The 115,343-nt window shown below is 71.0% G+C and carries 100 protein-coding genes and 5 pseudogenes (2 of these 105 running past the window's edge); 53 read left to right on the forward strand and 52 right to left on the reverse strand.

Features of this window, described 5'->3' with window-relative positions; all coding sequences use genetic code 11:
* The 7 genes and pseudogenes from IE140_RS15100 to IE140_RS15130 form a co-directional block, all read right to left on the reverse strand.
* Window positions 1-420, reverse strand: partial view of a MarR family winged helix-turn-helix transcriptional regulator gene (locus tag IE140_RS15100; protein WP_150196867.1) — the 5' portion only. 84 nt of this gene lie to the left of the window's left edge; only the first 420 of its 504 coding nucleotides appear in the window; its start codon is at window positions 418-420; the stop codon falls past the left edge of the window.
* Window positions 421-434: 14 nt separating this feature from the next.
* Window positions 435-620 (reverse strand): hypothetical protein, encoded by a 186-nt coding sequence (locus tag IE140_RS15105; protein WP_141720341.1) that lies wholly within the window; start codon window positions 618-620, stop codon window positions 435-437.
* A gap of 269 nt (window positions 621-889) precedes the next feature.
* Complete coding sequence (locus tag IE140_RS15110; protein ID WP_229826800.1) at window positions 890-2,203, reverse strand: phytase; 1,314 nt, start codon at window positions 2,201-2,203, stop codon at window positions 890-892.
* A 420-nt stretch (window positions 2,204-2,623) separates the two neighbouring features.
* A pseudogene (locus tag IE140_RS15115) lies at window positions 2,624-2,848 on the reverse strand (helix-turn-helix domain-containing protein); the annotation flags it as partial.
* A 156-nt stretch (window positions 2,849-3,004) separates the two neighbouring features.
* The gene (locus tag IE140_RS15120) at window positions 3,005-4,534 is read right to left on the reverse strand and encodes a helix-turn-helix domain-containing protein (protein ID WP_006128374.1); all 1,530 of its coding nucleotides are present in this window, start codon (window positions 4,532-4,534) and stop codon (window positions 3,005-3,007) included.
* Window positions 4,535-4,707: 173 nt separating this feature from the next.
* A complete protein-coding gene (locus IE140_RS15125) occupies window positions 4,708-5,355 on the reverse strand; it encodes a TMEM175 family protein (protein ID WP_150196869.1) in 648 nt (215 codons plus the stop codon).
* A gap of 39 nt (window positions 5,356-5,394) precedes the next feature.
* On the reverse strand, window positions 5,395-5,847 hold the full coding sequence (locus IE140_RS15130) for a RidA family protein (protein WP_150196870.1): 453 nt from the start codon (window positions 5,845-5,847) through the stop codon (window positions 5,395-5,397).
* A gap of 206 nt (window positions 5,848-6,053) precedes the next feature.
* Here IE140_RS15130 and IE140_RS15135 point away from each other — a divergent pair, with 206 nt between their 5' ends.
* Window positions 6,054-6,488: a VOC family protein gene (locus IE140_RS15135; RefSeq protein ID WP_150196871.1), complete on the forward strand. Its 435-nt coding sequence runs from the start codon at window positions 6,054-6,056 to the stop codon at window positions 6,486-6,488.
* 33 nt (window positions 6,489-6,521) lie between these two features.
* Window positions 6,522-7,454, forward strand: coding sequence for an aminoglycoside phosphotransferase family protein (locus IE140_RS15140; protein ID WP_150196872.1), 933 nt, complete (start codon window positions 6,522-6,524; stop codon window positions 7,452-7,454).
* A 40-nt stretch (window positions 7,455-7,494) separates the two neighbouring features.
* On the opposite strand, the gene IE140_RS15145 is transcribed toward IE140_RS15140, so the two are convergent.
* The 3 genes from IE140_RS15145 to IE140_RS15155 form a co-directional block, all read right to left on the reverse strand.
* Complete coding sequence (locus tag IE140_RS15145; protein WP_150196873.1) at window positions 7,495-8,226, reverse strand: alpha/beta fold hydrolase; 732 nt, start codon at window positions 8,224-8,226, stop codon at window positions 7,495-7,497.
* Window positions 8,227-8,287: 61 nt separating this feature from the next.
* Window positions 8,288-8,623, reverse strand: coding sequence for a YnfA family protein (locus IE140_RS15150; RefSeq protein ID WP_093813266.1), 336 nt, complete (start codon window positions 8,621-8,623; stop codon window positions 8,288-8,290).
* 85 nt (window positions 8,624-8,708) lie between these two features.
* Window positions 8,709-9,674 carry a MerR family transcriptional regulator gene (locus IE140_RS15155; RefSeq protein ID WP_150197843.1) on the reverse strand — a complete coding sequence of 322 codons (966 nt, stop codon included), beginning with the start codon at window positions 9,672-9,674 and terminating at the stop codon, window positions 8,709-8,711.
* A 336-nt stretch (window positions 9,675-10,010) separates the two neighbouring features.
* Here IE140_RS15155 and acnA point away from each other — a divergent pair, with 336 nt between their 5' ends.
* The gene (gene acnA, locus IE140_RS15160) at window positions 10,011-12,725 is read left to right on the forward strand and encodes an aconitate hydratase AcnA (protein WP_150197845.1); all 2,715 of its coding nucleotides are present in this window, start codon (window positions 10,011-10,013) and stop codon (window positions 12,723-12,725) included.
* Between the two features lie 91 nt (window positions 12,726-12,816).
* Here acnA and IE140_RS15165 read toward each other — a convergent pair whose 3' ends face one another.
* Window positions 12,817-13,320: a hypothetical protein gene (locus IE140_RS15165; protein ID WP_229826802.1), complete on the reverse strand. Its 504-nt coding sequence runs from the start codon at window positions 13,318-13,320 to the stop codon at window positions 12,817-12,819.
* A 237-nt stretch (window positions 13,321-13,557) separates the two neighbouring features.
* On the opposite strand from IE140_RS15165, the gene IE140_RS15170 reads away from it, so the two are divergent.
* The gene (locus IE140_RS15170; protein WP_150197849.1) at window positions 13,558-14,178 is read left to right on the forward strand and encodes a histidine phosphatase family protein; all 621 of its coding nucleotides are present in this window, start codon (window positions 13,558-13,560) and stop codon (window positions 14,176-14,178) included.
* Window positions 14,179-14,291: 113 nt separating this feature from the next.
* Here IE140_RS15170 and IE140_RS15175 read toward each other — a convergent pair whose 3' ends face one another.
* Complete coding sequence (locus IE140_RS15175; protein ID WP_189460443.1) at window positions 14,292-18,173, reverse strand: GH92 family glycosyl hydrolase; 3,882 nt, start codon at window positions 18,171-18,173, stop codon at window positions 14,292-14,294.
* 502 nt (window positions 18,174-18,675) lie between these two features.
* On the opposite strand from IE140_RS15175, the gene ngcE reads away from it, so the two are divergent.
* The 9 genes from ngcE to IE140_RS15220 all read left to right on the forward strand — a co-directional run bounded on the left by ngcE (window position 18,676) and on the right by IE140_RS15220 (window position 30,850).
* A complete protein-coding gene (ngcE, locus tag IE140_RS15180; protein ID WP_032777564.1) occupies window positions 18,676-20,121 on the forward strand; it encodes an N-acetylglucosamine/diacetylchitobiose ABC transporter substrate-binding protein in 1,446 nt (481 codons plus the stop codon).
* 49 nt (window positions 20,122-20,170) lie between these two features.
* Complete coding sequence (locus IE140_RS15185) at window positions 20,171-21,091, forward strand: carbohydrate ABC transporter permease (protein WP_032777565.1); 921 nt, start codon at window positions 20,171-20,173, stop codon at window positions 21,089-21,091.
* Window positions 21,091-22,041, forward strand: a complete 951-nt coding sequence (locus tag IE140_RS15190) for a carbohydrate ABC transporter permease (protein WP_150198161.1) — start codon at window positions 21,091-21,093, stop codon at window positions 22,039-22,041. The genes IE140_RS15185 and IE140_RS15190 overlap by 1 nt, the downstream gene beginning before the upstream one ends.
* A gap of 228 nt (window positions 22,042-22,269) precedes the next feature.
* On the forward strand, window positions 22,270-23,469 hold the full coding sequence (locus IE140_RS15195) for an ROK family transcriptional regulator (protein ID WP_010072512.1): 1,200 nt from the start codon (window positions 22,270-22,272) through the stop codon (window positions 23,467-23,469).
* 120 nt (window positions 23,470-23,589) lie between these two features.
* Window positions 23,590-24,702, forward strand: coding sequence for a sugar ABC transporter substrate-binding protein (locus IE140_RS15200; RefSeq protein ID WP_150198159.1), 1,113 nt, complete (start codon window positions 23,590-23,592; stop codon window positions 24,700-24,702).
* Window positions 24,703-25,003: 301 nt separating this feature from the next.
* Window positions 25,004-25,792 (forward strand): ATP-binding cassette domain-containing protein, encoded by a 789-nt coding sequence (locus tag IE140_RS15205; protein WP_024264112.1) that lies wholly within the window; start codon window positions 25,004-25,006, stop codon window positions 25,790-25,792.
* Window positions 25,789-27,123, forward strand: a complete 1,335-nt coding sequence (locus IE140_RS15210; RefSeq protein WP_373296164.1) for a sugar ABC transporter permease — start codon at window positions 25,789-25,791, stop codon at window positions 27,121-27,123. The genes IE140_RS15205 and IE140_RS15210 overlap by 4 nt, the downstream gene beginning before the upstream one ends.
* Window positions 27,124-27,287: 164 nt before the next feature.
* Window positions 27,288-29,201 (forward strand): 1-deoxy-D-xylulose-5-phosphate synthase, encoded by a 1,914-nt coding sequence (dxs, locus tag IE140_RS15215; protein WP_150198108.1) that lies wholly within the window; start codon window positions 27,288-27,290, stop codon window positions 29,199-29,201.
* A gap of 182 nt (window positions 29,202-29,383) precedes the next feature.
* Window positions 29,384-30,850 carry an amino acid permease gene (locus IE140_RS15220; RefSeq protein ID WP_150198106.1) on the forward strand — a complete coding sequence of 489 codons (1,467 nt, stop codon included), beginning with the start codon at window positions 29,384-29,386 and terminating at the stop codon, window positions 30,848-30,850.
* Here IE140_RS15220 and IE140_RS15225 read toward each other — a convergent pair.
* Complete coding sequence (locus IE140_RS15225; RefSeq protein WP_150198104.1) at window positions 30,847-31,248, reverse strand: NTP pyrophosphohydrolase; 402 nt, start codon at window positions 31,246-31,248, stop codon at window positions 30,847-30,849. The two genes, IE140_RS15220 and IE140_RS15225, sit on opposite strands and share 4 nt — an antisense overlap.
* Before the next feature lie 39 nt (window positions 31,249-31,287).
* Window positions 31,288-32,367: an LCP family protein gene (locus IE140_RS15230; RefSeq protein ID WP_189460445.1), complete on the reverse strand. Its 1,080-nt coding sequence runs from the start codon at window positions 32,365-32,367 to the stop codon at window positions 31,288-31,290.
* Between the two features lie 180 nt (window positions 32,368-32,547).
* Between IE140_RS15230 and galE the strand changes: the two genes are divergently transcribed.
* The 6 genes from galE (at window position 32,548) to IE140_RS15260 (ending at window position 42,087) form a co-directional block, all read left to right on the forward strand.
* A complete protein-coding gene (gene galE, locus IE140_RS15235; RefSeq protein WP_093442308.1) occupies window positions 32,548-33,534 on the forward strand; it encodes a UDP-glucose 4-epimerase GalE in 987 nt (328 codons plus the stop codon).
* 151 nt (window positions 33,535-33,685) lie between these two features.
* A complete protein-coding gene (locus IE140_RS15240; protein WP_150197155.1) occupies window positions 33,686-34,786 on the forward strand; it encodes a PLL family lectin in 1,101 nt (366 codons plus the stop codon).
* 237 nt (window positions 34,787-35,023) lie between these two features.
* Window positions 35,024-36,823: a stealth family protein gene (locus IE140_RS15245; RefSeq protein ID WP_189460447.1), complete on the forward strand. Its 1,800-nt coding sequence runs from the start codon at window positions 35,024-35,026 to the stop codon at window positions 36,821-36,823.
* Window positions 36,820-37,776 carry a hypothetical protein gene (locus tag IE140_RS15250; RefSeq protein WP_032768458.1) on the forward strand — a complete coding sequence of 319 codons (957 nt, stop codon included), beginning with the start codon at window positions 36,820-36,822 and terminating at the stop codon, window positions 37,774-37,776. The genes IE140_RS15245 and IE140_RS15250 overlap by 4 nt, the downstream gene beginning before the upstream one ends.
* The gene (locus IE140_RS15255; RefSeq protein WP_150197153.1) at window positions 37,773-40,646 is read left to right on the forward strand and encodes a stealth family protein; all 2,874 of its coding nucleotides are present in this window, start codon (window positions 37,773-37,775) and stop codon (window positions 40,644-40,646) included. The genes IE140_RS15250 and IE140_RS15255 overlap by 4 nt, the downstream gene beginning before the upstream one ends.
* Window positions 40,647-40,695: 49 nt before the next feature.
* Window positions 40,696-42,087 (forward strand): hypothetical protein, encoded by a 1,392-nt coding sequence (locus tag IE140_RS15260; protein WP_150197150.1) that lies wholly within the window; start codon window positions 40,696-40,698, stop codon window positions 42,085-42,087.
* A gap of 115 nt (window positions 42,088-42,202) precedes the next feature.
* Here the strand turns inward: IE140_RS15260 and IE140_RS15265 are convergent, their stop codons facing one another.
* From IE140_RS15265 to IE140_RS15290, 6 genes are all read right to left on the reverse strand, one after another.
* On the reverse strand, window positions 42,203-44,332 hold the full coding sequence (locus IE140_RS15265) for a 3-hydroxyacyl-CoA dehydrogenase NAD-binding domain-containing protein (protein ID WP_150197148.1): 2,130 nt from the start codon (window positions 44,330-44,332) through the stop codon (window positions 42,203-42,205).
* Window positions 44,329-45,555 (reverse strand): thiolase family protein, encoded by a 1,227-nt coding sequence (locus IE140_RS15270; protein ID WP_010059420.1) that lies wholly within the window; start codon window positions 45,553-45,555, stop codon window positions 44,329-44,331. The genes IE140_RS15265 and IE140_RS15270 overlap by 4 nt, the downstream gene beginning before the upstream one ends.
* Window positions 45,556-45,688: 133 nt before the next feature.
* Window positions 45,689-46,387 (reverse strand): ferritin-like domain-containing protein, encoded by a 699-nt coding sequence (locus IE140_RS15275; protein ID WP_150197146.1) that lies wholly within the window; start codon window positions 46,385-46,387, stop codon window positions 45,689-45,691.
* A gap of 34 nt (window positions 46,388-46,421) precedes the next feature.
* Window positions 46,422-47,696 carry an HRDC domain-containing protein gene (locus tag IE140_RS15280; RefSeq protein WP_150197144.1) on the reverse strand — a complete coding sequence of 425 codons (1,275 nt, stop codon included), beginning with the start codon at window positions 47,694-47,696 and terminating at the stop codon, window positions 46,422-46,424.
* A 114-nt stretch (window positions 47,697-47,810) separates the two neighbouring features.
* Entirely contained in the window at window positions 47,811-48,473 is a 663-nt protein-coding gene (locus IE140_RS15285; protein ID WP_003965521.1) for a response regulator transcription factor, read from the reverse strand.
* 212 nt (window positions 48,474-48,685) lie between these two features.
* The gene (locus IE140_RS15290; protein WP_109180525.1) at window positions 48,686-49,348 is read right to left on the reverse strand and encodes a DUF3000 domain-containing protein; all 663 of its coding nucleotides are present in this window, start codon (window positions 49,346-49,348) and stop codon (window positions 48,686-48,688) included.
* A gap of 92 nt (window positions 49,349-49,440) precedes the next feature.
* On the opposite strand from IE140_RS15290, the gene hemE reads away from it, so the two are divergent.
* The gene (hemE, locus tag IE140_RS15295) at window positions 49,441-50,538 is read left to right on the forward strand and encodes a uroporphyrinogen decarboxylase (protein WP_093442287.1); all 1,098 of its coding nucleotides are present in this window, start codon (window positions 49,441-49,443) and stop codon (window positions 50,536-50,538) included.
* A 32-nt stretch (window positions 50,539-50,570) separates the two neighbouring features.
* On the opposite strand, the gene IE140_RS15300 is transcribed toward hemE, so the two are convergent.
* Both IE140_RS15300 and IE140_RS15305 read right to left on the reverse strand, forming a co-directional pair.
* Window positions 50,571-51,962, reverse strand: a complete 1,392-nt coding sequence (locus tag IE140_RS15300) for an FAD-dependent oxidoreductase (protein ID WP_150197888.1) — start codon at window positions 51,960-51,962, stop codon at window positions 50,571-50,573.
* Window positions 51,963-52,028: 66 nt separating this feature from the next.
* The gene (locus IE140_RS15305) at window positions 52,029-53,003 is read right to left on the reverse strand and encodes a DUF4349 domain-containing protein (RefSeq protein WP_150197890.1); all 975 of its coding nucleotides are present in this window, start codon (window positions 53,001-53,003) and stop codon (window positions 52,029-52,031) included.
* A 126-nt stretch (window positions 53,004-53,129) separates the two neighbouring features.
* On the opposite strand from IE140_RS15305, the gene hemG reads away from it, so the two are divergent.
* Window positions 53,130-54,593 carry a protoporphyrinogen oxidase gene (gene hemG, locus IE140_RS15310; RefSeq protein WP_150197891.1) on the forward strand — a complete coding sequence of 488 codons (1,464 nt, stop codon included), beginning with the start codon at window positions 53,130-53,132 and terminating at the stop codon, window positions 54,591-54,593.
* Window positions 54,594-54,597: 4 nt separating this feature from the next.
* Window positions 54,598-55,326: a hydrogen peroxide-dependent heme synthase gene (gene hemQ, locus IE140_RS15315; RefSeq protein WP_006128414.1), complete on the forward strand. Its 729-nt coding sequence runs from the start codon at window positions 54,598-54,600 to the stop codon at window positions 55,324-55,326.
* Window positions 55,327-55,482: 156 nt separating this feature from the next.
* On the opposite strand, the gene IE140_RS15320 is transcribed toward hemQ, so the two are convergent.
* The 5 genes from IE140_RS15320 to IE140_RS15340 all read right to left on the reverse strand — a co-directional run bounded on the left by IE140_RS15320 (window position 55,483) and on the right by IE140_RS15340 (window position 61,364).
* The gene (locus IE140_RS15320; protein WP_150197893.1) at window positions 55,483-57,045 is read right to left on the reverse strand and encodes an alpha/beta hydrolase; all 1,563 of its coding nucleotides are present in this window, start codon (window positions 57,043-57,045) and stop codon (window positions 55,483-55,485) included.
* Between the two features lie 149 nt (window positions 57,046-57,194).
* A complete protein-coding gene (locus IE140_RS15325) occupies window positions 57,195-58,232 on the reverse strand; it encodes a TIGR04222 domain-containing membrane protein (RefSeq protein WP_189460449.1) in 1,038 nt (345 codons plus the stop codon).
* A 5-nt stretch (window positions 58,233-58,237) separates the two neighbouring features.
* Complete coding sequence (locus IE140_RS15330; RefSeq protein WP_150196946.1) at window positions 58,238-59,566, reverse strand: MbnB/TglH/ChrH family RiPP precursor modification enzyme; 1,329 nt, start codon at window positions 59,564-59,566, stop codon at window positions 58,238-58,240.
* Between the two features lie 121 nt (window positions 59,567-59,687).
* Window positions 59,688-60,434 (reverse strand): DUF4142 domain-containing protein, encoded by a 747-nt coding sequence (locus IE140_RS15335; RefSeq protein ID WP_176725693.1) that lies wholly within the window; start codon window positions 60,432-60,434, stop codon window positions 59,688-59,690.
* 201 nt (window positions 60,435-60,635) lie between these two features.
* Complete coding sequence (locus IE140_RS15340) at window positions 60,636-61,364, reverse strand: peptidyl-tRNA hydrolase (RefSeq protein ID WP_150196945.1); 729 nt, start codon at window positions 61,362-61,364, stop codon at window positions 60,636-60,638.
* A gap of 71 nt (window positions 61,365-61,435) precedes the next feature.
* On the opposite strand from IE140_RS15340, the gene IE140_RS15345 reads away from it, so the two are divergent.
* Genes IE140_RS15345 through IE140_RS15360 form a run of 4 tightly spaced genes read left to right on the forward strand, consistent with a single transcriptional unit; the run spans window position 61,436 to window position 63,901 of the window.
* Entirely contained in the window at window positions 61,436-62,110 is a 675-nt protein-coding gene (locus IE140_RS15345) for an AIM24 family protein (protein ID WP_032777597.1), read from the forward strand.
* 50 nt (window positions 62,111-62,160) lie between these two features.
* Window positions 62,161-63,030 (forward strand): ABC transporter ATP-binding protein, encoded by an 870-nt coding sequence (locus IE140_RS15350; RefSeq protein ID WP_150196948.1) that lies wholly within the window; start codon window positions 62,161-62,163, stop codon window positions 63,028-63,030.
* Window positions 63,027-63,695, forward strand: a complete 669-nt coding sequence (locus tag IE140_RS15355; protein WP_150196944.1) for an ABC transporter — start codon at window positions 63,027-63,029, stop codon at window positions 63,693-63,695. The genes IE140_RS15350 and IE140_RS15355 overlap by 4 nt, the downstream gene beginning before the upstream one ends.
* Window positions 63,696-63,703: 8 nt before the next feature.
* Entirely contained in the window at window positions 63,704-63,901 is a 198-nt protein-coding gene (locus IE140_RS15360) for a hypothetical protein (RefSeq protein WP_373296165.1), read from the forward strand.
* 108 nt (window positions 63,902-64,009) lie between these two features.
* Here the strand turns inward: IE140_RS15360 and IE140_RS15365 are convergent.
* From IE140_RS15365 to IE140_RS15385, 6 genes and pseudogenes are all read right to left on the reverse strand, one after another.
* Window positions 64,010-64,258: pseudogene (locus IE140_RS15365) on the reverse strand (transposase); the annotation flags it as partial.
* Between the two features lie 283 nt (window positions 64,259-64,541).
* Window positions 64,542-66,219, reverse strand: a pseudogene (locus tag IE140_RS15370) (AfsR/SARP family transcriptional regulator); the annotation flags it as partial.
* A gap of 357 nt (window positions 66,220-66,576) precedes the next feature.
* Window positions 66,577-66,786: pseudogene (locus tag IE140_RS36600) on the reverse strand (helix-turn-helix domain-containing protein); the annotation flags it as partial.
* Between the two features lie 12 nt (window positions 66,787-66,798).
* Window positions 66,799-67,056, reverse strand: a complete 258-nt coding sequence (locus IE140_RS15375; RefSeq protein ID WP_093442257.1) for a hypothetical protein — start codon at window positions 67,054-67,056, stop codon at window positions 66,799-66,801.
* Between the two features lie 763 nt (window positions 67,057-67,819).
* Window positions 67,820-68,449: a class I SAM-dependent methyltransferase gene (locus tag IE140_RS15380; protein WP_093442255.1), complete on the reverse strand. Its 630-nt coding sequence runs from the start codon at window positions 68,447-68,449 to the stop codon at window positions 67,820-67,822.
* Window positions 68,450-68,966: 517 nt separating this feature from the next.
* The gene (locus tag IE140_RS15385; protein WP_229826803.1) at window positions 68,967-70,328 is read right to left on the reverse strand and encodes an MFS transporter; all 1,362 of its coding nucleotides are present in this window, start codon (window positions 70,326-70,328) and stop codon (window positions 68,967-68,969) included.
* A gap of 89 nt (window positions 70,329-70,417) precedes the next feature.
* On the opposite strand from IE140_RS15385, the gene IE140_RS15390 reads away from it, so the two are divergent.
* A complete protein-coding gene (locus tag IE140_RS15390; RefSeq protein ID WP_150196942.1) occupies window positions 70,418-71,398 on the forward strand; it encodes an ArsR/SmtB family transcription factor in 981 nt (326 codons plus the stop codon).
* A 26-nt stretch (window positions 71,399-71,424) separates the two neighbouring features.
* Here the strand turns inward: IE140_RS15390 and IE140_RS15395 are convergent, their stop codons facing one another.
* From IE140_RS15395 to zapE, 4 genes are all read right to left on the reverse strand, one after another.
* Complete coding sequence (locus tag IE140_RS15395; RefSeq protein ID WP_150196941.1) at window positions 71,425-72,153, reverse strand: polysaccharide deacetylase family protein; 729 nt, start codon at window positions 72,151-72,153, stop codon at window positions 71,425-71,427.
* A 263-nt stretch (window positions 72,154-72,416) separates the two neighbouring features.
* On the reverse strand, window positions 72,417-73,790 hold the full coding sequence (locus IE140_RS15400; RefSeq protein ID WP_150196020.1) for an alkaline phosphatase PhoX: 1,374 nt from the start codon (window positions 73,788-73,790) through the stop codon (window positions 72,417-72,419).
* Window positions 73,791-74,032: 242 nt separating this feature from the next.
* Window positions 74,033-74,458, reverse strand: coding sequence for an OsmC family protein (locus IE140_RS15405; protein ID WP_150196017.1), 426 nt, complete (start codon window positions 74,456-74,458; stop codon window positions 74,033-74,035).
* 84 nt (window positions 74,459-74,542) lie between these two features.
* Window positions 74,543-75,637, reverse strand: coding sequence for a cell division protein ZapE (gene zapE / locus IE140_RS15410; RefSeq protein WP_150196015.1), 1,095 nt, complete (start codon window positions 75,635-75,637; stop codon window positions 74,543-74,545).
* A 37-nt stretch (window positions 75,638-75,674) separates the two neighbouring features.
* Between zapE and IE140_RS15415 the strand changes: the two genes are divergently transcribed.
* The 4 genes from IE140_RS15415 (at window position 75,675) to msrB (ending at window position 78,994) form a co-directional block, all read left to right on the forward strand.
* Window positions 75,675-76,463, forward strand: coding sequence for a pyrimidine reductase family protein (locus tag IE140_RS15415; protein WP_093442242.1), 789 nt, complete (start codon window positions 75,675-75,677; stop codon window positions 76,461-76,463).
* 162 nt (window positions 76,464-76,625) lie between these two features.
* On the forward strand, window positions 76,626-77,078 hold the full coding sequence (locus tag IE140_RS15420; protein ID WP_175467699.1) for an indole-3-glycerol phosphate synthase: 453 nt from the start codon (window positions 76,626-76,628) through the stop codon (window positions 77,076-77,078).
* A gap of 72 nt (window positions 77,079-77,150) precedes the next feature.
* A complete protein-coding gene (gene murC, locus IE140_RS15425; RefSeq protein WP_150196013.1) occupies window positions 77,151-78,551 on the forward strand; it encodes a UDP-N-acetylmuramate--L-alanine ligase in 1,401 nt (466 codons plus the stop codon).
* A 35-nt stretch (window positions 78,552-78,586) separates the two neighbouring features.
* The gene (gene msrB, locus IE140_RS15430) at window positions 78,587-78,994 is read left to right on the forward strand and encodes a peptide-methionine (R)-S-oxide reductase MsrB (RefSeq protein WP_006128431.1); all 408 of its coding nucleotides are present in this window, start codon (window positions 78,587-78,589) and stop codon (window positions 78,992-78,994) included.
* A gap of 140 nt (window positions 78,995-79,134) precedes the next feature.
* On the opposite strand, the gene IE140_RS15435 is transcribed toward msrB, so the two are convergent.
* The 3 genes from IE140_RS15435 to IE140_RS15445 form a co-directional block, all read right to left on the reverse strand.
* Window positions 79,135-79,281 (reverse strand): hypothetical protein, encoded by a 147-nt coding sequence (locus IE140_RS15435; protein ID WP_167533514.1) that lies wholly within the window; start codon window positions 79,279-79,281, stop codon window positions 79,135-79,137.
* Window positions 79,282-79,355: 74 nt separating this feature from the next.
* Window positions 79,356-79,997, reverse strand: a complete 642-nt coding sequence (locus tag IE140_RS15440; RefSeq protein WP_189460451.1) for a VOC family protein — start codon at window positions 79,995-79,997, stop codon at window positions 79,356-79,358.
* A gap of 70 nt (window positions 79,998-80,067) precedes the next feature.
* Window positions 80,068-80,538: a hypothetical protein gene (locus IE140_RS15445; protein ID WP_100562520.1), complete on the reverse strand. Its 471-nt coding sequence runs from the start codon at window positions 80,536-80,538 to the stop codon at window positions 80,068-80,070.
* Window positions 80,539-80,760: 222 nt separating this feature from the next.
* On the opposite strand from IE140_RS15445, the gene IE140_RS15450 reads away from it, so the two are divergent.
* A complete protein-coding gene (locus tag IE140_RS15450; RefSeq protein ID WP_150196008.1) occupies window positions 80,761-81,588 on the forward strand; it encodes a hypothetical protein in 828 nt (275 codons plus the stop codon).
* A gap of 7 nt (window positions 81,589-81,595) precedes the next feature.
* Here the strand turns inward: IE140_RS15450 and IE140_RS15455 are convergent, their stop codons facing one another.
* Window positions 81,596-81,841, reverse strand: a complete 246-nt coding sequence (locus tag IE140_RS15455) for a DUF397 domain-containing protein (protein ID WP_150196006.1) — start codon at window positions 81,839-81,841, stop codon at window positions 81,596-81,598.
* Complete coding sequence (locus IE140_RS15460) at window positions 81,838-82,716, reverse strand: helix-turn-helix domain-containing protein (protein ID WP_150196004.1); 879 nt, start codon at window positions 82,714-82,716, stop codon at window positions 81,838-81,840. The genes IE140_RS15455 and IE140_RS15460 overlap by 4 nt, the downstream gene beginning before the upstream one ends.
* Before the next feature lie 153 nt (window positions 82,717-82,869).
* On the opposite strand from IE140_RS15460, the gene IE140_RS15465 reads away from it, so the two are divergent.
* Together IE140_RS15465 and IE140_RS15470 are read left to right on the forward strand one after the other, a co-directional pair.
* A complete protein-coding gene (locus IE140_RS15465; RefSeq protein ID WP_167533513.1) occupies window positions 82,870-83,331 on the forward strand; it encodes an ATP-binding protein in 462 nt (153 codons plus the stop codon).
* 128 nt (window positions 83,332-83,459) lie between these two features.
* A complete protein-coding gene (locus IE140_RS15470; RefSeq protein WP_150196031.1) occupies window positions 83,460-84,197 on the forward strand; it encodes a dienelactone hydrolase family protein in 738 nt (245 codons plus the stop codon).
* A 10-nt stretch (window positions 84,198-84,207) separates the two neighbouring features.
* On the opposite strand, the pseudogene IE140_RS15475 reads toward IE140_RS15470, so the two are convergent.
* A pseudogene (locus tag IE140_RS15475) lies at window positions 84,208-84,486 on the reverse strand (MarR family transcriptional regulator); the annotation flags it as partial.
* A gap of 22 nt (window positions 84,487-84,508) precedes the next feature.
* Between IE140_RS15475 and IE140_RS15480 the strand changes: the two are divergent.
* Entirely contained in the window at window positions 84,509-84,877 is a 369-nt protein-coding gene (locus tag IE140_RS15480) for a VOC family protein (RefSeq protein ID WP_150196000.1), read from the forward strand.
* Window positions 84,878-84,916: 39 nt separating this feature from the next.
* On the opposite strand, the gene IE140_RS15485 is transcribed toward IE140_RS15480, so the two are convergent.
* On the reverse strand, window positions 84,917-85,324 hold the full coding sequence (locus tag IE140_RS15485) for a hypothetical protein (protein ID WP_093442217.1): 408 nt from the start codon (window positions 85,322-85,324) through the stop codon (window positions 84,917-84,919).
* 198 nt (window positions 85,325-85,522) lie between these two features.
* Here IE140_RS15485 and IE140_RS15490 point away from each other — a divergent pair, with 198 nt between their 5' ends.
* Entirely contained in the window at window positions 85,523-85,945 is a 423-nt protein-coding gene (locus IE140_RS15490) for a hypothetical protein (protein WP_150195998.1), read from the forward strand.
* A gap of 28 nt (window positions 85,946-85,973) precedes the next feature.
* Here IE140_RS15490 and IE140_RS15495 read toward each other — a convergent pair whose 3' ends face one another.
* Complete coding sequence (locus IE140_RS15495) at window positions 85,974-88,460, reverse strand: GTPase-associated protein 1-related protein (protein ID WP_189460453.1); 2,487 nt, start codon at window positions 88,458-88,460, stop codon at window positions 85,974-85,976.
* Between the two features lie 238 nt (window positions 88,461-88,698).
* Between IE140_RS15495 and IE140_RS15500 the strand changes: the two genes are divergently transcribed.
* Together IE140_RS15500 and IE140_RS15505 are read left to right on the forward strand one after the other, a co-directional pair.
* A complete protein-coding gene (locus tag IE140_RS15500) occupies window positions 88,699-89,436 on the forward strand; it encodes a 2OG-Fe(II) oxygenase (protein ID WP_032775161.1) in 738 nt (245 codons plus the stop codon).
* Entirely contained in the window at window positions 89,433-90,023 is a 591-nt protein-coding gene (locus IE140_RS15505; protein ID WP_189460489.1) for a type 1 periplasmic-binding domain-containing protein, read from the forward strand. Before IE140_RS15500 ends, IE140_RS15505 begins: the two co-directional genes overlap by 4 nt.
* Here IE140_RS15505 and IE140_RS15510 read toward each other — a convergent pair.
* On the reverse strand, window positions 89,996-92,842 hold the full coding sequence (locus IE140_RS15510; protein WP_308438386.1) for a helix-turn-helix transcriptional regulator: 2,847 nt from the start codon (window positions 92,840-92,842) through the stop codon (window positions 89,996-89,998). The two genes, IE140_RS15505 and IE140_RS15510, sit on opposite strands and share 28 nt — an antisense overlap.
* Window positions 92,843-93,107: 265 nt before the next feature.
* Between IE140_RS15510 and IE140_RS15515 the strand changes: the two genes are divergently transcribed.
* Entirely contained in the window at window positions 93,108-94,421 is a 1,314-nt protein-coding gene (locus tag IE140_RS15515) for a condensation domain-containing protein (RefSeq protein WP_229826804.1), read from the forward strand.
* The gene (locus IE140_RS15520) at window positions 94,421-95,191 is read left to right on the forward strand and encodes a thioesterase II family protein (RefSeq protein ID WP_150193124.1); all 771 of its coding nucleotides are present in this window, start codon (window positions 94,421-94,423) and stop codon (window positions 95,189-95,191) included. The genes IE140_RS15515 and IE140_RS15520 overlap by 1 nt, the downstream gene beginning before the upstream one ends.
* Here the strand turns inward: IE140_RS15520 and IE140_RS15525 are convergent.
* Window positions 95,115-95,714 (reverse strand): helix-turn-helix domain-containing protein, encoded by a 600-nt coding sequence (locus IE140_RS15525; protein ID WP_093442199.1) that lies wholly within the window; start codon window positions 95,712-95,714, stop codon window positions 95,115-95,117. The two genes, IE140_RS15520 and IE140_RS15525, sit on opposite strands and share 77 nt — an antisense overlap.
* 130 nt (window positions 95,715-95,844) lie before the next feature.
* On the opposite strand from IE140_RS15525, the gene IE140_RS15530 reads away from it, so the two are divergent.
* Together IE140_RS15530 and IE140_RS15535 are read left to right on the forward strand one after the other, a co-directional pair.
* On the forward strand, window positions 95,845-96,822 hold the full coding sequence (locus tag IE140_RS15530; RefSeq protein WP_032775168.1) for an NAD(P)/FAD-dependent oxidoreductase: 978 nt from the start codon (window positions 95,845-95,847) through the stop codon (window positions 96,820-96,822).
* A gap of 65 nt (window positions 96,823-96,887) precedes the next feature.
* A complete protein-coding gene (locus IE140_RS15535; RefSeq protein ID WP_150193125.1) occupies window positions 96,888-98,363 on the forward strand; it encodes an MFS transporter in 1,476 nt (491 codons plus the stop codon).
* 91 nt (window positions 98,364-98,454) lie between these two features.
* Here IE140_RS15535 and IE140_RS15540 read toward each other — a convergent pair whose 3' ends face one another.
* Entirely contained in the window at window positions 98,455-98,919 is a 465-nt protein-coding gene (locus IE140_RS15540) for a group II truncated hemoglobin (protein ID WP_093442323.1), read from the reverse strand.
* Window positions 98,919-99,524 (reverse strand): flavoprotein, encoded by a 606-nt coding sequence (locus IE140_RS15545; RefSeq protein ID WP_150193126.1) that lies wholly within the window; start codon window positions 99,522-99,524, stop codon window positions 98,919-98,921. Before IE140_RS15545 ends, IE140_RS15540 begins: the two co-directional genes overlap by 1 nt.
* A gap of 163 nt (window positions 99,525-99,687) precedes the next feature.
* Here IE140_RS15545 and hlmE point away from each other — a divergent pair, with 163 nt between their 5' ends.
* The 6 genes from hlmE to IE140_RS15575 all read left to right on the forward strand — a co-directional run bounded on the left by hlmE (window position 99,688) and on the right by IE140_RS15575 (window position 108,556).
* Window positions 99,688-102,978 (forward strand): holomycin non-ribosomal peptide synthetase HlmE, encoded by a 3,291-nt coding sequence (gene hlmE, locus IE140_RS15550; RefSeq protein WP_150193127.1) that lies wholly within the window; start codon window positions 99,688-99,690, stop codon window positions 102,976-102,978.
* Window positions 102,975-104,648 (forward strand): GMC family oxidoreductase, encoded by a 1,674-nt coding sequence (locus tag IE140_RS15555; RefSeq protein WP_150193128.1) that lies wholly within the window; start codon window positions 102,975-102,977, stop codon window positions 104,646-104,648. The genes hlmE and IE140_RS15555 overlap by 4 nt, the downstream gene beginning before the upstream one ends.
* Window positions 104,645-105,448, forward strand: coding sequence for a thioesterase II family protein (locus IE140_RS15560; protein ID WP_150193129.1), 804 nt, complete (start codon window positions 104,645-104,647; stop codon window positions 105,446-105,448). The genes IE140_RS15555 and IE140_RS15560 overlap by 4 nt, the downstream gene beginning before the upstream one ends.
* On the forward strand, window positions 105,427-106,584 hold the full coding sequence (locus tag IE140_RS15565; protein ID WP_093442182.1) for an acyl-CoA dehydrogenase family protein: 1,158 nt from the start codon (window positions 105,427-105,429) through the stop codon (window positions 106,582-106,584). Before IE140_RS15560 ends, IE140_RS15565 begins: the two co-directional genes overlap by 22 nt.
* Before the next feature lie 82 nt (window positions 106,585-106,666).
* Window positions 106,667-107,539, forward strand: coding sequence for a GNAT family N-acetyltransferase (locus IE140_RS15570; RefSeq protein WP_150193130.1), 873 nt, complete (start codon window positions 106,667-106,669; stop codon window positions 107,537-107,539).
* Between the two features lie 213 nt (window positions 107,540-107,752).
* A complete protein-coding gene (locus tag IE140_RS15575; protein ID WP_167533418.1) occupies window positions 107,753-108,556 on the forward strand; it encodes an AfsR/SARP family transcriptional regulator in 804 nt (267 codons plus the stop codon).
* A gap of 24 nt (window positions 108,557-108,580) precedes the next feature.
* On the opposite strand, the gene IE140_RS15580 is transcribed toward IE140_RS15575, so the two are convergent.
* The 3 genes from IE140_RS15580 to IE140_RS15590 all read right to left on the reverse strand — a co-directional run bounded on the left by IE140_RS15580 (window position 108,581) and on the right by IE140_RS15590 (window position 111,335).
* Window positions 108,581-109,813, reverse strand: coding sequence for an AMP-binding protein (locus IE140_RS15580; protein WP_150193132.1), 1,233 nt, complete (start codon window positions 109,811-109,813; stop codon window positions 108,581-108,583).
* A 125-nt stretch (window positions 109,814-109,938) separates the two neighbouring features.
* Complete coding sequence (locus IE140_RS15585; RefSeq protein ID WP_229826805.1) at window positions 109,939-110,751, reverse strand: MGMT family protein; 813 nt, start codon at window positions 110,749-110,751, stop codon at window positions 109,939-109,941.
* A complete protein-coding gene (locus IE140_RS15590) occupies window positions 110,748-111,335 on the reverse strand; it encodes an RNA polymerase sigma factor (RefSeq protein WP_093442171.1) in 588 nt (195 codons plus the stop codon). The genes IE140_RS15585 and IE140_RS15590 overlap by 4 nt, the downstream gene beginning before the upstream one ends.
* Window positions 111,336-111,531: 196 nt before the next feature.
* Here IE140_RS15590 and IE140_RS15595 point away from each other — a divergent pair, with 196 nt between their 5' ends.
* From IE140_RS15595 to IE140_RS15615, 5 genes are all read left to right on the forward strand, one after another.
* Window positions 111,532-112,995 carry an MFS transporter gene (locus IE140_RS15595; protein ID WP_373296166.1) on the forward strand — a complete coding sequence of 488 codons (1,464 nt, stop codon included), beginning with the start codon at window positions 111,532-111,534 and terminating at the stop codon, window positions 112,993-112,995.
* Complete coding sequence (locus IE140_RS15600) at window positions 112,995-113,768, forward strand: SDR family oxidoreductase (protein WP_150193134.1); 774 nt, start codon at window positions 112,995-112,997, stop codon at window positions 113,766-113,768. The genes IE140_RS15595 and IE140_RS15600 overlap by 1 nt, the downstream gene beginning before the upstream one ends.
* A 54-nt stretch (window positions 113,769-113,822) precedes the next feature.
* Window positions 113,823-114,449, forward strand: coding sequence for a cupin domain-containing protein (locus IE140_RS15605; RefSeq protein WP_032775177.1), 627 nt, complete (start codon window positions 113,823-113,825; stop codon window positions 114,447-114,449).
* A gap of 142 nt (window positions 114,450-114,591) precedes the next feature.
* Complete coding sequence (locus tag IE140_RS15610) at window positions 114,592-115,257, forward strand: O-methyltransferase (RefSeq protein ID WP_093442164.1); 666 nt, start codon at window positions 114,592-114,594, stop codon at window positions 115,255-115,257.
* A gap of 30 nt (window positions 115,258-115,287) precedes the next feature.
* On the forward strand, window positions 115,288-115,343 hold the 5' portion of the coding sequence (locus IE140_RS15615) for a 2-amino-3,7-dideoxy-D-threo-hept-6-ulosonate synthase (RefSeq protein ID WP_032775180.1). It continues 757 nt past the right edge of the window; the window shows 56 of its 813 coding nt (coding positions 1-56); the start codon lies at window positions 115,288-115,290; its stop codon lies off the right edge, out of view.

Consider the following 115,343-nt stretch of genomic DNA (forward strand, 5'->3'; position numbering starts at 1 on the left):
GTCGCTGATGCCCTGGTGGACCACAGCACGTACCTCGGTCGCCAGCTCACGGAGCCGCACCCTGGCGGCTTCCCCGGCATCCGTGAGGTGCAGCCGCTGCCCGTCGTCGATCCGAAGCCATTCACGGTGGAGCAACTGGTCGACGACCCTGGCGATCTCGTGCGGCCCGTCGGCCAGGTGCGTCAGCTGTGCGACGACCTCCTCGCGGCTCGGCGCCGCAGGGCCGCCGTTCACGCGGTTGAGCACCCAGTACTGCGGCTGCGTGACGTCGACCTTGGCCATCGCGTCACGCAGATGCCGGGTGACGGCCGTCTGGGCCAGGCCACACCAGTACCCGACCGGTTGAGTGGCCAGCATGTCATCGGTGGCGGCCGGGTTCGCCGGCGCCTGATCGGTGGTGGATCCAGTCAGTAATTCCATGATCGTGATGCTATCTACATCCGGCGCACCGAACCATCGGCATGCGACACTTTCTGCAACTCGCCCGGGTTCGCAACAAAACCGCTGGCCACCGTCATCTTCGGGTCCGTCGCGGCCCGGATCGTCATGCCGAAGCCCACCGCGTGATGCGCCGACGACGGCTCACCCACGCAGCCGGCGGGTGCATCACGAAACCGCACTGAGTACTCATCCGGCAGCCTGATGGGGTCACCTCCCGGACGGCGCGGTCAGCCCACGGGAATCCGTGCCCTCCTCGGCCGTGACGAGCGGGCGCGCGTCGGGAGGGTGGAGGGCGGGGAGGCCGTGCCCGCCCGCCGCGCCGCCCGCGAGGCAGCGATCATGGCTGTCACGGGCATGCCGGCTCGCAACTGGCCCGGCCCACCTCCACCTTGACCGTGCAGTCACGGGGCGGGCCACCTGACCGCAGGAGTGGCCCGCCGGAGAGGGGTCAGTCGTCGAGGGCGTCCATGACCTTGGCGAGGTCGACGAACTTGAAGTTGGTCGCGTCGCGGTCGTCGCCGCCGCCGGGGGAGTCGTGTCCGTCCTGGACGACGAGGAGGCCGTTGGGGTACTTGGAGCCGAGTGGGGCGTTGAGGACGGCGGCGCCGTCGCACTCCTCCGAACCGTCGAGGGTGTTGTTCGAGGCCGTGACTCGGAAGCCGCCTTCGTACTCGTTGGCGTCCTCCAGTTCGCGGTCGTACGCGGCGAAGGTGTTGTCGCCCTGGCTGGAGGCGAGGATGTAGCCGTCGCCGTCGGACTCGCCGAGCAGCGTCAGACCCTCGACGTCCGCGGATATCCTCGTGCCGCCGAAGCCGGGGTCCGTGCCCGGCGTGCACTCCTCGGTCTCCTCGTCGTGGACGCCGGGGACGCCGTACTCGCGGACCTTGTCGATCAGCTTCGGCTTGCCGGTGAGGTCGGCGCGCATCCGCCAGACGCCGACGTCCTCCTGACCGGCGTAGAGCATGCCGTTGGCCGGGTCGACGACCATGCCCTCGACCTGCGGCAGTTCGCCGGGCTCGCCGCACGGGGACCACGAGGTGCCGTTGGGCAGGCGGAAGGAGGAGGGCAGGTCCAGGGTGCGGACCTTGCGGTAGGTGACCTTGCCGCCCGCGGTCGGCAGCAGTTCCAGGAGGGCGATGCCGGTGCGCTCGCGGCGGCTGACCAGGGCGTAGGACTTCCCGGTCGCCGGGTTCGTCCAGGTCGCCAGGCCGTAGGCCGTCCGCTGGTCGTTTACCTCTGCCTGGTCCTGGGAGAACACGTGCGGTGCGGCGGGGTCGGTGACGTCGGTCAGCGGGCCGCCGGTCCGGTCCCGGTCGACGCGGTAGAAGCGCAGTCGGTCGTGGCCGCGGTCACTGGTGACGGCCAGGTCGGCCTTCCCCGAGGAGAGCCGAAGACCGTGGACGAGGTCCACGTTGTTGAAGCGGCCCGGGGCATCGCCCTCACCCGCGGCGGGAGGCGCGGCTATCGACTGCACCAGTCGCGCGTCCAGGTCGTAGACGCGCAGGCCGCCCTCCTTCGCGGTGGCGACGACGAGGCTGCGGCCGGGGGCCGCGGCGTTGCGCCAGATGGCCGGGTCGTCCGCGTCGGCGTTGCCGCCCTCGTCGTCGTCGTGCAGCACCGGCGTCTCCGCACGGGGCGTCACGACCGGTAGGTCGTCGGTGTGCAGGCGGTGCCGGGCCTCGGCGGGCACAGCCAGTGCCGCCACCGCGAGAGCCATGGTCACGGTCAGCACGGTCGATCGGACGATGGTGGAGCGAGGCACACTGGTCTCCTCTGCCGGCGGGTGGTTGGACCTGCGAGAGCCTGACTCCGGAGAGTGGCCGTACGGCAGCGGTCGCATGGCGGGTAACTCTTGTCCCTCATGTACACGGGATGAACGACAGACCGGACAGCGAGAGGGTGTGTGCCGAAGGGGGACAGGGGCTGTCCATCGAGCGGTGCAACGAGGGTGGTTGGGGAGTGCTGGGACGGCTCCCTCCTTCCTGCCTGCCGTGACTTCCGGGCGACCTGGGTCGAGGTTCGGCGTCGGTACTGGTCGTGCGGCGACGTCGCCGGGTGGTGTCTGTTCAGATCGGTCGGCGCGACAGGTCAGGCCTGGTCGATAGTGTCGAGAGTCATCGCGTCGGTGGCCGGAACGATGTGGTCGACGAACTCCAGCTCCTGGTGAGGGATGTCCTCACGGGCTCAGCCTCGGCAGAGACGCCGGACCCTGCGAGCGCAGAGCCCTCGGGCCACCTTGCTCCCATGTCTGCCGCCACCGCTGCACCGACCGGACGCTGACCCGCAGGTCCTTGGCGATCACCGAACTCGCCTCACCCTGCGCGAACTGCTCTGCGGCCTGAAGTCGTAACTACCTGCGGAACTGCTGACGTTCGGCGGTCAGCCCGCCCCCTTGCGGATACTGCATGCCTCTGGTGGCACCGCAGTGAACGACGAACCGTCAGCCCCTACGACATTGCGAGTTCAACCTCAGTAGGGAGGGTCGTGAAGGTGGGTATCCGCAGGTCAGCTGGCATGTTGAAGTGTCGTGCCCCTCGCATCGAGGGGCACGGCATCGCGCCCCTCAGATGTCCCGGAAGATCTCGATCTGCGCCCCCACCGAGTTCAGCCGCTCGGCCAGTTCCTCGTAACCGCGGTTGATCACATAGACGTTGCGGAGCACGGAGGTGCCTTCGGCCGCCATCATCGCCAGCAGTACCACCACGGCGGGCCGCAGGGCGGGCGGGCACATCATCTCGGCGGCGCGCCAGCGGGTGGGGCCCTCGACCAGGACCCGGTGGGGGTCGAGGAGTTGGAGGCGGCCGCCCAGGCGGTTGAGGTCGGTGAGGTAGATCGCGCGGTTGTCGTAGACCCAGTCGTGGATCAGGGTCTGGCCGTGCGCCGCGGCGGCGATCGCCGCGAAGAACGGGACGTTGTCGATGTTGAGGCCGGGGAACGGCATCGGGTGGATCTTGTCGATCGGGGCCTCCAGCTTGGAGGGCCGGACGGTGAGGTCCACCAGGCGGGTGCGCGCGTTGTCGGCCGCGTACTCCGGGGTGCGGTCGCAGTCGACGCCCATCTCCTCCAGGACGGCGAGCTCGATCTCCAGGAACTCGATCGGCACCCGGCGGATGGTGAGTTCGGACTCGGTCACCACCGCGGCGGCCAGCAGGCTCATCGCCTCGACCGGGTCCTCGGAGGGGGAGTAGTCCACGTCCACGTCGATCTGCGGGACCCCGTGGACGGTGAGCGTCGTCGTACCGACCCCGTCGACCCGTACGCCCAGGGCCTCCAGGAAGAAGCACAGGTCCTGGACCATGTAGTTGGACGAGGCGTTGCGGATCACCGTCGTGCCGTCGTGCCGGGCGGCGGCCAGCAGGGCGTTCTCGGTCACCGTGTCGCCGCGTTCGGTCAGCACGATGGGCCGGTCCGGGGCGACGGTGCGGTCGACCTGCGCGTGGTACAGGCCCTCCGTCGCGGCGATCTCCAGGCCGAAGCGGCGCAGCGCGATCATGTGCGGCTCGATCGTGCGGGTGCCCAGGTCGCAGCCGCCCGCGTACGGCAGGGTGAACTGCTCCGTCCGGTGCAGCAGCGGCCCCAGGAACATGATGATCGAGCGGGTCCGGCGCGCGGCGTCGGCGTCGATCGCCGCCAGGTCCAGCTGCGCGGGCGGCACGATCTCCAGGTCCACCCCGTCGTTGACCCAGCGGGTGCGCACCCCGATGGAGTTCAGCACCTCCAGGAGCCGGAACACCTCCTCGATCCGGGCCACCCGGCGCAGGACCGTACGCCCCTTGTTGAGCAACGAGGCGCACAGCAGCGCCACACAGGCGTTCTTGCTGGTCTTGACGTCGATGGCCCCGGAGAGCCGTCGGCCGCCGACGACCCGCAGATGCATGGGCCCGGCGTACCCGAGCGACACGATCTCGCTGTCGAGAGCCTCGCCGATACGGGCGATCATCTCAAGGCTGATGTTCTGGTTGCCGCGCTCGATGCGGTTGACGGCGCTCTGGCTGGTGCCGAGGGCCTCGGCCAACTGCGTCTGTGTCCAGCCCCGGTGCTGACGGGCGTCACGGATGAGCTTGCCGATACGTACGAGGTAGTCGTCTGACATGTCGGCAGGCTATCTCAGATATGAGATGAGAATGCTGTGGGGGTGTGCCGTTCGAGTGACGGGTGTGTACCGGCTCCGCGCGGCCGGGTCTCCCCATCGTCGCTCGTGCGGGAGGAGACGGCGCGGTCGGTGCCTCCGTACGGGGGCGGGCCCGGGCCCGCCCTTGCCGGTGCTCAGCTCGCCCGGCCGTGCCGACGGGCGGTGGCGCGCTTGCGGTGCAGGAGCTTGATGGGGACCAGTGCCAGCCAGCACCACATGGCCGTGGGAGGCGAGGCGAGAAAGGCCACCGGCACCGTCGCGGCGAAGAGTGCGGCGGTCGAGGCCAGATCGGCGGTGACGGCCCGGCCCACTTCACTGCGGGAGGCCTCCGTCGCATGTTCCGTCTGCCGCCGGCCCGCAAGGAACATCGCCAGCTCCAGCAGGTTCGTGACGGCGACCATGCCCGCGTAGACGGCCACGGCCAGCGGGCGCCCGGCATACTCGGACAGCAGGGCCGTCGGGAACGGGACGAGAGCGATGGCGCCCAGCCACATCAGCGCGAACCGCAGCGCCACTCCCTCGAAGCGCGGGACGAGACGCACGATCAGCCGGTGATCGCGCCAGAACCCGGCCAGGATCGTGAAACTCAAGGCGTATGCGCCGAGGTCGGGCAGCGCCTGGCGCACGGCATCGGTGAACGCGTCCTTGTCCAGGCCCGGTTCGACATGGAGGTCCAGGACCAGCAGGGTCATCGCGATGGCGAAGATCCCGTCGGACAGGGTCGTCAGACGGTCCGCGCTCTTCTCGTCGGCCTGCTCGGCGGCGGCTCGGGCATCGCTCACCCGCCTCAGGGTGAGGGGACGCGGAGGCTCACCCCGTCATTACGCCGACGGCGGGCAAGCCGGTCCTTCGGGCTCCGGCTCGTCGAGGACGGCGGCCACGGCTTCGATCTCGACGAGTTGGTCGGCGTAGCCGAGCACGGTGACGCCCATCAGGGTGCTGGGCACGTCGTGGTCGCCGAAGGCGTCCCGGACCACCTGCCAGGCGGCCACGAGATCCTCCTGCCGCGCCGATGCCACGAGGACCCGGGTGCTGATGACGTCCTCGACCGAGGCGCCGGCGTCGGCGAGCGCGGTCCGCAGGTTCGCCACGGCCTGTGCCGCCTGGCCGGCGTAGTCCCCGACGGCCACGGTCCCGCCGTGCTCGTCGAGCGGGCACGAACCCGCGAGGAAGATCAGCCGCGCCCCGGCGGGCGCCGTGGCGGCGTAGGCGTACTCGGCGACGTCGGAGAGGGTACGGGAACGGATCAACGAAACGGCGCTGGTACGGGTCACGATGGGTGCGTCTCCTGCGTGGTCGGGGCGTCGCGTGCTGAGGGCGTGCGGGGTGATCCTTTCAGCGCGCGCCGGGTCCCGCCCCTCCTTTTGCAGGCAACTCGCACGGCAGTGCTCACGGCAACGCGCACGGCGGCTCGCGTGGTGACCGGCGTGGCGAGGAAATTCGGATGACCGGTGCACAGGGCGCCTCCTAGGGTGGCCCGATGACGTCGATCAGGCAGGTTCAGATCACCTTCGACTGTGCGTCGCCCACGCGCGTCGCGCACTTCTGGTGCGAGGTGTTGGGGTATGTCGTACCGCCGCCGCCGGAGGGGTTCGCCAGTTGGGACGATTACGGCCTTTCCCTGCCGCCGGAGAAGCGGGACGCGGGGTTCGCCTGCCAGGACCCCACGGGGGTGGGCCCGCGGCTGTACTTCCAGCGAGTTCCCGAGGGGAAGGTCGTCAAGAACCGCGTGCATCTTGATGTGCGGGTCGGTACCGGGCTCGTCGGGGAGGAGCGCCTCGCCGCGCTGGAGGCCGAGTGCGCGCGACTTCTGCCGCTCGGCGCGAAGCGGGTACAGATGCTCGTCGCCGACGAGGAGAACGAGTCCTGCCTCGTGATGCAGGACGTCGAGGGCAACGAGTTCTGCCTCGACTGACGTGCCGCGCACGCCCCGGTACCGTGGCTCGGCATGACCGACTCCGACGCCGACTCCGACGCCGATTCCGCCGCCGAGATCGAGATCACGGCGGACCTGGTCCGCGACCTGCTCCGGGAGCAGCATCCGGACCTCGCGGGGCTGGCCGTCCGCGAGGTCGCGGGCGGCTGGGACAACCAGCAGTGGCGCCTCGGGGACGAGTTGGCCGTACGCATGCCGCGTACGGAACGCGCCCCGGAGCTTCAGCGCAAGGAGGTCCGGTGGCTGCCCCTCCTGGCTCCGCGTCTGCCGCTCCCCGTTCCGCGCCCGGTGCGGGCCGGGGAGCCGTCCGCACGCTTCCCGAAGCGCTGGACGGTCATGACGTGGGTCCCCGGGGAGCCGCTGGACCGCACCTCGATCAGCCGTGGCGACCACGCGGCGGACACCCTGGCGGACTTCCTGAGGGCGCTCCATGCGCCGGCGCCCGCCGGGGCGCCGGGCGTGGTGGACCGGGGCGCTCACCCGCGTACGTACACCGAGGGCTTCGACCACTTCTTCCGGTCCGTCGCCCTTTACGGCAGGGCCGAGGAGGTCCGGGCCGTCTGGGACGACGCCGTCGCCGCCCCTGCGTGGGAGGGCCCGCCGGTCTGGGTGCACGGTGACCTCCACCCCGCGAACGTCGTCGTGGCGGACGGGACGCTCTCGGGCGTGATCGACTTCGGCGACCTGTTCGCCGGCGATCCGGCGTGGGATCTCGCGGCCGCCTGGGTCGTCCTCCCCGAGGGCGCCGCCGCCCGGTTCTTCGACGCGTACGCGCATGCGGACGGGGCGACGATCCGGCGCGCCCGTGGACTGGCCGCGCTGAAAAGCCTGTTCCTCATGCTCATGGGCGACAACGGGGACCGAGGGCTTCCCGGCGGCAAGCCTGCCTGGGGGCCCGCGGGCCGGGCGGCGCTCGATCGCGTTCTCCGTACGGCCGTGAACTGATCGTGCACTGCGCGTCGATGTGGTGTGACCGGGATGATGGTCAGCCGGCCACGGCGAGCTGCCGGGCGAAGCGGCGGACCGCGTCCGTGAAGGCGTCCGGGGCGTCGAAGTTCGCGAGATGTCCGGCCCGTGGGATCAGTTCGACACGGGCATCCGGATGCGCGCGGGCGAAGTCGGCCTCGCCGGACCGGAAGACGGTGTCCTTCTCGCCGTTCAGGATCAGCACCGGCGCCGCCACCTGGCGCAGCGCGTCCGTGCCGAAGCGGCCCAGTACCTCGCCCCAGGCGGCGGGCAAAGTGTGGAAGGCGTAACCGGAGCGGATGGTCGCCTCCACCACGTGCCGCGGGTAGCGCCGCAGCAGCAGCCGGTCGTTCCACCGGGTCAGCCGGTCCGCCGGGATGCGGGGGACCAGGCCGGCGACCCACCGGTAGGGCGTGGCCCAGGGGCCGCGGGTGGACGCGCCGGCGCCCGCGAGAACCAGCCCGCGCAACCGCTCCGGGCAGCGCCGGGCGAACTCCAGCGACACGTAACCGCCGAGCGAATGCCCGACGACCACGGCCGGTTCGCCACCGAGCGAGTCCACCGCGGCGGCGACGACCTCGGTCGCGCCGCTCAGGCTCCAGGGCTGCGCCGAGCGCGTTCCGTGCCCCGGAAGGTCGACGGCGGTGACCGGGAACTCCTCCCGGAGGGCGGAGAGTTGTGTACTCCACTGTCCCGCGCTGAAACGCGTCCCGTGCACGAAGACGATGGGCGGTGCGTCGGCTGTTGTCATCGGCCCCCCTCGAGCGAGGCCCCCAGATTAGTGGCCGTACAGCTGCCGCTCAGTGGCCGTATCAGCTGCCGCGCGGCGCGTACATGATCACGGCCATGCCGGCCAGGCAGACCAGGGCCCCGATGACGTCGAAGCGGTCGGGGCGGTAGCCGTCGGCGACCATGCCCCAGGCGATCGACCCGGCGACGAAGATGCCGCCGTACGCGGCGAGGATCCGGCCGAAGTTGTCGTCGCTCTGGAAGGTGGCGACCACGCCGTACAGCCCGAGCGCGATGACGCCGGCGCCGACCCACACCCAGCCCTTGTGCTCCCGCAGGCCCTGCCAGACCAGCCAGGCTCCCCCGATCTCGAACAGCGCGGCGACGACGAACAGGGCGATGGAACGGGCGACGAGCACGGTGGAGGGCTTCCTGGTGAGAGTGGCTGAAGCAGGGCGGGACGGGACAGGGCAGGAGGGGATAGGGCGGGGCAGGACGGGGGCGTCAGTCGGCGGAGCCGAAGAGATCCGCGAGCAGCGCGCCCCCGTCGGCGGGCGCGCGGACCTCCAGGTGCAGATACGGGCCGTCGAGGTGGAGGCGGAAGTCGAAGAAGGGGCAGCACGCCTGCTCCGCCGCTGCCAGCTCGGCGATGCGCGCGACCCGGTCGACGGGCAGGGTCAGCCGCAGGCCCTCGGGCAGGGCGGCCCGGTTCGCGCCGGAGACGGCGTCGCGCCACTGGTCGGTCCGCTCGCCCAGCCCGTCGCCGCTCAGCGAACAGGCGACCGGCACCGCACGCCACCGCTCCGCCTCCCGTTCGGCGGCCCGCCGCCCGCGCGACAGGACGACATCGACCGGCTGTCCGCCCCGGGATCCGCAGGAGACGGCGGCCTCACCGGAGACGGCGGCCTCACCGGAGACGGCGGCCCCACCGGAGACGGGGGCCCCGCTGGAGACGGCGGCCTCACCGGAGACGGCTGCCGCCCCCAGGGCTGCCGCCCCCAGGGCTGCCGCCCCCAGGGCTGCCGCCCCCGAGGCTGAAGACCCTCGGGCTGCCGGCCCCGCCCCCGGCGCCAGGAAGCCGCACCCCGGATCGCACCGCCCGGCCCGGTCCGGCAGTGTGTCCAGGTGGGCCAGAGCGCCGCGCAGGGAAGCGGTGAAGGCCGCCAGCTCGGCGGCGCGGCTCTCGGCCTCGGCGAGCCGGGCGGAGATCCGGGGCCGCAGATCGGCCTTCACATCGCGGCAGGCGCCCGCCTCCCACACCCCGACCAGCTCGCCGATCTCCTCCAGCGCAAGCCCCAGATGCTTGGCCGCGCCGATGAACGCCAGCCGGTCGACCGCGTCCTCGCCGTACATCCGGTACCCGGCGGGGGTCCGGTCGGCGGACAGCAGCCCCGCGCTCTCGTAGAACCGCAGGGTCGTGGCCGGCACCCCGCTGCGCTCGGCGAGCTGGGAGATCCGCATGGTGGTCATACCACCGACCGTAAACCTTCCACCCGACTGGAAGGTCAAGGTGCCGTCGCTCCACTCCGCCGCTCCGCGCCGTCACCCGTGTCGAGCGCTCCGCGTCAAGCGGTCCGTGTGTCGGCGCGGTCACAGGGCACCTGGGCATGACCGAGCGGCGGCTATGTACTAGAGTTATCTCGACATCGAGATATCTGCCGAGGCGCACCACAGCCGCCGCCCGGTAAGGGTTACCTAACTAAGCCTTACCTTAGCGGATGGCCGGAGCCGTAGGTGGCAAAACGCGGCGCCGGCTGCCAATGAGGCGCGGCGCGGTAGACGCGCACATTGAAGAAGGAGACTGTCGTGTCGGCGAACAGCTTCGACGCCCGCAGCACGCTGCGCGTGGGCGACGAGTCGTACGAGATCTTCAAGCTGGACAAGGTAGAGGGCTCCGCGCGCCTCCCGTACAGCCTGAAGGTCCTGCTGGAGAACCTGCTCCGTACCGAGGACGGCGCGAACATCACCGCCGACCACATCCGGGCCATCGGCGGCTGGGACTCCCAGGCGCAGCCCAGCCAGGAGATCCAGTTCACGCCGGCCCGCGTGATCATGCAGGACTTCACCGGCGTCCCGTGTGTCGTGGACCTCGCCACCATGCGTGAGGCCGTCAAGGAGCTCGGCGGCGACCCGGCGAAGATCAACCCGCTGGCCCCGGCCGAGCTGGTCATCGACCACTCCGTCATCGCCGACAAGTTCGGCACGAAGGACGCCTTCGGCCAGAACGTCGAGCTGGAGTACGGCCGCAACAAGGAGCGCTACCAGTTCCTGCGCTGGGGCCAGACCGCCTTCGACGAGTTCAAGGTCGTCCCCCCGGGCACCGGCATCGTCCACCAGGTGAACATCGAGCACCTGGCCCGCACGGTCATGGTCCGCAACGGCCAGGCGTACCCCGACACCCTCGTCGGCACCGACTCGCACACCACCATGGTCAACGGCCTCGGTGTGCTCGGCTGGGGCGTCGGCGGCATCGAGGCCGAGGCCGCGATGCTCGGCCAGCCGGTCTCCATGCTCATCCCGCGCGTCGTCGGCTTCAAGCTGACCGGTGAGCTGAAGCCCGGCACCACCGCCACCGACCTCGTGCTGACCATCACCGAGATGCTCCGCAAGCACGGTGTCGTCGGCAAGTTCGTCGAGTTCTACGGTGAGGGCGTCGCCGCCACCTCGCTCGCCAACCGCGCCACCATCGGCAACATGTCGCCCGAGTTCGGCTCCACCGCCGCGATCTTCCCGATCGACGACGAGACCCTGAACTACCTGCGCCTGACCGGCCGCGACGCCCAGCAGGTCGCCCTCGTCGAGGCGTACGCCAAGGAGCAGGGCCTCTGGCTGGACCCGAAGGCCGAGCCCGACTTCTCCGAGAAGCTGGAGCTCGACCTCGCCACGGTCGTCCCCTCCATCGCCGGACCGAAGCGCCCGCAGGACCGCATCGTCCTCGCCAACGCCGCGCAGCAGTTCGCCCAGGACGTCCGCAACTACGTCTCGGACGACGAGGAGGCGGGCAAGGAGTCCTTCCCGGCCTCCGACGCCCCGGCCGTCTCCAACGGCGTCCCGTCGAAGCCGACCACCGTCACCGCCCCCGACGGCTCGACCTACGAGATCGACCACGGCGCCGTCACCGTCGCCGCGATCACCTCCTGCACCAACACCTCGAACCCCTACGTCATGGTCGCCGCCGCGCTCGTGGCGAAGAAGGCGGTCGAGAAGGGCCTGACCCGCAAGCCGTGGGTCAAGACCACCCTCGCCCCGGGCTCGAAGGTCGTCACCGACTACTTCGACAAGGCGGGCCTGACCCCCTACCTCGACAAGGTCGGCTTCAACCTCGTCGGCTACGGCTGCACCACCTGCATCGGCAACTCCGGCCCGCTGCCGGAGGAGGTCTCCAAGGCCGTCAACGACAACGACCTCGCGGTCACGTCGGTCCTCTCCGGCAACCGCAACTTCGAGGGCCGCATCAACCCCGACGTCAAGATGAACTACCTGGCGTCCCCGCCGCTGGTCGTCGCGTACGCCATCGCCGGTTCGATGAAGGTCGACATCACCAAGGACGCCCTCGGCACCGACCAGGACGGCAAGCCGGTCTTCCTGGCCGACATCTGGCCGACCGAGGCCGAGGTCAACGACGTCGTGGCGAACGCCATCGGCGAGGACATGTTCAACAAGTCCTACCAGGACGTCTTCGCGGGCGACGCCCAGTGGCAGGCGCTCCCGATCCCGACCGGCAACACCTTCGAGTGGGACTCCGAGTCCACCTACGTGCGCAAGCCCCCGTACTTCGAGGGCATGACGATGGAGACGACCCCGGTCGAGGACATCACCGGCGCCCGCGTCCTCGCCAAGCTCGGCGACTCGGTCACCACCGACCACATCTCCCCGGCCGGCGCCATCAAGGCCGACACCCCGGCCGGCAAGTACCTCACGGAGCACGGCATCGAGCGCCGTGACTTCAACTCCTACGGCTCGCGCCGTGGTAACCACGAGGTCATGATCCGCGGCACGTTCGCCAACATCCGCCTGCGCAACCAGATCGCGCCGGGCACCGAGGGCGGCTACACCCGCGACTTCACCCAGGCCGACGGCCCGGTGTCGTTCATCTACGACGCCTCGCAGAACTACCAGGCCGCCGGCACCCCGCTCGCGATCCTCGCGGGCAAGGAGTACGGCTCCGGCTCGTCCCGCGACTGGGCCGCCAAGGGCACCGCGCTCCTCGGCGTCAAGGCCGTCATCGCCGAGTCCTACGAGCGCATCCACCGCTCGAACCTCATCGGCATGGGCGTCCTCCCGCTCCAGTTCCCCGAGGGCCAGAACGCCGAGACCCTCGGTCTCACCGGCGAGGAGGCCTTCTCCTTCACCGGCGTCACCGAGCTGAACAACGGCACCACCCCCCGTACGGTCAAGGTCACCACCGACACCGGTGTGGAGTTCGACGCGGTCGTCCGCATCGACACCCCCGGCGAGGCCGACTACTACCGCAACGGCGGCATCCTGCAGTACGTGCTCCGCAGCCTGATCCGCAGCTGATCAGCGAGCGGCACAACGCGAGGGGCGCGCCCCGGGTTCTCCCCGGTGCGCGCCCCTCGCGCCGTTCCCGCGGCCGTGGCCGGAGGCCGCCTCAGTCCCCTGTCGGCATCCGCGTCAGGTCGACAAGTCGGCATGTCGTACCCTGCGGCACCTCACCGAGCCCGTGGATCTCCTCCACCACGCTCTTGCCGGGCCCGAGGTCGAGCACTCCCGTGACACCGTCCGCGACCTTGGTGCCGTCCTTGTCGAGGAACTCGACCCCTATGTGGTAGCTCGCCGTCGTGGACGAGCCGTTCACGACCTTCACCTTCGCCGACTGCCAGCCGATCTGCGGATCGCGCGTGCACGCGGTGATCGTGACGTCCTTCTTCACATCCGGTTCGGTCACGGTGGGCTCCGGGGCGGCTTCCGCCGGGTCCTCCTCGTACGGCTCCTCGTACGGGTCCTCGTACGGGTCCTCCTCGTACGGCTCCGAGTAGGGTGCCTCCGACCTCGGCGGCAGCGCGATGGAGTCCTCGACCGAGGACATCGCGGAGTAGACGAGCGCCACCACCGCTCCCGCCACGACGAGCCCGCCGCCCACGGCCAGCGTCACGATCAGCCCCGTGTGCTGTTTCCGCGGCGGTCCCGGGGGCGCGGCCCACGGCGAAGGCCGCTCCGGAGGCGCCCCCGCCGGAGGCAGGTGCTCCGGCTGCGGCTGTTCGGGCGGCGGAGGCGGAAAGTTGTCGGACATGCGGTCCCCCCACGGGAAAGTGATCAGCTGAGGGGCTTACCGTACGTGGCCCCCGTCGGCCCCACCCGCACCACCTGGACAGAAAGCGAACGGACCACCATGGGCGAGCTGATCCTCATCCGGCACGGCGAGACCGAATGGTCCCGTTCCGGGCAGCACACGAGCTGGACCGACCTTCCCCTCACCGACATCGGGGAGCGCCAGGCCCGCGCGCTCGTCCCGCTCCTGGCCGACCGCACCATCGGGCTCACCCTGGTCAGCCCGTCGATCCGGGCCCGCCGCACCGCCGAACTGGCCGGGCTCCCCGCACCCCGCGTCACCCCCGAGCTGCGGGAGTGGGACTACGGCGGGTACGAGGGCATCACCACCCGGGAGATCCGTCGCACCCGACCCTTCTGGAACCTGTGGACCGACGGCGTCGACCCCGGCTCCGACGAGCACCCCGGCGAGAGCCCCGCCCAGATCGGGCAGCGGGCCGACCAGGTGCTCGCGGGCGTCCGGTCGGCCGCCGAGGAGGTCCCGGACGAGGAGGACGTCGCGCTCGTCGCCCACTCGCACTTCCTGCGCGTCCTCACCGCCCGCTACCTCGGCCTGACCCCGGCCGAGGGCCGCCTCTTCCAGATCGCCACCGGAGCCGTCTCCCGCCTCGGCACGGAACACGGCCGTCCGGTCGTCGCCGCGCTCAACGTCGCCCTGCCCGAAAGCCTCCAGGGCGGCTGACCCGCGGCTGACACGGCCGTCGCACCCGCCTCCACCCGCAGAACCGCTGACACGCCGACGGCCGGCACCCCGTCCTTCCGGGGTACCGGCCGCCCACGCTCACCACGTCACGTTCAGGACAGCAGCTCCACCTCCGCGAGCGTCGCCGAACCCGTCAGCACCAGCCGGTACTTCGTGTACGAGCCGGGCTTAGCCACCGAGAACACCCGGGTCTGCCTGTCCCAGGCGAACGACTGGCCCGAGCGGCGGTCGACGTCCTTCCACTCCTTGCCGTCCGTCGAACCCTGGAGCGTCCACCCCTTCGGTGCCTTGTCCGCAGCCGCCGAGGTCAGCGTGTACTGGATCCCCTTCGTGGCCGAGGACACCGGCAGCTCCACCGACTCCACCGTCTCCGACGTGGCCGAGGTGTCGTCGAACAGCGCGCCGTCACCCTTCAGCGCGTCGGCCTTGGGGGTCGGGACCTTGTCGTCCTTCTGCACCGAGACCGGGGCCGCGTCCTTGCCCGTGCCCCAGGCCGACGGCTTCGGGCCCATGTCGAACTCCAGCGTGCCGCCCCTGGCCAGCACGTCGTGGGGGAGCGCCGTGGAGGTCCACTTCTTGCCGTTGACCTTCACGCCCTGCACGTAGATGTTCTTGTCGCTGTTCTCCGGGGCCTTCACGACCAGCTTGCGGCCGTTGTCCATGCGGACGGTGACCTTCTTGAAGAGCGGCGAGCCGATCGCGTACTCCCCGCTGCCCATCACCAGCGGGTAGAAGCCGAGCGAGGAGAAGAGGAACCACGCCGACTGCTCGCCGTTGTCCTCGTCGCCGTGGATGCCCTGCCCGATCTCGCTGCCGACGTACAGCCGGCCCAGCACCTCGCGGACCTTCTCCTGCGTCTTGTACGGCTGCGAGGCCGCGTTGTACATGTACGTGGCGTGGTGGGCGACCTGGTTGCTGTGGCCGTACTGGCCCATCCGCACGTCACGCGCCTCGGTCATCTCGTGGATGACCCCGCCGTAGCTGCCGACGAACTCCGGGCCCGCCGTCTCCGGCGTGGAGAAGTACGTGTCCAGCTTCTTGCCCAGACCCGCGCGGCCGCCGTACAGGTTGGCCAGGCCCCGGCTGTCCTGCGGGGCGGTGAAGGCGTAGCCCCAGCCGTTGGTCTCGGTGTAGTCGTAGCCCCAGACGCGCGGGTCGTACTGGTCCGAGGGCAGGCGCCAGTCGCCGTTCGGCTTCTTGCCCTGGAAGAACCCGGCCTTGTCGTCGAAGAGCTTGACGTACTTCTGCGCCCGGTTCATGAAGTACTCGGACTCTTCCTTGTACCGCGCCTTCTTCGTCTTCCTGTACAGCTCCTGGCCCATGCGGGCGATGCCGTAGTCGTTGACGTAACCCTCCAGGGACCACGACAGGCCCTCGTGGGTGGCGGTGTCGGCGTACCCCGTGAAGACCGAGGTCTCCAGGCCCTTGCGGCCGACGCCCGAGGACGGCGGGGCCACGGTGGCGTTCTTGAGCGCCGCGTCGTAGGCCGCCTCGGCGTCGAACTTCACGCCCTTGACGTACGCGTCGGCGAACGCCACGTCCGAGCTGGTGCCGGTCATCAGGTCCGCGTAGCCGGGGGAGGACCAGCGCGAGGTCCAGCCGCCGTCCTTGTAGTGCTGGACGAAGCCGTCCACCAGCTCGCCGGCCTTCTTCGGGGAGAAGAAGGAGTACGCGGGCCAGGTCGTGCGGTAGGTGTCCCAGAAGCCGTTGTTGACGTACACCTCGCCGTCGACGATCTTCGCGCCGGTCTGCGTCGGGGTGTTCTCACCGGTCGCCTTGGAGAAGGGGCTGGCGTACTTGTTCCTGCCCTTCACCTTCTCGTGGCCGGAGTTCGGGTAGAGGTAGAGCCGGTAGAGGCTGGAGTAGAGCGTCGTCAGCTGGTCGGCGTTCGCGCCCTCGACCTCGACCGTTCCCAGGATGTCGTCCCAGGCGCCCTGCGCCTTGCGCTGCACGCGCTCGAAGGAGGTCGACTCCGGGATCTCCATCGCCAGGTTCTGCTTCGCCTGGTCGACGCCGATCAGCGAGGTGGCCAGGCGCAGGTTGACCGTGCGGTCCTTGCCCGCGTCGAAGCGGAAGAACCCGGTGACGTCGTCGCCCCCGCCGCCCTTCAGCTTGCCGCTGTCGGTGACCGGCGCGTCGAAGACGCCGTACACGAACATCCGGGTCGCGCCGGTGGACAGGCCGCTCTTGACGTCCGTGAAGCCGGAGAAGGAACTGGTCTTCGGGTCCAGCGTGATGCCGCCGTCGTTCGAGACGTTGTCGAAGATCAGGCCGGCGTCCTTGCCCGGATAGGTGAACCGCATCCGGGCCGCGTGGTCGGTCGGCGTCATCTCGGCCTTGAGGCCGTTCTCGAACGTGACGCCGTAGTAGTGCGGCTTCGCCGTCTCGTTCTCGTGCCGGAAGGGCAGCGCGCGGGCGGTCCGGGAGGCGTCCGGGGTGCCGCTCGCGGCCGAGGGCATCAGCTGGAAGGTCTGCCGGTCGCCCATCCACGGGCTCGGCTCATGGCTCGCGCCGAAGGCCTGGAGCGTGGGGAGGTTGTCCGCGTTGTTGCCCCGGTGGTAGTCGTACAGCCAGCTCAGCGAACCTGCGTTCGTCACCGGCGTCCAGAAGTTGAAGCCGTGCGGGACCGCCGTGGTCGGAATGTTGTTGCCGCGCGAGAAGCCGCCGCTGGAGTTGGTGCCCCGGGTCGTCAGCGCGTAGTCCGACAGATGCGCCTTGCGCTTCTCCGGCTTCTTCGGGGCGATCGCGATGTCATCGATCCACCCCTGGAACTTCGCCTTCCCCTTGGGGGAGTCGTACGCCACCAGGATCCGGTCGACCGTCTTGCCCGCGGCGACCGTGCCGATCCGGGCGGCGACCTTGTTCCACTGGTTCACGTAGAGGCGCTTGGCGTCCGCCTGGCCCTGCGGGGTCAGCAGCCCGCCGTGGCTGTCGGTGGCCTTCAGATCGCTCAGGTACGTGCCGTCGGTGAAGGTGAGGTCCACCGCGACGTGCGTGGCGGGGTAGTTCAGGTCCGTCTCGCCCATCTGCGGGTAGACGAGGTAGGACAGCTCGGTGTCCTTGGTGACGGCCGTGTTCACGTCGAAGATCTTGTTGTACGAGTACGCGCGTCCGTCGGGCGTGTGCGTACCCGCGTAACGCAGTGCCTTCTTTCCGGTGAATCCCGCACCCGACTTGGCGGTGGGGGAGCCGGAGGGGCCGCGGTCGGGCTGGCTGCGCATCTCCTCGGGCACCGGGGTGGAGGTGTCACCGTTCGAGAACTGAACGTCGGCGAGCTGGAGCGCGTCCGCGCCGTTGTTCTTGGTGATCTCCAGGCGGAAGTGCTTGTACGCGGTGTCGCCCGCGAAGTCGTAACTCTTCGTCTCGTGCCGCTTGGCGAGGGACTCGCCGGTGCGGGTGTCGAGGTCGGTCCACTCCTTGCCGTCCGCCGAGCCCTTCAGCGTCCAGTCCTTCGGGTCGCGTTCGGCGTGGTCGTTGGCCGAAGTGAGGGCGTACGTCACGACCTTGACCGGTTCATCCAGATCGAACTCGGCCCAGCCGGTCTTCGCGAACGTCAGCCACTTGGAACCGGGCTCGACGTCGACGAGGTTCTCCTTGACCTCGCCGCCCGCGGTGTTCTCGGCGCTCGCGCGCACCTCCGTCACCCGGTCGGTGACATTGCCCGGTATGCCGGAGGAGAAGCCCCCGTCGACGCCGGAGGACCGCTTCTTGCCGTCGGGGCCCTCCTCGACGGTGCTGCGCCAGTCCGGCTGCCTCTCGTCCGCCTCGAAGGAGGTGGTGAACGTCCGGTCGCCGGAAGGCTTGCGGTCCGGCGAGGCGGGCTGCGCGGTGGCGACCGCGGGGGCGATCACCACCAGGACGAGGGACGCCGCCAGGGCGGCTGCTGTGGGGGTCCGTCTCCGGCGGGGGGCCGGGCGGGGGACCGCGTGAGGGGCTGTGTCGAAGCCGTGGTTGAGGCCGCTTGGTGGCTGCATGCCGAGCCGTTCCTCCCCGGGAAAATGCATGGACAACGTTGTCATAGCGGGATGCAAGGTCCAGTAGGGAGCCAAGTGACGGGACGTGTCAAGGGTGTTGCCGCGGGGTCCGTCCGCGAATCGACCCGAATGGGGAAATAGCCGCCGCGGAAGGAGGGCGCGGGGCGCCGAGGTGACCCTGAGGTCTCAACTCGGGAAAGACTGCCGCCCAAACCTGCATTCGATCTTGCTCAGTTGGCGACAAGTGGACTATACCTGTCGGCATCTGCACAGCCGTTTCACGCGGATGTGCGCGGGGGAAACAGGAACGTCGCGAGGACGCCGAGGGCGTCCTCGCTGTACGGTCTCCCGGCATCCCCACTGCACCGGCCTGCCCGGTACATCTGCATATCCGCATGACCCAAGCGCAACTGACCGCGGTGGCGGGGCCCTTCGCCTGAGGCGAATTCTCGACGGGTGACCGGCACACCGCCTGAGTCCTGGAGAAGGCGAGGACTTGAGCATGGGATCCACCTCCGCCCACAACAATGAGGGCCTTGGCCGTCGCGATCTGATCAAGCGTTCTGCCGCACTCGGCCTGATCGCTGTTCCGACGATGAGCTTCCTGTCCGCCTGCGCGAGCGGCGACAGCAGCAGCGACGACAAGGTCGAAAAGGGCGAAAAGAGCGACAAGAACCCGCTGGCCGTCAACGGCAGCGCGCCGCTGGAGATCGTCATCTTCGACGGCGGCTTCGGCACCAAGTACGCCGAGGACGCCAAGGCCGTCTACGAGAAGACCTACCCCGAGGCGAAGGTCAAGTTCTCGGCGACGCAGAAGATCCAGTCGGTTCTTCAGCCGCGGTTCAACGGTGGCACCCCGCCGGACCTGATCGACAACTCCGGGGCCCAGCAGATGGACATGGGCGTCCTGGTCGGCAAGAAGCAGCTCACCGACCTGACCCCGCTCCTCGACGCCCCCTCCATCGACGACCCCGCCAAGAAGGTCCGCGACACCCTGCGGCCCGGCATCGTCGAGATGGGCCAGTTCGACGGCGACCCGGTCTGGATCATGTACTACGCGTACACGGTCTACGGCGTCTGGTACTCGCAGACCGCGCTGGAGAAGCTCGACTCGGCGTACCCGGAGAACTGGGACGACATGCTCGCGCTCTGCGCGAAGGCGAAGAAGAAGGGCATCGCCGGCTGGACCTACCCCGGCAAGCACCCCTACTACCTCCCCTTCTCGCTGTACCCCTTCATCGCCAAGATCGGCGGTGCCGAGGTCCTCGACGCGATCGACAACCTGGAGCCGAAGGCCTGGGAGCACCCCGCGGTAAAGGCGGCCTTCGAGGCGTACTACGAGCTCGTCGCCAAGGACTACATCCTGGAGGGCACCCCCGGCCTCGACCACCGCGGTTCGCAGGGCGCCTGGGCCCGCGGCAAGGCGCTGTTCATCCCGAACGGCTCCTGGGTGGAGAACGAGGAAGCGGCGATCATCCCCAAGGACTTCAAGCTGTCCGTGGGCGCCCCCTCCAGCCTCGACTCCTCCGACAAGATGCCGTTCGGCACCCTCTGGGCGTCCGGCGGCGAGCCGTTCATCGTCCCGAGCAAGGCGAAGAACGTCGAGGGCGGTATGGAGCAGCTGCGCATCATGCTCAGCGAGGCCTCCTCCAAGTCCTTCACCTCCAGCACGAAGTCGCTGTCCGCCTTCAACGGCGGCACGGACGGCATCGAGCTGTCCGATGGCCTCAAGTCCGGTGTCGCCGCGCTGGAGAAGGCCGGCACCAACGTGGTCAACCCGCGCCTGCAGGACTGGTACGTGAAGCTCCAGAAGGAGCAGATCGGTGTCGCCGCGCTCGGCGAGATGATGGCGGGCCGCGCCAAGCCGGCCGAGACCATCAAGAAGATCCAGGCCTTCGCCGACGCGACCGCCAAGGACCAGTCCATCAAGCACTTCAAGCACCAGTGACCACGCGTCACCAGCGGCGGGCAGCACGGGAAGGTCGGAGTCGGTAACGATGCAACACGGTAAATACCGGTTCATAGTCGGGTTCTTGGTGGTCCCGATGGCGTTGTACGTCATCTTCGTCATCTGGCCCTTCATCCAGTCCATCTACTACTCGTTCACGGACTGGACGGGTCTGAGCCCCGACTTCAAGATGGTCGGGTTCGACAACTACACCAAGATGCTCGACGACGACGTCTTCTGGAAATCGTTGCAGCACAGTGTGCTGCTGGCGGTGCTGCTCCCGCTGGTGACGCTGGGCCTCGCTCTCTTCTTCGCCTTCATGCTCAACGTGGGCGGGCGGCGCCGCAAGGGCGCCGCCATCACCGGCGTACGGGGCTCGGGGTTCTACAAGATCGCGTACTTCTTCCCGCAGGTGCTCTCGATCGCGATCGTGGCCATCCTGTTCCAGTTCGCCTTCGACCCGGCCCAGGGCATGATCAACGGCACGCTCAAGGCCGTCGGCTTCGATGACGTACCGACCTGGCTGGGCGATCCGCAGCTGGCGCTGTGGGTCATCATGGCGGTGCTCGTCTGGTGCACCACCGGATTCTTCGTCGTGCTGTTCTCCGCGGGCATGGCCTCCATCCCCAAGGACTTCTACGAGGCCGCCCTGCTGGACGGGGCCAGCCGCTTCACGACCTTCTTCCGGATCACGCTGCCCCTGCTGTGGGACACGGTCCAGTCCGGCTGGGTCTACATGGGCATCCTGGCGCTCGGCGCCGAGGGCTTCGCCATCGTCCACATCATGAGCGTCGGTCCCGGCGGGCCCGACTACTCGACCACCGTCCTGCCGCTGTACGTCTACCAGGCGGCGTTCCGTGACGGACAGGCGGGCTACGCGACCACGATCGGTGTCGCCCTGCTCATCGTGACGCTGGCGTTCGCCGCCATCGTCATGCGGGTGGGCCGGCGCGAGCGGCTGGAGTTCTGATGAAGACCACTGACACCCCTCCGTCCGGGCCCTCCGGAACCCCGTCCGACGCCGACGCCGCCAAGGTCCCGGCCCAGCGCGCCGGCACGGTCTCCAAGGGCTCGTCGGCCCCCGCGAAGAGCAGTGAGGGCCACGTCCTCAACGTCTTCTCGCACGGGATGCTGATCCTGTGGGCGATCATGGTCGTCCTGCCGCTGTTCTGGGCGGTGATGTCCTCGTTCAAGACCGACTCGGACATCTTCAACACGCCGTGGTCGCTGCCCAGCTCGCTGAACTTCGACAGCTGGGGCCGGGCCTGGAGCCAGGCCCACATGAGCGAGTACTTCCTGAACACCATTCTGGTGGTGGGCGGTTCGCTGGTGGGGACCCTGGTCCTCGGATCGATGGCCGCCTATGTGCTCGCCCGTTTCGAGTTCCCCGGGAACCGCTTCATCTACTTCCTGTTCGTCGGCGGCATGAGCTTCCCGATCATGCTGGCGCTGGTCCCGCTGTTCTACGTCATGGACAACATGGGGCTGCTGAACACGATCCACGGCCTGATCGCCGTGTACATCGCGTACTCGCTGCCGTTCACCGTGTTCTTCCTGACCTCGTTCTTCCGTACGCTGCCGACCTCGGTGGCGGAGGCGTCGATCATCGACGGGGCCTCGCACACGCGGACGTTCTTCCAGGTCATGCTGCCGATGGCCAAGCCCGGCCTGATCAGCGTCGGGATCTTCAACTTCCTGGGGCAGTGGAACCAGTACATGCTGCCGACGGTGCTGAACACCGACCCGGAGAAGCGGGTGCTGGCCCAGGGCCTGGTGGAGCTGGCCGCCAGCCAGGGGTACAAGGGCGACTACTCCGGCCTCTTCGCCGGTCTGGTGATCGCGATGCTGCCCGTGCTGGCCGCGTACATCATCTTCCAGCGCCAGGTCGTCTCCGGTCTGACGGCGGGCGCACTGAAGTAGGGCGTCCGAGAAGGTCACATATCGGCAACAACCCGGTGCCCCGGCGGGGACTCTCCGCCGGGGCACCGGGCCGTTCCGGGGTGCGCCGGTGCTCAGGTCTTGACGGGAGGCACCCCCGAACGGTCAGCTTAGAGTTCACATGTTGGAGGAAGCCGGGGTCTCATCGCTGCGGCCCCGGCCGGGGCGGTCCTCAGGGACCGCCCGCCAAGGGCAGGAGTGGATGAGTCGATGGAGACTCCCGGGTCGCAGACATCGCTGCACAGGGCCAATCTGGAGCGGGTCGTACGCGCCGTACGGATGGCGGGATCGCTCACCCAGGCGGAGATCGCCCGGAGCACGGGCCTCTCCGCGGCCACCGTCTCCAATATCGTCCGGGAGCTGAAGGACGGCGGAACGGTCGAGGTCACCCCCACCTCGGCGGGCGGCCGGCGGGCCCGCAGTGTCTCGCTCAGCGGCGACGCGGGCATCGTCATCGGCGTCGACTTCGGCCACACGCATCTGCGCGTCGCCGTGGGCAACCTCGCCCACCAGGTGCTCGCCGAGGAGTCCGAGCCGCTGGACGTCGACGCCTCGTCCGCCGAGGGCTTCGACCGGGCCGAGGTGCTGGTCAAGCGGCTGATCGAGGCCACCGGGATCGGCCCGGACAAGGTGATCGGCGTCGGTCTCGGTGTGCCGGGCCCCATCGACGTCGAGTCCGGCACGCTGGGCTCCACCTCGATCCTGCCGGGCTGGACCGGCATCAACCCCAGCGAGGAGCTCTCCGGCCGCCTCGGCGTGCCCGTGTACGTCGACAACGACGCCAACCTCGGGGCGCTGGGCGAGCTGGTCTGGGGGAGCGGCCGGGGCGTCAAGGACCTCGCGTACATCAAGGTGGCCAGCGGCGTCGGCGCCGGTCTGGTGATCGACGGGACCATCTACCGGGGCCCCGGCGGCACGGCCGGCGAGATCGGGCACATCACGCTCGACGAGTCGGGCCCGGTCTGCCGCTGCGGCAACCGCGGCTGCCTGGAGACCTTCACCGCCGCCCGCTACGTCCTGCCGCTGCTCCAGCCCAGCCACGGCCCCGGGCTCACCATGGAGCGGGTGGTCCAGCTGGCCCGCGAGGGCGATCCGGGGTGCCGCCGGGTGATCGGGGACGTGGGCCGCCACATAGGCAGCGGCGTGGCCAACTTGTGCAATCTGCTCAACCCCAGCCGCGTCGTGCTGGGCGGCTCGCTGGCGGAGGCCGGGGAGCTGGTTCTGGGGCCCATACGGGACTCCGTGTCGCGGTACGCGATCCCCAGCGCCGCCCGGCAGCTCTCGGTCCTTCCCGGGGCGCTCGGCGGCCGTGCCGAGGTGCTGGGCGCACTCGCCCTGGTGCTCAGCGAGATGGGGGATTCAACCCTTTTGGAGAGCACCCTCCCCGTGGCCACTCCTGCCTTCACTTAGATAACGAATGGCACCGTTGTCATCTCGTTAAGGATTTACTCCTTGACGCTGGCGCTGAGGCCGAGTTGACTTCCAGCCACCTCGGCCGCAACGTCGCGGCCTCGTCAGGGAGGTTCGAGAATGAACACGCGTATGCGTCGTGCCGCCGTTGCCGTTGCCGCCACCACGATGGCGATCTCGCTGGCCGCTTGCGGGAGCGCCAAGGAGTCCGGCGACAAGGCCGAGCAGGGCTCGGAGAAGAAGGGCGACGACCTGAAGATAGGTCTGCTCCTTCCCGAGAACCAGACGGCCCGTTACGAGAAGTTCGACCGGCCGATCATCGAGAAGAAGATCAGCGATCTCACCGGCGGCAAGGCGAAGGTCACCTACGCCAACGCCAAGCAGGATGCGAACACGCAGGCCCAGCAGGTCGACACCATGATCACCAACAAGGTCGACGCCCTGATCCTGGGCTCGGTCGACTCCAAGGCGATCGCCAACAGCGTGAAGAAGGCCAAGGACGCCGGCATCCCGGTCGTCGCCTTCGACCGCCTCGCCGAGGGCCCCATCGACGCCTACACCTCCTTCGACAACGAAGAGGTCGGCCGGGCCCAGGGCACCGCCCTGCTGGAGGCCCTGGGCGACAAGGCCGACGGCGGCACGATCGTGATGATGAACGGCGCGATCACCGACCCGAACGCCGCGCTCTTCAAGACGGGCGCCAAGTCCGTCCTCGACGGCAAGGTGAAGTACGGCAAGGAGTACGACACCAAGGAGTGGAAGCCGGAGAACGCCAACGCCAACATGGAAGCGGCGATCACCGCGCTCGGCAAGGACAAGATCGACGGCGTCTACTCCGCCAACGACGGCATGGCGGGCGGCATCATCACCGCCCTCAAGGCCGCCGGCATCGACCCGCTCCCGCCGGTCACCGGCCAGGACGCCGAGCTCGCGGGCGTGCAGCGCATCGTCTCCGGTGAGCAGTTCATGAGCGTCTACAAGTCCTACCCGGCCGAGGGCATCGTCGCCGCGGAGATGGCCGTCGCCCTCGCCAAGGGCGAGAAGCTCGACTCCATCGCCACCTCCAAGGTCGACAGCGCCACCACCAAGGGCATCCCGACGGTCCTCGTCCCGGTCGTCTCGCTGACCAAGGACAACATCAAGGACACCGTCATCAAGGACGGCATCTGGACGCTGGACGAGATCTGCTCGGCCAAGTACAAGGCCGCCTGCGACAAGATCGGCCTGAAGTAGCCCTCAGGGGCCCCGGCCCCAGGGACCCGGCCCGCCCCCGAGCTGCCGGGTCCCGCCCGCTCCACCGCCACCCGGTCCGCCGCGCGCCCGCGCGAGGACCGGGCGGCCCACCGCCCGCGCGGGCGCAGGCCCCCGGCCCGCCCGCGTCACGAAGCCTGTCCGGCGTCCCGCACACCAACCGTCCCGCTACCGGGCGGGGCGCCGGACGGAACGCTTCACCGCTCTTCCCGTATCTCTTCTGCTCGACACCGCCGCGCCTTCCCCCGGGCGCGGCATCCCCGCCGGTCAGGCGGCGAAGGAGATGGTTCATGTGTCCGCTACGCCCGTGTTGGCGTTGCGAGGGGTCTCCAAGCGCTTCGGTGCCGTCCAGGTACTCACCGATGTAGAGCTTGAGGTCCACGCCGGCGAGGTGGTCGCCCTGGTCGGCGACAACGGCGCCGGTAAATCAACGTTGGTCAAGACGATCGCCGGAGTGCACCCCATCGATGACGGCGTCATCGAGTGGGAGGGCCGGGCGGTGCAGATCAACAAGCCGCACGACTCCCAGAACCTGGGCGTCGCGACCGTCTATCAGGACCTCGCGCTGTGCGACAACATCGATGTCGTCGGCAACCTCTACCTGGGCCGGGAGCTGCGCAGGTTCGGCATCCTGGACGAGGTGGAGATGGAGCGCCGCTCCCGCGAGCTGCTCTCCACGCTCTCCATCCGGATCCCGAGCGTCCGCATCCCGATCGCCTCGCTCTCCGGTGGCCAGCGCCAGACCGTGGCCATCGCCCGGTCGATGCTCGGTGAGCCCAAGCTCGTCATCCTCGACGAGCCGACCGCCGCCCTCGGCGTCGAGCAGACCGCCCAGGTCCTCGACCTCGTCGAGCGGCTGCGCGAACGCGGTCACGCGGTCATCCTCATCAGCCACAACATGGCCGATGTGAAGGCCGTGGCCGACAAGGTCGCCGTGCTCCGGCTGGGCCGGAACAACGGTGTCTTCGATGTGAAGACCACCTCCCAGGAAGAGATCATCTCCGCCATCACGGGCGCCACGGACAACGCCGTGACCCGACGTGCGGCGCGCAACGCGGAGGTTTCCAAGTGACCACCGACGAGACCACCAACACGGTGGACAAGAGCAGCTCCTCCCTGGACAAGGGAACCGACCCGGTGGACACGGCGCCGGTGGGCAACCCGGACGCCGCCGACGGCGCCGCCACGGTCGTCGACCCCCGGCTGCTCATCCGCGAGCAGGGCTTCGCCGGCTACCTCACCGAGTTCAAGCGCAAGATCAGCGGCGGTGACCTGGGCTCGATCCCGGTGATCATCGGCCTCGCGATCATCGCGATCGTCTTCCAGAGCCTGAACTCCGAGTTCCTCTCCGCGAAGAACATCAGCGACATCGCGGTCACCATGGTCGCCACCGGCATGATGGCCGTGGGCATCATCTTCGTCCTGCTGCTCGGCGAGATCGACCTCTCGGTCGGCTCCGTCTCCGGCGTCTCCGGCGCCCTGATCGCGGTGCTCAGCGTCACCCAGGGCATGAACGAATGGCTGGCGATCCTCGTCGCCATCGTCAGCGGCGCGGTGATGGGCGCGATCCACGGCTTCTTCTTCGCCCGGATCGGGGCCCCGGCCTTCGCCGTCACCCTGGCCGGCCTGCTGTTCTGGCTCGGCTTCATGCTCCAGCTGCTCGGTGACTCCGGCACCATCAACCTGGACGGCGAAGGCGTGGTCGGCCAGCTGACCACGTACTACTTCACCGACGTCGCCGCCGCCTACGGGCTCGCCGCCGTCGCGGTCGTCGGCTACTTCGCCGCCGCCTTCCTGGACACCCGCCGCCGCGAGGCCGCGGGCATCCCGTCCCGCCCGATCGCCGACATCGCCGTGCGCACCGCGGTCCTCGCGGTGTTCGCCTTCGCCGCCGCGTACATGTTCAACCAGTACCGCGGCCTGCCGCTCGCGCTGGTCCTCTTCCTGATCGTCCTGGTCGGCACGGACTTCCTGCTCCGCCGGACCGCCTACGGGCGGAAGATCTTCGCGCTCGGCGGCAGCGTCGAGGCCTCGCGGCGCGCCGGTATCAACGTCACCGCGATCCGGATCTCCGTCTTCTCCATCGCGGGCACCTTCGCGGCGATCGGCGGCCTGTTCTGGGCCTCCAAGATCGCGGCGGCCAACCAGGGCTCCGGCACCGGCGACCTCCTGATGAACGTCATCGCGGCGGCCGTCATCGGCGGCACCAGCCTCTTCGGCGGCCGCGGCCGCACCTGGAACGCCCTGCTCGGCGTCATGGTGATCGTCTCCATCCAGTACGGCCTCTCGCTGGAGGGCATCGCCACGCCGATCCAGTACATGGTCACCGGCGCCGTGCTGCTCGCCACGGTCGTCATCGACTCCGTCACCCGTAAGACCCAGAAGACCGCGGGTCGCGCCTGACCGCACGTTCGCGCAGGTGCCCGGCGTCCTGAGAGGGGCTGCCGGGCACCTGCGCGTGTCCGGGTATCGCTACGAAGAGGCCCGTCCGCTGCTCACGTCCGGTAGCGGAACATTAGACTCATCGGATCGGCACGCTCGATCAGCTCAAACGCAAGGAGGCACGGGTGGATCTGCTGACCCGCATCAAGGGACCGCGCGACCTGGACCGGCTCAGCCTCGGTGAGCTGGACCAGCTCGCGGAGGAGATCCGCACCTTCCTGGTGGACGCGGTGTCCAAGACAGGCGGCCACCTCGGACCCAACCTGGGCGTCGTCGAGCTCACCATCGCCCTGCACCGGGTCTTCGAATCCCCCAAGGACAAGGTGCTCTGGGACACCGGCCACCAGGCCTACGTCCACAAGCTGCTCACCGGCCGGCAGGACTTCTCCCGCCTCAAGATGAAGGGCGGCCTCTCCGGCTACCCCTCCCGCGCCGAGTCCGACCACGACATCATCGAGAACAGCCACGCCTCCGGCGTCCTCGGCTGGGCGGACGGCATGGCCAAGGCGAACGAGGTCCTGAAGAAGGACGACCACGTCGTCGCGGTCATCGGTGACGGCGCACTCACGGGCGGTATGGCCTGGGAGGCGCTGAACAACATCGCCGCCGCCAAGGACCGCCCCCTCGTCATCGTCGTCAACGACAACGAGCGCTCCTACGCCCCGACCATCGGCGGCCTGGCCAACCACCTCGCCACGCTCCGTACGACCGACGGTTACGAACGGTTCCTGGCCCGCGGCAAGGACATCCTGGAGCGCACGCCCGTCGTCGGCCGCCCGCTGTACGAGACCCTGCACGGCGCCAAGAAGGGTCTCAAGGACTTCATCGCCCCGCAGGGCATGTTCGAGGACCTCGGCCTGAAGTACGTCGGCCCGATCGACGGCCACGACATCGAGGCCCTGGAATCCGCTCTCCAGCGCGCCAAACGCTTCGGCGGCCCGGTCATCGTGCACTGCCTCACCGAGAAGGGCCGCGGCTACACCCCGGCCCTGGAGGACGAGGCGGACCGCTTCCACGCGGTCGGCAAGATCCACCCGGACACCGGCCTTCCGATCTCCACCTCCGGCCTCGACTGGACCTCCGTCTTCGGCGAGGAGATGGTCAAGCTCGGGCACGAGCGCGAGGACATCGTCGCGATCACGGCCGCCATGCTCCAGCCCGTCGGCCTCGGCAAGTTCGAGGAGGCCTTCCCGGACCGGATCTACGACGTCGGCATCGCCGAGCAGCACGGCGCGGTCTCCGCCGCCGGCCTCGCCACCGGCGGCCTCCACCCGGTCTTCGCCGTCTACGCCACCTTCCTCAACCGCGCCTTCGACCAGGTCCTGATGGACGTCGCCCTGCACAAGTGCGGCGTCACCTTCGTCCTGGACCGGGCCGGCATCACCGGCACCGACGGCGCCTCGCACAACGGCATGTGGGACATGTCGATCCTCCAGTGCGTGCCCGGCCTCCGGATCGCCGCCCCGCGCGACGCCGACCAGGTCCGCACCCAGCTGCGCGAGGCCGTCGCCGTCGACGACGCGCCCACCGTCGTCCGCTTCTCCAAGGGCGCGGTCGGCCCCGCCGTCCAGGCGGTCGGCAGGGCCGGCGGCATGGACATCCTGCGCGAGCCGAAGGCGGCCCGCCCGGACGTCCTGATCGTCTCCGTCGGCGCGCTCGCCCCGATGTGCCTGGAGATCGCCGACCTGCTGGACGCCCAGGGCATCTCCTCCACCGTCGTCGACCCCCGCTGGGTCAAGCCCGTCGACGAGGCGCTCGCCCCGCTCGCCGAGCGCCACCGCGTCGTCGTCACCGTCGAGGACAACAGCCGCGCCGGAGGCGTCGGCTCCGCCGTCGCCCAGGCCCTGCGGGACGCCGGTGTCGACGTACCGCTGCGCGACTTCGGCATCCCGCCGGTCTTCCTCGACCACGCCTCGCGCGGCGAAGTCATGGCCGAGATCGGGCTGACCGCGCCGGACATCGCCCGGCAGGTGACGGGCCTGGTCGCCAAGCTCGACGGCCGCTTCGAGAGCCGCGCGGTGGAGCCCGCCCGCGACTGATCAGTTTTGGGGCCGGTGGGCCGGGAAGACGACCCCTGTCCGGGTGGTTCTCCCGGCCCATTCGCGTGAAACGGACCGGATGGCGCGTTCCCGTGACTGACCGGTCCGAATCATGGCGTTCACAACCAATGCGTGGAGGTACGCAGGTGAGCGCGCAGGTCACACCACCCCGCGGAAACGGAATGTTCCGCACCAAGTCCGTCGAACAGTCGATCCGGGACACCGAGGAGCCGGAACACGGGCTCAGGAAGTCCCTCTCCGCCCTGGACCTCACGGTCTTCGGCGTCGGCGTCATCATCGGCACCGGCATCTTCGTCCTCACCGGCCAGGTGGCCAAGGAGACGGCGGGCCCCGCCACCGCCCTCGCGTTCGTCGCGGCGGGCGTCGTGTGCGCCCTGGCCGCCCTCTGCTACGCCGAGTTCGCCTCCACCGTCCCGGTAGCCGGTTCCGCCTACACCTTCGCGTACGCCTCCCTGGGCGAACTGGTGGCCTGGATCATCGGCTGGGACCTGGTGCTGGAGTTCGCCCTGGGTACCGCGGTGGTCGCGGTCGGCTGGTCCGGCTACGTCCGCTCCCTCATGGACAACGTCGACTGGACGATGCCCGAGGTGCTCTCGGGACCGGACGTGGCGGAAGGTTTCGGCTTCGACATCCTGGCCTTCGCCCTGGTGCTGGTGCTGACCGTCATCCTCGTCGTCGGTATGAAGCTCTCCGCCCGGGTCACCTCGGTCGTGGTGGCGATCAAGGTCGGCGTGGTCCTCATGGTGATCATCGCGGGTCTGTTCTTCATCAAGGCCGAGAACTACAAGCCCTTCATCCCCCCGGCCGAGAAGCAGGAGACGGGCGGCGGCTGGGACGCCCCTCTGGTTCAGCTGATGTTCGGTTACGAACCCACCAACTTCGGTGTGATGGGCATCTTCACCGCCGCCTCCATCGTCTTCTTCGCCTTCATCGGCTTCGACGTGGTCGCCACCGCCGCCGAGGAGACCAAGCTGCCCCAGCGCGACATGCCGCGCGGCATCCTCGGCTCGCTCCTGATCTGCACGGTGCTCTACGTGGCCGTCTCCCTCGTGGTCACGGGCATGCAGCACTACAGCGAACTGTCCATCAGCGCCCCGCTCGCCGACGCCTTCAAGGCCACCGGGCATCCGTTCTACGCGGGTCTGATCAGCTTCGGCGCGGCGGTCGGGCTCACCACGGTCTGCATGATCCTGCTGCTCGGCCAGACCCGCGTCTTCTTCGCGATGAGCCGGGACGGCCTGCTCCCGCGCTTCTTCTCCAAGACCCACCCGCGCTTCCGCACCCCGTACCGGCCGACGATCCTGCTCGGTGTGGTGATCGCGATCATCGCCGGGTTCACCAGCATCGAGGAGCTGGCCACCCTGGTGAACATCGGCACGCTCTTCGCGTTCGTCGTCGTCGCCCTCGGGGTCCTGGTCCTGCGCCGCACCCAGCCGGACCTGCCCCGCGCGTTCCGTACGCCGTTGGTCCCGCTGCTCCCGATCCTCTCGGTGGCCGCCTCGGTCTGGCTGATGCTCAACCTGCCGGTGGAGACCTGGGTGCGGTTCGGTGCCTGGATGGCCCTCGGCGTCGTCGTCTACTTCGTGTACGGGCGCTCCCACAGCCGGATGGCGAGGGAAGGCCGCTAACGCTCCCGGTCCGTGAGGGGCCGTACCGTACGGGGCCCCACGCACCGGGCCCCGTACACCTCGACCCGCTGCCGCAGTCCGCGGTCGGCGGTGACGACGACGCACTCCCGGTCCGGGCCGGCGGCGGCCGCCAGCCCGGCGATCAGATCGTCACCGCTGCCGGGGGCCGACGCGACCCGGACCCCGGCCACGGAGTCGACGCCCCGGGCGGCTCCCTCGACCACGAGCACGATCTCGACCGGTCCTGGCAGCCCCGGCAGCCCGGCCGTGGCGTACGGGACCAGAGAGTCGCGCAGCCGGACCGCCGCCCCGCGCCGGTCCCGCCACCAGCCGTCGGGCACGGACCCGACCACATTGGCGCCGTCCACGATCACCAGCACCGCTTCGTCCTCGCTCATCCCGGCAGGGTGTCACGGGGCGAGCGGGGCGACCGCCCGTCAGCCCCCGGTGGCGGGGGACTTCTTCGCTTCCTCGGGGATCGTGGTGTCCTTGCGGATCGCCTTCCACAGCTGACCGGACTGCGGTTCGGAGGCGATCACCCGGTTCGGGTCGATCTTGTCGTACGCCACCGGCAGCATGATCGTCTCCATGGAGGCCGGGTCGACGCCGTTCATGGAGCGGGCGAACTCCGCCAGCGAGGTGAGCGAGGCGAGAGAGGAGTCCGTGGTGAGCGACTTGGTGGCGGACTTGGCGATCTTGTACGAGTTCGCCGGGCTGCCCAGCAGGTCCTGCGACTTGACCTCGCTCAGCAGGGCCATCAGGAACTGCTGCTGGAGCCCGATCCGGCCGAGGTCGCTGCCGTCGCCGATGCCGTGCCGGGTCCGGACGTACGCCAGGGACTCGGTGCCGTCCAGCTTCTGCGGGCCCGCGGTGAGGTGCAGCCCGGACGCCTTGTCGTCGATGTCCTGCGGTACGTCGACGGTGACCCCGCCGATGGCGTCGACCAGGTCCTTGAACCCGGCGAAGTTGATCTCCAGATAGTGGTCGACGCGGACGCCGGACATCTTCTCCACCGTCTTCACGACACAGGCCGGACCGACCTGCGCGTAGACGGAGTTGAACATGACGCGTTCCTTGCCCGCCACCGTCGAGCCGTCGTCCTTGACGCACTCGGGCCGGGTCACCAGGGTGTCGCGCGGGATGGAGACGGCGACGGCCTTCGACCGGCCCTCGGGTATGTGCACCACCATCGCGGTGTCGGAACGCGCGCCGCTGACGGCGCCGCCGCCGCCCAGCTCCTGGTTCTCCGCCCCGGCCCGCGAGTCCGAGCCGAGGACCAGCAGGTTCTGCCCGCTGGTGGGGAGCTTCTCCGGGCGGTCCTCACCGAGCGCCTTGTTGATGTCGACGCCCTTGATGTTCCCGTCGAGCTGACTGTAGAGCCAGTAGAGAGTGCCCCCGGTGGCGAGCAGCAGGACGAGCAGGACGCCGAGCGTGATCTTGAGGCCGCGGCGGCGTTTGCGGGGCTTGTCCGGGCGTCGGGAGGCGCGGGGGCCCTGGGGCGTCTCGTCGTTGCTCATCGTGCGAGAGTCCTCAAATCTCATGGCCCGCAAGGGCGGGGAGTACGGGGGACTCGGGTGGGGGGTGTGGCCGGTCCGTGAATGTTCGACTGACCGAGCACTATAGAACAGGAGATCATGGGAATGCGCGTTCCCGTGATGGCGGCGGGAGTACGACCGTGATCGAACTATTCTTCGCACATGACTTGGTTGATCACGGGTGGGGCGGGTTTCATCGGGGCGCATGTGCTCCGCGCGATGCGGGAGGCCGGTGAGCCGGTCGCCGTGTACGACGACCTCTCGACCGGAGACCGCTCACGGGTTCCCGCGGACGTCCCGTTCGTCCAGGGCTCGACTCTCGACGGCGACCGGCTGCGCGGCGCCCTGCGGGAGCTGTCCGTGCGCGGCGTGGTCCACCTGGCGGCGAAGAAGCAGGTCGCCGAGTCGGTCGAGCGCCCGCTGTACTACTACCGCGAGAACGTGGAAGGGCTGCGGTCCCTGCTGGACGCGGCCGTGGACTGCGGAGTGGGCGCGTTCCTGTTCTCCTCGTCGGCCGCCGTGTACGGCATGCCCGATGTCGCGTCGGTGACGGAGGATCTCCCCTGCGCCCCGATCAACCCCTACGGCGAGACCAAGCTGGCCGGCGAGTGGATGGTGCGCGCCGCGGGCCGGGCACACGGCATGGCGACCGCCTCCCTGCGCTACTTCAACGTCGCCGGCGCCGCCACACCGCAGCTCGCCGACACCGGTGTCTTCAACCTCGTCCCCATGGTCTTCGAGAAGCTGACCGAAGGGGCCGCGCCGGTCGTGTTCGGTGACGACTACGACACCGACGACGGCACCTGCGTACGCGACTTCATCCACGTCGACGACATCGCCTCGGCCCATCTGGCCACCGCCCGGGCGCTCGCGGACCGCGCTCCCGGGACGGACCTGACGCTCAACATCGGCCGGGGCCGGGGTGTTTCGGTCCGGGAGATGATCGGCCTCATCGGCGAGGTGACGGGGTACGGAACCGCGGCGAGTCCCGTCTCCGCTCCCCGTCGGCCGGGCGACCCGGCCCGGGTCGTCGCCTCGGCGGACCTGATTCTCGACGAGCTCGGCTGGTCGGCCCGGCACGACCTCCGCGCGATGGTGACCTCGGCATGGGCCGGCTGGTGCCTGCGGCACCCGGACGCGCGCCGCTGACGGAGAAGTGAAGGGGGTGTGGCAAACTTCTGCGGAGACTTCACGAATAGTCCACCTGTGCGACTCCCGGATCTGCCTGCGGCCGACCAGGGGAGGGGCGCCGAGTGGCGGCGGTCGGGGGGCCGTGACACGGAAGTGGTGAGGGGCGGGTATGGGGGCGAGGTCCGGTCGTGGCGCCATGAGGGCCGAGCGGCCCGGGGGAGACGTGGTGGCGCCCAGACCGCCGGCCGGTGAAGGCGTACGGCTGCTGCTGGGCAGGGACCATCGCCTCACCGCGATCGCCCGGACCGGGAACGGCCTGCTCCGATGGGTGCAGCGCAGGCCGGACGGGCCGGACTGGGAGGGGCCCGAGCTGATCGCGACCCCTCGGCTCACCGGCCTGTCGGTGACCCAGGGGGCCGACGGATTCGTCCACTTCGCCGGCCGGCGGGTCACCGAGCCCGGCGGTGCGGTCGCCCTCGTCCAGGCCGTGCAGTACCAGACGGGCCGCCCGCTCACCCGGTGGCGCTCCACCGGCAACCCGCACAAGGACCCGGAGCGGGCCCGGTCGGTGACCGACCCCGGGATCGCCGTGAGCGCGGCGGGGCTCGTCCACGTCTTCCTCGTCCGGGCCGGGGGCGGGGTCATGATGCGCCAGGAGGCGGCCGACGGCCAGTGGCGGCCCTGGCGCGCGCTCAAGGGGCAGCTCGCCCGAGGCGACCTGGCCGCCGTGGCCTCGGCCTCCGGCCGGATCGAGCTGCTGGTCCCGGACACCCGGGGCCGCGCCATGCGCTGGCAGCAGGCCGAACCGGACGGCGAGATGGTGCGCTGCCCCAATATCCCCATCGCTCCCGGGGCGGGCACGCTCGTCGGTCTGGAGACGGCGCCGGACCGCGTCACCTACTACTGGGCGGACCCCGCGACCGGGGGTGTCCTCGCCCATCGCCCCGGCGAGTGGGTGATCCCGCTCGGCGGGGGTCCGGTCGACGGGCGGATCGCCGCCCTCCGGGTGGAGCTGGACGGATACGACTGCACCGTTCTGGCGCACCTGACCCCTGAAGGCGACGTGATGCTGGCCGCCTGCGCGACGGAGAACGAGGCCGGCGGTCTCTGGTGGGCGCCGACCGGCGAGCGGTCCGCCGTGCCCCCGGCGCTGGCTCGTGACGCGTACGGCCGGGTGGTCATGGCGACCCTCGGCGACGAGGGCGGCCTGCGGATCGCGGTGCAGTCCGGTGAACCGGGCCTGGTCATGGGGCCTTCCCTCCACGTGTGAGGGGCACGGGGGCCCGAGCGGGCCTTCTTCCGTGCTCGCCGATCGTGCTCCCTGTTGCGCGTAGGTAACGGATGTGAAGATCCACCCTTTTCAGATGGACAGTCAGTGATTTAAGTGTGAAGATCCTCGGGCTGCCATCTGACTCCGGTGATGGCGTCGGCGGTCGGAGCTGCTCGCCAGACGAAGGCGCGGGAGTGGGCCGAGGCCCCGAAGCTGTATGGATGGTGCGGAAGACCAGTGGTGAGCGTCAGTAACCCCGAGACCAGTTCGCTCGTCTCCACCTATCGGTCTCTGGTCCCGGTGCGGGCGCGCCGGCGCATCGTGCGCCGCGTTCCGGTCCCGTTGCGCAACATGGTCATGCATCTCCTGGCCACCTTCGACTCCCTCCGCTCCGCGGTCGTCGTGCGTGTGCTGGGAGGCCGCCGCAACCCCGCCAGACACAGCACGGAAGCCTCCCTGCGCATCGTCAGGATCGACGGCAAACACGTGCGGGCCGCCGTTGTCAGGGGCGCCACGGAGTGGGCGGCGCGGGCGCGGAACCTGCACATCGTGGTCGCCGTCCTGGAGGACGCGGAGATCGACTACTTCGCCGTCCGCGGCACCGGCAAGGACATTCCGTGCGTCGCCGTCTCCGCGCGCCACCGCCAGGACGTCGAGGAAGTGCTCCAGATCGCCTTCGGACGCAACCCCGGCTACGTACGGGATGTGGCGGGCGGGCAGCTGCGCACCGGAGCGTCGGCGAAGACCTGGAACAGGCTCCGCTCCAGCCAGGTGCTCCGGCTGGCCTGGAACGTCTGCGACCCGACCGGCAAGCTCGTCTTCGGCCCCGAATCGGGATGCGACCTGGAGTTCTGGGCGGAGTCGGACGGCGCGCTGATCGCGCCCAGGCCCAACGCCGTCGTGACCCGGCTGCCGGTCGGCACCGAACTGCGCATGGCCGAGCAGAAGCTGTTCAGCCTGGTTCCCCGCCAGTACCACACCGGCTACACGCGTACGGTCCCCGAGTTCACCGCACGGCTCCCCGGCGACCACGCCTTTCCGATCGACGTCGTCTACACCTGGGTCGACGACGCGGATCCGGTGTGGCGCGCGGGCAAGGACACGGTGCGCCGCTCCCTGGACCCCGGCCGGGCCGGGGAAATGCACGAACAGGCGGACAACGGTGCCCGGTACACGAGCCGCGACGAACTGCGCTACTCGCTGCGGTCGATCCACCAGTACGCGCCCTGGGTGCGGAACATCTACCTCGTCACCGCCGGGCAGGCGCCCGGCTGGCTGAACACCGACCACCCGGGACTGCGCGTGGTCGACCACCGCGAGATCTTCTCCGACCCCGGCGCCCTGCCCACGTTCAACTCGCACGCCATCGAGAGCCAGCTGCACCACATAGCCGGGCTGTCGGAGCACTTCCTCTACCTCAACGACGACGTCTTCTTCGGCCGGCCCGTCACACCGGAGCACTTCTTCCACACCAACGGACTGACCAAGTTCTTCACCTCCAAGGCGCTCATCCCCTCCGGGCAGATCACCCCCGAGGACCTGCCGGTGGACGCGGCGGGAAAGAACAGCCGCGGTCTGATCGCCCAGCAGTTCGGGACGGTCATCTCCCAGAAGATGAAGCACACGCCCCACGCGCTCAGCAGAACGGTTCTCGACGAGATCGAGCTGACCTACGAGCGGGCCCACTGGGTCACCCAGAACTCCAGGTTCCGCTCGCCCCACGACATCCCCGTCGCCTCCTCGCTCCACCACTACTACGCGTACCACCAGGCACGGGCGACGCTCGGCAACCTGCGGTACGTCTACGTGGACATCGGCGACGCCCTGGCGCAGCGCCGGCTGGACCGGCTGGTGGCCAGACGGGACTTCGACACCTTCTGCATCAACGACACCGTCGTACCGGAGGACCCGGACGCGCAGGCGCGCATGGTGAAACGGTTCCTCGACGACTACTTCCCCGTACCGAGCCCCTTTGAGCTCCCCGGCGCCGAAGGCGCCCCGACCCGACGTATCGCAGAGCTGGGAGCGGCGGCATGATTCCTCGACGCAGACATCTGGCGGCCGCCCGGCGACGGCTCACCGCCCGAGCCGTCCCCCTGCGGTCCTGGCTCATGCAGCGCCTCTTCCTGCCCCTGCGGTCCGGGCGGGCCGCCCGTCTGCTGTACGCCGCGGTGCTGGACGGACAGACGGTCAACCTGCACGCCGAACTGCCCCGCTCGGCACGGCTCCCCGAGAACGCCGGGCTGGTGATCCAGCGCGGCCGACGGCGGTACGAGAGCCCCGCCCGGGTGTACGAGGAGCGGGACGGCCGCCTGCTCATGGACGCCACCGTTCTGCTGGGCGCCGAGGCCGGAGGCGTACCGCTGTCCGACGGACGCTGGCGGATCGCCCTCACCACCCGCTCGGGACGCAGGTCCGCGCGGATCCCGCTCCTCCTCGTCGAACCCCCGCAGCCCTACGGCGGCCCGACCATGCCCATGGCGGTCTCCCCGGTCAGCGGACGACGCCACCGCCTCGGCCGCACCGTGACCGGCAACCTCCGGGTGGTCACCTCACAGGCCCGGCCCTCCGCCGAGGTGATGAAGGTCGACCTGTCCCACACCGGACTCGTCGTCGACTTCCGTGTCGTCGGAACCGAGGCCGACGAGCCCTGGGCGGAGTTCACCGCCACCGGCCGCAGGATCCGGCAGCCCCTCAGCGACCTGGGCGACGGGATCTGGCGCGTCGTCACCCCCCTGGAGGAGATGACGCCGCGGCGCCGGGCCGCCGAACACTGGGACGTCGCCTTCTGCTCGGCGGGCGGCCGCCCGATGAGGCTGGGCCGCAGACTCCACGACGTCCGCAACCCGGGGCGCGTCTTCGCCATGAGCCAGGCCGGCGTCGCCCCCCGAGGACAGACGCCCCTGCTGGTCCACCCCCGCTACACGCCCGCGGGCAATTTCCGCGTGACGTGCAGTCGTATGCCCGAAGCCGGGCGGAGACTCTCGTGAAGATCACCTTTCTGCTGACCACCGCCGACGCCGTGGGCGGCACGGAACGGGCCGTGTTCAACCAGGCCGCCGAACTCGCCGACCGCCACGACGTACGGGTCCTGAGCGTCTTCAAGAGCAAGCCCGAACTCTTCTTCTCACCCGACGAACGGGTCCGGGTCGACTACCTCGTCGACATGACCGGCCGGGTGCAGCGGCCGGTGCGCCGCGCCGATCTCGACGAATCCGTGTACGCGGCCCTCGCCCAGCAGCCGAGCAGCCTGGTCGACCGTGCCTGGGAAGCCGCGTTCAACCGGCTCTCCGACATCGAGCTCGGCCTGGCGCTGGAACACACCGACACGGACATCCTGATCACCACGACGCCGGCCCTCATGGCGCTGGCTGTGCAGCTCGCCCCGGCCGAGGTCATCACGGTCCACCAGGAGCACCGGGTCTCCGAGCTGCGCGGCACCAGCGGCGAGCCGCTGCTCCGCCACGCCGCCCGGCTGGACGCCCTCGCCGTGCTCAGCGACCGTACGCGGGACTGGTTCGCGGAGACGCTCGGCCCGACCGCACCGCGCATCGAGGTGGTGCCGAACGCGCTCCCCGCGGGATTCCGGCCGCGCTCCACGCTGGAGACCCGGACGGTGGTGATCGCCGGCCGGCTCGTCGGCGAGAAACAGCTCGACCAGGCACTCGACGCCTGGGCGCTGCTGGCGCCCCACCACCCCGCGTGGACGCTCAGGATCTTCGGCGACGGGCCGTTGAGCGGTGCCCTGCGACGGCAGATCGCCCAGCTGGGCCTGCAGAGCAGCGTGCAGCTGAACGGGAACTCGCCGCATCTGGCGGAGGAGTGGGCCAAGGCGAGCATCGCCCTGATGACGTCGAAGAACGAGGCCTTCCCCCTGGTGCTCATGGAGGCGCAGGCGGCCGGGGTCCCCGTGGTGTCGTACGACTGCCCCAACGGGCCGCGGGAGATCGTGCTGGACGGGCAGTCGGGCATCCTCGTGCCGCCCGGCGACGTCGAGGCGCTGGCAGGCCGCCTCCACCAGCTGATGTCCGACGGCCCGATGCGGCACCGGATGGGCGCGGCGGCGGCCGACTCCATCACCCGGTTCGCACCGCCCCTGGTCACCGCGCGGTGGGAGGCGTTCTTCCAGGCCCTGGTCGAGGACCGGGACCACGGCGGCCGGGGCGCGGCGAAGGCGGACCGGCTGGCCCTGCACGCCGCCCACAGCGGTCCGGAAGGCGCCGCGACGGCCGCCACCGCCGCCCCGCCGAGCCAGGTCCGCTCCGGCGCCCACCGGCAGCTGGAGCAGCAGGTCGCCAAGCGGCGGCCCGAGCTGGTCAAGGACGGCGGCCAGCTGTGCCGGGTCGTGGACGCGGAGTCGCCGTTCGACATCGTGCAGGCCAACCTGGCGCTCGCCGCCTCCGCACTGGAGGCCGCGGATGTGCCCTACCTCCTGGTCCGGGACACGATGGTGCGGCGGACGGTCGCCGTGCACGCCTCGTTCCGGGAGGCGGTCATCAAATCGCTGAGCGGCATGTACCAGTACGAAGCCGTCTACACCGCCCTCCTCAACGACCGGCAGAACCCGGTCACCACCACGCTCGCCGGCCTCCTCGGCGACCACCTCGACCAGCAGTGCTCCGGTGTCCGCGTCTACCGGAACGCCGTATCGACCTCCCGCACCCTGCGGCTGGGAGCGGTGTACGGCTGCACGATCTCCTTCTGGGACAACGACCCCGAGGAGAGCGACACGCTGGTGGCGCCCACCCGCACCCTCATCGGCGACCGGATCTCGCAGCACTCCCTGGGGCGCGCCTCGACGGTCCTCTCCGGGCGGACCTACCCGACCATCAACGCCTTCGCGCAACCGCTCCACGGCGACGTCGGCTTCCCGGTCGACGCCGTGTACACCTGGGTCGACGGATCCGATGTCCAGTGGCTGGAGCGGAAGAACCAGGTCCTCGCGGCGGCGGGGCTGGAGACGGTGGACGCCGCCGCCAGCGCCGCCCGCTTCCGCAGCCGTGACGAACTGCGCTACTCGCTCCGCTCCATCGACATGTACGCCCCGTGGATCCGGAACATCTACATCGTCACCGACCGGCAGGTCCCGTCCTGGCTGGACCGCACGCATCACCGGGTCCGCGTCGTCGACCACACGGAGATCTTCGGCGACCGGGGTGCCCTGCCCACGTACAACTCGCACGCGATCGAAAGCCGGCTCCACCACATCGAGGGCCTCTCCGAGCACTTCCTCTATTTCAACGACGACTTCTTCATCGGGCGTACCGTCATGCCGAGCCTGTTCTTCCTCGGCAACGGCCAGGCCAAGCACTTCCCGTCGCCCACCGCGGTCCCCATGGTGCCGCCGCTGGTGACCGACGACTTCAACATCAGCGCGGCGAAGAACAACCGGGCGCTGATCGCGGACAGTTTCGGGCAGACCCTCACCCATTCCTTCCTCCACGCGCCCTACGTCCTGCGCAGGAGCGTCATGGAGGATCTGGAACGCGCCTATCCCGAACAGGTCGCCGCCACCTCGGCGAGCAGGCTGCGCAGCCACAGCGACGTCTCGATCGCCTCCTCGCTCCACCACTACTTCGCCTACCACACCGGCAGAAGCGTCCCCGGAAGCATTTCCTGCGGATTCGTCAACGTGGGCCTGAGCGAGCACCGGACCAGGCTCAGCAGAATCCTGACGAGCCGTCCGAACGATGTCTTCTGCCTGAACGACTTCCACGACGGAGATGTGCCCGAGGACGAACAGGACGCCATTCTGGCGGCGTTCCTCCCGAGCTACTTCCCCGTCGCGAGCCAATTCGAATACGGCTCACCCCGTAATCAGCGGTACCACGCGCACACCCTGCCCGACTGGCCGCTGTGACGCCCACAGCCGTCGACCCGGGAGACGTGAACGTGAGAGAGGCGAACCCATGAGCAAGATCTGCATAGTCGGGAACTCCGTGGCCGCGCCACGCACGCCGGAGGAAGCCCCTCTCGCGGGCTGGGGACAGTTTCTCGCGGAATTCCTGACGCCGTACCACGAGGTGCGCAACTACGCCCGCGACGCGATGACGCTGCGGACCTACTTCACCGACCGGCTGGCCACCCTGCTGAACCTGCTGGCCCCCGGTGATCTGGTCCTCGTGAACCTCGGCGGGGTCGAGCAGCGCATCGACAACCCCCTGCGCTACCACGGGCCGAGGGAGTTCAAGGAGTTCCTCTACCTCTACATCGACGGGATCAGGGCCGAGGGAGCCTTCCCCGTCCTCGTGACCCCCGCCGCACGGTGCGCCTTCACGGCCGGGGGCGAGGTGGCCGACACCCGGGGCGAGTACCCCGGCCTGATGCGCGAGGTGGCCGCCGAGACCGGGACGGCCCTGGTCGACCTGGGGGCGTTCACGACAGGGTGGCTGGCGGAGCTGGGTCCGCAGCGGGCGCGTCACTTCTTCCGCTGGCTCGACGCCGGCGAGCACCCCCGTCACCCCGACGGCATCATCGACTCGTCCCACTTCAACGAGGCGGGAGGCAGGGCCGTGGCCCGGATGGTGGCGATCGCCCTGCACGAGTCCCGCGACCTGCCGCCCGGACTCATCGATGTGAACACGCTCGCCACGGCACCGGAATATCCTCCGGTCCTCACCGAATTCACCGTGGAGAAGCCGGAGTTCGCGCTCCACAGTGAGATGCGCACGGGTGCCGCGCCCGCGGTGGAACGGCCCGCACCGGGGCAGCTGACCGGAGCCATGCAGAAGTTCTCCGGCACGGCCGGGGCCGGGACGAACTATGTGCTGTTCTTCGAGAACGGCGGCTACCTCGGCGGGACCCGCGTCAACGCCGAAGGACGGTGGCAGTGGCGACGGGTGGTGAACTGGCCCGCGGGCGACCATCTCGTGCAGGTGGTCGGATACCACCCGCAAGGGGTCACTCCGCTCTCCACGGTGGCCTTCACCGTGCGGGACTCCGTCGAACCGCCCGTGGTCCTCGGCCCCAGGGAGGGAGCGCTGAGCGGTGCGCGCCCCCGCTTCTCGGGAACCGCCGCCGCGGGCGTCACCAAGGTGATGGTGCTCGAAGGCGGCCGGCTGATCGCCTCCGCTCCGGTGGCCGAGGACGGCACCTGGAAGGTGACCCACCCGCACGACTGGAAACCGGGCACCTACACCGTCGAGTTCGTGTCGGTCTTCAGCGCCATCCACTCCCGGCCGGCCCGGCTCACCCTGCGCGTGCACGGCGTTCCGGAGGGAAACTGGATCAGGCAGTCCGTCAGCGCCAGGGCGGCCTGCTCCGACGCCTGCGACCACCTCCCGTTCAGCGGGGGCCGCTGACCGTACGCCCCACCGCGACGGCCCCCGGAACTCCCGGCCCGCGACGGCCCCCGGAACGCGAACCGGCCCGGCACACCCCGCGGGGTGTGCCGGGCCGGACCCGTATCGGCGGGTGTTACGCCGGAACGCTCGCCACGCCCTGTGCGAGGAACGGCTTGCCGTTCACACGCTGCGAGACGCCCTCACGGTCCAGGTACGGCGTGATGCCGCCCAGGTGGAAGGGCCAGCCCGCACCGGTGATCAGGCACAGGTCGATGTCCTGGGCCTCGGCGACGACGCCCTCCTCCAGCATCAGGCCGATCTCATGCGCCACCGCGTCGAGCACGCGGTCGCGCGTCTGCTCCTCGGTCAGGACGGTGTCGCCCTGCTTGAGGAGCGCTGCGACCTCGGGGTCGAGGACCGGCGCACCGGAGTCGTAGACGTAGAAGCCGCGCTTGCCGGCCTTCACGACCGCCGCGAGGTTCTGCGAGACGGTGAAGCGCTCCGGGAAGGAGCGGTTCAGGGTCTCGGAGACGTGCAGGCCGATGGCCGGGCCGACCAGCTCCAGAAGCACCAGCGGGGACATCGGCAGGCCGAGCGGCTCGACGGCCTTCTCCGCGACCTCGACCGGGGTGCCCTCGTCGATGACGTTCTGGATCTCGCCCATGAAGCGGGTGAGGATGCGGTTGACGACGAACGCCGGGGCGTCCTTCACCAGGACCGCGGTCTTCTTCAGCTTCCGGGCCACACCGAACGCCGTGGCCAGCGAGGCGTCGTCCGTCTGCTCGCCGCGCACGATCTCCAGCAGCGGGAGGATCGCGACCGGGTTGAAGAAGTGGAAGCCGACGACCCGCTCGGGGTTCTTCAGCTTCGACGCCATCTCGGTCACCGACAGCGAGGAGGTGTTGGTGGCGAGGATCGCGTGCGCCGGGGCGACCGCCTCGACCTCCGCGAACACCTGCTGCTTGACGCCGATCTCCTCGAAGACGGCCTCGATGATGAAGTCCGCGTCCGCGAAGCCCTCGGCCTTGTCGAGGACACCGGAGACCAGGCCCTTGAGGCGGTTGGCCTTGTCCTGGTTGATGCGGCCCTTGCCGAGCAGCTTCTCGATCTCGGCGTGGACGTAGCCCACACCCTTGTCGACGCGCTCCTGGTCGATGTCCGTGAGGACGACCGGGACCTCCAGGCGGCGCAGGAACAGCAGCGCCAGCTGCGAGGCCATCAGACCGGCGCCGACGACGCCGACCTTGGTGACCGGGCGGGCCAGGTTCTTGTCCGGGGCGCCGGCCGGGCGCTTGGCGCGCTTCTGGACCAGGTTGAAGGCGTAGATGCCGCTGCGCAGCTCGCCGCCCATGATCAGGTCCGCGAGCGCCTGGTCCTCGGCGTCGAAGCCGGCGGACAGGTCGCCGTCCTTGGCCGCCGCGATGATGTCCAGCGCGCGGTACGCCGCCGGGGCCGCGCCGTGCACCTTGGAGTCGGCGATGGCCCGGCCGCGGGCGACAGCCGCGTCCCAGGCGTCACCGCGGTCGACCTCGGCGCGCTCGACGGCGACCGTGCCCTTGAGCACGTTCGCGGTCCACACGAGCGACTGCTCCAGGAAGTCCGCGCCCTCGAAGATCGCGTCCGCGATGCCCAGCTCGAAGACCTGCTTGCCCTTGAGCTGACGGTTCTGGTTCAGCGAGTTCTCGATGATCACCGAGACCGCGCGGTCCGCGCCGATCAGGTTCGGGAGCAGCGCGCAGCCGCCCCAGCCGGGGACCAGACCGAGGAAGACCTCGGGCAGCGAGAACGCCGGGAGCGCCTTGGAGACGGTGCGGTAGGTGCAGTGCAGACCGACCTCGACACCGCCGCCCATGGCCGCGCCGTTGTAGTACGCGAAGGTGGGGACCGCGAGGCCGGAGAGACGGCGGAAGACGTCGTGGCCGCCCTTGCCGATCGCCAGCGCGTCCTCGTGACGGCTCAGCAGCTCGACGCCCTTGAGGTCGGCGCCGACCGCGAAGATGAACGGCTTGCCGGTGAGGCCGATGCCGGTGATGGTGCCCTCGGCGGCCTCCTTCTCGACCTGGTCGATCGCGGCGTTCAGGTTCGCCAGCGACTGCGGTCCGAAGGTGGTCGGCTTGGTGTGGTCCAGGCCGTTGTCCAGCGTGATGAGCGCGAACCGCCCGGCGCCGAACGGCAGGTCCAGGTGGCGTACGTGCGCCTGCGTGACGACCTCGCCGGGGAACAGCTCGGCCGCGCCCTTCAGAAGCTCAGTGGTGGAGCTCACTTGTTGCCTCCGTCGGCGTTGAAGTGCGGGTTCTCCCAGACGACCGTGGCGCCCATGCCGAAGCCGACACACATCGTCGTCAGGCCGTAGCGGACCTCGGGCTGCTCCTCGAACTGCCGGGCCAGCTGCGTCATGAGCCGGACACCGGAGGAGGCGAGCGGGTGGCCGTACGCGATCGCGCCGCCGTACTGGTTGACGCGGGCGTCGTCGTCCGCGATGCCGTAGTGCTCCAGGAAGGCGAGCACCTGCACGGCGAACGCCTCGTTGATCTCGAAGAGACCGATGTCGTCGATGGTCAGACCGGCCTGGGCCAGCGCCTTCTCGGTCGCCGGGATCGGGCCGTAACCCATGACCTCCGGCTCGACGCCCGCGAAGGCGTAGGAGACCAGGCGCATCTTGACCGGGAGGCCCAGCTCGCGGGCGACGTCCTCGGCGGCGAGCAGTGAGGCGGTGGCGCCGTCGTTGAGCCCCGCGGCGTTGCCGGCCGTCACCCGGCCGTGGGCGCGGAAGGGGGTCTTCAGGCCCGCCAGCGACTCCAGCGTGGTGCCCGGGCGCATCGGCTCGTCGGCGGTGACCAGGCCCCAGCCCGTCTCGCCCGCCTCGGCGTTGGTGCGGCGCACCGAGACCGGTACCAGGTCCTGCTGGATCTTGCCGTTGGCGTACGCCTTGGCGGCCTTCTCCTGCGAACGCACCGCGTACTCGTCGGCGCGCTGCTTGGTGATCGTGGGGTAGCGGTCGTGCAGGTTCTCCGCCGTCATACCCATGAACAGGGCGGACTCGTCGACCAGCTTCTCCGACACGAAGCGCGGGTTCGGGTCGACGCCCTCGCCCATCGGGTGGCGGCCCATGTGCTCGACGCCACCGGCCACGACCACGTCGTACGCGCCGAAGGCGATGGAACCGGCCGTCGAGGTGACGGCGGTCAGCGCGCCCGCGCACATGCGGTCGATCGAGTAGCCGGGGACGGACTGCGGCAGACCGGCCAGGATTCCGGCGGTGCGGCCCAGCGTCAGGCCCTGGTCCCCGATCTGCGTGGTCGCGGCGATGGCGACCTCGTCGATCTTCTTGGGGTCCAGGTCCGGGTTGCGGCGCAGCAGCTCCCGGATGGCCTTCACGACGAGGTCGTCGGCGCGGGTCTCGTGGTAGATGCCCTTCGGGCCCGCTTTGCCGAACGGGGTGCGGACGCCGTCGACGAAGACGACGTCCCGGATGGTACGAGGCACGGTGGCTCTCCTCCAGGGTGCGGGATGGCACTGCTGCGGGGCGCGCCACGGGGACGCACCGCCTGCCATCATGCTACTTGCGGGTAACCAGACTGCCCACCCCCCGGGCCCGGAGCGTCGAAGGTCACACCGCTCACCGCATCGTCCCCGCGATCGGACCGGAGGACCGGACCACCTGCGCCACGAACCGGAACCGTCCCACCCCCAGCCGCCGCAGCGCCGGCCCGTGGTCCACGGCCACCACCAGCGCCACCGCGGCCAGGGCGGCCCGCCATCCGGAGGTCACCAGCAGCCGCACCGGCGGCGGCAGCGGGCGCAGCGACCGGCGCAGCCGGTGGCAGTGGAAGGGCACGTGCCGCTCCTCGTCCGCGAGGATCCGCCCCGCCACCTCCCGCGTCAGCGCGTCGTCGGCCCCGTCCCGCAGGGCCCGGTAGTACCGCAGGGCGACCGCCTCCGCGATCATCAGGACCAGCAGTTCGAGGCGGAGCCCCAGGGCGCGGCGGAGCGTCACGAAGACCCGGTCGCTCCAGTGCGAGGCGATCACCGGCGCGCCGCCGGAGGCCAGCAGAAGCGCCAGCAACCTGGCGTGATTTCGCTCCTCCGCGACGAACATCCGCACCGCCGACGCGTACTCCGCGTCACCGGCCGCCTCCGCTTTGGTGATCAGCTCGGCCCCGTCGCCGTCCTCGCCGACCTGGAAGCGCTGCACGCTGCGCCGGATCGCGGGGTCCAGGGGGACCCCGGTCCGCCATTCCGGATCGCCTCGCTCGGCCCGCTCGTCGCGCGCCGCCTCGAAGTCGCGTATCCACTCCCCGTACGCCGTGGACCCCATGCCCGCGCCCCCCCGGGTCAGCTCCTCGTGGGTCTCAGGCGGTGGCGTCCAGCGCCCGGACCAGGAGCGGGGCGACCTGCTGGATCTGCCAGTTCCGCGCCCCGTACCCGGCGAGGGCGTCCTCGACGGCGCCCGGGGTCGGGTTCTTCGGCGGCTCCCAGCAGATCCGGCGCACGGTGTCCGGGGTGATCAGGTTCTCCTGGGGCATGTGCAGGCGCTCCGCCAACTCGGAGACCGCCGTGCGGGCGGCCGAGAGCCGGGCGGCGGCGGCCGGGTCCTTGTCGGCCCAGGAGCGCGGCGGGGGCGGCCCGGCCGGCTGCTGGCCCGGCTGCGGCAGCGCCGACTCCGGCAGCGCCTTGGCCCGGTCCACGGCCGCCTGCCACTGCTCCAGCTGACGGCGACCCATGCGGTGGCCGAATCCCGGCAGCGCGGTCAGGGCCTGTACGTCGACCGGCAGCGCGAGCGCGGCCTCGACGATCGCGGCGTCGCCGAGCACCTTGCCCGGCGAGACGTCGCGGCGCTGGGCGACCTGGTCACGGGTGGTCCACAGCTCCCGGACGACGGCCATCTGACGGCGGCGGCGCACCTTGTGCATGCCCGACGTGCGCCGCCAGGGGTCCTTGCGGGGCGGGGCCGGCGGCGCGGCGGCGATGGCGTCGAACTCCTCGCGGGCCCACCCCAACTTCCCCTGTCGGTCCAGCTCCTTCTCCAGCGCGTCGCGCAGGTCGATCAGGAGTTCCACGTCGAGGGCGGCGTAGCGCAGCCAGGGCTCGGGCAGCGGGCGGGTGGACCAGTCGACCGCGGAGTGGCCCTTCTCCAGGGCGTATCCGAGGACGTTCTCCACCATCGCGCCGAGGCCGACACGCGGGAAGCCCGCGAGCCGCCCCGCCAGCTCGGTGTCGAACAGCGAGGTGGGGGTCATGCCTATGTCCCGCAGGCACGGCAGGTCCTGGGTCGCGGCGTGCAGGATCCACTCGGTGCCGTCCAGCGCGGCGCCGAGACCGGAGAGGTCGGGGCAGCCGACCGGGTCGACCAGGGCGCTGCCCGCGCCCTCGCGGCGCAGCTGCACGAGGTAGGCGCGCTGGCCGTAGCGATACCCGGAGGCGCGCTCGGCGTCGACGGCCACCGGGCCGGTGCCCGCGGCGAAGGCGGCGATCACCCGGGCGAGGGCGTCGTCGGACGTCACCACCGGGGGAATGCCCTCGCGTGGCTCCAGCAAGGGGATCGGCGCCGGGGCGACGTCGTCCGGGGGAGCGCCCCCGGTGGTTCGCAGTGAAGTGTCTGCTGCGGTCTCTTGGGCGTCGGTCACGTGTCAAGGGTATCTGTGTATGCACGGAGCCCGTCGACGGAACGTTCCGTCGACGGGCGGCCATGCACGTATTCCAGCCGGAGACGCATCGGTGCACGTCCTGGCGGGGTGCGGTCAGTGGATGATGCCCGTCCGCAGGGCGACGGCGACCATTCCGGCCCGGTCTCCGGTGCCGAGCTTGCGGGCGATGCGGGCGAGGTGGGACTTGACGGTCAGGGCGGAGAGGCCCATCGAGACGCCGATGGCCTTGTTGGACTGGCCCTCGGCGACCAGGCGGAGCACCTCCACCTCACGTCCGGACAGTTCGCGGTAGCCGCCCGGGTGGCTCGGGGAACCGGGGGGCCTGCGGTGCATCCGGGCCGCGTTGGCGCCGATGGGGGCGACGCCGGGGCGGGTGGGGTGGCCGATGTTGGTTCGGGTGCCGGTGACGACGTAGCCCTTCACGCCGCCCGCGAGGGCGTTGCGAACGGCGCCGATGTCGTCGGCGGCGGAGAGGGCGAGACCGTTGGGCCAGCCTGCGGCGCGGGTCTCGGACAGCAGGGTCAGCCCGGAACCGTCGGGCAGGTGGACGTCGGCAATGCAGATGTCGCGCGGGTTGCCGACGCGGGGACGTGCCTCCGCGATGGACGACGCCTCGATGACGTCACGTACTCCGAGGGCCCACAGATGGCGGGTGACGGTGGAACGGACGCGCGGGTCGGCCACGACGACCATGGCCGTCGGCTTGTTCGGGCGGTAGGCGACCAGGCTTGCGGGCTGCTCAAGGAGAACGGACACCAGGCCTCCTGGGGGGAGTGGCGGGACGGGCCGGCTCGGGGGATGAAGCCGGGGGCGAACCGTGCTTGAAGGGTCATTGACCTCTTCGGCAGCGGACCCGTCCTCCTTTAGGGGAAGATCACGATTTGGTGAGTAACAATTCGGGCAAATAGGACGCGCGATCGATTGTACGAAAAGAGATCCGGCGTGTGTGCGATACGGGTGACGGAGTGTTACGAAACCTGCGGCCCGCGCCGCTGCGGCAACGTCACCACCGCCGCGTCCGACAGATCGGACGGCGGCAGCCCCGCGATCTGGCACAGCAGATCACCCCAGGCCATCAGGTGTGACGCCGTGTCCGGGATCCCGCCGCGCCACTCCCTGGGCGTCCACGAGGCACGGATCTCAATCTGCGTCGCCGGACGGCGCGCGGAGAGCGCACCGAAGTAGTGCGATCCGGCGCGTGTCACCGTCCCGCCGGCCTCCCCGTACGACAGGCCCCGCGCGTCCAGCGCCCCCGTCAGCCAGGACCAGCACACCTCCGGCAGCAGCGGGTCCGCCGCCATCTCCGGCTCCAGCTCCGCCCGGACCAGGGTCACCAGCCGGAACGTGCCCTGCCAGGAGTCGTGCCCCGCCGGGTCGTGCAGCAGCACCAGCCTGCCGTCCGCGAGATCGTCCTCACCGTCCACCACCGCCGCCTCCAGGGCGTACGCGTGCGGCGCGAGACGCCGGGGCGGCCTGGTCGCCTCCACCTCCAGCTCCGGGCGCAGCCGCGCGGAGCGCAGCGCGTCGACCGCCGCCAGGAACGCGGGAGGCACCGGAGGGCCCTCCTCCGTGCGGTCCTTGCTTTCAACGCCGTCGGAATGATCGGAAAACTGTCCCTGAGCCGGAGCCATGCGGGGAAGAGTAGGCGGAAGGCGGGCCGCGTGCAGGGAGAGACACCCGTGCGGGGCCGGGCTCCTTCGGCACGCGTGCGAAGATTCTGTGCGTGAGTGCCAACGACAGCCCTTCGGGCCAGCAGACGACGACCTCCGCCAGCCTCGACGCGGTTCGCGACGCCACCCACGACTCGGCGTTCCTCAAGGCCTGCCGCCGCGAACCCGTCCCGCACACGCCGGTCTGGTTCATGCGCCAGGCGGGACGCTCGCTCCCCGAGTACCTGAAGGTCCGCGAGGGCATCGCGATGCTCGACTCCTGCATGATGCCGGAGCTGGTCGCCGAGATCACCCTGCAGCCCGTACGCCGCCACAAGGTCGACGCCGCGATCTACTTCAGCGACATCGTCGTGCCCCTGAAGGCCATCGGCATCGACCTCGACATCAAGCCCGGCGTCGGACCCGTCATCGCCGAGCCGATCCGCACCCGCGCCGACCTGGCCCGGCTGCGCGACCTGACCCCCGAGGACGTCCCGTACGTCACCGAGGCCATCGGGATGCTCACCGCCGAGCTGGGCGCCACCCCGCTCATCGGCTTCGCCGGGGCCCCGTTCACGCTCGCCAGCTACCTCGTCGAGGGCGGCCCCTCGCGCAACCACGAGCGCACCAAGGCCATGATGTACGGCGACCCGCAGCTCTGGGCCGACCTCGTGGACCGGCTCGCGGAGATCACCGGCGCCTTCCTCAAGGTCCAGATCGAGGCCGGGGCCTCCGCCGTCCAGCTCTTCGACTCCTGGGTCGGCGCGCTGGCCCCCGCCGACTACCGCCGCGCGGTGCTCCCCGCCTCCGCGAAGGTCTTCGACGCCGTCGCCCCCTACGGCGTCCCCCGCATCCACTTCGGCGTCGGCACCGGCGAGCTGCTGGGCCTGATGGGCGAGGCCGGCGCGGACGTCGTCGGCGTCGACTGGCGGGTCCCGCTGGACGAGGCCGCCCGCCGCGTCGGCCCCGGCAAGGCGCTCCAGGGCAACCTCGACCCGGCCGTCCTCTTCGCGCCGACCCAGGCCGTCGAGGCCAAGACCCGCGAGGTCCTGGACGCCGCCGCCGGACTGGAGGGCCACATCTTCAACCTGGGCCACGGCGTCATGCCGAACATGGACCCGGACGCGCTCACCCGCCTCGTGGGGTACGTCCACGAGCAGACCGCGCGCTGAGGCAGTCGCGCCCCGGGGCGTGGGAGGCCCCGTCAGTTTCCCGCGCCCCGCACCGCCGCCACCGTCTTGCGGGCGGCCACCAGCACCGGGTCCCAGACCGGCGAGAACGGCGGGGCGTAGCCGAGGTCGAGCGCCGTCATCTGCTCCACCGTCATCCCGGCCGTCAGCGCCACCGCCGCCACGTCCACCCGCTTCGCCGACCCCTCGCGGCCCACGATCTGCACCCCGAGCAGCCGGCCCGTCCGCAGCTCCGCGATCATCTTCACCGTCATCGGCTTCGCCCCCGGGTAGTACCCCGCCCGCTGCGTCGACTCGATCGTCGCCGTGACAAAGCGCAGCCCCACCGCGCGGGCGTCCTTCTCCCGCAGCCCGGTCCGGGCGATCTCCAGGTCGCAGACCTTGCTCACCGCCGTACCGACCACACCCGGGAACGTGCCGTAGCCGCCCCCGACGTTGGAACCGATCACCTGGCCGTGCTTGTTGGCGTGGGTGCCCAGCGCGATGTGCCGGGTGCGGCCCGCCACCAGGTCCAGGACCTCCACGCAGTCGCCGCCCGCCCAGATGTTGTCGTGGCCCACGACCCGCATCGCCAGGTCCGTCAGCAGCCCGCCGTGCGGCCCCACGGGCAGCCCCGCCTCGCGCGCCAGGACCGTCTCCGGCTCCACCCCGATACCGAGGACCACCACGTCCGCCGGATACGTCCCCGCCTCCGTCACCACCTCGGTGACCCGGCCGTCGCGGTCCGTGAGGATCTTCGTCACGGCCGCCCCGTTGACCGTCGTGATGCCAAGACCGTCCATCGCGTCGTGGACGAGCCGCCCCATGTCCGCGTCGAGCGTCGCCATCGGCTGCTCGCCCCGGTTGAGGACGGTCACCTCGAAGCCGCGCTTGAGCATCGCCTCGGCCATCTCCACGCCGATGTACCCCGCGCCCACCACGACCGCCCGCCGGGGCCCCTCGCCGGACCGCAGCGCGTCCAGCGAGTCCAGGAGCGCCTGCCCGTCGTCCAGGGTCTGCACCCCGTGCACCCCGGCCGCGTCCATCCCCGGCAGCGCCGGGCGCACCGGACGGGCCCCGGTGGCGATCACCAGCTTGTCGAAGCCCGTCCAGTACGTATTCCCGCTCTCCCGGTCCAGCGCCTTCACCCGCTGCCCGGCCACGTCCAGCTCGGTGACCTCGGTCCGCATCCGCAGATCGATGTCCCGCTCGCGGTGCTCCCCGGGGGTGCGGGCGATCAGGTCGTCGCGCTCCTCCACGTCACCGCCCACCCAGTACGGGATGCCGCAGGCGGAGTACGAGGTGAAGTGGCCGCGCTCGAAGGCGACGATCTCCAGCGCGTCCCGCCCCTTCAGCCTGCGGGCCTGTGACGCGGCGGACATGCCCGCCGCGTCACCGCCGATGACCACCAGTCGCTCCGTTGCCATGCCGGGTCCCTTCCGCCGGTTCGCCGCACCGGCGAATCAGGCCCCACGCTACGACGCCGGAGCGGTTCAGGAGGCCGAGGCGCCGTCCTCCCCGGCCGGGGCCGCCGGGGCGGGCCGACGGGCCGCCCCGCGCTTCCGCAGCACCCGCCACACCACGACCGCCAGGGCCGCCGTGAGCAGGAACGGGAACGCGGCGCCGAACGCCACCGCGATCCACCGCAGCATCGTCACGAACGCGTCCCAGCCGCCGCCCAGCGCGTCCAGGAACCCGGGGTCCTCGTCCTTCGGCCCGTCGTCGCCCGGGGCGTCCGGAGGCGTCAGGTCCAGCGTGATCGTCGCCAGCGAGGTGCGGTCCTTCAGGCTCGCCTGCTGGGCCAGCAGCGACTCCAGATCGGACTGACGGCTGCTCAGCTCGCCCTCCAGGGCCACCACATCGCTGATCTTCTCCGCCTGGTCCATCAGCTCCCGCACCCGCGCCACACTCGCGCGCTGGGTGGAGATCCGGCTCTCCACGTCGACCACCTGGTCGGTGACGTCCTTCGCGTTCGAGGTGCGCGACAGCAGCTTCCCGGAACCCGCCAGCTCCCGCAGCACCTCCTGGAACCGCTCCTGCGGCACCCGCAGCACCAGGTGCGAGGTCTCGTAGGTGTCGTCGAGCCGCTCGGTGTTCTCCGTCGCGACCAGACCCCCCGCGCTCTCCACCACACCGCGCGCGGCGGCCACGGCCCTCGGGACGCTCTTCACCTCGACGGAGAGCGTGGCCGTACGGATCACATGGGTGCCCTCCGCCTTCGGCGCCGCCTTCTTCGCGGCCGCCTTGTCGTCCGCCTGCTCCTCGGGAGCGGCGGAGGCCGCCGCCCCTCCGTCCTCGTCCGCGAACCCCTCGCGCGGCGCGGACTTCACGTCCGCCTTCGCGTTGCTCCCCGACGAGTCGCCCGACGCCCCGCAGCCGGCGACGGCGAGCAGGACGCCGAGCGTCCCGGCCACGAGCACCGCACGTGCGCGGACGAAGGATCGCCCGCTCTTCTTCTCACTACCCATAACCGGTCCCCCCAGGACGTTCGTTGATGGTGTCCGTTCGACGCGGCGACTTCCGGACCGGTTGCCGGACGGCGGTTTCGAAGTGGTCACGGCGGGGACTCGGATCGGGTTTGAGAGAGTGGACCCATGCAGCGTTCTCAACAGCGTGCGGAAACGCCCCCGGGGCACGTCGTCGTCATCGGCGGCGGCATCGCCGGTCTGGCGGCCGCCCACCGCCTGGTCGCCACCGGCCTGCGGGTCACCCTCCTGGAGGCGACGGACCGGCTCGGCGGCAAGCTCATGACCGGCGAGATCGCGGGCGTCCAGGTCGACCTGGGGGCCGAGTCGATGCTCGCCCGGCGACCCGAGGCGGTCGCGCTTGCCGAGGCGGTGGGCCTCGGCGACCGGCTCCAGCCGCCCGCCACCGCCACCGCGTCGCTCTGGACGCGCGACGCGCTGCGCCCCATGCCGAAGGGCCACGTCATGGGCGTCCCCGGCGACCCGGCGGTCCTCGGCGAGGTGCTGTCCCCCGAGGGCCTGGCCCGGATCGCCGAGGAGCGCGACCTCACCCCGACGCCCGTCGGCGACGACGTCGCGGTCGGCGCGTACGTCGCCGACCGGCTCGGCCGCGAGGTCGTGGACCGGCTGGTGGAGCCCCTCCTCGGCGGGGTCTACGCGGGCGACGCCTACCGGATCTCGATGCGCGCCGCCGTACCCCAGCTCTTCGAGGCCGTGAAGGAGGGCGGCCCGCTGCTGGACGGCGTCCGCCGCATCCAGGAGCGGGCCGCAGCCCGGCAGCAGACCGGCCCCGTCTTCCAGGGCATCGCGGGCGGCATCGGTACCCTCCCAGCAGCCGTCGGCGACGCCGTACGGGCCCAGGGCGGCGACATCCTCACCGAGACCCCCGTCCTCGGCCTGACCCGTACGGAAACGGGCTGGGCCGTCCGCACCGACACCCGGACCATCGCCGCCGACGGCATCGTCCTCGCCACCCCCGCCTGGTCGGCCGGCACCCTGCTGGCCGCCGAGTCCCCGGCCGCCTCCGCCGAGCTGTCCGGCGTCGAGTACGCCTCGATGGCCCTGGTCACCCTCGCCTTCCGGCGCACCGACATCGAGGCCTACGAAGCCCTGCGCGGCCGCTCCGGCTTTCTCGTGCCGCCGGTCGACGGGCACACGATCAAGGCGTCCACGTTCTCCAGCAACAAGTGGCAGTGGGTCGCCGACGCCGCCCCCGACCTGTTCGTGCTCCGCACCTCCGTCGGCCGCTACGGCGAGGAGGACCACCTCCACCGCGAGGACGAGGAACTCGTCGCCGTCTCCCTGCGCGACCTCGCCGCCGCCACCGGCCTCACCGCCCGGCCCGTCGACACCGAGGTCACCCGCTGGATCGGCGGCCTGCCGCAGTACCCGGTCGGCCATCTGACCCGGGTCGCCCGCATCCGCGACGAGGTCGCCAAGCTGCCCGCCCTGCGGGTCTGCGGCGCGGTCTACGACGGGGTGGGCATCCCCGCCTGCATCGCGAGCGCGCACCGCGCGGCCGACGAGATCGCGAGCGAGATCATCGCCACGCCGACCCTGGTTCGGGGCACGGGGAGCGAGGCGGGACAATAGCCGTATGAGTGCTCCCGAGACTGTGACATCAAGCAAGAGTCCGAACGCCGGCAAGAAGGCCAAGGACCTCAACGAGGTCATCCGCTACACCCTGTGGTCGGTCTTCAAACTCCGCGACGTCCTCCCCCTGGACCGCGCGGGATACGCCGACGAGGTGCAGGAGCTGTTCGACCAGCTCGCGGCCAAGGACATCACCGTCCGGGGCACCTACGACCTGTCCGGGCTGCGGGCCGACGCGGACATCATGATCTGGTGGCACGCCGAGACCTCGGACCAGCTCCAGGACGCGTACAACCTCTTCAGGCGCACCAAGCTCGGCCGCGCGCTCGACCCGGTCTGGTCGAACATGGCGCTGCACCGCCCCGCCGAGTTCAACAAGTCGCACATCCCGGCGTTCCTCGCCGACGAGACGCCCCGCGACTACATCAGCGTCTACCCCTTCGTCCGGTCCTACGACTGGTACCTGCTGCCCGACGAGGACCGCCGCCGCATGCTCGCGGACCACGGCAAGATGGCCCGGGGCTACCCGGACGTCCGCGCCAACACCGTCGCCTCGTTCTCGCTCGGCGACTACGAGTGGATCCTCGCCTTCGAGGCGGACGAGCTGTACCGCATCGTCGACCTGATGCGCCACCTGCGCGCCTCCGAGGCACGGCTCCACGTGCGCGAGGAGGTCCCGTTCTACACGGGCCGCAGGAAGAGCGTCGCAGACCTGGTGGCCGGGCTCGCATAGCCAGCGAGTCCCGCACCACCCCAACCCGGAAGATCAGAGAGTCGGGCACCGGGCACCGATCGTGCCGTCCGCCTCTCCAGCGACACCGGGTTCGGCTTCGGGGGCCGTCGCACCGTCACGGTGCGGCGGCCCCCGCTCCGTACGCCCGCCGGAGGGTCAGTCCAGCGACACCGGGTTCGGCTCCGGGTGCGCGGCGCAGTCCGCACCCCGCCCCGGCACCTCACCGGTCAGCAGGTACCGGCGCAGATGATCGTCGACGCAGGTGTTCCCCGCCCCGCCGATGCCGTGCGTCCCCGCGTCCCGCTCGGTCACCAGCGACGAACCGGGCAGCCGCTTCCGCAGCTCCAGCGCCCCCTTGTACGGGGTCGCCGCGTCCCGCTCCGCCGCCAGGATCAGCGTGGGCGGCAGCTCGCCCCACCCCACGCGGACGTCCAGCGGCCGCTGCCGGGGAGCGGACCAGAAGGCGCACGGCAGGTTCGAGAAGGCGTTGTCCCAGGTCTCGAAGGGAGCCACGCGCGCCAGCTCCGTGTGGTCGCGGTCCCAGACCTCGAAGTCCTCGGGCCAGGGCGCGTCGTTGCACTCGACGGCCGTGTACACCGCCTGGGCGTTCTCGTTGTCCTTCGCCGCCACCGCGCGCGGGGACGCCTGCGCGACCAACGGCTCCGGGTTGCCCCGGACGTACTCCGACAGTGCCGTCGCCCGCATCGCCCAGTAGTCGTCGTAGTAGCCGGCCCCCAGGAACGCCGAGTGCAGCTGCCCCGGCCCGACCTTGCCGCCCGCGGGCTTCACCGCCAGCTCGGCGCGCACCTCGTCGTAGCGCTCCTGCACCGCTTCCGGCGTGGTCCCCAGGTGGTACACGTCGTCGTGCTTGGCGACCCAGCGGCGGAAGTCCTCCCAGCGCGCTTCAAAGGCCAGCGACTGGCCCATGTTAAAGCGGTACCAGATCTGCTCCGGGTCCGGGTCGACCGCCGAGTCGAAGACCATGCGCCGTACGTGGGAGGGGAACAGCGTCGCGTACAGCGCCCCGAAGTACGTCCCGTACGACGCCCCCATGAACGTCAGCCGGCTCTCGCCGAGCGCGGCCCGCAGCACGTCCAGGTCGCGGGCGTTGTTGAGCGAGGTGTAGTGGCGCAGCGTCTCGCCCGCGTGCTCCGCGCAGCCCCGCGCGTACGCCTTGGCACGGGCGACGCGCCGCTCCTTGTACTCCTGGGTCGGATGCGTCGGCGCGTCGGTCGGGCCCTTCGTGTACGCGGAAGGGTCCTGGCAACTCAGCGGGGCGGAGGAGCCGTTCACTCCGCGCGGGGCGTATCCGACCAGGTCGTACGCCTCGGCGATCTCCTTCCACTCCGGCAGCTCCCCGGCCAGCGGGAAGGTGATGCTGGAGGCGCCGGGGCCGCCCGGGTTGTAGACGAACGCGCCCTGCCGCTCCTTCGCCGGACCGGTGGCGGGCGTCCGGCTGACGGTCAGTTCGAGCTGCCGCCCGTCCGGATCCGCGTAGTCGAGGGGCACCTTCACCGTGCCGCACTTCAGGGAGTCCGGGAGCATCTCCTCCTCGGGGCAGGCGGCGAAGTCGATCCCGGCGGCCGTGGCCCGGGCGGCGGCGGTCGCGGTGCCCCGGGCCTCGGCGGAACCGGGGCGGTCCCAGGCTCCCGCCGGAGCGGCGGCGAGGGCGGTCAGGACCAGGGAGCCGATCGATGTGTAGAGCGCAGCAGTTCTCACGCGCGGGGGCCTCTCTGCGGATGCGGAGAGGGATGGTCGGGCGGTGGGGCGGACATGTCCAGTACCGCCCCGGAATGTCTCCGGATTCCACCCTGATGGACGCTCAAGAACCGTACGTACGCGCCCGATTCAGGTCACGGGAGACCGGTTCAGGAGCCCCCGCCCCCACAGCTGGATCCGCCGCCCCCGCCCCCACAGCTGGAGCCACTGGAGCTGCCGCAACTCGACCCGCTGCCGCCGCCGCACCCGGACCCCGAGGAGCACCCGGATCCGCCGCCGCAGCTCGACCCGGAGCCGCCCCCGGTCGACCCGCCGCAACTGGAGCCGCCGGGACCGGACGCGGCGCACCAGACCGTCGCCACGCCGACGGCGGTGACACCCGTCGCCGTGGACCCGGTGAGGCGCCGCCCGGAGGACCGCCGACGCGGCGCGCCCAGCCGTGCCGCGGCCATCAACCGGGCCTGGAACACCGGGTCCGGCAGGGCGCGCAGGCCCAGGGTGGCGACGAGGTGGGCGGGGGTCACCACGTGGGCGTAGGCGGCCCGGAACGACTGGGCGGCGTGGCGCCCCGACGCCGTGAGGCGGCCCGCGGAGGAGTTGGCGACGATCAGCCCGGTGAACGAGCCGATCACGATCGCGGGCAGCATCTTCATGATGAACGGGACCGAGAAGTCCAGGGAGTCGTCCGTGATGAACTGGACGAACGTCAGGAACAGGCTGAGCGGCAGGGCGAACAGGCACGCGATCCCCTGGGTCAGGCCCCACCGCCGCAGCGGGCGGAGCCGGTGGGGCGCCACCAGCAGCCCGCGCGCCGCGAGCCCGTCGCCGACCTCCTGGACCGCCGGGTGCCGCATCACCGCTTCCCGCAGGACGTGCAGGGCGCCGTTCGGTGCGGCGGCCAGAGCCTCGAACACCGCGCGCTCCACCGGGTCGTTCGCCTGCGACCGCTGTACGGCGACGATGCCGGGGCCGGCCACCGCCAGCCGGCCGTCCGCGTGCAGGGCGGTCAGGGCGGTGTCCACGACCCTTGCCGGACCGCCGTTCAGGAACGCGACCTCGTACAGGTCGTGAAGGGCGACGCCGGGGCCCGGGGAGGGGCGTCGGGACCGCTCGGCCACCGCTCGGGCGACAAGCAGCACCGACGAGACGACGACCGCCAGGGTCGCCAGCAGAGCGAGCGTGTTCATGGCGGTCACTTCCCCACGAGGACGGCACGGGCCGCCCGGACCAGACGGGTCGTACGGCGCGGGGGCCGGGAGCCCGACCGGTCCTGCCACCAGTGCGTCAGCCGGCGCCGCGCCGCCGGATCGGCGGGACCGCCCGTGATGAGCACATGCTCCGCGAAGTCCAGGGCGTCGCGGCGGTAGCCCCCGGACATGGGGCGGCTCCCGGCGTACGCGAGGAACGCGGCACGGTAGCCGTCGCCGAGGATCTCCGGCAGCTCGGGGGCCACCTTGGCGACGACGTCGGCGCGCTTGGCGGCCAGCGCCCGGCTCTGCACCCGCAGCCGCCGGTGGTCGAAGCCCTCGGGGGCCGGGGTCCCGGCGACCAGGGCGGAGAGCAGTGCGGTCTGTGCGACGGCGGTACGGTCACGGGTGGCGGCGGACACAGGGGCGGGTGCGGCCGTACGGCCTTCGGCGCCCGCGGTGCCGCCGGGCGCGGGAGCGGTACCCCGGTCCGGCCCCGGGCCCGCCGAGGGTGCCGCCCTCCGCAGCGTCGCCCGGATCGCGTCCAGTTCGCCCGCCAGCTCCGCGCCCGGCGGGAAGGCGTCGTCCCGCTCCAGCAGCACGCCGGGCGGATCGACCCGGGAGCGCAGCTCGGCCAGCACGTCCAGTACGGGTCCGGACACCGGGTGGGCGTGGGTGTCGTGCCAGACGCCGTTCTTCTCGACCCCGCCCGCCACATGGACGTACGCGATGGCCTCCACCGGCAGTTCGTCCAGCGCCTTCGCCGGGTCCTGGCCGAGGTTGACGTGGTTGGTGTGCAGATTGGCCACGTCGATCAGCAGCCGCACCCCGGTCCGCTCGACCAGCTCCGCCAGGAACTGTCCCTCGGTGAGCTCCTCGTCGGGCCAGGTGATCAGCGCGGCGATGTTCTCCAGGGCGAGCGGCACCGGCAGCGAGTCCTGCGCGATCCGCACGTTCTCGCAGAGCACGTCCAGCGCGTCCCAGGTGCGGGGCACCGGCAGCAGGTGCCCCGCCTCCAGCCTCGGCGACGCGGTCAGCGCCCCCCCGGCCCGCACGAACGCGATGTGCTCGGTCACCAGGGGCGCCCCCAGCAGCTCGGCGCGCGCCGCGAGAGCGGCGAGCCGGTCGGGGTCGGGCCGGTCCGCGCCGCCGAGGCCGAGCGCCACCCCGTGCGGCACGACGGTCACCCCGCGCTCGCGCAGCCGTACCAGCGAGTCCGGGAGGTGGTCGGCGCAGAGGTTCTCCGCGACCGCCTCCACCCAGTCGATCCCGCTCAGCGCCTCCACCTCGGCCGCGATCTCCGGCCGCCAGCCGATACCGATGCCCAGTTCCATGGTGCCCCCGTCCCCCTGCTCACCTCGTTCTGTTCAGGGGTCATGGCCCCGTCGCGTGGCGATGAACCCGACCGGTGGGACGTTCAGAGCTTCATTTGAGGTTCCGGACCCGCCGCCGTCGTTACGGCATCGGCATCACCGTGGGCGGCACCGGGCGTGAGGTGAAGGACTGGTCACCGGTCGGTGTCGCCGGCACCGGAGCCAGCGGGGCCTGGCCGTCGCGGGGCATCGACGGACCGGAAGGACTGGCCGTCGATCCGCTCGCCGCTTCGCGCGCCAGGGCGTCGAAGTCGACGAGCCCGGTGGCCTCCAGCATGGTGATGTGGTCCAGCACGGTCTGGTTGGCGTCGCTCGCCAGCTGCCGGATCAGCGTGTTCCGGGTGGTGTGGCGGACCTGGCCGATCAGGCCGAAGACCTTGCCGTGGGCGGCGCGCAGGATGTTGGCGAACTTCCGCTCGTACGCGTCCCCGCTCGCCGCCGTCAGCTCCCGCAGCCACTCCTGCTGCTGGGTGGTCGGCTGGTTGGGCAGCTCCACCCCGAGCTTCGCCGCGACGTCCCGGGCCCGCCGGTCCAGGTCCGTGTGCCCGACGACGAGATGGTCGCCGGCGGCCTTCGTCGCCTCGCTGGGGGCCCGTTCGATCGCCTGCTGCCCGGCGGGCAGCTCCCACAGCCCGGCGAGCCGTACCTTGACCAGGAAGTCCCGGTCGGTGGCGGAGAGCGGCCCCCACTGCGTGGCGACACTGGAGGCGTTGAGGTTCGCCTCGCCGGTGCCCGAACGGTCGGCGTAGGACCAGACGGGGAAGGCGAGCGCGCCGAGTGTGGCGACCAGTGCCGCGATGATGAGGGCCGTGCCATTGATGCGTCGCAACAAGGTGTCTCCCGGGCCGAGGCGTGACAGCGTCGATCGAACAGGCGTCAATCAACCGCCAATCGACTGGCTGTGCAGGCTACTTGGCGGTAATGCCGATAGGGCAGTACCGGGAGATACGTAGGAGGAACGAGAAGCGTTCAGCGCGTGGGCGATGGGGTCGCGGCTCCGCGACGGGGCCCTCGGTGGCCGCCGTCCCGTTCAGCGGCGCAGCGCCGGGTGGTCGGCGATCACCGTGCAGGAGCCCGGGGCGATCTCGGTGAACCCCGCGTCGCGCACCACCGGCAGCCCGCTCGCCGTCAGCTCCCGCCAGCGCTCCGCCCCGGGGGTGGCCACGGAGAGCGGGAAGCCGGCCTCGCGCCAGGCCTTGCGCTCGGTCGCGGACAGTTCCCACCAGGCGAGCTGAGCCCCGTGCCCGGCCTGGGCCATCGTCTTGCCCGCCGACATGTCGACATCGGGGTTCAGCCACAGGACCGGGCCCGAGAGATCGGGCGCGGCGGGCGGCTCGGGGTCGTCCAGGTCCGTGCCCGACACCTGGAGCTTGGCGAGCTCCTTGGGCCAGCCGTCCAGCGGGATCGGCGGGAACACCCGTACCTCGGCGCCGTCCTCGCCGGTCACCGTGATGCCGTCGAGTGCCGCCGCCTTGCGCCACTCCGCACCGCGCGCCCGGCGCACGACCTTGCGGATCCGGGCGTCCTGCCAGTCCCGCATCGCCTCCGCCCACTCGCCGTCGCCGAGGGACCGCTCGTCGGAGAGGATCGTCAGCACCGCCCGGGCGGCGGCCCGCAGCGCGTCGGTGCGGGCGGGCGGGTCCGTCTTCTCCAGATGGAGCACCAGGGGCAGCACGAACTGCGGTGCCTGGTCGCGGTCGGTCGGGCCGCTGCGGAACGGGCTCCCGGAGGCGGGGGAGGGGGTGTCATGGCTGGTCACCGTCCCAGTCTGCCAGGCGGACGAGGTCACCTGCTTGGCGGAACGACCGGGTCCGGGTGAGGATGCTCCGCATGAAGAGCGATCTCTTTTCCAGTGAGCACATGGCCCAGCCGGCGACCGCCCCGGGTATGACCCTGCAGAACGCGAAATCCATCAAGTACGCCGTCAACGGGGAGATGCACGCCCGGCAGGGCTCGATGATCGCCTTCCGCGGCAACCTCCAGTTCGAGCGCAAGGGCCAGGGCATCGGCGGCATGCTCAAGCGCGCCGTCACCGGTGAGGGCCTCGCGCTGATGGCCGTCCGGGGCCAGGGCGAGGCCTGGTTCGCGCACGAGGCGGCGAACTGTTTCATCGTGGAACTGGACCAGGGCGACTCGATCACCATCAACGGCCGCAACGTCCTGTGCTTCGACCCCACGCTCTCCTACGAGATCAAGACCGTGAAGGGCGCCGGAATGGTCGGCGGCGGCCTCTTCAACAGCGTCTTCACGGGCTACGGCAAGCTCGGCCTGATGTGCGAGGGCACCCCGATCGTGATCCCCGTGACGGCCGCCCAGCCGGTGTACGTGGACACGGACGCGGTCGTCGGCTGGAGCCAGCAGCTCACCACCAGCCTGAACCGCTCCCAGAGCGTCGGTTCGATGGTCCGCGGCGGCTCCGGTGAGGCCGTCCAGCTGATGCTCCAGGGCGAGGGCTTCGTCATCGTCCGGCCCAGCGAGGCCCGGCCCGAGAAGACCTCCAACTGAGCCTGCACCTGTGGGGCGTGGGCCACCGCCACAGCCCCGCCGGCCGCTGGGTGCTGCGCGGAATCGACCTCGCCCTGCCCGCACGGGCCCTCGTCCGAGTCGAGGGCGGCAACGGCACGGGCAAGTCGACCCTGTTACGGCTGCTCGCCGGGATCGAGGCCCCCGCCGAGGGGCGGATCACCGGCCGCCCGGCCCGCACGGCGTACGTCCCCGAGCGCTTCCCGGCCGCGCTGCCCCTCACCGCCACCGGCTACCTCGTCCACCTCGGCCGGATCCACGGACTGCGGACCGCCGAGGCGAAGCGGCGGGCGGGGGAGTGGCTAACCCGGTTCGGGGCGGCGGAGCACGCCCGTACCCCGCTCGCCGAACTCTCCAAGGGCACCAGTCAGAAGGTCGCCGTGGCCCAGGCGCTGCTTGCCGCACCGGACCTGCTGGTCCTGGACGAGGCATGGACCGGGCTCGACACCGCAGCCCGCACCGAACTCGACCGTGCCGTGGCCGAACGCGTCGCGGCCGGCGCCACCGTCGTCTTCGTCGACCACGACCCGCGACGCCTCGCCGGGGCGGCGGACCTCACCCTGCGGACGGGGGACGGCGGGGTCCACCGGGCGACAGCTACGCCGGACACCGCCCCCCTGCCCGGCCCCCGCACCCTGATCGAGGCCGAGGGCCCGCCCGGTGCGCCGCTGCCCCAGGACCTCCCGGGCGACCCGCTCCGCGAACGAGGGACGGGAACGGCCCCCGACCTCGTAGGCTTCACCGTCCCGACGCCGTACTCCGACGCTCTGCTGACGGCCCTGCTGACGGCCCGTCCGCCGTGGCACATCCGGCGGGTGGCGCCTGTCGACACACCTGAGCGGCCTGGTCCGCCCGAGCCGATACGGCCGTCCGAACAGCCCGAGGTGTCCGAGACGTCATGACCGCCCTCCTCCGCTATCAGGCCGCCCTGCTCGCCCGCTCCCAGCGCTGGCTTGCGCCCCTCCTGCTGTACGTGGCCGTCCTCGCCGTCGGCGTGCAGAGCGGGCAGCCCGTGCTGGGCTCGCTCGGTTTCGCGGCCGCCGCCCTGCTGCCCGTCACCGCGTGGGCCGTCCACCTCTGTGTCGGCCAGGATCCGCCCGCCGCCCGGGCGGTCGCCTCGGCCGCCGCCGGACCCCGACGGGTCCACCTGGCCGCGCTGCTCACCGCCACCGGCTGCGCGGCGGTGCTCGCCGGAGTGACCACCGCGGTGGTCCTGCTCGTCAGCAGCCCGGCCACCGACAACGGCACCCAGGCCGTCCCCCGGCCGGCCGCCGCGCTCGCCGGAGTGCTCGCGGCCCTGTGCTGCGTGCTGCTCGGCGCGGCCGTGGGGGCGCTCAGCACCCGCCCGGTGCTGCGCCGCCGTGGCTGGTCGGTAGCGGCGGCCGTGCTCGGCTCGCTCCTCGCGCTCGTGACCACCGGCTCCCCGGCGCGGTACGCGGTCACCGCCCTGGTCACCGGATCGCGGACCGGGACGTTCGACCCGCCCGTGCTGGCGTCGCTCGGCGCTGTGACGCTCGCCGGGGCAGCGGGGTTCGTCGTCTGCCGGCTCGCCGCCCGGCGCGGCTGAGTAGGCTCGTGGACGTGGACGACACCTACTGCGAGCCCCCGGAACGGACAGCACCCGCCCGGCCTGCCGGAACCGCCGAAGGCCCTCCGTACGCCGAATGCGTGCTGTGCCGCGAGCCGACCGAGTACCCGGAGTCGACGAAGGGCGCCACGCTCTGCCCGGTCTGCGCCTGGCAGGAGGCGGGCCGGACGGCGTGTTCCGGCTAGGTCCTGTCGTCAAACTGCCGTCTGCCGCTTGAGTGCGGCTTCCTCGGTCGTCGCGGTGCAGACGGGCTCGAGCACGTACTTGGCACCCTCGCCACCGTCTCCAGCTCACAGCCCGAGAATGTTCCGCCGGCCCTCGGCCGTGACAGCCAGGGCCACGTAGGTCGGCCCGTTCGCCACCGCGCCGTCGCGGATCTTCACGTGGATCGCATCGATGAAGACCACCGGATGGACGGCGCCGAGGGGCCTGTTCTGCCACTCGGCCTTGCCCTCGAGGACCTTGTCGGTGATCGTGGAGATCGTCTGGCGCGACACCTCGGCGCCATGGACCTCGGACAGGTGAGCCTGGACCTCGCCGGTCAGCTGCAGGCCTCGGCCCGCGCCCTGGAGTGATGCTGCGTGGGGGGTGCCTGTGCCTCCCCAGGACGGCCGTCTGCCTCAGCGAGGAACAGGGGGCGGCGCGCCGTTCAAGTCGCAGTCCTGGCGTAGAGCCAGGCAAGGTCGTGCAGCCGGTATCTTCCAGACTCCAGGGGGACGCAGATCCCGGCGTTCGCAAGATCCTCGAGGATCTTCTCCGCTTCGGTGGCGCTGCTGTTGAGCAGGGTCCTCACGCTCTCCACGGAGACCACCGGGGTGGAACGTGTTCCAAGCGCTCTGAATACCTGGGCCTGAACGAAGGTGAGTTGTCGATAGCTCAGGTCGAGGGTGGCTCTGACCGCCAAGTCTCCAACCTGCAACTCGTCCAGACGTTGCCGCTCGTCGGCGAGCTTGCCTGCCAGGTCAGAGATGGACCAGTTACGGCGGGCAGCGAGTCGGGAGCCGGCGATACGGATGGCGAGCGGCAGAAAGCCGCAGGCGGCGAGCACGTCGAGGGCGGCTTCGAGCTCGGCTTGGACGCGTTCTGCCCCGACAATCCTTGCGAAGAGCTGGAAAGCTTCTTCCGAGGACATCACGTCCAGGTCCACCAGATGCGCCCCGGCCAGGTCCACCATCCGCACCCGGCTCGTCACCAGCGCCGCGCACCCCGGCGTACCGGGCAGCAACGGGCGGATCTGCGCCGCGTCATGGGCGTTGTCCAGGAGGATCAGGATGCGGCGGCCGTCCAGCGTCGAGCGGTACAGCGCCGCCCGCTCGTCCAGCGTGTCCGGGATCGCCGAGTCCGCCGTACCGAGAGCGCGCAGGAACGAGGCGAGCACCGTCTCCGGCTCGGCCGCCCGTGCCCCCGTGCCCTGGAGGTCGACGTACAGCTGCCCGTCCGGGAAGTGCGGACGAATCCGGTGCGCCACGTGGACGGCGAGCGTGGTCTTGCCGACACCGCCGATCCCGGCCAGCGCGGAGACCGGCATGGCCGAATTCCCTGCGGTGGCCAGCTGCTCGCCGAGTTCCCGTGCGGAGGAGTGCCGGCCGGTGAAGTCGGGCACGGTGGCCGGGAGCTGCGCGGGGCGAAATGGGGTTGGCGCGGGCGCCGGTTCGTCCGCCGGGCGGGCCAGCTCCTCGTCCGCGCGCAGGATCCGCTGCTGGAGCTGGGCCAGTTCGGGGCGCGGGTCCACGCCCAGCTCCTCCGCGAGGAGGCGGCGGGTGTCCGCGTAGACCGCGAGCGCCTCCGCCTGCCGGCCGCTCCGGTACAGCGCCAGCATCAGCAGCTCCCGCAGCCGCTCCCGCAGCGGGTACGCCGCAGTGAGCGCGGTCAGCTCGGAGACCGCCTCCGCGTGGCAGCCGACCTCCAGGTCCAGATCGAGCCGCGTCTCGGTGAGCTGGAGCCGCCACTCCTCCAGCCGGGTCCGCTGGTTGTCCGCGTACGGACCTGGAACGGAAGACAGTGCCTCGCCGTCCCACAGGCCCAGCACCTTGTTGATCAGCGTCCGGGCCTGGAGCCGATCACCGCCGGCGCGCGCCTTCTCCGCCTCGAACGCCAGATCCTGCGCCAGCGTGAGGTCCAGATTTCCGCGCCCGATCCGGAGCGCGTAACCTCCGGATTCGCTCACCAGGGCCTCTTCACCCAGGATCTTGCGCAGCCGCGAAGCGTACGTCCGGATCGTGGCCAGCGCCTGCGAGGGCGGGTCCTCGCCCCAGAACGCGTCGATCAGCTCGCCCGCGGTGACCGTCCGCCCCTCACGCAGCAGCAGCGCGGCGAGCAGTGCGCGCTGCTGCGGCGAGCCTGACGAGAGCAGCTCGGAGCCGCGCCATGCTCGCACGGGCCCCAGGACAGTAAACCTGAGGGCGCTGACGGCCTCAGGATCCCTGGTGATGCGTCGCTCTGATACCGATGGCCTGATTGCGGGTTCTGCTGGTGGAGCCGTCCGTTCAGGGAGTGCCGTCATGGGTGTGGCCCGGTTCAGGACTCGTCTCCAGGCGTCGACCCACAGAGGTTGCTCCTGTTCGGGGACGTCGCAGGCTGTGAGAAAGCCGATCAGCTGGCTTTCGTCGCGCGGCACTGTCTGCCCCTGCACAATGCGGTGAGCCGTACTGTGCGGCAACTTTCCCCATTGGCCCGCCCGTTCTTCCATGCTACGCACGGCTGGTCGCCCGGCCTTGACGTAGAGACCGTGCAAGCCGGCCTTCAGCTGGCTGAGCCCACTGACGTACACAGGGCTGGGTATGGCACGCCCGGCGACGGCGCCGTAGTACTCGCCCGCGCGCGCCTGTTTCCAGAGCTCCAGGGCTTTGGGGACAGGCGCGTCGCAGGCGCGCGCATACGCCTCGACAGCCCGAGCGCTGGGCACCTGGTTGCCCGATGCCGCACGCTGAAGCGTCGTGGCGTGGCAGCCGGATCGCTGCGCCAGCTGTGCATACGACCAACCCCCTGCCGCGCGGTGATCGCGCAGCCAGCACGCCAAGCGTTCCAAAGCCTTGTTGGACGTGACGATCGGCTTCTCTCTGCGTCCCACGAGCGTCGTTGCCTACGGCGCTGAGATCGCGTGCAGAACTCGCTTGCTCAGGGCAGCGGGACGGAATCCGCGCAGGACCAGGAGCGCAGTCGTGGATACCAGGAGAGCACCGGCCAATACCGTCAGCGTCGCAAACCCGCCCGCCTCATAACGCTCCATCACGCACGCAAGAACCGCGATGACGATGATGACCACAGCATCGGGTGCAGTGAGCTGGCCGCGGGGGGTGCCGTGCACGACGCACCGCGTCGCATGGGTCGTTCGGGGCATGACAGGCCTCCTGAGATCACCGCCCCGCACATTGCTTGCAGGGCGTGTTACGGGCTCCAAGGTTTTCGCTCAACTGGTGTTTGCCGACACCGAGATGGGCTCTCGCATCTTGGCACCGCCCTCCAGCTCCGGGACAGACCATCAGACTGATTGATGCGTTGGTGTCCATGAAGCAGAGCGACATCATCAATCACGGCAGACGGCGATCCGGTCCATGAGCTGCGCTCAAGCCTCTCTTAGTGATCATGAAGTCGCTTGCGCTCCCGGTAGATGCGCGTTTATCTCATTCCGCCTGCTTTCCCGCTCTCTCCAGGAGCGCTGGTGGCAGATGGATGAGGGCGCTGTATCCCATCTGACCTGGCCAACGGCTGCTGACGGGAACGCAGCTGAGGGCCTGGGTGGACGGGTTCGGCCAGTTCAGCAAACGTTTTGCGGTGCAAGGGAAGGTATGTGGGTCGGATTCGTCCGACGCCACCTGAGCGTTGCGGGCTCCACCCAGCGGCCAGGAATCTCGTGGTTACACGTTGCCGCGTTAACCACCCAGGATCGGCACTCATCGAGTGCCGATCCTGCATGTCGTGAGCTACTCCGTCGCCTGCCGCTGCGATGCAGCATCTGTCGCTGCCTCGTGACCGAGCCCCATATGGCGATTCGTGCAAGCCTTTCCAGGGCCTGTCTGACAATTCCCGTCGGATCAGCGAGCGTCCGTCGAGCCGGCAGTCCGAATATGCGCCGGCACCTGGCGGGTAATGCCAGGCAGGCCCTACGGGCGGCGGGCCAGCAGGTGGGCGTCGAGGAAACCCCGTTCAGAGGCCGGATCGTGGAGCAGCCGGGCGAAGGGATCGAGCCCGGCATCGCCCAGCAGTTCGGCGAGGCTATCCGCCGGCCAGCTGTAGGCGGGCGCCACTTTGTGGTTGAAGCGGACCGGTTCTTGTCCGTCGGTCCCGAAGAAGGAGACCAGAAGCAGGCCATTCGGCGCCAGAACGCGTGCCTGTTCGGCGAGCAGCTCCGGCAGCTCACGCGGAGGGGTGTGGATCATCGAGTAGTGGGCCAGTACGCCGCCGAGCGCGCCGTTCTCGATCGGGAGGGATTCCATCCGCGCCTCTTGGAAGCTCAGCGCCGGATGGGCCCGCCGGGCGTGATCGACCATGCCGGGGGCAAGGTCGAGTCCGAAGGCGTCCAGGCCCAGTTCGTGCAGCATGGCTGTCAGATGTCCGGGCCCGCACCCGACGTCCGCTGCCCGCGGGTTGCCTGTCGCGCGCACCAGTTCGGCGAAGGTGCCGATCATGGCCCGGGAGAAAGGCTGTGTCTCCAGCCGGTCTGCGAACAGCGAAGCGTACAGCTCGACGACACCGTCGTAGGCCGTCCTGGTCTCGTCCTGATGATTTGCCACGGGCAGGACTCTATAGCCGGTCTGATAATTGATCTTGTGGCAGGCCGAGGTGAGTTGACGGATGCGGCATGGGGGCGAAAGCTGGATCGACTTACGCCGACCATCCGGCATCAGACCCCGCAGACAGCACGCACCCCACCGCAGCTGATCCCGCCGCGGCAACGACTTGAGCACATCCACCGAACTCCGCCAACTCGCCCCGGGGTCGCTCGACATCCCGGCTTCACACCACGAAGACACCCACCGCCAGGCAAGATCACTCAAGGCAACGAAGCCGTACGAGGCGGATTCTTGGAGGTGTGATGGCTCATGCGATCTGAGCACTGTGTGACCAGGAACCACATCGAGGTGTGGCATCAGCGTGTGCTGCCGTCGGGGCCGGAGCGGATCGGATTCGGCACGGTGCTTCTCGGTTCACTGCTGCCGATCCTGGTCTGGTCTGGAATCGCGTGCTTCGTGTACTTCGTCTACAACCCGCTCCCGGCGGCAGTCCTGGGCGGGGTCTTCACGCTGTCGCTCATCGTGGGGTTCGGGCTGCGCCGCAGGGCGAAGCATTCGGTTCGCTGTAGCGTCTACGGGGCGCTGGGCGGAGTGCTCGACAAGTCCATGGCCGGGTTCTGAGGCGTCGAGGTACGGGGCAGACGGCCGGGTGCCAGGTGAGAATCCAGCCGGCCGTGAGCACCACCGCGCCGCCCGCCAAGGCGACCGCGCCGCCTGTTCCCGTGCCTGCCGCGGCCGCCGTGCCCAGGCAGACCGGTCCAACACCCTGGAGCGTCATGCTGCCGGAGCCGAGCAGGCCGAAGGCCTGGCCTTGGCCGTCGTGCGGCAGGGCGTCCAGGAACGGGCGTTGCAGGCCGAGACCGTAGGCGTATCCGAGACCGCTGATCAGCAGCAGGCAGGACGAGACGCCCACCCCGGGCTCGGCGGCGAAGCCGATCAGGGGCAGCCCCGCCAGCGCTACCAACGGGACTACCAGTCGTTCCCGGGTGCGTGGCCGCAGGAACCGGCCCACCAGCAGGTCGCCAACCAGCATGCCGACCGGAAGACAGCCCATCAGCACTGCGTACCAGCCGGGCGCGAATCGGCGTTCTCCCGCGTAGGCGACGATGAGACCTTCCGCGCCCGCGACGAGCGCGACGGGCAGCCACTGGGCCAGCATCAGCCGTCGCACCGTACGTCCGCGCAGCAGCAGGACCGCGCTCTGAAGGCTGGCACGGACGGCCCCGCCGTCGCCCCCGGCGCTGCCGGGTGTGCCGCCGGACTCTCCCGGCTGCAGCCGGGGCAGCCGGATGCGGATGGCGAGCGCACAGCCGAGGTAGAGGACGGCACTGACCGCGAGCGCCCGGCGTGGGCCGAGTGCCGCGACGGCCGCACCGCCCAGCGCCAGGCCGAACAACTGCGCGCCCGCACTGGCGATGTTGCTCAGCGAACGGCCCAGTACGTAGGCGTCGCCCTCCAGCGACTGCGCGACCAGCCGGCTCGACGCACCGTGAAACACCGGTGTCGCGAGAGAGACCAGCGCCACGACACCGAGGCTCGCCGCGACCGGCATGCGCACCACCGCGAGCAGCAGGGCGGTGGCGCACGTCAGGGCGTAGCCGCCGGTGATGAGCGCACGGGGCGGCAGGCGGTCGGCCAGTGAGCCCAGCAACAGCGAGCCGAACAACTGAGGGATGAAGCCGATGCCGAAGGCCACCGCACTCAGCAGGGCGGAGCCGGTGGACGAGAAGACCAGCACCGAGAACGTGGTGATCCGCAGCGCGTCCGCGGTGATCGCGACGGCGCGGGTCGAGAAGAGCAGCCGGAATCGCGGCTCGGCCAACACCTCGCGGTAGGTGGCACGCTGGTCGACCTGTGTGGGCTCGGCGGTTGGGGGCATGACGCCCAACCTCGCCGTCGCCCATGTCACTGACCAATGATTCGTCGCTGGACGAATCGGAACGGACGTCCCGGCGGTAGCCTGGCCAGGTGCTGCGCTTCGAAGTCTCCGTCGAGGACCTGCTGCGCAGCCGCTTCGCACTGTCGCCCGCGATGGACCTCTGCTTCCTGCTGCGCTCGCTCGCCGGCCGAGACCCTGTGTTGCCGCGAGCCTGGGCCGCCCGGCTCCTGCCGGCCTTTGAACGGCTTCGCCGGGAGACCGAACTGAACGCCGTCCTCGCCCTGCACAGCCCGCAGGGCGGACCGAACTTCGTCGCGCCGCCCCCACGCGGCCTCCAACAGACCTGGGCGGACGACCTGGCCATGATCCGGGCCACGCCGCTGGAAGCCGCCCGCCATGAATTCGCCACCACCGTTACCGGGGCGCCCGCCCGTGATGCTCGCGTGCGCGCGGTGCTGGACTCTCCGGACGCCGTCTCCAGGGTCGCCGAGGCGATGGACCGGGCGTGGCGCGAGCTGCTCGCCCCGGACTGGCCGCAACTGCGCGCGATCTGCGAGCGGGACGTCGTGCACCGGGTGGGCGTGATCGGCGAACACGGGTGGGCCACGACCATCGAGAGCCTGCACCCGAGCATCGCCTGGCAGGCCGGCGGGATCGGCATCGGCCACTTTCCCCAAGTGGGAACGGTCCGCCTCGTCGGCGACGGGCTCCTGTTGATCCCGTCGGTCTTCGTCAGGAACATCGCCGCCCACACGGAAGACCCCTGGCCCCGGACCCTGATCTATCGCGCCCGCGGCACCGCCGCCCTGTGGGGCGAACAGGAGGACGTTCCCCGACCGGACGCGCTGACCGCTCTGGTCGGCCGGTCCCGGGCCCGGCTGCTGTTGGCGCTGGGTGCCCCGGCCAGCACCAGTCACCTCGCCCGAAGCCTCGCCATGGCTCCCGGTGCGGTAGGCGACCACCTCGCCATCCTGCGCAGCTCGGGGCTGCTCGTCCGCGCCCGGTCCGGGCGGTCGGTGCTCTACCGGCGCACCCCGCTCGGCGAGGCGCTGGTCGCGGGTTCGGGCTGAGGGCCCGGCCCGGGCACGGACTGCGTCTACGCGCCGTCCTCCATCAGCTCCGACACCTTCACGAACCGGTACCCGCGCTCGCGCAGCTCCGGGACGATCCGGCGTACCGCCGCCTCGGTGGCCGGGGCCGCGCTGCGCGTGCAGTGCATGACCACGAGCGAGCCCGGCCGGACCCCGTCCAGCACCTGCTCGGCGACCGCGTCCGCGTCCGTGGCGAAGGCGTCGCCGCTGACCACGTCCCACTGGACTGCCGTCACGTTCGCCGGCGCCAGGGCGCGCAGCGCCGTGTCGTCGTAGCAGCCGCCGGGGAAGCGGAAGTACGGCACCACGTTCCGCACCCCCGCCTTCCGGAACGCGGTGAAGGCGCGTTCGACGTCGTGGGTCATCGCGCTCTTCGCGACCACCGGCAGCCCGTAGCAGGGGGAGCTGAACGCGTGGTGGCTGTAGGAGTGGTTGGCGACCTCGAACAGGGGGTCGGTGCCGATGGCCTTCGCCTGGGCCGGGTACTCCTCGGCCCAGCGGCCGGTCATGAAGACCGTGGAGGGCACCTTCAGCCGGCGCAACAGCGCGACCAGCTCCGGATTGTCGAACCGCTCGCCCGAGGCGGCCCGGGGGCCCTGATCGGCCGTCATGTCGGCGTCGAACGTGAGCGCCACGACCTTCTCCGCCGAGCCGCCGCCCGCGCCGCCGCCCGCGCCCCCTCCCGTCGTTCTCCGTTCGAAGACCGGGGTGCGGCCCGCAGGGCCGGGGGCCATCGTCGGCGGCTTCTTCGGAGTGGGGGAGGCCGAGGCCGCGGCCGGGGGTGGGGGAGCGGGTGCGGGGGACTCGCCCCCGCACCCGGTCAGGACGGTGCCGGTCACCACCCCCGCGACCGCCAGAACCGTCGCCTGCCGTGCCTGCCGTGCCTTCCGGGGCTTCCTCGTCTTCCGTGCAGCAGTGATCACTCACGGAAAATATCCGACAATGCGGTCATATTGACTGAAGGCGCTCCGAAGGCGGGAGCCAGGAAGGGGCTACCTCAGCACCACGGCCCCGTCACCGCGAACGTCGTCCCCGGCGTGTAGCAGTTCACGTACATCGTCGAGCCGTCCGGCGAGAACGTCACCCCCGCGAACTCGCCCCACTCCGGCTCCTCCGGTGTCCCGATGTTCTGCCGCCCGCGCGCCATCGCGTACACCTCGCCGCGCCGGGTCACCCCGAGCACGTGCTGCGCGCCGCCGCCGTCCTCGCAGACCATCAGTCCGCCGTCGGCCGCCAGGCAGATGTTGTCGGGGGACTCGCCGGGCAGTTGGATGTCGGTGTCCGGGCCGAAGATCACCACCAGGGTCAGCCGGCGCTTCTTCGGCTCGTAGCGCCACACCTGGCCGTAGTGATCGCCCGCCGAGCCCTCGTCGCGGCGGGCGAAGCTGGAGACGAAGTAGACGGATGAGCCGCCCCAGTAGCAGCCCTCCAGCTTCTGGGCGTGGGTGATGCCCTTCGGCCCGAAGTCCTGGAGCCGGATCGGGGTCTCCCTCGCCAGCGGGTCCGGCACGGGGACCCATTCGATCCGGTCGAAGCTCGTGCCGGTCTCCTGGACGACCGAGAGGTCCGGCACGCCCGGCACCCGCATCGCCTCCAGTTCCCCGCCCGCCCGGAGCGAACCGGTGCCGCCGAGCGGCTTCTCGGGCAGGAAGCGGTAGAACAGCCCGAACGGCTTGTCGAACGCGTCCTCCGTCTCGTACACGATCCCCGACTTCGGGTCGACGGCGATCGCCTCGTGCTGGAACCGGCCCATCGCGGTCAGCGGGACGGCCCCGGTGCGGCGCGGATCGGCGCCGTCCACCTCGAAGATGAAGCCGTGGTCCTTGGTGTACCCGTTGGTCCCGGCCTTGTCCTCGTTCTCCTCGCAGGTCAGCCAGGTGCGCCAAGGGGTGGGCCCGCCCGCGCAGTTGACCGCCGTACCCGCGATGGCGACGCGTTCGCCGAGCACCTTGTTGCGGCCGTCCAGCTCCAGCGACGTACAGCCGCCCTTGGCCGCCGGGTCGTACGTCAGCCCCTCAATCGTCGGCACGCCGATCTCGGCCGTGTGCCGGTTCTCGTGATTGCGGACCAGGTGGATCCGCCCGTTGCGGCCCCGCAGGGCCGCCATGCCGTCGTGGTTGCCCGGCACCGGGCCCTCGCCGGAACGCAGCGGCTCGCCCTCCCGGGACAGCACCCGGTAGCGGAATCCTTTCGGCAGGTCGAGCAGGCCGTCCGGATCGGGGACGAGGGGGCCGTAACCGTTGTGGCCGCGCGCGGCTGCCGTGCCGGCGAAGAGTTCGGAGAAGGCCCCCGTGAAGGCGATCGCTGCGGCTGCGCCGCTGCCTGCCAGGACCTGACGTCGGGTTGCGGTGGTGCGGGGTGCGGTTGACATGAGGTGACTCCCTGTTGGCGGACAGGTGAAGTGACCCGCACGTGTGTAGCACGCACGGAGGCGCGGGGGAACCATGCGTGCCCCCGCGCCCCGTGTTGCTGCTGGGACGGCCCACAGCGGAAGGGCCGTCCGTGGACGGTCGGGCCGGGCCTCGGGCTGACCCGATCGGCCGGTCGGGCCGAGCCCCGGACTCGGCCGCCCCGACCGCTCGGGCCGGGCCTCGGGCCCGGCCGCCAGGACCGTCAGGTCAGCGAAGCCGACAGCGTGATCGTCGTGCCCGTCAGCGCCTGGCTGACCGGGCAGTTCGCCTTGGCGTCCTCGGCCGCCTTCACGAAGCCCGCCTCGTCGAGACCGGGGACCTCACCCACGACGCTGAGGTGGATTCCGGTGATGCCGGTGCCGGGCTGGAAGGTGACGTCCGCCTTCGTCTCCAGCTTGGTGGGCGGGGTACCGGCCCCGGCCAGTCCGTGCGAGAGAGCCATCGAGAAGCAGCTGGAGTGCGCGGCGGCGATCAGCTCCTCCGGGCTGGTCTTGCCGTTAGCCGCCTCGGAGCGGGACGGCCAGGAGACGTCGTACTCACCGATGCCGGAGGAGTCGAAGGTGACGACCCCCTTGCCCTCGATCAGGTTGCCTTCCCAGACCGTGTGCGCCTGACGCGTGGTAGCCATGCTGGATCCCTTCGGACGGTGTGCGCGGTTGTACGGGATATCACGGGGCACCTCACGGTGTCCCGTTGCGTTACGCCCCCGAACCTACTGCGCCACCAGCCCCTTCGCGTCACGCGCCAGCGCCGTCAGCCGGGAGATCGCCCGGAAGTACTTCTTCCGGTACCCGCCGTTCAGCATCTCGTCGCTGAACAGCTTGTCGAACGGCAGCCCGGAGGCGAGCACCGGAACCTCCCGGTCGTACAGCCGGTCGGCCAGCACCACCAGGCGCAACGCGGTCGACTGGTCGGGCACCGGCGTCACCCCGGTCAGGCAGACCGCGCCCAGTTCGTCGGTGAGCGCGCCGTACCGGCTCGGGTGCACCTTGGCCAGGTGGTCCAGCAGGCCCGGGAAGTCGTCCAGCGACGCGCCCGGCGTGGCGTACGCGGCCCGGGTCACCTGCTCGTCGCTGTACGGCGGCGGGGCCTCGGGCAGACCGCGGTGCCGGTAGTCCTCGCCGTCGATGCGCAGCGGGCGGAAGTGCGCGGACAGCCCCTGGATCTCGCGCAGGAAGTCGGCCGCGGCGAACCGGCCCTCGCCGAGCTTGCCCGGCAGTGTGTTCGAGGTCGCGGCCAGCGCCACCCCGGCCTCCACGAGCCGGCTGAGCAGCGAGGACACCAGCACGGTGTCGCCCGGGTCGTCCAGCTCGAATTCGTCGATGCACAGGAGCCGGTGCCCGCTGAGTGTCCGCACGGTCTGCTGGAACCCCAGCGCGCCCACCAGGTTTGTCAGCTCCACGAACGTGCCGAACGCCTTCAGTGGCGGCTCGGCGGGCGTGGCGTGCCAGAGGGAGGCCAGCAGGTGGGTCTTGCCGACGCCGTAGCCGCCGTCGAGATACACCCCGCGCGGCCCGCTCGGCGCGGCCGGCTTCTTGCTCCCGAACCACTTGCGGCGGCCGGAACCCGTCGCGTGCGCCCCGCCGAGTCCGGCGGCGAAGCCCGCCAGGACCTTGACCGCCTCGCTCTGGCTGGGCTGGTTCGGGTCGGGTACGTACGTGTCGAAACGCACCGAATCGAAGCGCGGCGGCGGCACCATCTCAGCGACCAGACGGTCGGCGGGGACGTGCGGCTCGCGGGCGCACAGGGACAGCGGGGCCGTTTCGACGAGGGGGCTCTGCCCCGGAAACGCGGTGGATGACGACACAACTCTCCACCCTAAGGCCCGTGCCAGACTGCAACCCATGCGAAGCCTGTTCCCTGTGACGGACCTGACAACGACGCCCGCCACCGCCCCCGACCGCGAGTGGAGCCTCGACGAGCTGGCGGAGGCGTACGCCTACCCCGCCGGCCTCCCCGCCGGGGTCTCCTGGCTGCGCGCCAACATGGTCTCCACCCTCGACGGGGCCGCCCAGCACGACGGCCGCTCGCAGCCCATCTCCTGCGCCGCCGACATGCGGATCTTCGGCACCCTGCGCGGCCTGGCCGACGTGGTGATCGCCGGGGCCGAGACCGTACGGCAGGAGGGATACCGTCCGGCCCGCGCCCGCGAGGCGTTCGCCGAGCGCCGGGCGGCCGCCGGGCAGGGCCCCGCGCCCGCCGTCGCGGTGGTGACCGGCTCCCTGGACCTGGACTTCTCGCTGCCGCTGTTCACCGAGCCCCTCGTCCCGACCCTCGTCGTGACCGGCGCCGGAGCCCCCGCCGACCGGATCGAGGCGGCCCGGAAGGCGGGCGCCGAGGTGGTGATCGCGGGCGACGGGACCCGGGTGGACCCGGCCCGGGTGGTGCGCGAGCTGGCCGCCCGGGGGCTGCGCCGCCAGCTCACCGAGGGCGGGCCGCGGCTGCTCGGCCAGTTCGTGGCGGCCGGCGCGCTGGACGAGCTGTGCCTGACCCTGTCCCCGATGCTCACTGCGGGTGACGCTCAGCGCATCGCAGGGGGTCCCGGGGTCGCTGTGCCGGAACGTTTTTTCCTGGCATCGCTGCTGGAAGAGGCCGGTTTCCTCTTCTCTCGGTACCGTCGGACCGACAGTTAGCGGAATTTACCGTTCCGCTTAGCTTCGGCTGGGCACACTTACCCCTGCAACCCCGTGGAAGCACGGGGAAGGATGGTTTCAGCAAACGACCGTCGACGGTCGAGCCGGCGGTCGACGAGACGAAGAAGCGGAAGGGCGCCTGTCGTGTTCACAAGCGTTTTGATGATCGAGAAGCCGCTCACTGCGGAGGACGTGGACTTCGTCACCACGCTCCACGGCGAGGAGCGGATCTCGTTCGTCGTTCTGTTGCAGCCGCGCGGTGACCAGGCCGATGTTCTGCTGCGCGCGATCGACGACGTGGCGATGGGGGAGCTGAAGGAAGCGGTGCGCGAGGGGGAGGAGCCGGAGGGCAGCGAGGCCCGCGAACCCGCCGAGATCGGCCTGGAGTACTCCCTACGGGCCCTGCGCCAGGCGGGCGCCGAAGCCGTCGGACAGGTGGTCGAGGACCACCCCCTGGACAAGCTGAAGACCGTCGTCGACGACGCGGGCGCGGACGAGGTCATCGTCCTGACGGCCCCGCACTACGTGGAGGAGTTCTTCCACCGCGACTGGGCCTCCCGCGCCCGGCACAAGGTGGGCGTCCCGGTGCTCAAGCTCTTCGCGCACAGCGAATAGGCTGAGGGCCGCGGCCTGTAACGGCACCGGTCCGCGCGGAGCACGCTCACCAACACCACCGCAGGAGTACAGATGGCACCCGGCATTCCCGCCGCCATGGAACGACCGCACTTCATCGGCATCGGCGGCGCCGGAATGTCGGGCATCGCGAAGATCCTCGCCCAGCGCGGAGCGAAGGTGGCGGGCAGCGACGCCAAGGAGTCCGCCACCGCCGAGTCCCTGCGGGCGCTGGGGGCGACCGTGCACATCGGGCACGCGGCCCCGCATCTGGCCGAGGACGCGTCCTGCGTGGTCGTCTCCAGCGCCATCCGCGCCGACAACCCGGAGCTGCTCCGGGCGAACGAGCTGGCCATCCCGGTCGTCCACCGCTCGGACGCCCTGGCCTCCCTGATGAACGGTCTGCGGGCCATCGCGGTGGCCGGCACGCACGGCAAGACCACCACCACCTCCATGCTGGCCGTCGCCCTCTCCTCGCTGAGCCTGGCCCCCTCGTACGCCATCGGCGGCGACCTGGAGGGCCCGGGCACCAACGCCACGCACGGCGAAGGGGACATCTTCGTCGCGGAGGCGGACGAGAGCGACCGCAGCTTCCAGAAGTACGACCCCGAGGTCGCGATCGTCCTCAACGTCGAGCTGGACCACCACGCGAACTACGCCTCGATGGACGAGATCTACGACTCCTTCGAGACCTTCGTCGGCAAGATCGTCCCCGGCGGCACCCTCGTCATCTCCGCCGACCAGCCCGGCGCGGTCGAGCTGACCCGCCGGGTCCGCGACCTCGCCGACCTAAAGGTCGTCACCTACGGCTCCGCCGAGGACGCCGACGTACGCGTCCACAAGGTCACCCCCCGCGGCCTGACCAGCGAGGTCACGGTCCTGCTCAACGGGAAGTTCCTCACCTTCACGGTCTCGGTCCCCGGCACCCACTACGCCCACAACGCGGTCGCCGCGCTCGCCGCCGGGGTCGCCCTCGGCATCCCGGCGCACAACCTGGCCTCCGCCCTCGGCAGCTACACCGGGGTCAAGCGCCGCCTCCAGCTCAAGGGCGAGGCGGCGGGCGTGCAGGTCATCGACTCGTACGCGCACCACCCGACCGAGATGACCGCCGACCTGGAGGCCATGCGCGGCGCGGCCGCCGACGCCCGCATCCTGGTCGTCTTCCAGCCGCACCTGTTCTCGCGTACGCAGGAGCTGGGCACCGAGATGGGCCAGGCCCTCGCCCTGGCCGACGCCTCCGTGGTCCTGGACATCTACCCGGCCCGCGAGGACCCGATCCCCGGCATCACCAGCGCCCTGATCATCGACGCGGCGAAGGCGGCCGGGGCCGAGGTGACCGCCGTCCACGACCAGGCCGACGTACCCGCCGCGATCGCGGGAATGGCGAAGCCCGGCGATCTCGTTCTCACCATGGGAGCGGGCGACGTCACCGACCTCGGCCCGCGCATCCTGGACCACCTGTCGAACGACCAGTAGTCGAGCGACCACCTGCTGAACCGAGGGAGCGAGCCGTGCCGTACGACGTCGAGAAGCCGGACGAGCAGTGGCGGGAAGAGCTGACCCCCGCCGAGTACGCGGTGCTGCGCCAGGCCGGCACCGAGCCCGCCTTCCGGGGTGAGTACACCGACACCAAGACGGCGGGCGTCTACTCCTGCCGGGCCTGTGGGGCGGAGTTGTTCCGCTCCGACACCAAGTTCGAGTCGCACTGCGGCTGGCCGTCCTTCTACGACCCGAAGGACACCGACGCGGTCGAGCTGATCGAGGACCGCAGCCACGGCATGGTCCGCACCGAGGTGCGCTGCGCCCGCTGCGGCTCGCACCTGGGCCATGTGTTCAAGGGCGAGGGCTACCCCACTCCGACGGACCAGCGCTACTGCATCAACTCGATCTCGCTGACCCTGGCGCCGGACGAGAGCTGAGCGTCACGCCGACGGAACGGGCCGACGGGACGAAACGCGAAGAGGAACGAAACGCGAAGACGCCCGCACAGGGGACCTGTGCGGGCGTCTTCCGCGTTCGCTTCCCGGCGCCGCTCCGGCCGTCCGCCGGAGCGCCGGGGTCACCGGCGTCCGCGCAGCCGTCCCAGCAGGCTGCGAGCCTGGGCGCGCTTGCGGGGGTCGGCCGCGGCGCGCCGGGCCGACGCGATGGTCCTACGGCCCTGGGGGCTGCGGGTGAACTGGGTGATGCGGGCGATCAGGCGGGACATGGTTCCTCCTCGGGTCCTCGGGGCGACTGCCTATCGCCTACCCCGTAAGCGCCCGGTCGCACGTTCCCGGTGGATCAGGGCTGTGCGGCCTCCCACAGGAAGCCGTCAGGGTCGGTGAAGGCGCCACCGCTGGAGCCGATGACGATGCGGTGCGAGCCGGTGCCGTCGGCGGGGACACCGAGATCCTTGGCCAGCGCCCGGTGCTTGTACAGCGCCAGCTTGACGGGGCAGGCGTCACCGGAGGCGAACTCGGCGTACTTCCCGCCGAAGCTCTTGGCCACGGTCAGACCCCGTCCCACGTAGAACTGCTTGGTGGCCTTCACGTCCTCGACACCGAGCAGCAGGACGACCTCGTCGATGGCGCGGGTGGCGGGCCCGGTGTCCTTCTTCGCCGAGGTCGCGATCTTCCAGATCGTCCCGTCCGGTGCCTGGACGACTCCGCCGTACCCCCACAGCGACTTCGTGGCGGGCTTCAGCACCGTGGCGCCGGCGCCGACGGCGGAGGCGACGAAGCCGTCCACGGTGGCCGGGCCGGAGACCGTCAGGGCCAGGGTGAAGCCGCGAAATCCGGCCGAGGCCGCTTCGGACGCCCGCACGGTGATGTATCTGTCCACACCGAAGGCGCTGTAGAAACGGCGGGCGGCCTCGGGGTCGGCCACCTCAAGGGTGACGGAGGCGAGGGTCGTGGGGGCTGCGGAGGAAGTGGTGGTTGCCATGTCCTTCACGCTAGAGGCGGGGAGCCGGCCAGGGCTTCTCGAATCCTGACCGATCCCGCCCTGCCTGCCGTCACTCCCGGCCGGAGCCCTCGGTCGCCTCCGACCGCAGCAGCGGGTGGATGACCCCCGGGAAGACGGTCGCCTGCACGACCTCCTCGGCCGCCCCGCCCTTGACGACGGTCTCCGCGACGCCCCAGGGCCGCCCGGCCAGGTGGACGGTGAGGGTGTACGAGGAGGAGCAGCCGGTGCACTCGTAGCGGTCGGCCCAGGTCTCGACCTCGGTGGTGGAGCCCGGGTAGCGCTTCACGTGCCGGTGGCGGGCGTGGCAGTGGTCGCAGGTCTCGCCGGGTTCGCAGGTCCCGCCGCAGGGGCAGGGCACGTCGAAGGAGTCGGCGGGCGTCCAGCGCTGCACGAGGACGGCGTCGCGGGTGGCGGCGGTGTCCTTCATGGCCTTGAGATTGCGGGCGGCGACGTTGTACGACTCGCCGGTGGCGGCCATCCGGTCACGGATGACGTCCTTGCGTCCACGGTTGGTCGTCATGTGTTTCCTCCTGGGTTCACGCAGCCCGCCAGGAGGCCCATGAGTGACATCGGTGCCTCTTTACGGTACCTGTCCGGGCCCGACGTACGGACCCGGCCGCCGGGTGCTGCGGCTTCCGCGGTGGGGCCAGCTGCCGGTGGCGGCGACCTGTTCGTACCACCGACGCCACGGGGCACGGGCGGGGCGTGACCGCGCCCGGACCGGCCCGGGTACCGTGCCCGCATGTGCATATCGACAGGTGAGGCGGCGTTCTCCGGCACGATCCTGTACTGCGGGCGTCACCACCACGGCGAGCACGGCCTCGTCCACGTCCTGGGCTACCAGAACACGGCGGTCAATCTGGCGGACGGCCCGAACGCCATGCTGCTGCACGTGCCCACCAGGCAGCTCACACCGCACCACTTCCTCTCGGCGGGCCGCTCCGGCGACGTCCTGCGGCGCATGGTCTCCGCCGTGGAGGACGCCGCAGCGGCGGCCGACGGCATCGCGTGGATGGGCGCGGAACCGCAGGCGGCCGTCCAGGTCTTCGACCATGACGTCTACACGGTGCTCCTGGCGGACGACCCCACCGCGATCCCGGCGGCATTGTGGCAGGTGCCGCCGCACCGGCGCCCCGCCCTCGACCCGGAGCTCCTGCGCTTCTACGCCGAGCACTTCCCGGACCACACCATCGTCGTGTGCTGCTTCGACAACGCGGAAGCGCGCCAGGCCAAGCCCCTGCTGCTCCGGTACCAGCCCCTGGATCCCGACCGGCTGACCGTGCCGGCCCTGGACAGCCACACCGGCAAGGCACCGGACCTCGACGCCGCCGTGCCGGTGGACCACTGGGTGCTGTTCTCCACCGACGAGGCCGCCGCCGACTGGGGCGCGCCCGTCGCGTACTCCGGGGGCATGCGCCACAGCCTGCGCGAGTTCCTGCCCGCAGCGGTCATCGGCCGGCACTACGGAGACGGGCAGACCTTGCCGAACGGGGACTTCACCATCAGCCACAGTGACCTGCTCGGCGGCGACCCGGACCGCATCGAGCGCTTGCAGCCGGCCCGGCGTTGACTGCTGCTCAGCCCTGGACGGCGTACGAGAGGAAGCTGGTCCAAGAGGCGGGGGCCAGGGCGAGTTGGGGGCTCTCGTCGAGCTTGGAGTCGCGGACGTGGACGATGGAGGGGCAGGTGGCGACCTCGACGCAGGAGTCGCCTTCGGCGCTGCTGTAGCTGGACTTGTGCCACTCCAGGGCGACCTCCACGCAGGAATCGCCAGAGCCGCTGCTGTAGCTGCTCTTGAACCAGGCCAGGGGTGTGGTGCTCATCTCGCTCCTCGCATCCGCCGCATCAGGCTCTTGGAATCGTCCAACGAGAGAGCCTGTGAACGCATATTGGCACACCGCATCTGGAGCGCGCTGATCACTTTGAGGTCGGAGACGAACTGTCCGTGCTCCTGCCCTTCCAGATAGCCGAACCACTGGTGATCCGGCGTCTCCAGCAACTGCATCGGCCCGTGTAGACCCGCATGGTGATGGCGTACGAGCGGCATGATCTGGATGTCCACGTTGCGCAGCCCGGACAGGTCGAGGATGTGGTCGAGCAGTTCCCTGGTGACCTCCTCCCCGCCCAAGTCCCGCAGGAATAGGTGCTCTTCGAGGATGAAGCTGAAGGAGGTGTTCGGCCGCTCGCGCAGCAGTTGCTGGCGTTCAAGCCGAGCGGCGAGCTGCGCCTCGATCTGCTCGTCGCCGAGCGGCGGCAACTGGTCGGTGAACAGCGTCCGTGCGTACGCCGGTGTCTGCAACAGCCCCGGAATCAAGCGGCACTCGTACGTGTAGAGGCTCAGCGCCGCCAGCTCCAGTTCTGCCCACTGCCGGAACCAACTCGCCAGCCCCTTCTTCCGGGTCAGATGCTTTGCCGCCGCCAGGATCACCCCGAACGCGTCCAGAATGCTGTCCGCGCGTTCCGCGAAGTCCGGCGGCGGGAGGCGGCGGCCCTGTTCGATGGAGGCGACGGTCTCGGGGGAGTACCCGACGAGCGGGGCGAACTGTTCCTGCGTCAGCCGCGCCCGCTTACGGAAGGTCTTGACGACCTCCCCGAACATCTTGAGGCTGTACTGCGGTTCGGGCTCGGGACTGCGCCCGCCGCCGTTGCCGAAGGTCCCGTGGACCGGGCTGTCCATGCTGTCCGAGCCGTGCGTCATGTACGGCCACCTCCCCGCGCGCCTGTCCTGGTTCGCAACCCGTCCATGCTCACGGAACGTGACCCGTACCGTCTACCCTTCGCGCCCGTACGCTGACTCAGCGTACGGGTTGGTGACCTGGTGGGCAGGGGTCGGAGCCCGGAATCTGGGGGCATGGAAGCACCTGCGCAGACCCAACCTCCAGTAACCGTACGTGTGCTCAGGCATCAATACCCGGCGGATCCGCACGGCGCCCGGCTCGCCCGCCGTGAAGGCCTGCACAAGCTGCACACCTGGGGCGTCCCGTACCTCAGTGACGCCTCGGAGTCGGCGGCCCTGATCATCGGGGAGCTGGCGGCCAACGCGGTGACCCACGGCCGCGTTCCCGGCCGCAACTTCGAACTGCGCCTGTCCCACATGCCCGGCGACCCCGAAGCCCCGGGCCTCCTGCGGATCGAGGTCTCCGACACCCGGGGCGAGCGCCGGCCGCCGGGCCCCGGCGAGATCACGGCTCCGGCGGACGGTTCCGACAGCGGGCGCGGGCTGCTGATCGTGGAGGCCCTGGCGGACCGCTGGGCGGTGCTCGACCGGAGCCCGGGCAAGACGGTCCGGGCAGAGCTGGACCTGCTGTACTGAGCGACGGAGCCGGGCGTGCGGCGGGTGAACTCCCGGGCTGTTCTGCCCGTGGCAGAGCTGTTCTGCCACGGGCAGAACAGCGGCCGGACCGGGCTCGGCGGTCGGTACGGTCCCGTCTTATGGCAGCGCTGACAGCGGTGACGACGCGTACGGTCGAGTACCCGGCCGACGGTTTGACGATGGTCGGGTACCTCGCGCTCCCGGCCGGTGCCGACCCCCGGCCCGCCGTTCTGCTCGGGCCGGAGGGCATGGGGCTCAGCGACATCGAGCGCCGCCGGGCCGACGCGCTGGCCGAGCTGGGCTACGTAACGCTGGCCTTCGACCTGCACGGCGGGCGCTACCTGGCCGACCCGGAGGAGATGCTGGCCCGTTGCCTGCCGCTGCTCGCCGACCCGGACCGGATGCGGGGCATCGGCCACGCGGCGCTCGACGTGTTGCGCGCCGAACCACGGACCGACCCCGACCGGATCGCCGCCGTCGGCTACGGCACCGGGGGAGCCATCGGGCTGGAACTCGGGCGCGACGGTGTCGACCTGCGCGCGATCGGAACCGTCAACGCGACGACCACGGGCCGACCGGGCGAGGCGGCGAACATCCGCTGCCCGGTGTGGGCCGGGGTCGGGTCGGAGGACCCGATCATGCCGCCCGCGCACCGGAACGCGTTCACCGCCGAGATGCAGGCCGCGGGCGTCGACTGGCGCCTCACGGTCTACGGCGGCGCATTGCACGCCTTCCACCACCCGACGGTCGACCACCCCACGGTCCCCGGCGTCGGCCACCACCCCCGGCATGCGCGACGCGCCTGGCGCGACGTCGTCGACCTGCTCGCCGAGTGCGTGCCTGTGGCGGACGAGCTGGGGGCATGACCCAGGTGGACTATGCGGGGTCGCGCAGCGAATGGATCACGCTTCGGAGGGCCCGGAATGCGCTTTCCTGCTCGTTCTCGGTCATGCCGGCCAGCATTCTGACCTCGACGGCCCTGACCGCCGCGGACGCCTCCTCCAAGCTCTCCCGCCCACGAGGTGTGAGCTGTGCGGGGAGAACCTTCCCTACTGCCGCCCCGGCGGGCCTGGTCACGTAGCCGTCCCGCTCCAGGGCCCGGAGCAGCACGTTCATCGACTGGCGTGTCACGAACGCGCCGCGCGCGAGCGCTGACACGAATCGAAGGAGTGCCACCATGCCGGCCACCGGTCCCGACTTCATCTCGTTCCGGGCGCGCGACCTCGCCGCCTCGCAGGCGTTCTACGAGCAGTACCTCGGCCCCGTCCGCTCGCCGGCCGGACCTCCGCACGCCGTCGTCTTCGAGACGAAGCCGATCGCGTTCGCCCTGCGCGAGGTCATTCCCGGCACGGATCTCGCCTCGGTCGCCCAGCCCGGCATCGGTGCCGCGATCTGGCTCCACGCCACGGGCGTCCAGGCCATCCACGACGCGCTCGCCGCCGACGGTCACACCATCGTCTCGGCAGCGATCGACGGCCCCTTCGGCCGGACGTTCACCTTCGCGGACCCGGACGGCTACCACGTCACGCTGCACGATCGTGCGTGACGGGCCGGTCCTGTATGGGGGTGATCCCGCGGAGGCGCGTCACGACATCTCCGCGGGATCACCCCCATACAGGGAGATCCGCATGTGGTGGTACTGGGCGTACGTGGAGGTGAGCGCCCAAGGGTCGTCGCGCACTTCCAGGAACTCGAGGATCAGCGAGAACAGGTGGTCCACGGCCTGCCGCTCCTGCTCCGGCTCGAACCGGAGGCTGTCGAATCCTCGGAACTTGAACCCCGGTAGCGCTTGGGCGAGGACCCTCACCATCCAGTGCTGACTCGACAGCTCTCCCTCCCGTACGGCCAGCCACTCGTGGAACCCGCGAAGCAAGCCGCCGGAACGCGCCTGGTTGAACCCCAGGAGAAGGGCGGCGGTCGGGTGGTAGGTGCTGCCCAGGCCGTACATCTCCGGATGGTCCCGGACCTGTTCGACGAACTGCTTGTCGTTCACTTGTGTCCCCTGAATGCCCGCTAGCGGTCGACGAAGGAGGCAGTGCTCTCCGGCCGCCCGTCGAAGTGTGTAGCCCCCGAGTGCCGCCCCCGAGAGGTCGAGTCGCCCAGAACGGCAACCTATCCTGGGCGCGCAGAGGAAACGTATGCGTGTGTGATTTCGAGACAGTCGGCAGGCCGGTTCCAGTGGGAGAGACGCGTGAGCGGGAACAACTTCGATCTGCCGTCGAAAGCCACCCCGGAGGTCATCGCTGAGCGCGAGCAACTGGCCGACGAGGCCTGCCGTGCACTGGTTCGGGCGGGTATCTCCGCCTGCGGAGAGAAGCTCGACGAGGATTCTGGCGGCAGACCCGGTGCGCACGTCCGGGTGGATCCTCTGGCGGGCGGTGGTGTCCTGGTGGACTGGAATGTCCAGGCGGAACTGACGGCCGCAGCGGTGGACCTTCTGGAGCGGGGTGTTGATCCATCGCATCTGCCCTGGGAGATCCGCCACTTCGAAACTGTGCAGACCTGTATGCGGGACGCCGTCCTGGGCATTCTTGCCTCGGCAGGGTTCCAGGTGGAGAAGGCGGACGCGCACAGTTACGGAAGTGCCGTTCAGGTGAAGGGATTCACCCGCTGACCCCACACGGTCGGATGGCTCTCGGGGCTCACCCCCGCCGCACCCGCCCCGCGATCCGCCGGCCCAGCCGGCCCAGCGTGCTGACACGGTTCCAGGTGCGGAAGGCCTCCGCCCGGCCGCTGCTGCCCGTGCGGCCCACCGTCGCCTCGACCTCCGCGACGTCCTCGGCCGACATCGCGCGGACCGCAGGGCGCAGGACCTCGTCGAGGAGGGCGGCGGCCACCGGGGGCCAGGTCCGGCCCGCGTGCGGGTGGGCCGTCCAGACGGTGAAGCAGTCCGCCGCGTAGGCGGGTTGGGTGCGCAGGCGGGTCCGTACCGTCTCCGTCCGGGCGGTGCGGTCGTACGCGGCGATCAGCTCGGCGTCGTCGCCGTGGACGAAGTCGTACAGCTCGGCGCCCGGGCGGTCCGGGGCCAGCAATCGTTCCACCAGGGCGGTGTGCGCCCGTTCCCGGAGCGCCGGTTCGACCGGGTCCGCCTGGGCGCACAGGGTGCGGACCGTTTCCGCCCAGCCGGGCTCCGGTGCGCCCGTGCGGAGTTCGCGGACCAGGTCCAGCAGCAGGAGGCCCGCCCGCTCCCGGCCGCCGATCTCCCCGGGGAAGCCGCGCAGGAGGTCGTGGGCGAGGGCCGCCGCCTCGTCGGTGCTCGCGGGGGACGGGCCGACGGGCGGCTCGGCGGCGGACGCGCCCAGTGCCGCGTCGACCAGGCGCGCCCACGTGCCGGCCGCGCGGTGCGAGTCCGACGTGGCCGCGTCCAGCAGGAGGCGGGCCTCCTCGACCGTCGGGGCCCGGTCCTCCCACACCAGGCCCACCGCCGTGCGCAGCACCAGCGGTTCGGCGAAGGGGGAGAGGCCGGCCGCCCGCAGCACCCGGTGCCACACCGCCGCCCGGTCGCCGCCCAGCGTGGCCATCGCCCCCGGCACCTCCGCGCACATCCGCAGGTGCGGCAACGCCTGCGTCCCCGTGAACGGCAACGCCACCCGCTCCAGGAACCGGGCCACCGCCCCCGGGTCCTCCGGGGCGAGCCGGTCCAGCGCGCCGAGCAACGCCGTCCGCACCTCGAACTGCTCGTCCAGCAGCTCCAGCAGGGCCGGGGCGAAGCCCGGAAGACCCTCGGCTCCCGCCCCGGACTCCTCCTCGGCCTCCGCCAGCAGCGCCGGTGCCAGGCGGTCCACGACCCCCGGCAGTGCGTCCGTACCGTCCACGCCCAGCAGCCGCGCCACCCGCAGCAGTTGTACGGTTCGCGCGACCGACCGGGGTCCGGCCCTGTCGCCCAGCTCGGTCAGGATCTCCGGGGCGAGCCGCTCCGCGACCTCCGCACCCTCCGGCCCCACGAACGCGTCCCGGTGCGGCAGTTCCAGCGAGCCGTTGCCGCCCCGTACCGCCTCCGTCACCAGCATCGCCGCGAGCGGAGCGGTCACCGACGCGGGGCACCGGCCCTCCAGCGCGCCGAACAGCCGCCCCGCCGCGTCGAATTCGGGGCCCGTACGGTCGTCGATGCCTGGGGAGGTGAGGGCCTCGACCAGTTGGCCCGTACGTTTGGCGTCCAGGGCGTACGGGCGGTCCGCCGCCCAACCGGCCGCCGCCGCGCGCCCGTCCGGCCCGAGTGCGATCCCCGCGCACAACGCCGTCACCGCCAACGGGCCTGCCGCGAACGGCTCCCCGGGCAGTTCGCGGGCCTCCCGGAACAGCTCCGGCGACCGGCTCCGCCAGACCCGCGCCGCCGTCGCCGCCCACACGTCGTCCGTACCGCCGCCCGACGGAGCCTGCCCCGTGCACACATGCACCCGCAGGCCCGCCGCCCGCGCCGCCTCCGCGTCCTCGGGCAGCATCCCGACCACGCGCATCGCCGAACTCCCCGGCCGCCGGGTGTACGTGGTGAACGTCAGCCGCTCCGCGCACTCCCTCGGCAGGGTCACGGACGCGAGGCCCAGCCACCTCGCCACGTCCGCGCACTGCCGCTCCACCAGCACCACCGGTCGCCCGCCGGGCTCCTTCGGCCCGCTCGCCCGGCGCAGATCCGCCAGTACGGCCGCGAGCCAGGGACCGCGCGACACGGCGAAGTCGTCCAGGCCCTCCGAGACCGCTGTCGGTCCGGGCGGCAGTGCCAGCGGGTCGGGTATCGCGCCGTCGGGCGTCACCGCCACCCAGTGCGGCGACCGCCACGCCTCGACCGGCAGCCGGTCGCCCGGCAGCGGCACCCCCGGCGGCAGATGCACCGCGTGCGCGTGGAACCGGACCCCCGGCCCCGCGCCGCCGGCCGTGTCCCGTACCGGGGCCGACCGGGAAACCAGACGGCTGCCGTCGGAGAGAGTGGCGTACGTGAACGGTTGCGGCAGCGAACGGAGTTCGCCGTCCGAGGGGCGGTCGGCGACGCCGTCGGGAAGCTCGTGGCGGAGCAAGGGCTCGATCTCGGCCAGCAGCGCCCCGGACACCCCGGGGCCGACCGCCGTGAACCGGCCCGCCGTCCCCTCGTCCCCCGGCGCGGCGGAGGTGTAGTGCACCTGTGCAAGGCTCATCTGTCGGCCCTCTTCGTCCTGCCGCGCCCGGTCCCCGTGCCCACCCCGTACGGCTGGGTCGGGGGAGAAGTCCGCAGCCGCGGGGGCGACGTTATCAAGGACGGCGGGGTCTCTTCGCTCCTCGGCGGGCCGGGGCTCCCCGCCCTGCCGCGCAGCTCACCGAGATGTCCGAATTCCGCCGGTCACGGGGGCCTTGAAGGCCGATCCTGGAAGGGTCCCCCCTCATCGGAGAAGGAACATGACGCGCAGCACGCACCCGCCCCGGCCCAGCACACTCACCGACCGCGTCGCGGCCATCGACCGGACCGCCCTCGCCGCGGAACTGGACGAACACGGCAGCGCCCCCGTCGGGCGGCTCCTCACTCCCGAGGTGTGCCGTGGGATCGCCGCCCTGTACGGCGACGACGAGCGCTTCCGGGCCACGATCGACATGGCCCGCTACCGCTTCGGCTCCGGCCGGTACCGCTACTTCACCCATGAGCTGCCCGATCCCGTACGGGAGCTGCGAGAGGCGTTCTACCCGCTGCTGCTGCCGATCGCCCGGGCGTGGGCCGACAAGCTCGGCCGGGACGCGCCGTGGCCGGACACGCTGGAGGAGTGGATCGCGCGGTGCCACGCGGCCGGACAGGACAAGTCCGCCCAGATCCTGCTGCGTTACGGACCCGGTGACTGGAACGCGCTGCACCAGGACGTCTTCGGCGAGCTGGTCTTCCCCCTCCAGGTCGTCGTGGGTCTGGACGCCCCCGGGCGCGACTTCACCGGCGGCGAGTTCCTGATGACCGAGCAGCGGCCGCGTGCCCAGTCCCGTGGATCGTCCACCACCCTGGAGCAGGGGCATGCGCTGGTCTTCACCACCCGGGACCGGCCCGTCGCCTCCCGGCGCGGCTGGTCCGCCGGGCCGATGCGCCACGGGGTGAGCACGGTCCGCTCCGGTGCCCGGCACACGCTCGGCCTCGTCTTCCACGACGCGAAATGACCGGCCGCGACCGGCGGGCGACGTCGCCGAGGCTCCGCTCGCCGGGGCCTCCCGGCGACGTCCCCGCCCCCCACACCGAGAAGGAACTCGACGCTCTGGTCGGCCTGTTGGGCCGATCCCTCACCGAGGGCCGCGAGGGGGCCGGTGCGGTCGCCGTCGGCCATGGGCGGGACGCGTCCTCGCGGGCGGCTGCCGAGGCCTTCGTGACGGCGTGGCAGGCGTACGGCGGAGACGTGCTGAGCCGGACCGACTGGCCCGAGGACGCCGCCTCGTGGCTGCGGCCCGCGAGCCGTCTGACGGCCCAGAGCCCCGACGCATGGGTGCTGGCCGGGGCCCCGCTGGGCGTCGCGCAGCTGGTGCGCCGTCTCGCCCACTCCACCGACTGGGGTCCGGCCCGCACCTTCGGCTTCGCCTCGCTGGACCCGCCCCGGCTCCTCGAACTGGCAGGGGCCGACGTCGTGGACGGCCTGCGGGGCGTTCACAGCGACGGAACCGTCTGGGTCGTCCGGCACGACGGGCTCATGCGCCTGCCGGGAACTCCCACTCCGGCCGTCCGGAATCAGGCGGGCTGCGGGTGGGAGTGGTAGCCGGCGGCGGAGTGAGGGCGCAGGAGCGTCGAGCCCGCCGCGCCGTCCTCGGCCACCAGGAACCGGCTCAGCTCGCCCCGGCCGCTGATCCGGAGCTTGCGGTAGCAGTGTGTGAGATGCGATTCGATGTTACGCAGGCTCACCTGGAGCAACCGGGCGATGTCCCGGTTGCTCATGCCCTGCGAGGCCAGCTTGGCGACCTGACGTTCCGAGCGCGTCAGCAGCGCCTCCGCGGACGCCTTACGGGGGTCCGGCCGGCCGCCCGCGTCGCGCAGCGCCTTCTGTACCAGCTCGACCAGTGCGTCCGCGCCCAGGGCGATGCTCACCTCGTTGGCGCGGTGCAGCAACTCGCGGGCCCGGACGGTGGATCCGCTCTGCTGATAGGCGTGCCCCGTCGCGTACAGCGACTGCGCGTACAGCAGCGGAGCCTCCTTCACGTCGAGGAGGTCGACCGCGCGACGGGCGAGCCGCAGCACGTCACCCACGGGAGACACGGCCGCCAGCGCGAGCAGCGCCCTGCCCTGGGCGAACGGTGCTCCCCACCGCAGGGCGAGATCGGCCTCCCGCTGGGCCAGCCGCCGGGCGTCGGGCAGATTGCCCAGACCGGCACAGATCAGCGCCTTGGTCGAACGCCACGGCAGCACCGCCGGATTGCTGATCCCCCGGCGGCCCAGCTCCTGCTCGCAGTAGGTGACGAGGGTCAGTGCCTGTCGCGTGTGACCCAGCCGGCCCAGGGCGCGGGCGGCGCTGTGGGCGAGGTGCAGATGCCACCAGGCGGTGGGCTGCCCGGCCGACGGCACCTGGACGTCCAGCAGTTCGCCCGCCCCGGCGAGCTGGTCCTTCTCCACGGCCACGTCGATCAGCACGCTGCGGGCCAGGGCGCCCATGTGGTGGGCGTCCGCGCCGATCCGCCGCAGTGCGGTGAGTGCCAGCCGGGCGTCGTGCCCCGCCTCCGTGAGCAGGCCCCGGTGCATGTGCAGCAGGGCGCGGACGGACCGGGCTTCGGCGAGGCGGGTCACCGCGCCCTCCTTGACCGCGAGCCGCACCTCCGCGTCGATGTGACTCTGCGCCTCGTCGAAGTCCCCCGCCCAGATCAGCCCCAGCAGCGCGTAGTACCAGGAAGGCGAACCGTAGGGGGTACGGGGCGTGGCGAGGCACATGCGGCAGAGCCGGCGCGCGGCGGAGGCCGAATCGCCGTTCCCGATACGGCGCAGCATGACGCTCTCCAGACGCTCCAGCCCGCGCGGGGCGTCGGCGCACGCGCCGTCGTCCATACAGATGTGGGCCAGGTGCCGGCTCAGCCGGGCCGCCGCGGCCGCGCCTTCGTCCCGCCCCGACTGGGCGCCGTTGAGCACCTTACGGGCCTCCTGCGGTCTGCCGAGGCGGATCAGGGTGTCGGCCAGCCGGTGCGCACGTGCTGCCAGCTCCCGGTGCCCCGAACTGAGCCCGAGCAGCGCGTACTGCGCCGGTACGGATCCGGGGAGGTCCAGTTCGAGGAGGGCTCGCACCCGCAGTTCGGCGATGCGTGAGGCCGACTGTTCCGGGACGCCGTGCCGCTCCACTGTCTCGATGTGCTGGAGGGCCGTGGGCGCGTCCCGCGGCAGCAGCTCCTCCGCGGCGTCCAGCAGGAGCCCGGCCATCCACGGCTCGTCCAGGGTGGCCGCCCGCACGAGGTGCGGGGTGATGTCGGCGGAGGCGAACCTGCGGTTGTGCAGACACCGGGCGGTCTGCTGGTGCAGGACGGCACGGTGCGATCGCGGGATGTCGAAGTAGAGGAGCCGCGCGATGACGGGGTGGCGGAATGCCAGGCTCGTCGGGTGCAGGATGCCGCACTCGGCCAGCTGCTCCAGGCTGCGTGACGCATCCTCCACGGACAAGGAGCAGAGTTCTCCGATGAGTTCGGCGTTCATCGCCGAGCCGCCGACGACGCTGGCGGCGTGCGCGACGCGCAGACCGTCGAGGTCCAGTCGGCGCAGCAGGCACAACACGCGGTCCTTGACCGCCCGGAGTCTTATCGGGAGGTCCGCCCCGGAGTCCCGCCGGTCGCCGTCGCCCGACTGCTCCGCACTGGGAGCGGCCAGTATCTGCTGGGTCAGCAGATACGGATTGCCGCCGCTGTCCGCGATGAGGGTCTCCGCGGGACCCGGGACACAGCTGCCGAGGGCGTCGACCAGACGGGACGCGGTGCTCGGGCTGAGGTCCTCCAGATGCAGATGCCGGTCCGGACGGATGCTCTCCATGAATTCGACCAGAAGGTGCTGGTCGCTGGCCGGTTCTCCCCGGCGCTGGCTCGCCAGCAACACCACCCGAATGTTTTCGATCCGGCGCAAGAGGAATCCCAGCCATAAGAGAGAATCCCGATCGACGCACTGAATGCAATCGACCGTCACCAGAATCGGGATGCGCTCCGACGTCGTACTCATTACCTTGTACAGATCGGAGAGCTGCAGATATTGCGGGTCGACCGGCGCCGGATGGCGCGAAGCACCCTGTCCGGGCGGGGTCGAGGAGACTCCCGCATTTCCCAGACAGCTGAACAGCTGATGAACGATACCCATCGAAAAGCGGCGTTCCGTGGGGGCGGCGGTGGCTGAAAGCACCAGCATGCCCCGCTGTCGGGCCTGCCCCTCCGACCATCGGAGCAGCGTGGTCTTCCCGGTCCCGATGATGCCCTCCACCAGGGCGGAGGCTCCTTCGCCCGCCAACGCGGAGTCGAGCATCTCCTCGATGATCCGGAATTCCTTATTCCGTCCGAACAACTCCCTGGACACCGCTTGTATCCCCCTGTTCGACAGTGAAGATGAGAGCCTGGAGACCACCCTTTTCGGCCTTTGGGGCCGAGTCGAGTGAGAGTTGTACGCGTGCTGTTCGGACGCTAGCACGCCGCGCGGTCGCACCGTTGTCGCAGATACGCACTTCGGCCAGTGCGAGATGTCCCTTCGGTCGATTCTGCGGATCCACCGTATTGAGGAGCGATCATTCCGCACGGGTACGGTCGGCCGGGCCGTGCGGGGGCCTGGCACGGTCGGTGTCCGTCACCCCGGAGGTCGTAGTCGTCCCGGCGAACCGAAAGGGTGGCAGCGCATGTCCACGAAGACCGAAGAGCCAGGCACGGAACACCTTTCCCCCTTCCAGGCCGGGCTGCTCGCGCAGGTGCGTCGGCGGCCCGGCACCGGCGTGTACGTCGACCATGTGCTGATCGGCCTCACCGGCACGCTCCATCCCTGCGTCCTCGCCGAGGCATGGCGTGAGCTGACGTGCCGTCATACCGCCCTGCGCGCCGGGATACGGGACCACGCGGACGGCTCCGCCGCCTGCCGGTCGGACGGCCGGCCGACGTGGCGGGCGGTGGACTGGAGAGCCACCCGGGAGTCCGTACGGGAGGCCCGGCTGCGCGAGCGGCTGGACCGCGAACGGGCCCACGGACTCCCGCTGGACGGCACCCCCCTGAGCCGGACCCTGTTGATGCGGTGCGGCGAACAGGACTGGACCCTCGCCTGGCGCTTCTCCCGCCTGGTGGTCGACCAGTGGTCGGCCGCCGTCGTGGTAGCCGAACTGTTCGAAACCTACCGGGCGCTGCTCGCGGGCCGATGTCCGAAGCCGGCGACGGTACCCCGATACCCGGACGGACTGACCGCCCGGCCCGCCCCGGCACGGACCCCGAGATCCCGCGCCGCGGGCGGGCCCGTTCCGGCCCCCGGCCTCCCGGCACAGGCCCTCCCGCCGGCACGGCGCCTCCCGCCGGTGCCGGACGACGAGCGGCCAGTCCACCACGCCACCCCTTTCGACGCCGTGGACCTGGACCTGGGCGCGTCGGCCGCCGCCTTGCGCCGCATGTGCCGGACGCACGGGATGGTCCCCGCCGCCGTGCTGCACGCCGCCTGGCTGATGCTGCGGCCCTCCGGAGCCGGAGGCCGCCCGGCCTGTGAGGCCGTCCTCCCCCGACGGCCCGCCGGACAGCCGGGGACCTGGGACGCCGTCGGATCGAGGGAGACCGCCGTGACGCTCCCGGCCGTACCGGACGTGCCCCGGCCCCTCCTGCCCTGGCTGGACGAACTCAGCGGCCGGCTGACGGACGCCGTCGGGTCGGCCCACGGCGTCCCCGGGGCAGGGACCGCGGACAGCGCCGTGTTCGCCGGCGAGGCGGAGCTGCCCCGCCCCGACCTGCTCGACCTGGGCCTCAAGGTCACCTCCGCGCACTACGACGCGCGCCCGCACCACGCCCTGGCCCTGCACATCCGGCCCGGTCAGGACCTGCCGGTGCGCCTCACCTACGACCGGACCCGCACCTCCCGCTCCACGGCCGAGCGGCTCACGGCCCGGCTGCGGGACCTCGTTGGCGTCCTCGCCGCCGCGTCCCCCCGGACCACCGTGGCCGAACTCGGGGCGGGCGCGTGATGACGGATCTGTCGGTACGCCTGTTCTGCCTGCCGTACGCCGGGGCCTCGGCCCGGATGTACGAGGCCTGGGCGCGGGAGCTGGCCCCGTCGATCGTGGTCACCCCGGTCGAGCTGCCGGGCCGGGGCTCCCGGGCCCACGAACGCCCGGTGGCCGGGACCGAAGCCCTCCTGCGGGACCTGACCGCCTTCGTGACCCGGTTCTGCGATCGGCCGTTCGCCCTGTTCGGCCATGGGCTCGGCGCGCTGCTGGCGTACGAGATCGCGGCCCGCCTGGAGTGGCGCCACGACCGGGTCGCCGAGCGGCTCTACGTGTCGGGCCAGGGAGCGCCCCGCTCGGAGCCCGGGGTGGACGAGCTGAGCCGACTGCCGCACGAGCCGTTCCTCGACCGGGTGCGGGAACTCTACGGATCCGCCCGCAAAACCTTCGCCGATCCGGAGGCGATCGGCAGGCTGCTGCCGCTGATGCGGGCCGACTTCGCCATCGCCGAGGCCTACCGGGCGCGCGCCGAGGACGTGCTGCACTGCCCGATCACCGCCCTCGGCGGCCGGGGTGACGTGTCGGCGGACCCGGCGCGGCTCGCGGGCTGGAGGGCGCACACCCGGCGGCACTGCCGGGTGCGGATGTTCCCCGGGGACCATCTGTTCCCGCACACGGCGGGGGAGCAGGTGACCGACATGCTCGCCGCGGACCTCAACGGGCCGGGCGGCTTCCTCCCCGGGGTCGGGCCCGTACGTGCATCCGCTCCCCTTGCCGGCCGAAGAGGCTGAGCACCTCGACGGGGCCCTCCCCGGTGGTGCCGAACCAGTGCGGCAGCCGGGTGTCGAACTCGGCAGCCTCACCCGGACCCAGCGTCAGATCGTGGTCGGCCAGCAGCAGCCGGAGGGTGCCGGAGAGGACGTACAGCCACTCGTATCCCTCGTGGTTGCACAGATCGGGCGTCTGCCGGGTGGCCGGCAGCACCATCTTGAACGCCTGGAGCGGGCCGGGCTGGCGGGTCAGCGGCAGCACCGTGTTCCCGTTGACGCTCCGAGGTGAGGGCCTGATCCGCGGATCGCCGACCTCCGGAGCGCCCACCAGCTCGTCCAGGGGGACCTGGTGGGCCTGGGCGATCGGCAGCAGCAGCTCCAGGCTCGGCCGGCGCTGTCCCGACTCCAGCCGGGACAGCGTGCTCTTGGAGATCCCGGTCGCCTCGGCGATCGCGGTCAGCGACACCCCGCGCTGCGTGCGCAGCCGGCGTAACCGGGGGCCCACCTCGTCGAGGACCTGGGAGATGGCAGGTGATTGCTTCATATCGCCCATTCCACCGGGCCGTTGCGGAAACGGCAACAAACGTTGGCCCGTGGCGGGCCGCGAACGCACCCTGTGCCTGCTGAGCTCGGGAGCCGGCACGCGCAGGGAAAGTGAAACGAGAGGGGCGGACATGTCCGAGAACGGATCGCGGAACGGCTTCACGCACGAGGACGGCATCGACGTCGTCGTGATCGGTGCCGGGGCCGGCGGCCTCAACGCCGCGCTTGTCCTGGCCCGGGCGCGCCGCCGGGTGGTCCTCGTGGACTCGGGGGCGCCGCGCAACGCGCCCTCCGCGCACATGCAGGGCTTCCTGTCCCGCGACGGGATGGCGCCGAGCGCGCTCCTGGAGACCGGCCGGGCCGAAGTGGCCGGATACGGGGCGGAGTTCATACAGGGTGAGGTCGACGACGTGGAGCGCGCCGGCGAGGACGACACGCCGCGCTTCACTGTCCGCCTCGTCGGCGGCGTGGCCCTGAGCACCCGCCGGGTGATCGTGGCGACCGGCCTGCGCGACGAACTCCCGGACATCCCCGGCGTCCGCGAGCGGTGGGGGAAGGATCTGCTCCACTGCCCCTACTGCCACGGCTACGAGGTCAGCGACCAGCCGCTCGGCGTTCTCGGGACCAGCCCCGGCGCGGTCCGGCACGCCCTGCTGCTGCGCCAGTGGTCCGACGACGTCGTGCTGTTCCGGCACGGGCTGGAGCTGACCGACGACGACCGCAGGGCCCTTTCGGCACGGCAGGTGCCCGTCATCGAGGGAACCGTCAAGCGGCTCGTCGTGGAGGACGACCGGCTGCGCGGGGTCGAACTCGCCGAGGACAGCGGCGTCGCCCGCAGCACGGTCTTCGTCGTACCGCGCATGGTGCCGCGCGACGGACTCCTCACCGCGCTGGGCTGCGAGCGCGGAGCTGACGGGTGGATCGCGACCGACCGCTCCGGCCTCACCAGCGTGCCCGGCGTGTGGGCGGTCGGCAACGTCGTGGATCCCCGTGCCCTGGTGGTCAGTTCGGCCGGTATGGGCTCCGCCGCCGCGTTCGCGCTCAACCACCAGCTGGTCGACGAGGACGTCGCGTCGGCCGTCCGGGCGGCTGCCCGGACCGTGGCCTGAGGGGACCGAACAGACATGTCCACCGAGTTGCCGACGCCCGACGGGCCCCAGAGGAGAGACCTGCGATGGACCCCACCAAGCCACTGACCGAACCCACGCTGCCCCCGAGAACACCGGCGGCCGGACCGGTGGGCTCCGGCGACGGCCCCGGGGGTGAGGGCCGAGCCCCCGGCAAGGACACCGGGTCCCCGGCCCGACTGGCGTTCGCGATGCTCGCCGTCGTCCAGGCCACGCTGATCTTCACCATCACCCTGATCGCGGTGCCGCTGCCCGCGATCGGCCGGGAGTTCGGCCTGAGCGCCGCGGACCTGGTCCTGGTCAACGCGGCCTACGGGCTTCCCTACAGCGGTCTGCTGCTGTTCGGCGGCCGGCTCGCCGACCGGTACGGCGGCCGCCCGATGTTCGTGCTGGGACTCGTGCTGTTCGGCCTCGCGTCCGCGGCCGGGGCCTGGGCCCCCTCGTTCGAGGCGCTGGTCGCCGTCCGGTTCAGCCAGGGCCTGGGCGCGGCGCTCACCGCACCGGCGGCGCTCGCCGTACTGCGCGCCGTCTTCCGCGAGCCCGCGGCCTTCGGCCGGGCCATGGCGAGCTGGGGCGGTGTGTCCGTCCTCGGCGCCGCGGTCGGCACGCTGACCTCGGGCGCCGTCACCACCTGGGTCTCCTGGCGCTGGATGTTCGCCGTTCCCGTGCTCGTCGCCGCGATCGCGCTTCTGCTGACCCGCCGACTGCTCCCGGCCGACCCCGCCGACGCCTCGGCCGCCCCGCCGGGACTCGACCCGGCAGGGGCACTCCTCGCCACGCTGGGTATCTCGATCGGCAGCTACGGCCTCATCCTCAGCGGTGACCACCCGTGGAGCTCGCCCCACGTCCTCGTACCCCTCGCCATCGGGGCCGTCCTGCTCGTCCTGTTCCTGATGGTCGAACGGCGCGTACGGGATCCGCTCCTGCCGCCCGGCTTCACCATGGAGCCCCGTCGGCTGGTGGGCCTCGTCGGTATCCTGCTGGCAGCGGCGGGCACCGGCCTGGTGACCTTCCTGCTCTCCCTCTACCTCCAGCAGCAGCAGGACTGGTCCACCCTGGCCACGACCGGCGCGTTCGTTCCCTTCACCCTGGCCCTGATCGTCGCCAACCAGCTCGCCGGGCGGGCGGTCGGCCGGTACGGCGCGGGAGCCGTCACCATCGCCGGGCTGGTGGCCGGCGCCGCCGGGCTGGCGCTGCTCACCGGCATCGGCCCCGACAGCTCCTTCGCCCTCGGACTGATGCCGGGCGCGGTTCTGCTGGCGGCGGGCACGTCCTTCATCTTCTCCGGCTCCGCCGTGCTGACCACCACGAACGTCCCCGCCCACCAGGCCGGACTGGCGGGCGGGGTGATGAACACCGCCATGGAACTGGGGCCGACGGTGGGCCTGGCCGCTCTGATGGCGGTGGCCGCGACCCAGGCCGATGTGGTCGTCGGCTACGCCTGGGCGTTCGGCGCCGGAGCCGTCGTCTACCTGGTCGCCGCGCTCGCGGCGACCGCGGTGGTCCGGCGCCGGACCGGCTAGGTACCCGACCGGCCCACGACGCACTGCGGGCGTGCCGTCCCCCCGAGGGGACGGCACGCCCGGCATACCGACCGGCTCCGGCCGGAGCCGGTCAGGCCTTGCCGGGCGGGGACTCGCCCCAGCCCCAGACCGGAACGGTCTCCCGCCGCGAGGGCGGCGCGTCGGGCTGGGAATTCGCCATGGCCCGGCGGGAACCCCATTCGATATACGCGACGAATGCCGACCTGAACTCCGAGTCGGAAGGCAGTCCGACTTCGTCGGCGGCCTCCAGCATCAACGTCACCCAGCGCTGCCGCTGTTCCGGCTGGATAGCCCGGCCACGATGGCTCTTCAGCATGCGCCGGAAACCGCCGAGTTCTTCGGTGTAGGTCGCGGGCCCCCCGAAGACCTCGCCGAGCCAGGTAGCCACGTGCTGAGGGTGGTCATCCGTCATGTACTGGAAGAGCGGGGCGAGGAGTTCGTCCTGGCGCACTCGCCGGTAGAACTCCTCGGTGAGCCGTTCCAGCGTTTCCGCGCCACCGACCCATTCGTACATCGTCGGAATTTCCTCAGCCATCACGACACCTCCGTTCGTCGGTGGTTCTCCGGTGTGGCCAGCAGCTCGGCGACGAGCTTGGCCACCTGCTCGGGCGCGGGCAGCGACGGATGGCTCGCGCGGCTGCCCGTACCGGGGTCGAAACCCTCGTGCCAGACGGGCTCCGGCACGACACAGCCGTCCTCCCGCAGCTGTGCGACATTGCGCCGCACGGCCGGCTTCTCCCACATGCGCGCGCCCATGACCGGGAAGAACGCCACGGGGCAGTCCGCGGCGAGGATCACTGTGCCGAGGCGGTTGGGGGCGGCCCCCGAGGCGGCCATGGCAAGCGTGTTCGCCGTCGCAGGCAGCACCAGCAGGATGTCGTGGTCGGCCGCCAGCCGGGACGGTTTGTCGGTCGGCCAGTCGTCCGGAGACCCCCCGCTGACCACCCGCTCCGCGAACAGCGCCGCCGTCTGCGGCGACAGGAACGAAGTGGCGGCCGGCGTGAGCAGCACGGTGCAGGTGACGTCCAGACGCGCCCGCAGGGCGCCGAGATACGACGGCAACGACGGCGTCGCAATGGAACCGGTGGCGGCGACGAGTATGCGTTTTCCGCTGGAAGGAGAGGGGATCGGATTTTCCATGGCGAAAGGATGAGGGGGAATTCATGATCCGGTCAACACCGTTGTGTTCCCCGTCTCTTGACCGTTCGGTGGTACCGAAGGGGTCCTTCGGTCAGTTCTGCGGTGGCACCGTATTGATGCTTCGTGAGCCGATCCGACACGGTATCGGGGTTGTTCGACGCACGTGGTGAAGAGAGGCGTGGAATTCATGGAAGACCTTGTTGCCGAGTCGCTGAACAGTCACCCCCAGCCCTTGCCCCGGGCCGAATCGCGTCCTGCGGAACGTCATGACGCGTTCCCGCTGACCGACATCCAGCAGGGATACCTGATCGGCCGTCACAAAGGCCTGGAGCTTGGCGGCGTATCCAGCCACTACTTCTTCGAGTTCGACGGGCCCGCCCTGGACGTCCCCCGCCTCACCGCCGCACTCGGCCGGGTCGTGGAACGCCACGACATGCTCCGCGCGGTGACCGACGCCGACGGAGCCCAGCGGGTCCTGGCCGAGACGCCCCCGTACGCCATCGCCGTCACCGACCTGCGCGACGTGTCCGATGCCGAAAGGGACGAGGCACTGGCACGTGTCCGCGCCGAGCTGGAGAACCAGGTCCTGCCCAGCGGCAGTTGGCCGCTCTTCGACATCAGGGCCACGCACCTCCCCGACCAGCGCACCCGGCTGCACGTCAGCGTCGACCTGCTCTTCGTCGACGTCCGCAGCCTCCTGCTGGTCCTCGCGGAGTGGCGGCGCTTCTACGACGACCCCGCCTGGTCCCCGGCCCCGCTCGACCACACCTTCCGCGACCACGTCCTCGCCGAGCGAGAGCTCCGCGACAGCCCGGCCGGCCGCCGCGCCGCCGACTACTGGACGGCGCGCCTCGACGAGATCCCCCCGGCCCCCGACCTGCCTCTGGCCACCGCCCCCGAGCAGATCGGCCCGCCTCACTTCGTCCTGCACCGGGCCGTCCTGCCCCAGGACCGGTGGGCCGCCCTGTCGGCCACGGCCCGCCGGCACGGACTGACCCCCTCCAACCTGCTGCTCGCGGCCTACGCCGAGGTGCTGCGGACCTGGTCGCGGCGGCAGGAGTTCACCCTGACCCTCACCCTGTTCGGCCGGCAGCCGCTGCACCCGGAGACCGACGGCATCGTGGGTAACTTCCTCTCCCCGAACCTGCTCACCGTCGACGGCCGGTCCGACGAGACCTTCGGGCGCCGGGCCGCCCGGGTGCAGAACCGGCTGCTCGCCGACCTGGAGCACTCCGTGTACGGGGGAGTGCGGGTCCTGCGTGAACTGACCCGACGTCAGGGCGACGGGCGCAACGTGTCGATGCCGGTGGTCTTCACCAGCACCCTCGACGGCGCCGAGGGCGACGCCAAGGGCGACCCGCTGAGCGTCTTCGGCGAGCTGGCGCACAGCGCGAGCCAGACTCCCCAGGTCTGGCTGGAGAACCAGGTGTTCGAGGAGAACGGCGCCCTCACCGTCAACTGGAACGCGGTCGACGGGCTGTTCGCCCCCGACACGCTCGACGCCATGTTCCACGCCTACCTGACCCTCCTGGACCGGCTCACCGACGACGAGAGGGCCTGGGAGACCGCAGGTGGCGCCGTGCCCCTGCCCGCGGCCGAACTCGTCGAACGCCGCGCGGCCAACGCGACCGCCACCGACATCCCGCCGCGCCGCCTCCACGAACTGGTGCACGAAGCCGCCCTCCGACGCCCCGACGCCGTGGCCGTGATCGCCGACGGGACCGAGGTCACCTACCGGACGCTCCAGGAGAACGTGCACCGGATCGCCCGACGGCTCCGCTCGGAGGGCTGCGCGGAACCGAACACTCTCGTCGCCGTCTCCATGCGGCCGGGCGCCGCGCAGATCGCCGCCCTGCTGGGTGTTCTGCACGCGGGAGCCGCGTACGTCGCCATCGACCCGGAACTGCCCGAGGAGCGCCGCCACTCCCTGCTGCACCGATGTCGGGCCAAGGCCGTCGTCACCGAGGCGGAACTGGGCGCGTCCCTCAGCTGGCCCGGGGGCATCCGGGTCGTCACCCCCGACGACCCGGCGACGCTGCGGTGCGGCACCGGACCGCTGGAGAGCCGGCAGAGCGTCGACGACCTCGCGTACGTGATCTTCACGTCCGGCTCCACGGGCGAACCGAAGGGGGTGATGATCTCGCACCGCAGCGCCGCGAACACCGTGCAGGACATCAACGCCCGCTTCGAGGTGAACGAGCGGGACCGGGTCCTGGCCCTCGCCCCGGCCGGGTTCGACCTCTCCGTCTACGACGTCTTCGGGATCCTGGGCGCGGGCGGCTGCGTGGTCGTCCCCTCCGCCGGGCGCGGTAACGATGTCGCCCACTGGACGGAGCTGCTGGACCGGCACGGCGTCACCGTCTGGAACAGCGTGCCCGCCCCGATGCGTCTGTGGACCGAGTCCCTGGCCGACCTGGCCGGACAGGACGGCGCCGGACACGGAGCGAGCCTGCGGCTGGCTCTGCTGAGCGGCGACTGGATCCCCGTCGCCCTGCCCGGCCAGATCCGTCGACGCGTCCCGGGCATGCGGACGATCAGCCTGGGCGGGGCGACCGAGGGGTCGATCTGGTCGGTGTGCTACCCGATCGGGGAGGTTCCGGCCGACTGGACGAGCATCCCGTACGGCAAACCGCTCGCCAACCAGACCCTGCACGTCCTCAACACCTGGCTGGAGCCGTCCCCGAGAGGAGTGACGGGCGACATCTACATCGGCGGCGCCGGCGTGGCCCAGGGCTACTGGAGCGACCCGGTACGCACGGCCGAACGGTTCATCGAACACCCGGTGACCGGCGAACGGCTCTACCGGACCGGTGACCTCGGCCGGTACCTGCCCGGCGGGGACATCGAGATCCTCGGCCGTGAGGACTTCCAGGTGAAGATCAACGGCTATCGGGTCGAACTCGGCGAGATCGAGGCCGCTCTGGGCCGGCTGCCGGGCATGCGTCAGGTGATGGTCACCGCCCCGGCCCACCCCCGTACCGGACAGCGCCAGCTGACCGCCCACCTCGTCGGTGACGACCCGGCGGTCCTCGAACCGGTGGCCCTGCGCACCGCGATGGAGGCGGTGCTGCCCGGCTACATGGTCCCCTCGCACTACCTGACACGTGACGCACTCCCGCTCACCGCGAACGGGAAGATCGACCGGGACGCGCTGGCGCTGCCCTGGAGCGACGGTGACGTGACCCAGGGCCGGACCGCGCCGCGCGGCACCGTCGAGGAGCGACTGTTCGCGCTGTGGGCGGAGCTGCTGGGGCACAGCGAGTTCGGCGTCGAGGACGGCTTCTTCGACGTGGGCGGCGACTCGCTGCACGCCGTACGGATCATCGCCCGGCTGCGCGCCGACTTCGGCATCGACGAGGACGCCGAACAGCAGGTCATCGAGGGGCTGTTCATGAACGCGACGATCACGGACTTCACCGAGATCGTCCGGCCCTTCGAGGAGGCCACCGCATGAGCGGCACGGCCCGCGACCTCGACGACGCCACCGGCGACATCCCCTGGGACCACCTCGTGGTCGGTGCGGGCTCCGCGGGATCGGTCACCGCCGCCCGCCTGGTCTCCGCCGGGGCACGCGTGCTGCTGGTGGAGGCGGGCGGGGAGCAGCCGGAAGGGGGCCCGGAGACCAACCCTCTCCGGGACGCCAACCGCCTCATCCTGGAGGGCTTCAACTGGGACCACCGGGCCAACCTCCGCTCCAGCACCCGGTGGGACGAACTCGTCGGCGCCGACGGCACGTCCGGACCCACCGCCTCAGAGGGGCGCAGCCGTGCCCTGTGGACCCGGTTCCCCTACCAGCTGGGCAAGGTCGTCGGCGGCTCGTCCGCGGTGAACGGGGCGATCGCGATGCGCCCGCTGCGCAGGGACTTCGACACCTGGGTGGCGGGCGGCAACCCCGACTGGAGCTGGGACCGGGTCCTGCCGTACTACCGCCGGATCGAGAACGACGCGGACCACCCCGGCGACGCGGCGCACGGCGACCGCGGCGCGATCCCCGTCCGCCGCCCCGGCCCCGCCGACCTGCACGAACTGGAGGTCGCGTTCCGTGCCGCGTGTCTGCGGCTGGGCGTCGAGGACCTGCCCGACCTGAACGGGGGCGGTGAACGCGGAGTCGGCCCGGTGCCGGCCAACTCCGTCGACGGCGAGCGCATCGACGCGGCGACCGCCTACCTCACCGACGTACGCAAACTGCCCGAACTGGAGCTGCGCACCGGCTGCCGGGTCACCCGGGTGCTCTTCGAGGGGCGGCGCGCCGTCGGCGCGGTCCTGGTGGACGACGACGGCCACCGCACCGCGGTGCGGGCCCGGAACGTGATCCTGTGCGCGGGCGCGGTCGGCACACCGGTCGTCCTCCAGCGGTCCGGCGTCGGGGATGCCAGGCTGACGGCCGCGCTCGGTGTGCCCGTCGTCGCCGATCTGCCCGGGGTGGGCGAGAACCTCGCGGACCACCCCTCGGTGGTCATCTGGTCGCTGCCCGGGCCCGGGGTGTGCAAGCCCGGCATGCCGTGGCGGCAGATCGCGGCGCGGATGTCCAGCGGCTACGACGACGACGTCGACGTCCAGGTGGGGCTGCTCAACAACGTGGAGTCCACGACGATCCCCGGGTTCGTCGACCGCCTCGGCTCGCCGATGGCGGTGGGCCTGTCGGTCATGCTGATGCGCCCGGAGTCGCGGGGCCGGGTCTTCGCCGAGAGCGCCGACCCGGACACTCCGCCCGTGATCGAGCTGGGCATGGGCACGGTCGAGCGGGACGTGGACCGCCTCATGCACGGGGTACGCAAGGCCTGGGGCGTCCTGCGGGCGCCCGGCATCGCCGAGCGCCTGGAGCGGACGCAGTTCTGGACCGACCGGATGATCGGCAACGAGGCCGTGCTGCGCAACGGGGTGCGCAACATCATGAACCCCGGCTGGCACGCGGTCGGTTCGGCCCGCATGGGGCCCCCGTCGGACCGGATGTCCGTCGTCGACCAGCGCGGCCGGGTGCACGGCCTCGAAGGACTGCGCGTGGTCGACGCCTCCGTCTTCCCCTCGGTGCCGAGCGTCCCCACCAACCTGACCACGCTGATGCTCGCCGAACGCATCGGTGACGACATCGTCGCCGCGTTCAAGGGAGGGATACCGGCATGAGCCGCGCGACACCCCCGAAGACCCCGGTCCGGCTCTACTGTTTCCCGCACGCCGGCGCCAGTTCCCTGGTGTACCGGGGCTGGCGGGCACCCCAGGGCGTGCCCCTGGAGATCGTCGGCGTCGATCAGCCGGGACGCGGTCCCCGGGCCCGGGACGCCCGCGTCACCCATTACCCGGAGCTGGTCGCCGCCATGGCCGACCAGGTGGCGGCCGATCTGCGGGCCGCCCGCGCGGAGCGGCCCGGGCTGTGCTGGGCCACCTTCGGCCACAGCTTCGGTGCGACGCTCAGCCTGTCGGTGGCCGCGACGGTCGCGCGGAGACTCGGCGAGCGCCCCGAGCGGTCCGTGCTCTCCGCGGCGCTCCCGCCCCGGCTCCAGCCGGAGACCGTCATCGGCGACCTCGACGACGACGCGCTGCTGGCCAAGATGGTCGCCGACGGCGGCACCGCGTCCGCGCTGCTGTCCAACACCACGATGACGCGGCTCCTGGTCCGGATGATGCGGGAGGACGAGGAGATCCGCTGTCAGTTCGGCCGGGAGACGTCCACGCTGAGCGTCGACCACCCGCTGGTCCTGCTCGCCGCCCGGGACGACCCGCATGTGACACCCGCCCAGATGGCCGGCTGGGCGGAGCACAGCACCGAACCCAGCCACCGCGTCGAGATCCCCGGGGGCCACTTCGCGGCGGTGCTCCAACCGGAGCGGGCTCTCGCTCTGGCAGTCGACGGCACGGCCCGGGCCCCCGAAGGGCGACCGGGCCGGGAAGGGGAATCGCTGACATGCGTGAGCGGCCCGAGGTGACCCCGCACTACGGTGCGGAGCACGAGGACTTCCGGAAGATGGTCCGTACGTTCCTGGAACGCGAGGCCGTTCCTCATCACGACCGGTGGGAGAAGGAGGGGATCGTCGACCGCGAGCTGTGGCGGAAGGCCGGTGCCGCCGGGCTCCTCGGCATGGACGCGCCGACCGAGTACGGCGGCGGGGGCGAGCCCGACTTCCGTTACCCGGCCGTCTTCACGGAGGAACTCATCAGGGCGCGGGTCACCGTGCCCGGCTTCGTCGCCCACAACGACGTCGTGGCTTCCTACCTCGCCGTCCGTACGACGCCGGAGCAGCGGCGGCGCTGGCTGCCCGGACTCTGCTCCGGCGAACTCGTCGCAGCCATCGCGATCAGCGAACCGGACGCCGGGTCCAACGTGGCCGACATCCGTACCACCGCCGTCCGGGACGGGGACCACTACGTCCTCAACGGCCAGAAGGTCTTCATCACCAACGGCGAGAACGCCGACCTCGTCCTCGTTGCCGCGCGCACCGCCCCGCAGCGCGGCGGACAGGGCCTGAGCCTGTTCGTCGTGGAGCGGGGAACCGCCGGCTTCGCCCGGGGGAACCGGCTGGAGAAGCTCGGCTGGAACGCCAGCGACACCTGCGAGCTGTTCTTCGACGGCTGCCGCGTTCCCGCCGGCAACCTGGTCGGCAAGGAGCACGCCGGCATGGCCTACCTCATGACCGGGCTGCCGCGTGAACGGCTGAGCATCGCCACGGTCGCGGTCGCCGCCAGCGAACAGATGCTGGAGGACGCCCTGGACTACGCGCGGCGACGCCACGCGTTCGGCCAGGCCATCGGGAGCTTCCAGCACAACCGGTTCCAGCTGGCGACGATGGACACCGAGGTCACCATCGCCCGAGTCTTCCTGGACCACTGCGTCACGCAGATCAACGCGGGCAGGCTGTCGGCCGCCGATGCGGCGAAGGCCAAATGGTGGACCACGGAACTCCAGGTGGAGATATCCAACCGGGCGCTCCAACTGCACGGCGGCTACGGCTACCTGAGAGAGAGCCCGATCTCCCGTGAGTGGGCCAACAGCCGGGTCCAGACGATCTACGGCGGCACCACCGAGATCATGAAGGAAATGATCGGGCGATCCCTCGGCCTGTGAACGCCGCCTCCCACCTCCGCACCTCCGGCCCGGCCCGGCGAGACCGTTCGGGCCCGGCCGGACCAGAAGGGACCACCGCTTCATGAATTCCCACGACCTGTTCACCGTTTCCACCGCCACCCTGGACGACTGGTACCAGGTGGCGGAATGGGCGGACCAGGAGGGCTGGAACGTCGGCGACGGCGACGTGGCCTGCTTCCACCCGACCGACCCCGCCGGCTTCTTCATCGGCCGCCTCGGCGCACGTCCCGTCGCGGCCGTCTCCATCGTCAACTACGACGACCGGTACGCCGTCCTCGGCCACTACCTCACCGACCCGGAGTTCCGCGGCCGGGGCTACGGCCTGGCGACCTGGAAGGCGGCCTTCCCGCACTCGGGGAACCGTACGGTCGGCCTGGACGCGATGCCCGCACAGCAAGCCAACTACGAGACGTCCGGGTTCAAGGCGGTGCACAACACCGTGCACTTCGCCGGGATCCCCGAGCGGCCCGCCCGGCCCGCTGGGCTCGGCGGGCTCGTTGAAGGGGTGGCCCCGGTCACCCCCGAGCACACCGAGGCCCTGGCCGCCTACGACCGCCGCTGCTTCCCGGCCGCCCGGAGCGGGTTCGTCGCCCGATGGCTCACCGCGCCGGGGCGGACCGCCCGCGTCCGGCTGCGCGACGGCGCCGTCGCCGGGTACGGAGTCATCCGCCCGGCCGGTCGCGGCCACCGCATCGGACCGCTCTTCGCGGACACCCCCGAGGACGCCGCCGCGTTGTTCGACGGCCTCGTGGAACACCTCGGCCCCGGCGAGGAGGTGTCCCTCGACATCCCCGGCACCCACGCCGCTTCGGAGGACCTGCTGACCTCCCGGGGCCTGGCGGCGCAGTTCCACACGGTGCGCATGTACACCGGCCCCGTACCCGAGACCGCCGAAGAGCGGGTCTTCGCCATCACCACGCTCGAACTGGGCTGACCGGGCCGAGCGAGACCGGGGGGCCGGGAAGCACGCCGGACGCCTCGGCCCCGGCCCCCCGAGCGGGCCCCGGCTCCTGCCCGGGGCTCCGTGTCCGGCGCTCATCGATTTCCCGGCCGTGCGATGTTCCCGCGCGGTCCCCGTTGTTACCCCCGCCTTGCGACGGCCCGCCCTGGAGTCTTCATGGACATCGGAATATTAGGCCCCCTCCTGGTGTCTGCCGACGACCGTTCCGAAACTGTCGAACTCGCCCCGAAACCCCGCACCGTCCTCGCCCTGCTCGTGGCGAACGCCGGACGCCTCATCCCGGTGTCCTCCCTGGTGCGGGAGGTGTGGAACGGCTTCCCGCCCGCCAGCTCCCTGCGCAACATCCAGACCTATGTCTTCCAGTCGCGGAAGGCACTGACGCAGATCAACGGCATGCCCCTGCGCGAGGTGGGTCAGGAGCTGATTCTCACCCGGCCCGGCGGATACATGTTCAGCGACTCCGTCGCCCGGTTCGACCACCGGGACTATCTGCAGCTGGCCGAGCGCGGCCGGGATGCCCTGCGCACCGGCGCCGTCGGAGAAGGGACCGACGTCTTCGCCCGAGCCCTGGCCCTGTGGCGGGGGCCCGCGTTCGTCGACACGGTCATGGGCCCCGCACTGGAGGCCCGGCGACGCCACCTGGAGGAATCCCGGCTCGGCGTCGTGGAGTCCCTCTGCGCCGGCCGCATCGAGCTGGGGCACTATCACGAGGCGTTGTCCGACCTCTCCGCTTCGGTGTCCGAACACCCCCTGCACGAAGGCCTGCATCTGCAGTACATGCGGGTGCTGGACATACTGGGCTCCAGAGCCCAGGCCCTGGAGGCCTACCACCGGCTGCGGCTCAACCTCGTGACCGAGCTCGGCATCGAGCCCGGAGCTCCGGTGCAGCGGCTCCAGCAACGCATCCTCAACGCCACGGACATGAACCGCACGGCACCCCACCCGCCGACCGGCATGATGACCCCGGTCGCGCGGCAGACGGCAGTTTGACGACAGGCCCCAGGGGGCGCCCCCCTAGGGCCTGGGCCGGGCGCTGCGCGACAGCGCCCGGCCGGCCGTGCGATCCGCCAGCAGCAGGTGATCGAGACCGTGCACCCGGTCACCGCGGTCGGCGGCGGGATCGATCCGGCCGAGGATCCGCAACGCGCCCCCGGCCGGATCGAAGGCAGCCCGGTCACGGGTGCAGAGCCAGCCGGGACTGTCCGGCGCCCCGTCGGCCACGAAGCGCGCGGGAGGCGGCTCCTCGGAGAGATAGGGGGTGTGATCCAGACGCACCTGCAATTCCTCCCCGATGAGCCGCACCTGCCGCCCCGGGACGACCGGCCCCACTGAGCCGGGGCCGTACCACCCGGTCGGGTCGGCCGCGACGACCCCGGACTCCGTGGTGCCGTACGCCTGCCCGATGCGCACGCCGTAGCGGTCGGCGAAGCCGGCGTACACCCGGTCCGGCAGCCGCTCACCGCCCGACACGGCGCGGCGCAGCCCCGGCACCCGTACCGGGCGGTCGCCCAGGGCCAGCTCCGTGAAGTGGGCGGTCGTGCCGAGGATCGTGTCGGCGCCCGACCGCAGTGCGGTGCGCAGGACGGCGGGGCGGGCCGACCGGGGAGCGAAGACGGTCACGGCGCCCACGTGCATGTTGTGCAGCAGACCGCCGACCAGGCTGAAGGAGTGAGTGACCGGGCCGAGCACCAGGACCCGCGCGCCGGCCCCCGGCATGCCGGGGACCCGCCGGAAGCTGTCCAGCTCGGCCAGCAGAGAAGAGCCCGTACGTCCCACCGCCTTGGCGAAGCCGGTGCTCCCCGAGGTGAAGTGGACGAGGCAGTGGGCCGTCGCGGCGGGGAGCCCGCGACGCATGCGGCGCACGAGGATCTCGCACTCGTCATGGAAGGTCCGGCGGCCGTGGCCGCTGCCGCTGAAGGCGACGTGGAACTGAGGACGCCGGCTGTCCAGCAGCCGGGCCAGCTCGATGCCGCGTATCTCCTGCCCGATCAGCATCACCTGGGCGCCCAACGCCCACAGCGCCAGGGCCGACCGCAGTTGGGAGAAGCTGGGAGTGCCCTGGAGGGCGACGGTGGTGCCCGACCGGATGCCGTGTGCGGTGAACAGGTCCCTGAGCCTGCTCGTCTGGGTGCGCAGAAGTCCGTACGTCACCGCGTGGTCGCCCTCGGCCCAGACAGCCCCGGAGGGATGCCGGGCCAGTAACTCCGCTCCCCACCAGTCGGATTCACCACCGGATGCGTGACGCATGGCGTGTTCACTCCCCACTCGCTGTCAGGACCGCTCGTTCCGGGTACCACTCGCTTCGAGGGCTGTGTCTTCGGAGAAACACCGCGGCGCGGCGGAGGGTTGCATCCGCGCCGGTCCTCCGCCCCTCAGACGGCGAGGGGACGGCAGCTGCGGCACGCCCGGTATCCCGCCCGGCGGGCCGCGGAGGCGTCGGAGAACGGCTGCTGATGCCGCAGGGTGATGCGGCGGGCGTGGGCGCAGGTGGGGTGGCAGTAGATCCGGGTGGTCCGGCTGCCGAGGAAGACGGCTCCCTCGCGTGACAGGCCGGCCAGCCGCTCCATGTCGATGTGCTCCGCGGCCCGCAGCGCCCGGCCCGTCCCCGATGGATAGGAGACGTCGCACGGCGAGCCGTGCTCGGCGGTGATCCGATGGCAGGGGACCAGCAGCGTCGCCGGGTTGGCGGCGAGTGCCCGGGTCACGATCCCGGGCTCGTGCCCCACTCCCGCCTCCCGGGCGACCCAGCTGATCGGGCGCAACTGCCCCCGAGGGACGGTCCGCACGGCTTCCAGCACAGCGCGGTGTTCCTCGTCCACGGAGCTCAGGTCGACGGGGAGGGACTTGGTCCGCCCGGTGCGCACGGCGGGACGCAGCCCCGGCAGGGCGGTGTCCGAGCGGATGGCCGTGCGACGGGTCCGGCTCCAGTGGATCTCTTCGAACATGTCGGTGCTGACGACCATGGTCTCCATCATGGCGCCGGTGACCGCGTGCGGGCTGCAGGCCACGTAGAGCCCTCCGGCACCCGTCTCCAGCCGTACGTACCTGTCGTAGCGCTCGACGGAAATCCCCACATGCCGCAGCACCCGCAGGCCGTAGTCCACCGGTGCTGAGGTGGTGAGGGCTGCCAGCGCGCTCTCCACATCCTGCTGCGGAGAGGCAGCGCCTTCGTCGTTCGTCGTCACTTCGACACCTCCCTCGGGGGCGGGTCCTCGGTCGCCATCAGCTGACGCAGGCTACCGACACCACGGGACACCTGTGCTTTGACCGTCCCTACCGGGCAACCCTGCACCTCGGCGATTTCCTGGTAATTCAGGCCGACGATGTGGCGGAGCACGACGGCGACCCTCGGATTCTCCGGTAACTCCGCCAGGGCTGACACGAGCCGGTTCCTGTCCAGGGCCGTGCCGGCGCGTTCGTCGGGGCCCGGGCGCTGGTCGGGCCAGACCTGGCAGACCTCCTCGACCGGGGCGGCCGACACCGGACGGCGCACGCTGGAACGGACGTGGTTGCGCCAGACGTTGGCCGCGATGGTCATCAGCCAGGCACGCGGCCGCAGCTCGCGACGCCGCTGAGGCGAATATCCCTGCAACGCCGTGTAGGCGCGCAGAAACGTGTCCTGCCCCAGGTCGTCCGCCTCGGTGGCGGAACCGGTCACCCGGAGCAGAAACGCGCGGACCGCCGTGGCGTGGACCCGCACCAGCTCCGTGAAGCCGTCGTCGAGATCCGCTGCCAGGCGTGCTGTCACCTGCTCGGCCATGTCATCCATCACCCATCAGAACACCACGGCCCCCCGGAGGGTTGCACCCGAACCTCCGGACCCGCCGGAGCCCCCCTCGCCTCCCGCCGGAACCCCGTCGGAACCCCGCCGGAACCCCGTCGTGTCCGGCGTGCAACTGCCCGGCGTCCGCCGGTGTTCCACCTCCTGCAAACCAGCGCATGGCAGACGTGACGAAAGGAAGACCATGTCCGACGTGGAGGAGAGGACCGGCGCACCAGCCGTGTCCGCAGTGGATCAGGGCGTCATGACCAGTCGCCAGAAACTGGCGCTGGCGGTGCTGTTGGGCGCCCAGTTCATGCTGGCCGCCGATTTCTCCATCCTGACCGTCTCCCTGCCGGTGATCGGGGACTCGCTGGGGTTCTCGCTCGACTCGCTGCAGTGGATCACCACGGCCTTCGCCCTGCCCGCCGCCGGGTTCACGCTGCTGTTCGGGCGGATCGCGGATCTGTGGGGGCGCCGCAGGCTGTTCCTCATCGGCATCGTGCTCCTGGCCGTCGCCTCCCTCGTCGGCGGGCTGGCGAACTCCCCGGAGGTCCTGCTGGCCGCCCGCGTCGCCCAGGGTGTGGCCACGGCCATCTCGGTGCCCTCGGCGCTGTCGCTGATGACCACGACGTTCCCCGAGGGGCCGTTGCGGCAGAAGGCCCTCGGGCTCAACGGAGCGCTGGTCGGCGCCGGGTTCAGCGCGGGCGCGCTGCTGGGCGGGGTGCTGACGGAGAGCCTGAGCTGGCGCTGGTCCTTCCTGATCAACGTCCCGGTGGTCGTGCTCCTCGTCATCGGCACGGTGATGGTCATCCCCGAGGGCCGGGCGACCGTCCGCACCCGCCTGGACGTGCCGGGCGCCATCACCGTCACCGGTGGTCTGCTGGCCCTGGTCTTCGGCATCACCACCGCCGGGCACGAAGGCTGGGGCGCGTCTTCCGTCTACCTGTGGCTCGCGGTGGCCGCGGTGCTTCTGGTCGCCTTCTGGTTCATCGAGCTGAACAGCGCCAACCCGCTCGCCCCGGTGCGGGTGCTGAAGCGTGGCTCCGTGCTGTGGGGCAACTTCGGCGGCTTCGCCACGATCGCCATGGCGACGGCGACCTCCTTCGCCGCCACGCTGTACATGCAGAAGGTGCTGGGCTTCTCCGCGTTCACGACGGGCGTGGCGATCGGCCTGCCCGGCATCGCGATCATCGTGGCCGGGACGATCGCGCCCCGGCTGCTGGCCCGGCTCGGGGCCCCCGCGGTCCTCTCGCTCGCCCTGGTCGTCCAGTCCCTCGGCTTCGCCGTTCTGCTGGGGCTCAGCGACAGTGACATGGGCGCGGTCCTGGTCTTCGTCGGACTCGCCGTCGGGTTCTTCGCCCATGCCTACGCCATCGTGGCGTACATGGTCAGTGCCACGTCGGGGCTGCCCGACGAGGAGCAGGGACTCGCCACCGGTCTCACCACGATGAGCATGCAGATCGCCATCACCCTGGGCATTCCGGTGATCAGCGCGGTGATCTCGGCCCGGACGGCGGCGCTGGAGAGGACCGGATCCGAGACCGACGCCGTCCTCGGCGGCGTGCGTGCGGGTGTGCTCGTCGACGCGCTCTTCCTGCTCGCGGCCGCCGCGATCGTGTGGGTGTTCCTGGCCCGCAAGGCCCGCACCGGGAAGGGCGCCCTCTGATGGCGGCGCTCACGGGCAAAGTGGCCGTGGTGACCGGGGCCAGCCGGGGCATCGGCCGGGCGACGGCCGAGAGGCTCGCGGCGCGAGGCGCCGTGGTGGCCGTCCACTACGCCTCCGACCGGACGGCGGCCCAGGAGGTCGTCGAGTCCATCGCGGCAGCCGGAGGCGCGGCTTTCCCGGTGCAGGCGGAATTCTCCTCACCGGACGGTCCCGCCGAACTCTGGGAGGCATTCGACGCCTCCATCGGTGCGTACACGGACGGCGGCGAGGCGCGCGTCGACATTCTCGTGAACAACGCGGCAACTCTGGTCCGAGGATCACTGGAAGAAGCCAAACCCGACGACTACGAGCGAATGATGGCGGTGAATCTCAGGGCGCCCTTCTTTCTCGTTCAGCAGGCGCTGGGACGATTGCGCGACGGCTCCCGCATCATTAATGTGTCGTCTGCCGTCACGCGTATGACCTTCCCGGGAACGGCCGTCTACGGCCTGACCAAAGGCGCACTGAACACCTTCACGCTCGGCCTGGCACAGGAGCTCGGCGGGCGGGGCATCACGGTCAACGCGGTCTCTCCCGGCCCCCTGGACACCGACGCCAACGCGGACTGGCTGCGCGGCAACACCCAGGCGCAACAGCAGGTCTCCGAGCAGTCGGCGCTGGGGAGGGTGGGGCAGGCGGGTGACGTCGCCGATGTCATCACCTACCTCGCGACCGATGAGGCGCGGTGGATCACCGGCCAGGTCATCGACGCCAGTGGCGGCACACGGCTCTGAACTTCGGCAGGCGCGGCGCTCTGTTCGCCCGCCTCGATGAAAGGGAGGCCCTGGATGGCTGTCAGCAGGGGAGAGGTCTACGAGAACCCCCGATGCCGCGAGCGGGTGGTGATCCGCACACCCGCCGAGGAGACCGGCGGTCAGCGCACCATCATGGATGTGTACGTGCAGCCCGGCGGCGCCGTATCCGGGGCGCATGTCCATCCTCTGAGCGAGGAACGGTTCACGCTGGTCCGCGGACGGGTCGCGTTCTGGGTCGATGGCCGGGAAGTGGTCCTGGACCGGCCGGGGCAGACCATCCTGATACCCGCCGGAGCCAAGCACCGCTGGTGGAACGCCGGCGGCGACGAGTCCCGGCACGTCTGCGAACTGATCGGCCGTGCGGACCGGTTCGAGAAGCTGGTCCTGCGTCAGCTCTTCGGACTGGCGCAGGACGGCAAGACCACCCCGGAGGGGATGCCCCATCTGCTCCAGCAGGCAGTGACCACGCTGGAGTTCGAGGACGTCCTGCGGTTCACCTCGCCCGCCTGGCCGGTGCAGCGCGTGCTGTTCGGGGTCCTCGCCCCGATCGCGCGGCTGCTCGGCTACCAGGGCTGCAACCCCGAGTACATGGAACGCAAGCCCAGCGAGATCGCCGAACTGGAGCCGCTGCCCGACGAGGTCGCCGCCTGGCACTGCTGAGCCCGTAGGAAAGAGAAGAAGGGGGCGGTCCGGTGCGTCGCCCCCTTCTTCTTCATGCCTTTTTCGGTTTCGGAATACGAAATTCCTGATGCCTGTATAAATTCTGGGATGATCCTGGTGCGGGCGCTGCCAGGATCTCCCCATGAGACCGACATTGGTATCCGAAACGCTGCACGAATACATCGTGGAGAACAGCCTCCCGGTCGATGACGTACAGCGCGCTCTGATGGAACGCACGGCCGCGGTCGGCGACCGGGCCCGCATGCGGATCGGAACTCCACAAGGAACCTTCTTCACGCTCCTCGCGCAGATGATGTCCGCGCGCAAGGCCATCGAAGTCGGCACGTTCACCGGTTATTCGGCGCTCAGCATCGCCCGCGGTCTGCCGGCCGACGGCCACCTCCTCACCTGTGACGTCAGTGAGGAGTGGACGGCCATCGCCCAGGAGGCGTGGAAGGAGGCCGGCGTCTCCGACCGGATCGAGCTGCGGCTCGGCCCCGCGCTGGACACGCTGCGCTCGCTGCCGACGGACCCCGAGTGGGACCTCGCCTTCATCGACGCGGACAAGGCGAACTACACCGCCTACTACGAGGAGCTCGTGCCGCGGATGCGCCCGGGCGGGGTGATCCTCGTCGACAACGTCCTGTGGTTCTCGACCGTGGTCGACGACCCCGAGGGCGAGGGCGCCCCCATGCGCGCGTTCAACGCCCATGTCGCGGCCGACCCGCGCGTCGAGGCGGTCATCCTGTCGATCGGCGACGGAGTGACAGTGGTCCGCAAGAGGGCGCAGGACCCCGGTCGGCCGTAGATCCCTCCTCGTCGCACAAGGGAGTGCCTGATGAGAACGTCCTCCACCGGAAAGTCCCTGCGCCTGGCCCGGCTCTCCCGCCACCA

The organism is Streptomyces parvus (assembly GCF_014648875.1).
In the GTDB taxonomy this organism is placed as follows: Bacteria; Actinomycetota; Actinomycetes; order Streptomycetales; family Streptomycetaceae; genus Streptomyces; species Streptomyces parvus.

Bases quoted from the DNA above. Each gene is read 5' to 3' on its own strand.
- IE140_RS15225 (WP_150198104.1), bottom strand. From the start codon at position 31,248: ATGAGCGAGGACGAAGCGGTGCTGGTGATCGTGGACGGCGCCAATGTG.
- IE140_RS15535 (WP_150193125.1), top strand. From the start codon at position 96,888: ATGGACCCCACCAAGCCACTGACCGAACCCACGCTGCCCCCGAGAACA.
- IE140_RS15345 (WP_032777597.1), top strand. From the start codon at position 61,436: ATGAAGAGCGATCTCTTTTCCAGTGAGCACATGGCCCAGCCGGCGACC.
- IE140_RS15355 (WP_150196944.1), top strand. From the start codon at position 63,027: ATGACCGCCCTCCTCCGCTATCAGGCCGCCCTGCTCGCCCGCTCCCAG.
- IE140_RS15240 (WP_150197155.1), top strand. From the start codon at position 33,686: ATGGGGGCGAGGTCCGGTCGTGGCGCCATGAGGGCCGAGCGGCCCGGG.
- IE140_RS15230 (WP_189460445.1), bottom strand. From the start codon at position 32,367: ATGAGCAACGACGAGACGCCCCAGGGCCCCCGCGCCTCCCGACGCCCG.
- ngcE (WP_032777564.1), top strand. From the start codon at position 18,676: ATGGGATCCACCTCCGCCCACAACAATGAGGGCCTTGGCCGTCGCGAT.
- IE140_RS15415 (WP_093442242.1), top strand. From the start codon at position 75,675: ATGCGAAGCCTGTTCCCTGTGACGGACCTGACAACGACGCCCGCCACC.
- IE140_RS15195 (WP_010072512.1), top strand. From the start codon at position 22,270: ATGGAGACTCCCGGGTCGCAGACATCGCTGCACAGGGCCAATCTGGAG.
- IE140_RS15580 (WP_150193132.1), bottom strand. From the start codon at position 109,813: ATGCGTCACGCATCCGGTGGTGAATCCGACTGGTGGGGAGCGGAGTTA.
- IE140_RS15570 (WP_150193130.1), top strand. From the start codon at position 106,667: ATGAATTCCCACGACCTGTTCACCGTTTCCACCGCCACCCTGGACGAC.
- IE140_RS15205 (WP_024264112.1), top strand. From the start codon at position 25,004: ATGGTTCATGTGTCCGCTACGCCCGTGTTGGCGTTGCGAGGGGTCTCC.
- IE140_RS15385 (WP_229826803.1), bottom strand. From the start codon at position 70,328: ATGCCCCCAACCGCCGAGCCCACACAGGTCGACCAGCGTGCCACCTAC.
- IE140_RS15290 (WP_109180525.1), bottom strand. From the start codon at position 49,348: ATGGCTCCGGCTCAGGGACAGTTTTCCGATCATTCCGACGGCGTTGAA.
- IE140_RS15405 (WP_150196017.1), bottom strand. From the start codon at position 74,458: ATGGCTACCACGCGTCAGGCGCACACGGTCTGGGAAGGCAACCTGATC.
- IE140_RS15515 (WP_229826804.1), top strand. From the start codon at position 93,108: ATGTCCACGAAGACCGAAGAGCCAGGCACGGAACACCTTTCCCCCTTC.
- IE140_RS15450 (WP_150196008.1), top strand. From the start codon at position 80,761: ATGTGCATATCGACAGGTGAGGCGGCGTTCTCCGGCACGATCCTGTAC.
- IE140_RS15440 (WP_189460451.1), bottom strand. From the start codon at position 79,997: ATGGCAACCACCACTTCCTCCGCAGCCCCCACGACCCTCGCCTCCGTC.
- IE140_RS15275 (WP_150197146.1), bottom strand. From the start codon at position 46,387: ATGGGGTCCACGGCGTACGGGGAGTGGATACGCGACTTCGAGGCGGCG.
- IE140_RS15300 (WP_150197888.1), bottom strand. From the start codon at position 51,962: ATGGCAACGGAGCGACTGGTGGTCATCGGCGGTGACGCGGCGGGCATG.
- IE140_RS15445 (WP_100562520.1), bottom strand. From the start codon at position 80,538: ATGACGACCAACCGTGGACGCAAGGACGTCATCCGTGACCGGATGGCC.
- IE140_RS15140 (WP_150196872.1), top strand. From the start codon at position 6,522: ATGACCGACTCCGACGCCGACTCCGACGCCGATTCCGCCGCCGAGATC.
- IE140_RS15435 (WP_167533514.1), bottom strand. From the start codon at position 79,281: ATGTCCCGCCTGATCGCCCGCATCACCCAGTTCACCCGCAGCCCCCAG.
- IE140_RS15190 (WP_150198161.1), top strand. From the start codon at position 21,091: ATGAAGACCACTGACACCCCTCCGTCCGGGCCCTCCGGAACCCCGTCC.
- IE140_RS15175 (WP_189460443.1), bottom strand. From the start codon at position 18,173: ATGCAGCCACCAAGCGGCCTCAACCACGGCTTCGACACAGCCCCTCAC.
- hemQ (WP_006128414.1), top strand. From the start codon at position 54,598: ATGAGTGCTCCCGAGACTGTGACATCAAGCAAGAGTCCGAACGCCGGC.
- IE140_RS15420 (WP_175467699.1), top strand. From the start codon at position 76,626: ATGATCGAGAAGCCGCTCACTGCGGAGGACGTGGACTTCGTCACCACG.
- IE140_RS15460 (WP_150196004.1), bottom strand. From the start codon at position 82,716: ATGACGCACGGCTCGGACAGCATGGACAGCCCGGTCCACGGGACCTTC.
- IE140_RS15595 (WP_373296166.1), top strand. From the start codon at position 111,532: ATGTCCGACGTGGAGGAGAGGACCGGCGCACCAGCCGTGTCCGCAGTG.
- IE140_RS15530 (WP_032775168.1), top strand. From the start codon at position 95,845: ATGTCCGAGAACGGATCGCGGAACGGCTTCACGCACGAGGACGGCATC.
- IE140_RS15600 (WP_150193134.1), top strand. From the start codon at position 112,995: ATGGCGGCGCTCACGGGCAAAGTGGCCGTGGTGACCGGGGCCAGCCGG.
- murC (WP_150196013.1), top strand. From the start codon at position 77,151: ATGGCACCCGGCATTCCCGCCGCCATGGAACGACCGCACTTCATCGGC.
- IE140_RS15495 (WP_189460453.1), bottom strand. From the start codon at position 88,460: ATGAGCCTTGCACAGGTGCACTACACCTCCGCCGCGCCGGGGGACGAG.
- IE140_RS15545 (WP_150193126.1), bottom strand. From the start codon at position 99,524: ATGGAAAATCCGATCCCCTCTCCTTCCAGCGGAAAACGCATACTCGTC.
- IE140_RS15590 (WP_093442171.1), bottom strand. From the start codon at position 111,335: ATGGATGACATGGCCGAGCAGGTGACAGCACGCCTGGCAGCGGATCTC.
- IE140_RS15555 (WP_150193128.1), top strand. From the start codon at position 102,975: ATGAGCGGCACGGCCCGCGACCTCGACGACGCCACCGGCGACATCCCC.
- IE140_RS15155 (WP_150197843.1), bottom strand. From the start codon at position 9,674: ATGACCACCATGCGGATCTCCCAGCTCGCCGAGCGCAGCGGGGTGCCG.
- IE140_RS15540 (WP_093442323.1), bottom strand. From the start codon at position 98,919: ATGGCTGAGGAAATTCCGACGATGTACGAATGGGTCGGTGGCGCGGAA.
- IE140_RS15500 (WP_032775161.1), top strand. From the start codon at position 88,699: ATGACGCGCAGCACGCACCCGCCCCGGCCCAGCACACTCACCGACCGC.
- IE140_RS15220 (WP_150198106.1), top strand. From the start codon at position 29,384: ATGTTCCGCACCAAGTCCGTCGAACAGTCGATCCGGGACACCGAGGAG.
- IE140_RS15605 (WP_032775177.1), top strand. From the start codon at position 113,823: ATGGCTGTCAGCAGGGGAGAGGTCTACGAGAACCCCCGATGCCGCGAG.
- IE140_RS15565 (WP_093442182.1), top strand. From the start codon at position 105,427: ATGCGTGAGCGGCCCGAGGTGACCCCGCACTACGGTGCGGAGCACGAG.
- IE140_RS15610 (WP_093442164.1), top strand. From the start codon at position 114,592: ATGAGACCGACATTGGTATCCGAAACGCTGCACGAATACATCGTGGAG.
- IE140_RS15185 (WP_032777565.1), top strand. From the start codon at position 20,171: ATGCAACACGGTAAATACCGGTTCATAGTCGGGTTCTTGGTGGTCCCG.
- IE140_RS15200 (WP_150198159.1), top strand. From the start codon at position 23,590: ATGAACACGCGTATGCGTCGTGCCGCCGTTGCCGTTGCCGCCACCACG.
- IE140_RS15560 (WP_150193129.1), top strand. From the start codon at position 104,645: ATGAGCCGCGCGACACCCCCGAAGACCCCGGTCCGGCTCTACTGTTTC.
- IE140_RS15135 (WP_150196871.1), top strand. From the start codon at position 6,054: ATGACGTCGATCAGGCAGGTTCAGATCACCTTCGACTGTGCGTCGCCC.
- IE140_RS15520 (WP_150193124.1), top strand. From the start codon at position 94,421: ATGACGGATCTGTCGGTACGCCTGTTCTGCCTGCCGTACGCCGGGGCC.
- IE140_RS15395 (WP_150196941.1), bottom strand. From the start codon at position 72,153: ATGGCCCCCGGCCCTGCGGGCCGCACCCCGGTCTTCGAACGGAGAACG.
- IE140_RS15145 (WP_150196873.1), bottom strand. From the start codon at position 8,226: ATGACAACAGCCGACGCACCGCCCATCGTCTTCGTGCACGGGACGCGT.
- IE140_RS15330 (WP_150196946.1), bottom strand. From the start codon at position 59,566: ATGGAACTGGGCATCGGTATCGGCTGGCGGCCGGAGATCGCGGCCGAG.
- hemG (WP_150197891.1), top strand. From the start codon at position 53,130: ATGCAGCGTTCTCAACAGCGTGCGGAAACGCCCCCGGGGCACGTCGTC.
- IE140_RS15250 (WP_032768458.1), top strand. From the start codon at position 36,820: ATGATTCCTCGACGCAGACATCTGGCGGCCGCCCGGCGACGGCTCACC.
- IE140_RS15260 (WP_150197150.1), top strand. From the start codon at position 40,696: ATGAGCAAGATCTGCATAGTCGGGAACTCCGTGGCCGCGCCACGCACG.
- IE140_RS15400 (WP_150196020.1), bottom strand. From the start codon at position 73,790: ATGTCAACCGCACCCCGCACCACCGCAACCCGACGTCAGGTCCTGGCA.
- IE140_RS15120 (WP_006128374.1), bottom strand. From the start codon at position 4,534: ATGTCAGACGACTACCTCGTACGTATCGGCAAGCTCATCCGTGACGCC.
- IE140_RS15325 (WP_189460449.1), bottom strand. From the start codon at position 58,232: ATGAACACGCTCGCTCTGCTGGCGACCCTGGCGGTCGTCGTCTCGTCG.
- IE140_RS15305 (WP_150197890.1), bottom strand. From the start codon at position 53,003: ATGGGTAGTGAGAAGAAGAGCGGGCGATCCTTCGTCCGCGCACGTGCG.
- IE140_RS15375 (WP_093442257.1), bottom strand. From the start codon at position 67,056: ATGCCCCGAACGACCCATGCGACGCGGTGCGTCGTGCACGGCACCCCC.
- IE140_RS15505 (WP_189460489.1), top strand. From the start codon at position 89,433: ATGACCGGCCGCGACCGGCGGGCGACGTCGCCGAGGCTCCGCTCGCCG.
- IE140_RS15455 (WP_150196006.1), bottom strand. From the start codon at position 81,841: ATGAGCACCACACCCCTGGCCTGGTTCAAGAGCAGCTACAGCAGCGGC.
- IE140_RS15170 (WP_150197849.1), top strand. From the start codon at position 13,558: ATGGGCGAGCTGATCCTCATCCGGCACGGCGAGACCGAATGGTCCCGT.
- IE140_RS15465 (WP_167533513.1), top strand. From the start codon at position 82,870: ATGGAAGCACCTGCGCAGACCCAACCTCCAGTAACCGTACGTGTGCTC.
- IE140_RS15480 (WP_150196000.1), top strand. From the start codon at position 84,509: ATGCCGGCCACCGGTCCCGACTTCATCTCGTTCCGGGCGCGCGACCTC.
- IE140_RS15525 (WP_093442199.1), bottom strand. From the start codon at position 95,714: ATGAAGCAATCACCTGCCATCTCCCAGGTCCTCGACGAGGTGGGCCCC.
- galE (WP_093442308.1), top strand. From the start codon at position 32,548: ATGACTTGGTTGATCACGGGTGGGGCGGGTTTCATCGGGGCGCATGTG.